Origin of the sequence: Vibrio sp. RM-41-2B (assembly GCF_024744415.1) — a bacterium.
Classification (GTDB): domain Bacteria; phylum Pseudomonadota; class Gammaproteobacteria; order Enterobacterales; family Vibrionaceae; genus Vibrio; species Vibrio diabolicus.
On the sequence record NZ_JAMQWD010000056.1, the window covers coordinates 1 to 115,343 of the forward strand.

Here is a 115,343-nt window from a genome sequence, read left to right on the forward strand (position 1 = left end):
TTTCTTGTGTTTTTCCTTTAAACATAAGAACAACTTGGAAGCTAGGTTGGGAAACTAACATTCAAGTATAAAACATCCTGGAGGGGTTCCCGAGTGGCCAAAGGGAGCAGACTGTAAATCTGCCGGCACTGCCTTCGATGGTTCGAATCCGTCCCCCTCCACCATATTGAAAAAGCCAGCTCATTGAGCTGGCTTTTTTCGTTTCAGACTCTTGATAAAGTAACAAGCCCTTCCTTATTTAACCCAACTTCTTCGCTATTCTCCCTCTGTTTGGATCCTACTTTAACAACTGGGCCGAAGCGAATCTCCGATGGACAAAGTTCGGATCTGGTCGTTGTAATACAAACAATGAACTAGCACTTTGTCCTTGTTTTATCGCAATGACCATAATGTGAATGCTAAAAACATTCAGTAAAACACTTGAGGACGGGCTAGCAAAAAAGATATTCGGCAGAGTTAAGCGCGAGCCATGATGAAGGCTCCACCTGGAAGGTTTTATAAAAATATCTTTCGTAGATACAAACGACAGATACAAAAAATCCCGCAGGGGGTGCGGGATTTTTATTAGTGACTAAATTGGTTTAAAGGTGACTAGCCTTGAATACCAACAATTAACCATGGTGCATTAGGCACAGTCAGGTCACGCTCTAGGTGCCAGATATCTTCGATTTCTTCTTCAACACCTTCTACTGTGTCACGGTAACGACCGCTAAACTGTAGGCTAAGCTGTGCTTTATTTGCATCGTAATCGGCACGGACGATCTCTGCATCAACGTACATTACATCAGTATGCTGCTCACCGTCGAGCTTCGCGCGCTCTGCTTTCAGATCTTCAAACAAGCTTGGAGAAACATATTCTTCAATGGTTTCCAGTTGATTGTGATTCCACGCACCTTGCAGGATTCGGTAGTGTTCACGAGAGCCGTTAATAAACGCTGCTTGGTCAAAGCCTGGTGGGTAGTTATGTGGTACGTCCGTTTGAGCGCCGAAACCACCAAAGCCACCATTATTTGTGTTTGGCTGTTGCTCAAAGTTTTGCATGTTTGGTTGCTCAAACTTAGATGCGTTACCACCAAATGCAGGTTGCTGACGATGCTGGTTCATACTGCCCTGCTTCGCACCTAGCATACCGCGCATTAATTTAAAGATGACAAAGGCAATCAAACCAATAATTAGGATATCCATAAATTGGATACCTTCAAAAGCACCGCCAAAGAATGCAGCAAGTAGACCACCAGCAAGAAGTCCGCCTAGCAGACCACCCATTAAGCCTTTTTTACTTGAAGACTTCGCCGTCTGATCTTTGCCGACCGTATTGGTGTTTTGTTGCTGTTGTTTTGGTGCTGGCGCTGTTTTGTAGCTCTTACCGAAAGACTTACTGCCACCAAACTTCTTCGCTTCCGCGATAGGCGTTACAGCAACGGTAAACATCAACAGAGCAACAATAGAAAATAAACGTTTCATCGTTATCCTTAAAGTTAGCTATCTAAGATTGTGCTCTATCAGACGAAACAACGATTGTTTCAAACAGTAGCACGCCAAAGATGATTGTTACGTCATCATACTCTGTATGCCTGTTGATGAAAACAGCTTACAGAAGCTGACATGTATCAGAATATTGCCAAAGATACAGACTGCTCTCGGTTAACTTCGAGATACTTGGTTCGTTTAGAAATGCTTGGAATGAACTCGCTACTACTCGGGGATGTTTTACTTGAATTAGAATCAGTGACACAGCTCAGAATCCTGCACCTTGACGTCACTTGAGTATATTGCCTTGTTGACGGTTAATAGGTAGCTGACTATCATATTGAACGATGTTCAATAAAGCAGTTTGAGAGTATGGCGCGCAGAAACGATCACACCAGAGAAGAGTTAGTGAATTTGACTTTAACAACAGTCAAAAACTTTTTAGATGAGAATTCTTACCACGAACTCAGTCTTCGTAAAATCGCTAACATGATTGGTTACGTGCCAAGCACATTAGTCAACATTTTTGGCAACTATAACCTGTTACTTTTACACGTAGTCGCGCAAACTTTAGACGAACTCTCCCAAGAAGCACTGAAGGCGACCAATAGCAGTAAAGACTCTCATCAAGCTCTATTTGAACTGGCTTATTGCTACCACGATTTCGCTCAAAAGCACCCTTACCGTTGGCAGTTAGTGTTCGAGCACAACATGAATGGTGCAGAGCTTCCAGAATGGCATGCCAAACGTATCGACGGGATGACAGGAATGCTGGAGTCACTATTGGCTCAAATCGCACCACATCGTACCGAGTCCGAAGTGATTCAAGCGAGTCGAGTGCTTTGGTCTGGCGTACACGGTATTACTTTACTCAGTGTTGATGATAAATTTTTCTCTAGTGAACCAATTGATGGTAAAGAATTAATCAGTAACCTGCTTTCTAACTACATCACAAACTGGTAACAAAGGATTATCCATGTCGTCCGACAGACAGCCGTCCTTACTTACGCAAAGAAAGTTCCTACCCTATTTCATTACTCAGTTTTTTGGCGCTTTCAACGACAATATTTTTAAAAACGTTTTGCTGCTGTTTGTCGCCTTCGCGGGATCCAGCGCACTACCTATTTCGAGCAACTTGTTCATCAATTTAGCGGCTGGCTTGTTCATTCTACCGTTCTTTCTATTCTCCGCTTCAGCTGGCGTATTAGCCGATAAATATGAAAAATCATGGTTTATTCGCAAGGTAAAGCTGTTTGAAATCGCCATCATGCTTTTGGGCGCCATTGGTTTTATAACCGAAAGTTATGGTGTGCTTTTGCTGCTACTGTTCTTAATGGGCACACAGTCAGCATTCTTTGGACCGGTTAAATATGCCCTTTTGCCCCAAAAATTAAACGCAAAAGAGTTAGTGCCAGGCAACGCCCTTGTTGAAGCTGGTACCTTTATCGCCATCCTTATTGGTACCCTAGGTGCTGGAATTATCGCCTCAGCAGACAACGCAAAATACCTTGCCGCATTTTGTGTCGTACTCTTTGCATTATTGGGATATTTGTCGAGCCGCTCAATACCCTTTGCAGCCGCCAGCGCACCTAATCTTTCTTTTCGTTGGCAACCGTACAAACAAACTAAACACACGCTATCCATCGCAAAATCAGATCGTGTTGTTTTTCAATGTATTATGGCGATAAGCTGGTTTTGGTTTTTAGGCGCCGCCTATCTAACCCAGTTCCCGAATTTCACCAAGATTTACTTAAATGGCACCGAGAGTGCGGTGTCTTTCTTGCTAGCTCTGTTTTCCATTGGTATCGCGCTGGGGTCGCTACTTTGCAATTGGATCTCAAATCATCGTATCGAAGTCGGTATTGTGCCTATTGGCGCACTTGGCATTACGGTATTTGGGTACTTGATGGCAACCTCCATTCCAAGTGACCTACCTATCTTCCATAACTTTGTAGACTTCTTTAGATATGAGCCTTTTTGGCCATTATTTTTCTATCTATTGATGATTGGCGCCTCTGGCGGGCTGTTTATCGTACCGCTTTACGCATTAATGCAACATAGAGCAAAGGAAACCGAGCGCGCACAAGTCATCGCAGGGCTCAACATCTTTAACTCTCTGTTTATGGTCGGCAGTGCTGTCTTAGGTATTGTGTGCCTGAGTGTCATCAAGATGACAATTCCTCAGCTGTTTGCATTGTTAGCCATTTTGAATTTCTTGGTCGCCGCTTACATTTTTTTGCAAATACCGATATTCGTTGTCCGTTTTGTGGTTTGGATGCTAACTCACACTATTTATCGAGTGAAACATAAAAACCTACATAACTTGCCAGAACAAGGCGGTGCGTTGATCGTATGTAATCACGTGAGCTATATGGACGCCTTGCTACTTAGCGCAGTATGCCCAAGGTTGATTCGTTTTGTGATGGAGGAAGATTACGCCAACCTACCTCCACTAAGACGCTTTTTACGCAGAACTGGGGTAATTCCGATTTCAGCGAGTAACAGAAACTCCATCAGGCGTGCATTTAATGATGTAGAAACCGCATTAAGCGAAGGACATATCGTCTGTATTTTCCCAGAGGGGAAATTAACCTCAGACGGTGAAATGAATGAATTCATGCGTGGCATTGATATTATTCTGCGTCGCAGCCCAGTACCTGTCATACCCGTGGCACTCAAAGGCTTATGGGGAAGCTATTTCAGCCGCGCGAAAGGCCGCGCATGTTGTGGCTTACCGACTCGATTTTGGTCAAAGCTAGAAATTGAGGCCGGACAGCCGGTTCCACCAAATGAAGCAACGGCAAAAACGATGTTCGATAGAGTGCATCAACTTAGAGGCGACTGGCGATAAAAATACATTTGAACACATGTTTAGAATAACTGAACATGTGTTCAAATCATTAAGACAAACTGACCACACTCAGTGCGATATACTCTCGCTTTCATTCACAACAGCGAATAAAAACCTTGAATAGAAACTACCTCTTGTTTGGATTGGCGTTACTCTTTTGCTTAACCCCTTTTGTCTCCTCTCCTATTGCCCTAGTTATTGGTTTTCTACTCGCAAGTTTTGGTTTTGTGCCTTCAGAACTGCCCATTGCTTCTTTTACTAAAAAGCTGCTGTCCTACTCGATTATTGGTTTAGGCTTTGGCATCAACTTTGAGCAAGCACTCTCTGTCACGTCGGATGGTATCGGTCTGATTATCGCCACGATTGCGGGCACACTGATCATAGGCACTATCATTGCCAGAATAATTAAGTTGGAGCGAGTAACCGCATACTTAATCTCGTCAGGTACAGCAATTTGTGGTGGTAGTGCAATTGCCGCTGTAGCACCAGCGATTAAAGCAAAAGACGAACAGATTGGATTAGCACTGGCAACGGTATTTGTCCTAAACTCCATCGCACTATTCGTGTTTCCTGTGGTTGGGCATGCTTTAGGGCTAGATCAACACACATTTGGTACATGGGCCGCGATTGCTATTCATGACACTTCTTCTGTTGTTGGGGCTGCCTCAGCCTACGGTGAAGAAGCGCTAACTACAGCAACAACGTTAAAACTCGCACGAGCTTTGTGGATCATCCCTGTCGCACTGATCAGTGCCGTAATCTTTTCGAGAGACCAGAAAGAGAATGGAACGAAAAAGTTAGTTATTCCTTATTTCATTTTTTGGTACTGCGCAGCCATCGCGTTTAGCGACTTCTTCCCTCAATTTGAAATGGTCTATCACGGTATTTTCGTTGGAGCGAAACAAGCTTTGGTGGTGTGCCTGTTCCTGATTGGTTGCAGCATTTCAATTTCGAAGCTGAGGTCTGCTGGAGCTAAGCCACTGTTGTTTGGTGTAACTCTGTGGGTGTTGATTTCAACCACTTCTCTAAGTTGGTTATTGTTTAGATATTAGTGGTCTTCTCATCGTGTTGAGATGACGACGGCTCAAGTTTGCTGTTTTTGTATGTAACAACCAATGCGATAGCGATCAAAAAGGCCGTCAGCTCTGCAAGAGAGCGGGCGAGCCCTTCACTGCTTATTGCAATACCAATTTGTAGTGCTACCGCCGTAATTAATACTAGCTTTACCATCCTGAACCTTATGCCTTTTCTCTCTTCGAAGAAGCATAATTATAATTCAGAGTTATAAGGATACGAAATTCCCTTTCTGACTAATACATAGCAAAATTGACTAATGCTGAATTGATGGTAATAGCCACTCCTTCACTGCCTTCCGAGAAACTTTGATCCCACTTTCTAGTAGCACTTGTGGCATTAAATGGTATTCCACTGGCCATTTAAACTTCTCTAATTTGGATTGCAAATGCAGGTCATATTCCGCTTTGCTGCGCAAATCATTGGTCTGAATCACAGCAACAGGGCGATGACCAAATTCCGCATCTTCGACTGGAACCACTATGCTCTGCACCACACCATCAATTTGGTTCAACGCTGCCTCAATCTCTTCACAATGAATATTCTCACCACCAGAGGTAAATTGATTGTCGGCACGGCCGATGATCTTTAACTCGTCACCTTGCCACTCACCAAGGTCCTTGCTGTCAAACCAGCCTTTCTCATCCAGAAACGGAGTAACATGACCTTGATGAAAATACCCTGCCGCTAATGTTTTACCACCGACAAAAATGCGTTGGTCAACCAACTTTATCTTACGGTGATTCAATACATGTCCAGCATTACTGGTACTGTCAATTCTCTTTGCGGTAACGGTAGAGGCTGCTTCCGTCATCCCATAACCTAACCACGCCTCAATCCCTCGTCCTGTTGCTCGCAACGCCAACTCGTGAGCAACGTGGCTGCCGCCCAATAGCACATGCGTCAATGACAAGTGAGCATCATCATCCAATAGCCGTTTGAGCTGCGTTGCAACCAAAGATGCGTGTGACACGCCCTGAATATCTTCGACAAGTTTTCCTGTACCGATTTTCAATGTCGCTCCGACATATAGCCAACGATATACAATCGCCAATCCAGAGACGTGATAAAGCGGAAGCGACAATAGCCAAGAATCTTGCTGAGTGAAAATGAACTCTTGCAACAAGCCTTCTGCGGATGCAAGGTGTTGTCGATGTGTATGAACCACAGCTTTAGGCTCCCCTGTCGAGCCAGAGGTAAATACCACTGAAGCGAGCCTGTCATGGTGATAGGCATCTTCAATCACCGCATCACGCTCTTGTTGTGAAACTAAGGGCGGTGAAAGCAATGTTGCCTTGAGTTTTTGTATATCATGTCCAGAAAAGGTCGAAGCGCACTCCTGAGCAAACCAGATAAACCGAGTTTGTTCAGGTTTATAAAGGGTCGCAAGTTTACTCTGTAGCGTATCGAGTGGTTGTACCATGGTCAGCGCGGCAAGTGCGCCTAACTGCTTGGAAGCAAGATAAAACAGCAGAGTTTCGACTTGGTTTTTACCTACCAAAGTCAGCACATCTCCCCGCGTTACGCCCAAGTCATTCAAATAGTGAGCGTATTGGTCAATACGTACTGAGAGTTGTTGCCAGTTTAATGTTTCTGTTGGTGTCTTGAGTGCAATAGAAAAAGGGCTCGTTTGAGCCCAATATTTCCACGGTGCCTTCGTAACATTGTCTATGCAGAATGCCACACAATCTCCTGATCTTTCAGAGGAAGAACGGGAAGTTCACACTTAGGCCAGCCTTGCTCTAACTGAGCTTTGAATAGGCCAATCGTATCCAAACCTGGAACTTCATCAGGCAGCTGCCATTGGGCAAAGCGCGCTAATTGCGTTAAACCGAGACTGGATTCAATGCTCGAGCTAATAACCGCTTTCATCCCCAGTGACTTCGCCTTCTCTATCAGTGTAATACAAAAATCCACCGAACCAATGAGTGTGGGCTTGATGATGATCGTTTTCACACCAGTTAGATCTTCAAGACGGAAATCCTCTCGACGAACCGCATCTTGCAACGTTTCATCCCAAGCAATCGCAATACCAGTATTGATAGCAAAAGAGAGACTATCGCCAGGAGAGCGGCACGGCTCTTCCAAAAAGGTAATGCGCTGACGCAGAGACGGAGTAATGTATTTAGCAAACTGCTGCGCTTTTTCTGGTGTCCAAGCGCGGTTTGCATCAAGTCGAAGCGTTAATTGAGGGATAGATTCAAGGAAAAGGTTCACAAGCATGCCATCCCGAATTGGCTCATAAAGCCCGACTTTTACTTTCGCGACTTTCTCGCCTTCCATTTCGTTCAGCTTTGGAATGAGCTCGTCTGGGTCACCAGTACACAGCGGCGCTGTTTGATACTTACCTTGTTGGGGCAGGCCACCAGCTAACTCTAACTGTGCCATCGATAAACCAAACGCGACCGATGGATACATGTTGGCGTAATCCACATCCAATCCTGCTACCCAACGCTCCGCTTGTTCTTGTAGCTGAATACCAGCATCTTCGGTGCTCTCTAAACTAAAACCAGGAAGAGGAGCGACTTCTCCAAGCCCTATTTGGTCACCTTCAGAAAGCGCAACAACATAACCAACACGTTCAGTTAGCTTATTGTCTCGCAGGATGACACCACTATCCATGGGCAAGCTATAACGATAAATTTTCGCTTCACGCATAATTCGAGTCCTATGTAATGCCGTATATTTGAGCGTTCTGGCGAGCAATCCCACCAGCCTCCCTGAGGGCGAGGTGCTCAGGAAAAATGGAACAGAGGAGCTAAAACACTCCTCTTTTTATACGGATTATGGGTTACGAGGGAATTTGTCGAAGTCTGGGCGACGTTTCTCGTTGAATGCGTTACGACCTTCTTGTCCTTCATCGGTCATGTAGAACATCATCGTTGCGTTACCCGCAAGCTCTTGAAGACCTGCTTGACCATCACAGTCCGCATTCAATGCAGCTTTCAGGCAGCGTAGCGCCATTGGACTATGCTGAAGAACTTCACGACACCAACGAACAGTTTCTTTCTCTAGCTCTTCTAGCGGCACAACCGTGTTGACCAAGCCCATGTCTAACGCTTCTTGCGCGTTATAGAAACGACATAGGAACCAGATTTCGCGTGCTTTCTTCTGGCCTACGATACGAGCCATGTAAGACGCGCCCCAACCACCATCAAATGAACCCACTTTAGGGCCCGTTTGACCAAACTGCGCGTTGTCCGCTGCAATTGTTAGGTCACACATCATGTGCAGTACATGACCGCCGCCAACAGCCCAGCCGGCAACTGATGCGATCACAGGTTTTGGACAAGTTCGAATATCGCGTTGGAAGTCCAATACGTTTAGGTGGTGTGTACCTTGCTCGTCTTTATAGCCGCCGTAGTCGCCACGGATCTTCTGGTCGCCGCCAGAACAGAATGCGTCTTCACCTAGACCTGTCAGAATGATCACGCCAACACCAGAGTCGTAACGCGCATCTGCTAACGCATCAATCATCTCTTTTACTGTTTGAGGGCGGAATGCATTACGCACTTGTGGGCGTGCAATGGTAATTTTCGCGATACCATCTTCAGATTTATGGTAGTGAATATCCTCGTATTTCTCGCCGCAATCTTTCCATTGAACCGGAGCGTAAAGTTCTTCTTCAGAAATGCCTACTGTTTTAGCCATGGTGATTCCCATTGTTCTCGTTACTCTCACCAAAGTGAGATTGAATTATTTGCTTAATATGCATCGCAAATTGTTGGGGCTGCTCTTGATGAACGTTATGTCCTGCGCCTTCAACTTGTCGATACGCCAACCCGCTACGTTGTGCCAGTTGGCTAAATTTTTGGTCTTTCGCACCACACAAGTAATACATCGGTATATTCTGCTTTTTCAGTGTGGGCAACAAATACGCCTGCTTGGCTAACGATGTTGCCATCAGCATGCTCGAGACCGCCGAGCCAAGATTATCACTTCGCTTCGCAATTAATGTTTGTCTTTGCTCATGGTTTAGTGAAGAAAACACCGCTTGCTGATACCAATCGTTCAAAACACGTTCAAGTGGTTCAGTTTTGAAACGCTTTGCCCAGCGAACATCATTCTCCAATCTCACCTGTTTCTCTGACTCAGTTTGAAGCCCGAAGTTTCCCCCTTCAACAATTGCGCCCACAATATTGAGATCTGAGAAGCATTGATTGGCAATACCATGCATCGCAATACGGCCGCCCATCGAGTAACCAATCAAAATAAGTGGTTGTTGTGAGGGAAATAATAAAGATAGTGTGGAATTAAGAAGTTTGCAGCAATCATCGAAATCGTTGCACTTTGTAAACTGACTGCGACCATGACCAGGAAGGTCTATAACGACTCGTTCAAACTGAGTCAGCTCATCCAAACAAGCTTGCCAATCAGCACCACTTCCTAAAAAGCCATGCAAAAACACCAGAGTGGGAAGGTCGCCACTTTGGTGTTTTTCAGTTGAAGAGAGACGCTCAGAGTGAAGCATGCAGGCTCTTATTAAATGCCTTTATCAACTCTGCGGCTTGGCTTGGTGAGGTTTGAACTTCCACCAGCAGTGTGCCTTGGCCGCTCGACAGGTGCTCGGCAACCATTGCTTGATACATTTCTAACGTAGTTGGCTTCTCATACTTTAAACCAAACTGTTTGGCTGCATGTTCAAACCGATAACCGTGGGGCATTTGGTAGTACGCAGTGCGATGCTCCTGAGGCACCGGTAACATATCGAAAATTGCGCCACCATCATTGTTTGTGACCACAAGCACCGTCGGCAGTTTATTGTGAGAAAACAGAGCTAGTGAATTGAGATCATACAGTGCTGATGTGTCACCAATATACATCAGTAACGGATTACCTCTTGCTCGCTGCACACCTGATGCGGTAGCAAACAAACCGTCAATTCCTGACGCGCCTCGGTTAGTGAACACTTCTACATCATCAAGTTTGCCGTACATATCGACAAGTCGAACAAACAAACTGTTACCCAAAAAGACATCAGCGTTTTTAGTGCGCTCGTTGATGTCTGCTGCCAACGCAATTTCGTCAATGGCAGAAGCTGAATCAGATAGGAAAGCTTCTTCGATACGTTGATGAACTCGCTTAACTCCATTCGCTAACCTATCAGCCCACCCAGCAAATATTGGCTTCTCAAAGCTAATGCGAGAAACCCAAGTTTGAGGAAGTTCAACCCAGTGCATTTGCGCCAGATGATTTTGGTTATTACGGTCCATACGCGGTGAGATATACCAGTATTGAACGTCTTTACTTTGTTGATTTTGCGAAACTTGTTTATCAATCCACTGGTTCAAACGTTTGGAGATGATTCGGCTACCAAATTGGATAATAAGTTCACAAGATTCAAGCTCGTTTGCGAACTCGGGAAGTTGAAGCCATACATCGTAATGCGCCCAATCCGAACTGAGACCACTTTGCTGGTCTGCAAATACTGGCCATCCCATCTTTTGTGCAAATGCCTGCGCCGACTTCGCTTGTTCAAGCGGTAAGCTGCCAATCACAACCAAGCCTTTTTTATCCGCACAAGACGGGATTTTCGCCTGTGACAAGTGGCTAAAACGCTGGGTATAACTACCACTTCCTTTTCGCCATCCGGCTACCGAGTCTAAGTAGGTTTGATAATCCGCTTTTGCACCGTTGGAATACAAAGGTTCTGGAAATGCACAGTTAATATGAACAGCACTGCCTTGCAGCTGCTGAGTAAACATCACTTCGTCAACAGAGGTCAGCAACCAATTAAGCGATGTTGTTAAAGTTGGGCTTGGTAAATTCAAGCTGGCCGAGACATGATGTGAAAAAATACCCAACTGGTTAATCGCTTGGTTTGCGCCACAGCCAACGAGCTCCATCGGACGATCCGCAGTGAGCAGCACCAGCTTTTCACCAGTAAGCCTAGCCTCCGCAACGGCTGGTAATAAGTTCGCCACTGCCGTACCAGAGGTAACGATGATTGCCACTGGCTCTTGAGTAGCTTTCGCTAAACCAAGAGCCATAAAGCCGAGACCACGCTCATCAAAGTGAGTATGAATAAAAAAATTGGACTGTTCTGCCGCCTCTAAAGTTAAAGGAGTAGAACGAGAGCCAGGAGCGATACAAACATGCTTAACGCCAAATCGCTGAAGCTCAATCAATATGGTTTCTGACCAAATTCGATTGAGCACCGCTTGGTCATGATTCATGATGCGACTCCCAACGGGGGGTGATCAGAAATCAGCGTAAGTAACGTCGACATTTTCTTATCAAGTTCCGCCCACTCATGCTCTGCTACAGAGCCTGGCACAATACCTGCGCCCGCAAACAGTTGTACTTGGTCACCGAGCACAAGCGCACTTCTGATCGCGACACAAAACTCTGCTCGTTCATGGCTTATGTACCCCATTGACCCCGCGTACCAGCCGCGTGCAAAGGGCTCATTATCAAGAATAAACTGCATGGATTCTTGTCGAGGTAAGCCAGCAACCGCCGCCGTTGGCTGAAGCGCCGATAACAACTGAACACCGTTTATTCCCGTCTTTAGGCTCGCGTGAATATTTCGCTTGAGGTGTTGCACTTTTCGTAGCCTAACCAAACTTGCCTCGGCCTCCACTTCAACCGCTTCGGAATGTGGTGATAGGCGATCAATAATATCATCAACTACATATTGGTTTTCGTTGAGGTTCTTTTGGTCTTGGGATAACCAATTCGCCAACTCCATATCGTGAGTGGCATTGTCCCCTCGACCAATCGTGCCTGCTAACGCTTCGGTATGAAGTTCGTGCCCTACGCGAGAATACAAACGTTCTGGCGTAGAACCCATAAAGCTGTGTTTGCTGTCTAAGCTCAGCATGAAATGGAAACTATGATGGTTATTTAAGTAACTCGCTTTCAGCAACTGTGCAGCACTTAATGTGTTATCAAGCTGCACGGTAGAGCGACGCGCCAATACCACTTTCTTAAAATCATCATTCTTTATACCAGTCAGAACTTTATGAACTAACTCATTCCATTGAGGCTGACTTGGCGTATGAACAATAGAGCGGATGTGAGAAGAAATCGGAGCTAAGGTCGCGACCTCACAAACCAGTTTATTCAGTCCTGCTAGGGTTCGTGCTTTGTCTTCTGAAATATTAACTGCGAGAGACCATTGTTGGTCAAAACGAATTAACTCAATTTGAGGCAAAAAGAAGAAAGAAGGCATACAGCGACGATTCTTCTCATGCTGGCCGTCAAAAGAGCGTCCGCCCCAGACTCGTTGCCCTTCACCTAGAATGGTATAAGCAGGGCCTGGCTCAACAAAAGCGTGTAATTGCCCTAGTGCAACGACCTCTTCACGAGTATCGCGGGACTGCCAGTAAAATTTAGGGAAAAGTGGTTGTGCATCAAGCCAATCAATAAATGAGAAATTAGGTTTCTCGCTCAGGGGCTCGACCAGACGTGTTTGATTGCCTTCCGCTTGCTGAACTCGCTCGATAATTCTCTTTACGGCTTGATGGAACTGTGACAAATCAACCTCGTAGTATGTGAGGATAAATGGTAACTGACGGCTACTCTAAGTTTAGACCCAAAGCAAATCAAGGTCGTATGCGATCTTTTGCAAAATCCTGTGATAGCAAACGAGCAAAACTTAACCAGCAAACAGATAATTTACAGATATATATTCTAATAAAAAACAAATTATTGTATTTTAATAAAGAAATTAACGAATTTTTAGGAATTATACAATGCAAAATATCGGGATGTCGTCAAAACTCGATAATGTCTGCTACGACATTAGGGGTCCTGTACTCAAACATGCTAAGCGCATGGAGGAAGAAGGGCATAAAATCCTAAAGCTAAACATTGGTAACCCTGCCCCATTTGGTTTTGACGCCCCTGATGAGATTTTAGTCGACGTGATTCGTAATCTGCCGACTTCTCAAGGCTATTGTGATTCCAAAGGCATTTACTCTGCTCGTAAAGCCGTGGTTCAACACTATCAACGTAAAGGTATCCGCTCTCTAGATGTCGAAGATGTGTATGTGGGTAACGGCGTGTCTGAGCTGATCGTGATGGCCATGCAAGCGCTGTTAAATAATGGCGACGAAATGCTAATCCCAGCACCTGATTATCCGTTGTGGACAGCTTCAGTTGCACTATCAGGCGGTAAGCCGGTTCATTACCTATGTGATGAAGGTGCAGACTGGTACCCAGATCTTGAAGACATCAAAAAGAAAATCACACCAAAGACACGTGGCATTGTTCTGATCAACCCGAACAATCCGACAGGTGCGATATATAGCCGTGATTTCCTACTTGAAGTGATTGAAATCGCGCGCCAGTACAAACTGATCATTTTCGCAGATGAGATCTACGACAAAGTGTTGTACGACGGTGCAACACATACCTCAGTCGCAACACTCACTGAAGACGTGCTCGTCATGACATTCAATGGCCTTTCAAAAGCCTACCGCGTTTGCGGTTTCCGTGGTGGCTGGATGTTCCTAACGGGGCCTAAACATCTAGCTCAAGGGTACGTGAATGGCTTGGAGCTGCTTTCATCGATGCGTTTATGTGCAAACGTACCAATGCAACATGCAATTCAAACTGCGCTAGGTGGATACCAGAGTATCAATGAACTGATTTTACCTGGCGGACGCTTATTAGAGCAGCGCAATAGAGCGTATGAACTGATCAATCAGATTCCTGGTGTTTCTTGTGTCAAACCTAAGGGTGCTATGTACCTCTTCCCGAAAATCGACACAAAAATGTACAACATCAAGAACGATCAGCAGATGGTTTTAGATTTCTTAAAACAAGAGAAGGTCTTACTGGTGCAAGGTTCCGGTTTCAACTGGCCAAAACCAGACCATTTCCGCATAGTTACACTGCCACACGTTGAAGATCTAGAAATCGCCATTGGACGTTTTGAAAGATTCCTATCAACCTACAGCCAGTAATGAATCACTGGTAGTAATTAGTGCTGATCTCTCATATGCTTAGAGGAACTCCTAGTGAGTTCCTTTTTTACACCAGAAACGGAGAAAGCCATGAAAGAAAGCCATTTTTTCGCTCACCTGGCTCGAATGAAGCTGATCCAACGCTGGCCTTTAATGCGGTCCGTCTCACCAGAAAACGTTTCAGAGCATAGCTTACAAGTTGCTTTTGTCGCTCATGCCCTTGCCCTAATTAAAAACAAAAAGTTCGGCGGCAACCTTAATCCAGAACGCATCGCGATTCTTGCTATGTACCATGACTCCAGCGAAGTATTAACGGGTGACCTTCCAACCCCAGTGAAGTATTACAATCCTGAAATTGCCAAAGAATATAAGAAGATAGAATCGGCAGCGGAACAAAAATTACTCTCAATGTTACCGGAAGAGTTCCAAGATGATTTTGCCCCCTACCTTCTTTCCCACTCTGCACACGAAGAGGACGCAAAAATCGTCAAGCAAGCCGACTCCATCTGTGCCTATTTAAAATGTCTCGAAGAACTAAGCGCAGGCAATCATGAGTTCGCTCTGGCAAAAAAACGCTTAGACATCACTTTGCAAGAACGTAGAACGCCTGAAATGGATTACTTCCTCAATACCTTTGCCCCAAGTTTCGAATTATCGTTAGATGAAATCAGTTAGCTTACGGAGATAATCGTGTCGTTTGAATTACACCCGCAATGGCAAGAGCGCCATGATGATGAGCATAAAATACGTCGTGACGACCATCGAAGTCCGTACCAAAGAGACCGAGCGCGCATTCTTCACTCGGCTGCATTTCGACGCTTACAAGCAAAAACCCAAGTACACGGCAATAGCTTGGAAGACTTTCACCGCAGTCGGTTAACACACTCCTTAGAAGCGTCGCAACTCGGGACCGGTATCGTCGCCCAGTTAAAGAAAAAACAACCAGAGTTCCGTGATCTATTACCATCAGACAGCTTAATTGATTCATTATGTTTGGCGCACGACATCGGGCATCCTCCATACGGTCATGGGGGAGAAGTCGCTCTAAACTACGTAATGCGCGAACATGGCGGCTTCGAGGGGAACGCCCAAACCTTTCGTATCGTCACTAAGTTAGAGCCTTATACCGAGCATTTCGGAATGAATTTATCACGCCGCACACTGCTTGGTTTGATTAAGTACCCTGCCCTCATTAGTCAAACACGCTCCGTCAAGTTACCTCAACCAGCCGAGCACCAACGTAAACTAAAAGCAAAAGATTGGAGCCCAGCTAAAGGCATTTATGATTGTGATAAAGACTTATTTGATTGGGTAATTGCACCGCTTTCTGACAACGACAAGGCATTGCTTAGCTTAATGCGCTCAAAACCAGAATCGGAGTTTGAGCACAGTAAAACGCGTTTTAAATCACTCGATTGCTCAATCATGGAGCTAGCGGACGATATCGCCTACGGCGTTCATGATTTAGAAGATGCAATCGTGCTTGGTATGGTGACACGTCAGCAATGGCAAGAAGGCGCAGCAAGTCAATTAGCGGACTGTGGCGACCCGTGGTTTGAAGCACATATCGATTCCATCGGACAGATGCTATTTAGTGGTAAGCATCATGAGCGGAAAGATGCCATCGGTGGTATGGTTAACGCCCTGCTGACCAGCATTTCAATTAAGGCGGTGGATGAGCCTTTCAATAATCCATTACTGTCTTGGAATGCGTGTTTAGAGCCACAAATGGCACGAGCACTTGACGTACTCAAACACTTTGTCAGTACTTTTGTTATCCAAGTCCCGCAGGTCCAGATCGTTGAATATAAAGGTCAGCAAATTATTATGGACATTTTTGAAGCGTTAACAGCGGACCCAGAGCGCTTGCTGCCTGTTCATACAAAAGAACTGTGGTGCCAAGCGAAAAGCGAGAGCAATAAGATGAGGGTCATCGCCGATTACATTTCTGCTATGACCGATGGTCACGCGCAAAAGCTGCACCGTCAGCTATTCTCTTCCATCGTTCTTTAGTAACACTCAACCTTTCAAGTAATTCTTTTCAAATACGCCCGGCGGCATCTGGGCGATTTGGAATTCGATCATCTTTTCAAAGGCATGCATAAGCGGTGTAAAGTCTCTCTCGGGTTCAAGCAAGCGAAGCGAATGATAACCTGCCTCGACTGTCGATAAGCTATTCTCAGAGGGCGCTTTACGAATAGTGTAATGCCCTTGTAATTGCTTCGGTAATTGCACGGTTGGGAGTGGATGTAAATTGCTAGAAAGCCGCCACATTTTGTACGCTTTTTTCCACGTCCCATCGAGCAAAATCAAACGTATTTTCTTAGATACACTACGGCTCGCTTGATTAATTTCAGAGATGCATCGTGACTGTTCCGATGGGTAAAGAACAAAATGTTGATATGATTCATCCGCCAACAAGTGATTTAAGACATCATCACCAGAAAAGTCCTCTCCTATCAGACAAATACAGTTATCTAAACTCAAATTGAGAATCCGTGCCGTACCAAGCGGACGATGTTCTTCACTCGTGTGCTGAAGAATGATAAGTTCTACCTCGCTTGCCAACGGTACAATCCATTGGCAAATACACGCTTTTTGCGATTTTCCACAACGAGAACAATAACGAGACATAGAGTGAACCTTTATACCTTGCTGAGTATTATCAGCGTGATCTGTTTGATACTTCAATTCGAACCAATGGCAAGCCTAACCGAGTGGCACAGCTACAATATACGCCATGGCGAATGGTGGCGAATCGTAACAGGAAATCTCACACATACCAACTTTGCGCACTTAGGGATGAACCTGGCAGGATTGTGGATCATTACTTTTATTTTTCGTCCAAGCACTCGCAACTTCCTTATCGTTTTCTCACTCTTGTGCGCATTTGTTGGCGCAATGAATTTGTTTACCAACATGTCGGTGTACGTGGGATTATCTGGCGTACTACACGGACTATTTGGATTCTGGGCACTCAGAGAAGTCTTTGAAAGCAGAAGAAGCAGCTTGTTGTTGGTCGGCGGGCTTATTGCCAAAGTAGCATGGGAGCAGATCTATGGTCCATCAAGCAGCACTGCTGCGCTTATCGGCGCAAACGTTGCTATTGATGCTCATTTATTTGGCGCACTCGGTGGGTTAACAATGGCTCTAATGGAAAAAGGCTTTCGCCGTCGTTTATTCGGTTAAAAAATCCCGAACCACGAAAGAGGGGTTGGTTCGGGAAAGCAGTAATAGGGAAACAGATATTGTTCTGAATTCAGACTCAATATCTGAAATACATCAAGCTACAGTAAAATGCGGTCTTCGTTTTTCTTAACTGTCGCTTCACCAATGCCTTTTACGCTCTTCAAATCTGCTGCCGTTTTAAAAGGGCCATGCTCCTCGCGGTAGTCCACGATACTCTGCGCTTTCTTCTCACCAATACCTTTCAACATGGTCGCTATTTCTTCAGCAGAGGCCGTGTTGATATTTACGGTAATTTCAATTCCTTCATATTTGTCAGTGGCTGAATCCGCAGCCATGCTAAAAGGCGCAAAAACAAATAAGCACAATGTCAAAATCCATTTCATATTGAACATACAATCTCCAAAATAGTAGGCTAAAACTAGTCATCGGGAGCAAGTCACTATCAGTTAACAAACCTAGATGACCCGATATTCGCAATGACTGGTATCACTTAAACGCGCACTAATTTAAGTAATGCTTATTGATGATTGAAGTTAATAAAGACAAAAATAAAACGGACCGCTTATGCGGTCCGTTTTAGTTAACATGCAAATTACACTAATTGTGCTTAGTTGCTCACAATAAAGTACTCAATGTCAGTGTTTGCGCGCAGTACTGCTAGCACAGATGATAGGCCTTGCTGAGAAGATGCACGCTGCATTTGCATCGCAACTTGCTCTTCTAAATCACTATCTAGCTCAGCATTTACAGCATCAAGCTCGATGATAACAATGTTACCTTCAAGATCTTTAGACTGACCATATACTGGCTTACCATCGACTGGTTTTGCCATCGCGAATACCGTTGTTGCCAACGGAGAACGGCGATCTACTGTCTCTTGTTCACCAAATTCAAGGTTGTTTTCAGCAAGCACATCTGTCTTACCTTCTTTCAATGCAGCAACAACCTGTGTACCAAGTTCCATCGCATCTTGCTCACCCTTAACGCGAGAAAGCTCTGCAATAACCTGATCTTTCACTTCTTCTAGTGGAAGAACCGTCTCATCACGTGCATCTTCAACACGAACCACAATAATATGTTCAGGTGCAACTTCGATAGCTTCAGAGTTTAAGCCATCTTCTTTTACTTCAGGGCTAAGGATAGCTTGCATTACCGCAGGGTTACGAAGCACTTCAGGTGCGTCAACTTGAGAAATAAAGTCCGTTGTCTTCACTTCTTGGTTAACGGCTTGAGAAGCGTCATACAATGAATCTGGGTATTCAAACGCTACGCGTTCAAGCTCACTTTGTAGCTCGTAGAATTGATCAACCGCTTGTTGGTCAACCATTTCTTGTTTGATTTCAGCGGCTACTTCTTCAAATGGCTTCGCCACAGAGTCTTTTAGCTCTTTAAGCTTGATAATATGGTAACCAAAGTCCGACTTTACTAGACCTGACGTATCGCCTGGATTCTTCAACGCGAATGCCGCTTCTTCAAAAGCAGGGTCCATCACATCACGCTCAATCCAACCTAAGTCACCGCCGTTTTCAGCACTGCCAAAATCGTCAGATCTCTCTTGAGCAAGCGTCGCAAAATCTGCTCCCGCATTTAGCTCATCTAAGATAGCCTGCGCTTTTGCTTCATCGTCCCCTTCTACAAGAATGTGAGCGACACGGCGCTGCTCTTCTGAAGAATATTTGTTTAAGTGCTCATCGTAGTACTTTTTCACCTCAGCGTCAGAAACATTAACTTGTTCCTTTAGCGCTTCAGCAGACAGTTCGATATAAGCGACTTTAACCTGCTCTGGGCGAGTAAAGTTGTCAGGGTTTGCTTTGTAGTACTGTTGAATTTCTTCGTCAGTCAATTCAATGTTTTTCGCAAACTCTGCTAAGTCGATTTTAATCGTGCGAATATCACGAGTTTGAGTGAACAGCTTACCTTCTGCCTGTACTTCACCTGGCAGAATAAATTCACTGTTTTGTAGTGCATTCAGCAGTTGTTCACGAACCAATTCACGACGCATGTACTCAGCAAAAGAGTCTGGCGAAAAGCCTGCACGACGCAGAGAAGCTTGATAGATCTCTTGATCGAACTGACCATTAGATTGGAATTGAGGCATGTCTAGAATCATGCTGCGAACTTGAGTGTCGCTGATTCGCAGACCTAAAGCTTCTGCTTGTTGGTCAAGCAACACGTCATTGATCATTCGATCTAAAACGGATTTGCGGAAAGATTCAACATATGCAGGGTCAGCCAGCATTTGAGAGAAGTAGTCACCCAACTGAGCTTGCATACGGTTACGCTCATTTTGGTATGCCATCTCGAACTCACCACGAGGAATCTCAGTGTTACCGACTTTCGCTGCAGAGTTGTTGTTACCACTAACGATGTAGCTACCCACACCTGCAAATACGAAAGACAGGATGATAAGCCCAAGGATAATTTTGACCGCGATGCTATTCACGCCTTCGCGTAGTCGATCCATCATAATTTAACTGCTCTCCACAATTGAAGCCTACTGCTTCTATCTAATAGAAATAATGGCGCAATAATATCAGAAAAAGAAATGCGCATCAGTATGATGCGCATAATTTAAGAAAGTTCGGCTCGAAGTTTGTAAATTTTTGTTCGAAACTTATTGTTTGAGCAAAAGTTAAGCAAATGGCCGGTTACAGAATTAACGCTGTGATTAGTTACAAGCGTCTTTCAGTGCTTTACCAGCTTTAAAAGCTGGTACTTTTGCTTCTGCGATTTGGATTTCTTCACCAGTTTTTGGGTTACGACCAGTACGTGCAGCACGAGTACGAACGCTGAATGTACCAAAGCCAACTAGAGCAACTTGATCACCAGACTGAAGAGTACCGCTTACTGCTTCGATGAATGCATCTAGAGCACGACCCGCTGACGCTTTAGAAATGTCTGCATTTTCTGCGATTTGTTCTACTAACTGAGTTTTATTCACTGTAATTTCCCCTTTGTGTCATCTGTGATTATTTTTGTGATGACTTTCGTTCCATTGTTAAGAAAATATGCTCCATCCCTTATTCGTCAAGGGCTGGCAGCTATCGAAACTAACTTAGCGCCCAAAAAAAACGCTGACAAGCCTTTTTAGACTTATCAGCGTAAACTTTTACTTATTTTTGCTGCACATCACTATTTTTGAGACTCAAACTCAACGCCCGTCGGGTCTCGCTCTAGTGCGACTTTCAGTACTTCATCAATCCATTGTACAGGGATGACTTCCAGATCAGCGATAACATTATCAGGAATCTCTTCCAAATCACGCTCGTTGTCTTTTGGAATTAGCACAGTCTTAATGCCGCCACGGTGTGCCGCAAGTAACTTCTCTTTTAGGCCACCGATAGGTAGGACTTCACCACGCAGTGTGATTTCACCCGTCATCGCTACCTCTGCTTTCACAGGATTACCTGTCAAAGCAGAAACCAAGGCAGTACACATTGCAGTACCCGCACTTGGGCCATCTTTTGGCGTCGCGCCTTCAGGTACGTGCACGTGAATATCTTTCTTCTCGTAGAAGTCAGTATTGATACCCAGTTTTTCTGCACGAGAGCGAACTACTGTCATTGCGGCTTGGATAGACTCTTGCATCACGTCACCAAGAGAGCCCGTTTGCGTCAGCTTACCTTTACCTGGCATGGATTGAGTTTCAATCGTTAGCAGGTCGCCACCCACTTCTGTCCAAGCAAGACCTGTCACTTGACCAATTCGGTTACTTTCATCCGCTTTACCGTAATCGAAACGTTGAACACCCAAGTACTCTTTTAGGTTGTCCATCGTTACCGTGACTGACTTGATGTCTTTATCCAGCAAGATGTTCTTCACGGCTTTACGGCAGATCTTAGAGATCTCACGTTCTAAGTTACGGACACCCGCTTCACGAGTGTAATAACGGATGATGCCAATAATCGCAGAGTCTTCAATGATGATCTCATCCGGTTTTAGACCATTGCGCTTCACCTGCTTATCAACAAGGTGACGTTTTGCAATGTTCAGCTTCTCGTCTTCGGTGTAACCAGATAAACGAATAACTTCCATACGATCTAACAATGGACCTGGAATGTTCATCGAGTTCGAGGTTGCAACGAACATAACGTCAGAAAGGTCGTAATCCACTTCTAAGTAGTGATCGTTGAACGAGTTATTCTGTTCAGGATCAAGTACTTCTAGTAGCGCTGATGCCGGATCGCCGCGCATATCTGAAGACATTTTGTCGATTTCGTCCAATAAGAACAATGGGTTCTTCACGCCAACTTTCGACATCTTCTGGATTAATTTACCTGGCAATGAGCCAATGTAAGTACGGCGGTGACCGCGAATTTCTGCTTCATCACGTACACCACCCAGCGCCATACGAACGTACTTACGACCTGTAGCAGAAGCAATTGAACGACCAAGAGACGTTTTACCCACACCTGGAGGACCAACAAGACAAAGGATTGGACCTTTTAACTTATTGATTCGGTTTTGAACCGCCAAGTATTCAAGAATACGCTCTTTTACGCGCTCTAGACCGTAGTGGTCTTCATTAAGAATCTCTTCTGCTTTCGCTAAATTTTTCTTAACTTTTGAGCGTTTAGCCCAAGGCACGCTGACCATCCAATCGATGTAGCTACGAACCACTGTTGCTTCGGCAGACATTGGAGACATCATCTTAAGCTTTTGCAGCTCTTGCTCAGTCTTTTCACGTGCCTCTTGAGGCATTTTTGATTCGTCAATCTTCTTCTGCAGCGTTTCGAACTCGTCTGGTGCGTCTTCCATCTCACCAAGTTCTTTCTGAATCGCTTTCATTTGCTCATTCAGATAGTACTCACGCTGAGATTTTTCCATTTGCTTTTTAACGCGACCACGAATGCGTTTTTCAACTTGCAGCAAATCGATCTCTGATTCCATCTGGCCCATTAGGAATTCCAGACGCTCAGTGACATCAACAATTTCAAGTACTTGCTGCTTATCCACCAGCTTCAACGGCATATGAGCTGCAATAGTATCCGCTAAGCGAGCCGCTTCGTCGATACCGTTGAGTGAGGTGAGAACTTCTGGTGGAATCTTCTTGTTTAGCTTAATAAAGCCTTCAAACTGATTGATCGCACTGCGAACAATCACTTCTTGCTCACGCTCATCCAATTCTGGCGTAACCACAAATTCCGCTTCCGCTAGGAAGAAGTCACTCTCTTTAAAGTGATTGATTTTCGCACGTTGCTGGCCTTCAACCAGTACTTTTACTGTGCCATCCGGAAGCTTCAGTAGCTGGAGAATGGTGGCTACCGTACCTACTTCAAATAGGTCGTCAACCGTAGGCTCATCAGTATCAGCTTGCTTTTGTGCCACAAGAAGAACTTGTTTGTTGGTTTCCATCGCCGTTTCTAAACAGCTAATCGATTTCTCACGACCAACAAACAATGGAATAACCATGTGCGGGTAGACCACTACGTCACGTAGAGGTAGTACCGGGATCTCGATACGCTCGGAACGTTCCAAGTTCATATAATTCTCTCTTCCGCTTTCACGTTTACGTATTACTTATCGATTTATATGGGGGCTAATTGTTTGGATTCAATAAGAGAAATAAAAAAAGGAGGTAATTACTTACCTCCTTTTTCATTACGGCTGAATTTATTCTGCTCCAGCGGCCTGATTGTCTGAGTTGCTATAAATAAGCAATGGCTCTGACTCACCATTGATGACGGACTCATCAATCACGACCTTACTTACGTCTGTCGCAGATGGCAGTTCGTACATGGTTTCCAGTAATACGCCTTCAAGGATCGAGCGTAAACCACGAGCACCTGTTTTACGCTCCATTGCTTTCTTAGCGATAGCGCGCAGCGCATCTTCTCGGAACTCAAGTTCGGCGTTTTCAAGCTCAAACAATGCTGCGTATTGCTTGGTTAATGCGTTCTTCGGTTCACATAGGATCTGAATCAACGCTTCTTCATCAAGCTCAGTCAGTGTTGTTGTCACAGGAAGACGACCAATGAATTCTGGAATGAGTCCGTACTTCACTAGATCCTCAGGCTCAACCTGAGTAAATAGCTCACCCACGGTCTTCGATTCGTTTTTAGAACGAACTTCAGCACCGAAGCCAATACCTGTACCTGTTGCAACACGCTGCTCAATCACCTTATCTAGGCCAGCAAATGCACCACCACAGATGAACAGGATCTTCGACGTGTCCACTTGTAGGAATTCTTGCTGAGGGTGCTTACGACCACCTTGAGGTGGAACCGATGCAACCGTACCTTCGATAAGTTTTAGTAGCGCCTGCTGAACACCTTCACCAGATACGTCACGCGTAATAGATGGGTTTTCAGCTTTGCGTGAAATTTTATCAATTTCATCAATGTAAACGATGCCGCGTTCAGCTTTAGCTACATCGTAATCACATTTTTGCAGAAGCTTTTGGATGATGTTTTCAACGTCTTCACCCACATAACCAGCCTCGGTTAGTGTGGTTGCGTCTGCCATTGTAAACGGCACATCCAAGAATCGAGCTAATGTCTCAGCAAGTAGTGTTTTACCGCTACCTGTTGGGCCAATTAGAAGGATGTTACTTTTACCAAGCTCTACACCTTCACTCGTTGTATCACCATTGCGTAAACGCTTGTAGTGGTTATATACCGCAACTGCGAGCACTTTTTTCGCGTAATCTTGCCCGATCACATAGTCATCAAGGTGTTCACGGATCTGTTTTGGCGTTGGTAACGCTTCAGATTCTTTCTTAGGGAGAACATCCTTGATTTCTTCGCGAATAATATCGTTACATAAGTCGACACACTCGTCGCAAATGTACACTGACGGACCTGCGATTAGCTTGCGAACTTCGTGCTGACTTTTGCCGCAGAAAGAACAGTACAGCAATTTACCGCTGCCACTTTCTTTGCTTTTATCTGTCATTCGCTAACCTCTTAGCCTTTACTCTTCATGAATGAGTGTATATCAATTTTTGCCAAAATGCGCTGGCTAATTACTCGCCGCGGTGGCTTAACACTGCATCCACGATACCGTATTCCACAGCCTGCTCTGATGACATGAAGTTATCACGATCAGTATCGCGCTCAATGACTTCAAGAGGTTGGCCAGTATGTTCTGCTAACAACTTGTTTAGCTTCTGCTTAATGGTCAGGATTTCCTGAGCATGGATTTGGATATCAGAAGCTTGACCCTGGAAACCACCCAATGGTTGGTGGATCATTACACGAGAGTTAGGCAGTACGTAACGCTTACCTGGCGCACCACCTGCAAGCAGGAAGGCACCCATTGAACATGCTTGACCCATACATACAGTGCTCACATTTGGCTTAATAAACTGCATGGTATCGTAGATAGACATACCAGCTGTTACGCTGCCGCCTGGCGAGTTGATGTATAGGAAAATATCTTTATCTGGATTTTCAGATTCTAGGAAAAGTAGCTGAGCCACGACAAGGTTTGCCATGTGGTCTTCCACTTGACCCGTTAAAAAAATCACGCGCTCTTTCAGCAGACGTGAGTATATGTCGTAAGAGCGTTCGCCTCGGGAAGTTTGTTCAACCACCATTGGTACTAGCGCGTCCATAATTGGCGACATTGCATTTTTTTCTTGGTAGCTCATATTCTTATGTCCCTAAAATAAATGGCCCGGATGATGACTATCATACGGACCATTGTTAGCAGAATAGTTAACGTTAAGTCAACCTTCTACGCAAGATATTGCTTATTAAGCAGCAGGTTGTTGTTGGTTAAGTAGCTCGTTGAAGCCTACTTCTTTCTCAGAAACCTGTGCTTTAGCGATGATCGCGTCGATTGCTTGCTCTTCTAGAGCTACATTGCGCATGTTGTTCATCATTTCTTCGTTTTGCTCGTAGTAAGCAATAACTTCTGATGGATCTTCGTATGCAGTAGCCATTTCTTCAATTAGAGCTTTAACTTTCTCGTCGTCCGCTTTTAGCTCTTCAGACTTGATTACTTCACCTAGTAGAAGACCAACTACTACGCGACGTTTAGCTTGTTCTTCGAACAGTTCACGTGGAAGCTGTGCAGCAGCTTCTGGGTTACCACCGAAGCGTTGTGCAGCTTGTTGACGTAGAACTTGAATTTCTTGCTCGATAAGCGCTGATGGTACGTTGATGTCGTTTTGCTCAACTAGACCGTCAATCGCTTGCTCTTTGATGCGGTTCTTAACAGCTTGCTTAAGCTCGCGTTCCATGTTTTTACGAACTTCAGCTTTAAGTGCTTCAACACCGCCTTCAACAACACCGAACTTAGCAACGAACTCGTCGTTTAGTTCTGGTAGTTCACGAGCTTCAACTTTGTTCACTTTGATTGCGAACTTAGCTGCTTTACCTTTTAGGCTTTCAGCGTGGTAATCTTCTGGGAAAGTCACGTCGATGTCGAATTCCATACCAGCAGTTTTACCTGCGATACCGTCTTCGAAACCAGGAATCATGCGACCAGCGCCCATTTCTAGTGGGAAGTTCTCAGCTTTACCGCCTTCGAATTCTTCACCGTCGATAGAACCAACGAAGTCAATGCTTACGCGTTTGCCATCTTCTGCTGCTTCTTCAACTTCAACCCAAGTAGCTTGTTGCTTACGTAGAGTATCGATCATCTCTTCTACGTCTGCGTCTTTAACTTCAGTTAGCGGTTTTTCAACAGTGATGTTTTCTAGGCCTTTAAGCTCAACTTCTGGGTAAACTTCAAAAGTTGCAGTGAAAACTAGGTCTGAACCTTCTTTGTTTTCTACAGGAGCGAAAGTTGGAGCGCCAGCTGGGTTGATTTTCTCTTTAACGATAGCTTCGATGAAGTGGCGTTGCATAACTTCACCAAGAACGTCTTGACGTACTGCTTTGCCGTACATCTTAGCAACCATTTTTAGAGGCACTTTACCCTTACGGAAACCATCGAAACGACGGTTTTTAGCGATGTTGCGTAGTTCAGCTGTTACAGCGTCTTCGATGTTTGCAGCTGGAACAGTAATGTTTAGACGGCGCTCTAGGCCCTCTAGCGTTTCAACAGTAACTTGCATTATATATAAACCTCTAAAGTGGCTCGGTTTTCCGAGCGTATGAGCGAAACTCAGCGGAGCTTACGCTTCATCCTTGTGTAGTGTTCTGTCCGAACACCTAATTTAAATCGAGTATCGATACTGTTTGTCAGTACCGGACTAATCAGTGATATCTTCGATAAAATTACCAAAGGTATCTCCTATTAGCCTCAGGACAGAATTTTTAGACGCGACATTCTAGCGATCTGTCGCAACCCTGTCGAGCCAATAGCCACTATGTGGACATTGTCTGCGCTAAATTCTCGAATGCTGACCCATTTTTTCTTCAAAAATGCGATTCAAACACCGTCTAAGTATCGTCAGCATATCTAGAATGGGGACAATAGCGACTTTTTCAAGAGAATCGACCGGTTTTTTTATCGAAAAGCCTAAAAAGAGATCTTGCTCTTGTTTTACTCCACAGAGTTGAAAACTAAATCCCTAATCCTCCCTACAAACTATTAACATTTTCTTACGTGACCAAAGGAAAGGTTTAAGGAGTGTAAGGATGTCGCAAAAAAACCGGATTCTGCTGACTTTTTTTGCCTTCTATTTCCTTTGCGCAATCATAGGTGGTCATTGGGTTTGGCAGACTAGTTATCAATCATTGCTTGATAAACACCAGTCCCAACTTGAGCAATTTTCTAGTCATATTAAAAACAAACTCGATAAATACGCCCATATCCCTAATCTTCTGGCTAAAGATGACCCTCTCCATCAAGCGTTACTGCATCCAAATAACAGTGCCCAACTGGAACTCACCAATCGGTATTTAGAATCCGTTAATGACGTGATTGAAGCGGCAGATACCTATTTAATCGATCAATGGGGTACGACGGTCGCGGCCAGCAACTGGCGTAAAGAGCGATCTTTTATTGGACGAAATTTTGCGTTCCGCCCTTATTTCAAACAAGCAATCGTTGGGGAACGAAGCCAATACTACGCGCTGGGTTCGACTTCGGGTAAGCGTGGCTACTACTATTCTTATCCGATCATATACGCGGGTGGCGTCCTTGGTGTGGTCGTGGTTAAGATGGACTTGAGTAAGATAGAAGACAACTGGCAGCAGCCAAATAGTGTGTTCGTCGCGAGCGATCCGCACGGGATTGTTTTCATGAGCAGCCGAAGTGATTGGCTACTCAAAAGCTTACAACCACTGACTGAGAATGAAAGAAAACAAGTTTGGGCAAGCCGACAATACCTTGATGAGCCAATTGAAACTCTAGGATTGGTGGGCAATGTGGAGGAAACGCACTCTGAGCTTAAACAAGGTTACCCATATAACAAAGGGACCTTGGTGGTCTCTTCGTTGCCCCTACCAGAGCTCAAGCTGACCATCCGTGTACTATCTCCCAAGCAGTCTATCGTCTGGCTCACTATGGGTTACATTTTTGTACTTACTCTTGCATTCACAGTGTTGTTTTTAATTGGCCAGCTCATCTATCACCGTCAACAACGCCACTTACAACTTGAGAGAATTCAACAAGAGGCCAATCAAAAACTTGAATATCAAGTCATGGCTCGCACCGCAGAATTGCAAGCAGAAATCGCCCAGAGAATTGAAACCGAACAAACACTTCGCCTAACGCAAGACGAACTCGTTCAAGCTGCGAAACTAGCAGTATTGGGGCAAATGTCAGCCAGTATCAGTCATGAACTGAATAATCCACTTGCGGCCATTCGCAGCTTTGCTGAAAACGGCAAGCTGTTCCTCCAAAAAGAAAAATATGAGCGAGTGGAAGATAATCTAACTCGCATCTCAGCCCTCACTGATCGTATGGCAAACATCAGTCAGCAGCTTCGTTCTTTCGCTAAAAAAACCAGTGGAAACGAGCTGGCTCAATCTCGTTTGTTTCCAGTAATTGCCTCAGTCAAAGAGCTGATGAAACCGGCACTTAAATCTGCACGTGTCACGCTAGAAACGCAGGTACCAGAGCACGATGTTGAAGTTCAGATCAATATCATTCAACTTGAACAAGTGTTGGTTAATTTACTGACCAATGCGATAGAGGCTCTCAAAGAGAAACAAGACAAACAAGTACAGTTATCCATAGAGCAAGACGAACATGCCGGTTTGGTTTGGATTCATGTAGATGACAATGGTGCAGGACTTGGAGATTTCTCACTTTCGGACTTATGTGAGCCTTTCCTAACTACCAAACAAAATGGCTTAGGTTTAGGACTCTCTATCTCGCAACAAATCTTAGCCAGTATGAACGGAAGATTATGTGCCCAAAATCGAGAGCAAGGCGGAGCTCGATTTTCATTGTGTTTACCTATCACTCCTAACAACACAGAACAATCAAAAGGATGAGATCATGTGTCAGGTGTTTTTTATTGATGATGAAGCCGATCTTAGACTGGCAATAGAACAAACGTTTGAATTGGCAGATATCGATGCCACATTCTTTCCAGACGCTGAATCTGCCTTACTCGCCATTAAGCAGGGAGCCGAGCCAGGTGTGGTGATTACCGATATTTGCTTACCCGGTATTTCAGGGATGGATTTACTGAATACCCTTGTACGAAAAGACACCCATCTTCCCGTGATTATGATTACTGGTCATGGAGATATCTCAATGGCGGTGAATGCGTTACACCAAGGAGCGTATGATTTTATCGAAAAGCCATTCCCACCTGAGCACCTAGTTGAAACCGTCAAGCGCGCCATTGAGAAGCGCCAATTAACGGTTGAAAACGAGAAGTTACGCTTGTCTCTCAAGGCAAGTAAAACGCTCGGACCTCGTGTTATCGGAGAAACGTCTAGCATTCAAATGTTACGCGAAACCATTGCTCACATCGCCGATACTGATGCAGATATCTTATTGTTTGGCGAGACTGGTACAGGTAAAGAGTTAATCGCCCGCTCTTTGCATGAGCAAAGCTCTCGACGGAACCAAAACTTTGTCGCAGTAAATTGTGGTGCAGTACCAGAGAATTTGATTGAGAGCGAACTTTACGGGCATGAAAAAGGCGCATTTACTGGCGCAGAAAGCCGCCGTATCGGTAAGTTTGAATTTGCTCAAGGCGGTACACTTTTCTTGGATGAAATCGAGTCAATGCCAATCCAAGCCCAAATCCGCTTACTGAGAGTACTGCAAGAGCGTGTGATTGAGCGTGTCGGCTCGAATGAACTCTTGCCCTTAGATATTCGAGTAATTGCCGCAACCAAAGTCGATTTGAAACGCGCTGCTGAAGAGGGAACCTTTCGCCAAGATCTTTACTATCGACTGAATGTGGTTACCTTAGACCTCCCGCCACTGCGTGAACGGAAAGAAGACATCCCTGCCCTCTTCCATCATTTCCTATTGGTAGCGGCTTCACGTTACGGTAAAAGCTCTCCTAGCTTGTCATCCCACGACCTCGCCCAACTGATGAACCATGACTGGCCAGGCAATGTTCGCGAGCTAAGAAATGCAGCAGAGCGTTTCGTGCTATTGGGTAAATTAATTCAGTTAGGAGAATCGACTCCGGTTGCCAAGCCTTCTTCAAGTCTTGCAGAACAAGTAGCAGAGTTCGAGAGAGCAGCCATTGAAGGCGCATTACTGGAAAATAACGGCAGCATTAAACAGACAATGGCACAATTGAATGTGCCTCGAAAAACTCTGTATGACAAAATGCAACGCTATCAAATAGATAAAGAGCTCTATAAATAAAACGATTCTCAAGGATTGGTATTATATCCAACTTGAATCATAATTTTTAATAATTGATTCATCATGGTTGTTACGGATATGAACGAGAAAGTGAGAATACCGATCATTACAGATACCGTGATGGTAGACGGGCAATATCAAGAAGAGAGACGTTCAGGCGAGGAGCGGCGCAAGAATAAAAAGAAGTGGCGAAGCTACGAGCGGCGAGTCCACCCAGACCCTCGTAGGCCTAGCTACAAACCCATAGACGAAGAAGTGTGAATCATCACACCTCTTTTGTTTTTCTTCAAATATCTGGTGCCATTATTTAGTGATGATTTCTGGCCCCATCAAGGTCGTTGGTAACCAAGTCGACACCCATGGCACGTACGTTACAATAATGAGGAATAGGAACATCACCGCCACCCATGGCAGTGCGGCTTTTACGACATTCATCATCGACATTTTGGCGACACCTGCAGTAACAAACAAGTTAAGCCCAACAGGTGGTGTTATCATACCTATCTCCATATTCACCACCATCATAATACCTAAGTGAATTGGGTCGATCCCCAGTGCTATCGCAATCGGGAACACCAGTGGTGCAACAATGATCAATAAGCCTGATGGCTCCATAAACTGACCACCAATCAACAGCAATACGTTCACCACAATCAAGAAGGTGATTGGTCCTAGACCAGCTGACATCATCGACTCTGTGATCATTTGCGGGATGCGTTCTTCCGTGAGAACGTGCTTCAAAATTAACGCATTGGCAATAATGAAAAGCAGCATGATGGTGAGTTTACCCGCTTCATACAGCGTGTGTTTGGTGTCTTTATGAACGAAGGTTTGGAAGATTTTAACGAGCGCAGGTTTAGTGTTTTTCTTGTCTGCAAATGGCCCCATGTCCTGGTATACAAAGTTGGCAATAAAGAACGAGTACACAGCAGCAACTGCAGCGGCTTCTGTTGGGGTGAAAATACCGCCATAAATACCACCGAGAATGATCACCACCAGCAACAAGCCCCAGCTTGCATCCTTAGCTGCATCAAACGTCTCTTTCCAACCGACAAATGGTTGTTTTGGCAGGTTCTTAATACGGGCAGCAATATAGATCGCTATCATCAACATGACACCCGCTAGCAAACCGGGAATCACACCACCGAGAAACATGCGTCCAACTGACACATCGGTCGCGGCAGCGTAAACCACCATAACGATAGATGGCGGAATCAAAATCCCTAGCGTACCTGCGTTACAAATTACGCCGGCCGCAAACTCTTTTGAGTAACCGTTTTTGATCATACCTGCGATAACGATACTACCTATGGCAACAACCGTTGCTGGAGATGAACCTGACAGCGCGGCAAACATCATACACGCGACAACCGAAGCCATCGCTAAACCACCACGGAACCAGCCTACAATCGCAATCGCGAAACGAATGATCCGTTTCGCTACACCACCTGTCGACATAAAGCTTGAAGCTAAAATGAAGAATGGAATTGCTAATAGAGTGTAGTGTCCAGCAAATGCATTAAACAACGTTTGAGCAACAGACGCCAAAGACGCATCCGAATGAATCAAAAGGAAAAGAATACTGGAAAGACCCAGAGAAACTGCGATTGGCACGCCGACAAGCATGAAACCAATCACCATCAAAAATAGAAATAAGATATCCATGGCTTATTGCTCCTTGCTCTTAGAATTGTCTGAGGCCTTTGGAGCCATAAGATCACCGGCATCACTCATCTCTTCTTGAAGCGCCTCTAGCTCTTCTTCCGCTTCATGCCCTGCAATCAGTCGGTCGAGCTTTCCGGTAGCAATTTGCCATGTTGCCTGAGCAAATCTCAGCGTTAGCAACGCCATACCAAGCGGTAAAGCGAAATAAGGAATAAAACGTGGCAGCTTTTCGTAACGCTCTCCCTCGTTTAACCAATCCGCCATAAACTGAAGCATTTCCGGCATTGGAATATCATCCGTTTCATACCACGCTCGGTCTGTGGCGAACGGATACCAGTAGTTCCAAGAGCCAATTAAAAGCAAAATAGAGAAGGCTAAACAGCATATTGCAGCGAATAACGCCAAGGCTTTTCGTTTGCCCTCTGGCACTATGTTGATAATCACATCAACACCAATATGAAAGTGTTTTTTCACACCGTAAGAAGCGCCGACCAACACCATCCATGCGAACATAAAGACGGTGAGCTCAAGCGCCCAAAGAATATTGTCGTTAAAGACATAACGAAAGATGACATTGGCAAAGGTTAACAAGGTCATGGCACCTAAGAAGAAAGCAATCAAAGTCTCTTCAATGGCATCGGTGATTCGTCCAGCCTTGGCAAAAAAAGTCTGTTCCATAATTACATCACGTCGTCTGTAGGGGAAAAGAGCCCCCTCTAATCGAGAGGGCTAAGCGTGCTAGGCGTTATTATTTTTGGTTAGAAGCCAAAGCGGCTTCAATTAGGTCAGAACCAATGTCTTTTTCAAACTTCTTCCATACTGGCTGAAGTGCAGTGACCCATTCTTGGCGCTGTTCTGGCGTTAACGTGCGAACCACACCACCAGCTTCGATGATGTTGTTTTTGTTCGCAAGGTTCACTTTGGTCGACTCAGCATTACGCTGCGCTGTCACCTCTTGGATGATTGTGTTTAGCTGCTCGCGCTGATCGTCTGGTAAGTTTTTCCAGAAGTCGTTTGACGTCACCACTAGGTAATCCAGAATCCCGTGGTTCGTTTCCGTAATGCCATCTTGAACTTCGAAGAACTTTTTGCCGTAGATGTTTGACCAAGTATTTTCTTGACCATCAATAACCTTAGTTTGCAGGCCACCGTACACTTCTTTGAATGACATTTTTTGCGGGTTTGCGCCTAGCTGTTCAAACTGAGCAACGAGAACGTCAGAAGCTTGAACACGGAACTTAAGCCCTTCAGCATCGGCTGGAGAAATGAGCGGCTTGTTGGCTGACATTTGCTTCATGCCATTATGCCAAAACGCAATACCTTGTAGACCTCGTCGTTTCATTGAGTTTTTCAGCTTTTCACCGGCTTCAGAGTTTTGGAAGCGGTCAACAGCGTCGACATCGTCGAATAAGAAAGGCAGATCGAAAAGGCGGTACTTTTTGGTGAATTTCTCAAACTTAGAAAGAGAAGGTGCAGCGAGTTGAACATCACCATTTAGTAGTGCTTCCAACACCTTATCATCATCGTAAAGCGTTGAGTTCGGAAACACCTGCATACAGACTTTACCGTTCATCTCTTCGTTAACGCGTTTTTCAAGTAACGAAGCCGCAATACCTTTTGGGTGTTTGTCCGCGTTCGTTACATGGCTGAACTTGATGACCGTTTCACCTGGGTCACAATTCGCGGCAGCGTTAAAGCTCGTTACAGCAAGCGCAGAGACAGATAGTAGAGTTAGAGGCTTAAACATTATTATTCTCCTTGTTGAATCACATCCCATCCCGTCCATGAATAACTAGGTATTAGGCGATGGGTACGGATGTTCAACAAAGAGCAATTAATGGACCATGTTAAAATTCATATGCATTTCAATAAATTAACAAAGCCCATTAACATGAACACAGAGTATAACGAGTGAATTCCACCCAAGAAAAAGATTCAAATGGGTGGGAAATGACCCATTTATGAAGAACAGCTTATCTCCATTTTCTTCCCCCATTCTGGTGGCAATTTCGCGTAATCATCAAACTCGGGTTGCTCATCAAATGGGCGCTTTAACAGTTCGGCCAATCGGTGTAATTCGCTAAAGTCCCCTTCTTCCGCTTTATCAATCGCCAACTGAGCCAAGTAGTTACGCAAGATGTATTTGGGATTGGCTTGACGCATCTGTTCGCAACGCTGTTCGGCTGAAATCAGCTCCCCTAGTTCATCAACCTCTAGCTCACATCGAGCTAAGTACAGATCAAGCCAAGCTCGCGCAGCTTCTCGGTCTAGAAACAAGTCGATTACGGCTTGAGAAGAATCAGTATCAAGATTTGAAAGCGTTCTAAAGAAGCGAGTGTAATCCGTTTTATTTTGGTGAAGGAGCTCAAACATTGCTTCAAATAAACGTCCATCTTCCGCGATCTGGGTTTTTAAACCCAACTTCTCACGCATTAGGCGGCTGAACTGCTGACTCAACCGGACTTCAAATTGGCTCAACGACGCTTCTAAATCTTCTCGCTCAACGAGTGGCGATAGCGCATGCGCGAGCGCTGAGAGGTTCCAAAGCGCAATTCTTGGCTGTTGGTCAAATGCATAACGGCCTTGGTAGTCGGAATGATTACAAATATATCCCGGCTCATAATCATCAAGAAAACCAAACGGGCCGTAATCAAACGTTTGACCAAGGATCGACATGTTGTCGGTGTTCATTACCCCATGAGCAAACCCATACGCTTGCCAATAAGCAATCATGTCCGCTGTTTTCTGAACAATTTCACCAAACATTGCAGCGTATGGCTTCTCTGCCGACGCACAATCAGCAAAGTGCCACTCGATCACTTTGTCCGCCAGCAACTTCTGCTCTGCCAATTGATTGGTATAGAAAAAATGCTCGAAATGGCCAAAACGCACGTGGGTCTCCGCCATACGAATCAACATTGCGCCGAATTCTGTTTTCTCGCGATAAACCGGCGTGTCACTGACCATCATGCCAAGAGCACGAGTCGTCGGGATCCCAAGCCCTGCCATGGCTTCACTACATAGATACTCACGAATGGTTGAGCGCAACACCGCCCTGCCGTCCCCCATTCGCGAGTAGGGGGTTAGCCCCGCGCCTTTAAGGTGAATATCAAACCAAGTGCCATCTTGATGCTCAATTTCCGCCAACAGCAATCCACGTCCATCGCCCAAGTCTGGGTTGTAAACGCCAAACTGATGTCCTGCGTATTTCATCGCCAGAGGGCGAAACGGTTCGAATTCGCTTTGCCCAGAAAAAACCGCCAATAGCTCATCGCTTTGCTCTGCTGGTAAACCAAACTGCTGCGCAAACTCACCATTCCAAGCTACCCAACGAGTGTTATCCAAGGGTTGCGGCTCGACCAAAGTATAGAAAGCTGACGGTAATTGACTAAAGCGATGGGTGAAACTGACCCGTTGCCAAATGGACATGTGGGGTTCCTTAATAAAAAGAAGTACTGCTGTCAGTATACGTGTGAACGTCACTGTCATTCAGCCATGAAATGGGCATGGGTATTTTGCGTGAATAACGCGAAGGCGGTAGGAAGGTATTAACCCGCTGCATACCACCTCACAAACGGAAGTGGCATGTAAAAGCGATCAAATGATTAAGCGGAAAACTCTTCACCCGTTTTTGGTGGCTCTGATGGTGTATCAAAACGAGCGCGTTCAATGTCCACGACCGTTTTATAGCTCAACGATAACAAAGCCAACTGGTACGCACCGAAAATACCATAAGCAACACCCACAAGACTCAGCATGAAGAGGTTAGTAAAGTGACTAAAGATAAGCTGACTGAGCAATCCCGCGCCCAATGGAATTAAGCCCATCAAAATGAATACTTGTTTGTTGTATGGTCTGCTTTGGTTCCACGAACGACGCAAGCTGCGCGGCTGATGATCCATTGCGGTCGCTGGCAACACGAACGACCAGCGCGCCATCACCCAATAGCCCGGAATGCTTGCAACCGTTGTGATAAACGCCATGGCGACAAAATCAGGTTCACCACTTTCTGCAATATAGAGAAACGACAACACAAAGATTGGGATACCAATGACGAGCATCATCATCAACCCAAATAATATCCACCAGCCAATGAAACGGAATTCTCTGGCTGACAAGCGAAATACATCCAACGCTGAGTGCATGTAATCGCCAACCAAATAAATTCGGTGTACACGCACAGCCGCCATCGCGGCAACAAGTGGGTATAAAATGATTGTGACGAAATAAAATCCCGCGATGTTTCCTTCTTGAGCGTTCGCTTGATCTTGCCCCGTCATTTCAGGATACATAAACACAAAAATTGAGTGCACGATGATCAATGGAATACAAGCAATGACAATTGCGAGTAGGTTCCTTCTGACCATCACTGCTGCTTCTCGGCATATTGCCGAAACAGAAAAGTCCTCGGTTGACATACAACATCCTTAATTTATAAAAATCTGCCCATAGGGTAACCGCTGAATAGAAAAATCGCTTTAAAAATAATGAGAAACACATCTCATAAGATAATGAGAGACACTAGGAAGTAAAACAGGCACAAAAAATAAGCCACTCAATGTGAGTGGCTTATACCGTAATTCGATATCGTTTTAGACGCGGCGTCGCCAGCCCAATGCAACAAGTAACATCAGAGCCCAATAAGAAACACTGCCACTACCTTCAGAGTTCTTGAATGTCGTTGTTTTCAAAGAAGCGACAACCGTCACGGTCACTTCACCTATTGCGGTAGCACCGTTGCCATCTGAAACCGTATATTGCAGCTTGATGTTATCAACCGCACTATCCGGAGCTTGAAAACGAATTTTGCCATTTTCTACACTCGCACTTCCCACGCCCGTTAGGTTCTGTACGCTTTCTACAACCAGTTTATCGCCATTCACATCCGAATCATTGCCAGCAGCATCAATCACAATGCTTTCACCAACGGCAACGGTCGCCGTATCTGCTAGCGTGACTGGCGCTGCGTTTTGCATGGTTAAATTGACGGTAGCACTGGAGGTTTCATTACTTGGATCAGTAACGGTTAGATGGAATGTCAGAACCTCACCCGCTTTTATACCTTGAGGCACTGTAAAGCTTGCCGTAGCACTGGTCGAATTTCCGATAGAAACTGAAGTACCAGCCAATTGCTCCCATCGGTAGTTCAACACATCGCCATCCGCATCTGTGCTGTTTGCCGCCGACAATGTTACTTTCTGCCCAGCAGTAATCTTTTGGCTATCCACATCGATGAGCGCTTTTGGTGCTTCATTACTACCAAGTACTTCGACCTGCACGCTCACAACCGAAGACGAATACACGCCGTCCGTAGACAGCAAACGATATTGGAAGCTGTCCAAACCAACGAAGTTAGCTTCAGGTTGGTATTGGTTGCCAGAAATGGTGCCGTGCTCAGGCTTCTGCACAATGTCCACATTGAACTGATATCCTAAGGCCATGAAATCATTGTCCATCAAGTTCAGATCGATTGGCGTATTCTTATCGGTTTGCAGTGAGTCAGCTTTCGCTTCAACAATGTTGTTCGCCTCCACATTCAAGAGTGCTGCAAACGGAACATAAGAGAACCCGGCTTGCTCTAAACCAAACGTACCTATCTCATTGTAATTACCAGTCCACATTACAGGCAGGGATGATTTTTCAGTTTTTAGTAAGCGGCCAAAGTCAAAGTTCGATTCAAATTCACCGCCTTCTAATTCCACTACTAACAGGTGCTGACCCGCACTTAATTGGCTCGGTTGAGGGAATAAAATTCGGGATGGCTTTTGGAAGCTACCTTGCTGTAAAAGTTCAGCATTGTTCTGATCCAATATTAATCGGTAGCCCACGTTACCTGAGAATGGGAATCGCCATACTCGATAAGTCATGTCACTTTGAACGCTATTGCTTTGCGCGTAAAGTTGAAGACCATCAAGCTTTGTCTCAGCATTCAAATCCAATGATACCGCCAGGGTGTTACTGCCACTTGCGTACACATAACCTTGGTGAAGAGAGTTCAACCATGCCGATTTATTTGGCTCGTTTATATGCTCAAGAGAAAAACTGCCGCCGTTGGTATTGCTGGCAATGTTGGAAATACGAACCCCAGTATCAAACCCGGCGATCGCTCTCAGACCCGGGGTCGATGTATCTGAAATGACATTGCCACCATTAGGATACAAATCGCTGGCATCACTGCTTCCATCATGTTCTAACTCATTCAGACCGTCGGCCTGCATGATTTGAACCTGCATCGCGCCAACATCGTTAAAGCGATTTTGGACATTAACCGACGTCGCTAGTATGCCTTCTGCCGCCAATGCTCGGTCGTAACCGCTAAAGGTACGGTTTTCCAAATAAACGCGTGGGCCAAACTCTTTCAAGTACGGGTCGAGATACACCAGTTTGACATCGTCGTTATTCACGGAAATAGGCATCGGGCTTTCATGAGTGATCGTTGGTACAACGAAACCAGCGGCGTGTTTACTCCAGGCGCTCATGTTCACTGGCGTGTCTCCTGCGTATGAGTCTCCCGGTTTCTGTGCCCATGAACCACCACCCATCACGCCCCAAGAACCGATCGAAGCATCACTGTTCCTTGCGTACAAATCCGGCAAGCCAAGCATTAAGTGGCCAAGCTCATGTACGATCACGCCTAACGTCGCTTGATGATCAACTTGGTAGTCAGCAAACACACAATAATCGGCAATTTTTTTGCCATCTAGGGCCACATCATCGTGAGAGAATTTATGCGGCCAAATAGAAGGACGATCAAGGAATCCAGTTGAACGGTCGCCACCAGCAAAAATAAACATCACTGACAACTCTGACGGTTCTACGGTACCATTTTGATTGCTGTCGTAAGCCGAAAGATTAAAGTACGGATCCAGTTTTTGATACGCTTCGGTGAAGACCGCATTCAACTTGGCAGTGCAAGTCTTGTCAGTTGAGCTAGAGTGGCAATTTGGGTGGCTTTGCGCCACGGTCACATTGATCACACCATCATTCGCGGCACCATAACTCTCAATCGCAGGGACAACTTTGAATTTCCCTTGAGAGTTTTTATCAAAATAATCGACAACGCTTTGGCCATCGGTATTAAACACACGTTGTTCGAAGTCATGCACCATCGCTTGATCATCAAAGGAGACTTGCACAACCAACAGTGGTTGCTGCTTCACCGATGAGCTACTCATCGCCTGATAACCTTGCGCCGAACGCAATAGATTTTGGCGCGCCATCGGTTCAATGGTTTTTAGAGAAGATAACTGCGGCTTAACTTGTAGATCCGGGCGAAACTTCGCCAATTCAGGCGCATCACTCGATTGAGTTTTAGCAACACCCGTCGAGCGTAACGTTGGGATGTCTGACTCGCGCTGAATCTGTGCAAAAAACCAAATGCCATCTTCATGAACCAAGGCATTACCTTGTTTATCTTCAAACCAGTGGAAATCGGCAGTGCCGCGTAAAATTGCCTCACTAGAGGTACCATCGCTCAACGCAATAGTATGCCAAACTGGTGATGGCGGAGTAGTTGCCATGCTCTTACCTGCAAGAAGCGCAGTTAGCATAGTCAAGGCGAGTGTGTTGAATTTCAAAGTACGGCTCCATCTTTTCGATTCGTTTAATACCAAGCACAGCCAGTACACAATAGCCCATAAACATAGAATGAAGTTGAGTGGCTAACGACTAAGGCTGGTATCAATTCGCTCAGATAACACAATATTATTTAGCATCACGTTACAAAAGCGTCGGATGCCCAAATACTTTTGTAAGTGTGGCTTCCGAGGGTATAAATTGAGTGAATGAATAGTATCGAAACAAAAGGAAGAAGAAATAAACTTCTGCGACTTTGTAGATAAAATTGGGCAACGTCCCACATATTTTATAAATGTACGAGCACTGCTATTAATCAGTGCTCGTTATGGTCGGTGGGGTGCAGATAAACGCTACTTTAACCTGTAAGAACGGCGTCTTCTGGGTATTTGATTAAGGTAGGCTCAGGGCGGGCCAACATGTAGGCAAGCGTGAGTGGCCCGATACGACCAATGATCATTACCACGATCATAATGTACTTGCCAGGTTCAGAAAGCTCTGCCGTCAAACCAGCGGTAAGTCCTACCGTCGCAAATGCGGAAATGGTTTCAAACATGACCTTATCAAAGCTTGCCTTCTCTGTGAGCATCAATAAAAACATCGCGCTTGTCAGAATGGCGCCGCTCACAACGATAATGGCGAGTGACTTAGTCACGGTTTGCCAGTTTACGGTTCGTTTAAACATAACCACATGTTTCTTTTGGCGCAAAAAGGTCCACGTAGCCATGAACGCAACGGCAAATGTGGAAACCTTAATGCCACCCCCCGTTGAGGTGGACCCAGCACCAATCAACATCAGAACAATCATGATCAATAAAGCTGGCTGGGTAAACTGCGCCAAGTCGACACTGTTGAACCCGGCCGTCCGAGCACTAGCGGATTGGAAGAATGCCGCCAACCATTGACCAGCCAAAGGTAACGATTCCATTGTATTTGGATTACTCCGCTCGAGTAACCAAAACATCACCGTCCCAACAAAGAGCAATATCGGTGTCGCGATAAGCATGATTTTGGTATGAAGATGCAAAAAGTGGAAACCTTTACGCCAGTTCAGCCAGATGTCTCCGACAACAGTAAAACCAAGCCCACCAAAAATGAATAACCCGGCCAGGGTAAAGATAACCAGCGGGTCATTCACAAAGCTCATCATACTGTCTGAAAACAGAGCAAACCCTGCGTTGTTAAACGCAGAAATCGCATGAAATAACGCGTAAAACATGCCAGTTTGCCAGCCCATTTCAGGAACCCAACGAACGGAAAGGAAAATAAACCCAATAGATTCCGCGACAAGCGCAAAAATCACAATCCGCTTCACCAGTCGGTTTAAATTGACCTGTCGATCTTGCCCTAGCGCTTCTTTCGCTAACGCCTGCTGGCGTAAGCTTAAACGCACACCAAACATATAGAGTAAAACCGCCGACAACGTCATCTGTCCCAACCCACCGATTTGCATTAAAAACATCAGCAAGATTTTTCCGGCTAACGTAAAGTGTTGCCCGGTATCGACAACACCAAGCCCTGTCACACTGATGGCGGATGTTGCGGTAAACAAAGCGTCCGTTATCGAAAGTCCCGTAACAGAAAAAACCGGCAAGGTTAACAGCACGGCAGAAGGCAGCAACACACCGAGAAAACTCAGCAATATAATCCGCGGCTCGTTACCCTTACCTTTTTCTCGTTTACCATCTGGCGCGTAAAAAACGCCTTTTTGATGAAACTGCGTCATAGTGATTTTAATTTATTTGCCAGCGCATCTTGCGGGCCAACCACAATAATGAGATCGCCAATTTCCAGCTTGGTATTAAGGTCTGGCGCCTTGGTTATTTCTGGGCCCCGTTTAAACCCGAGTACTTGCACACCGTCGACTTTGCACAGTGCGAGGTCACTTAATGTCTTACCCATCCAACGAGATCCAATCACAAACTCCGTCATGGCCAAGCCACTACCTAAAGGGTGGAACTCAAGGACCCGTTTATCGAGCATTTTACGCGCGACACGTATCCCCATGTCACGTTCAGGCATGATAATGTGGTCCGCACCAATCTTTTGCAGGACACGCGCTTGAAATCGATCGTTGGCTTTAACCCATACTGACTTCACTCCCGCTTCTTTGGCGATCAGTGTGGCGAGAATACTAGCGTTAACGTCCGCTCCGATAGCAATCATCACCATGTCGTAATCATCAAGCTTAAGCTCAGCAACCGTCTCTTCGTGAGTACAATTAGCCACAATTGCCTGACTAACAAAACTGGCAGCTTCTTTAACTCTGTCTTCGTTGATATCAACCGCTAAAACTTGAGCTCCTGAATCTTGTAGCTCTTTACACACTGCCAAACCAAATCGGCCAAGACCAATAACGGCGAATTGCTTATCACCTGTTTTCATTTATGCCTCATCTTATGCATTCACTAGCAAGCAAAAAAGTCTGCGCCCATTCCTAACCTTGTGCAAACCTGAGGACAGAGAATTGACAAAAGCTTTACGAAAGCTGACTCACTTTGAGTGTTAAGCGTATGACATAAATTAACTTTTTTCCTCATTACGGCATAAAAGCCAACACTGTCAACCCATGAGTGAATCTCCCTAAAACGCAAAAAGCCGCAACAATGCGGCTTTTGGATCGTAGAGATAAAACAGGCTATTTTGATTCGCGCTTATCGTGCGGTTTACGCTTGTTCTTAGGTACGTAATTTAAAATAGAAATCGGCACTGGCTTTCTTGGTGCAAAGCCGTCAATTTCCACTCGCTCTAGCAAGTGCCCTAAACGGCTCTCGATCATACAAAGGTTTTTAAAGTCATCTTTTGAGACTAATGAGATCGCTTCACCTTGTGCGCCAGCACGACCAGTACGACCAATACGGTGTACATATTCATCTGCTGGATACGGTAAGTCGTAGTTAATAACAACGGGCAAGTTATCGATATCAATACCGCGCGCTGCAACACCAGTTGCGACTAGGTACTGGATTTCACCGGCTTTGAACTTTTCTATTAATTCTTGGCGAACACGCTGATTACGGCCACTGTGAAACGCTTCAGCCACAATGCCGCGCTTTTCAAGTTGGCTAACAAGCTTGGCAGCACCGTGTTTGGTTTCAATAAATACCAGTACTTGTGACCAGTCGTTTTCTTTGAGCATGTGACTTAACAGCGACGACTTCATGTCCTTATCGACGGTGGTGATCCACTGCTTGATGTTCGACTTAGATGCACTGTGTTTTGCAATCGTGATCTCTTCAGGATCAATAATCGCGTTTTTCGCCAAATCACGAACAGGGTTAGATAGCGTCGCCGAGAACAGCAGACTTTGAACATGTTCTGGCATGCAATCAACGATCTTATCGATCGCATCGATGAATCCCATGTCCAACATTTTGTCCGCTTCATCAAGCACTAGTATTTCCACTTCATCAAAGTGAATAGCGCGTTGACCGTACAGGTCAATCAAACGTCCCGGCGTACTTACCACAATATCGACACCCTCGATCAAGGCTTGTTTTTGTGGCGCATAATCCACACCACCAAACATCGCCATTGAGCGCAGCGGTAAGTTTTTACCATAAGCTTCAATGCTTTGATGAACCTGAAGCGCAAGTTCGCGTGTGGGCGTAAGAATAATAGCGCGAGCGCGTTTTTTACGTTGCGTTTCGCCTTGACTAAGCTTTTCTAAGATTGGTAGAACAAAACTGGCCGTTTTACCTGTCCCCGTTTGTGCTGCAGCAATTAAGTTGCTACCACGCAGTACGATTGGAATGGCTTTTTGTTGGATAGAGGTCGGTTTTTCATAACCTAGCGCTTTTACTGCATCAGTAATCGATGCGCTTAAACCAAGCTTAGAAAATGGCATAGAAACGTCTCAACAGAGGAAATGGGCGCGTAGTGTATCAGAATCCCAGTGAAGTAACAGAAGGATTCATGCGCGTAGAGCCCGATAATAGAGCGCTGCATGATTTACTCGCAACATCACATTTCTTGCGCGTGAATCTAGTTATGCTGCTAACGTGTACATTACTGGGAAACGTTATGGACGTATTACTGCTGGTTGGATTAATCGCACTCAATGGCGCGTTTGCGATGTCAGAGATCGCTCTAGTCGCAGCCAAAAGCGGAAGGCTAAAATTAATTGCAGAACACAACGCCTCTGCCGCTTTAGCGCTCGAACTTAAAAACAATCCGACTCAGTTTCTTTCCACGATCCAAATAGGCATTACAGTCATCGGGCTATTAAGTGGTATTTTTGGTGAAGCAACGCTTTCAGTACCATTCGAAAATTGGTTAGTAACCCAAGGGCTAGAAAGAGAGATAGCCACGGTACTTTCAACGATGAGCGTCGTGCTCATGATCACCTACTTCGCGATTGTGGTGGGAGAACTCGTTCCCAAGCGCTTTGCACAAAACAACGCAGAAACCATCGCTATTATCGTAGCTTATCCGATCCACTGGCTCGCCAAGCTCACCACTCCTTTTGTCTTCTTATTGACGTTTTCAACCGATACTTTTCTCCGATTATTGCGCCAAAACGACAGCAACGGTGAGATTGTTACCGAGGAGGATATTTTTGCTATTGTTAGCGAAGGCTCTGAGTCCGGTGCGATTGAGCCACAAGAGCAATTGATGATTCGCAACTTACTCCACCTTAACGATCGTTTAGCATTATCGTTAATGACACCACGGTGCGATATCCATTACCTGGATGCCAACCAACCTATTGATGTCATCCTTACTGACCTTCGCCAAACCCAACACTCCGTATGGCCAGTCTGTAAGGGTAGTTTGGACAATATTATTGGCACCATTTCATCCAAAGTCCTGCTCGATGAATATGACGAATTGTCTATCAGTAAACTGGCTAAACAGCTCAAGCGCCCACGTTTTGTACCCGAGTCCATGAAAGGGTTACCTCTCCTTAACTACATGCAACAAACCAGTGCGGAAATGGTCTTTATTGTCGATGAGTATGGTGATGTACAAGGCCTAGTAACCCTTTACGACTTGTTAAAGTCAATTGCTGGAGAACTGGGCATGGCACCACAGCAAGTGTGGGCCAAGCAACAAAAAGATGGCAGTTGGTTGATGGACGCGTTGATCCCGCTCAATGAGCTCAAGAATAAACTCGAACTGAGCAGCATAGAAGGCGAAGAGCGAGAAGGCTTTCAAACATTAAATGGGCTTTTGACATGGCTTTATGGTCGAGTCCCAAATGTTGGGGAGCACATTCACTACCAAGGTTGGCGATTTGACATACTCCTCGTTAAAAAACATCGCATTATGCAAGTCAGAGTCACCAAAGACACCGATACACCAACCAACAATAGCGAAGTGGAATAAAGCACGGCCCTATCCCATCAAATTGGGCTGTAAACCTTTCTCTAGTTTTTTCCGTACTTTATAGGAAACATCATTAAGCGTGATTTTTCCTGTATTGTGACGATCGATACCCGCATTTTGTCGGTATGCAATCGAGCCTTGCTTGAACAAAACGAAAGAAGACGGTTTGCCAATCGCAGCAGGATAGAGAATTGCCATATACGCATCTTCCAGACTATTGATTTTATGGCGATATGGCCAGTAATAGGCTTTTACATAGTCAAGTTGCTCGACCGCGCTCATCCTCGCAAGAGTTTTCGTACTCACTCCTAATGACTCAGCGGTAGAGGGCATAAATTGAATTAACCCTGTCGCCCCACTTCCTGAACCATTTTTGATGCTTGGACTGAAGGTTTCAGCGGTTTCAAATGCCATGCAGGCCATCAGATGATTAGGGTTGATCTCCAGCTCTTCACTAATACGAATGACTTTGCATTTGAACTCTGGAGAAACTTTGCCTCCCCACGCCACCGCGTTCTCGGGATCAACAACCGAAGAGACTGTTGACGCGTCGTGTTCTTTGACAATTCGAGAAAGTAAAGGAAGTGTTTGGCGCAGTCGATGGTTCGAACTCACCAAGCGAATTGATTTGGCAAGAAACTTATCTTTTTTTTGGTGCAGTTTTTGGAACTTTACTAATTTATACAGTTGCTTATAAACCGTTTTCACAACGAAGCCGGATTTAGGGAACACTCCCAAAATGTAATCCATTTCCTACACGTTTAATATAAATATCAGCAACAATGAGTATGTATGTGATCATAATCACTATAAATTTTCTCAAATTCGATACACCTCGAAACAAGTGGTCAAGATGTCTCCAGTAAGCTCGAAGTACAAATAAAAAGGTATTGTCGAGAATAAAAAAGGTCTTACCAATTTCTCGGTAAGACCTAGGTTTACGCATCCTCAGCTAAGAGAATTTATACTCTTACAGTTCCGCTTCTCGAACCAGCTCAGCGAGCGTCGACAAACGTTGTTCGCTTTGTTTTACGTAAGGGTTGTTTGTATCCCAAGCGTACCCAGCCAAAATCGCGCTAATCATCTGCTTAATACGTGGATTCGGGTTTTGGTAGAAAATCACATCTTGCAATGTGCCGTTGTACCACCCCTCCACATAAGTACGGAATGTGTTCACCCCCACCATCAAGCGTTCCGAATACTCTTCTTGCCAGTCAACCACTTCACCATTTAATTGACGAACCACGCAATCGGCCGCAAATTCCGCCGACTTCATGGCAATGGTGACACCAGATGAAAACACAGGATCAAGAAACTCGCCGGCATTACCAAGCAGTGCGTAGTTTTCAGTCGCTAAGCGTTTGACGTTCGCTGAATAGCCACCCAACTCGCCTGCTGGATTTGGGTAATTCGCATTTCGCAACAAAGAAGCCAACCCCGGCTCTTCATTCGCCAACTGCTGCAAAGCTGCAAGCTTATCCTCTGGGTATCGCTCAAAAAACTCAGGCTCACCCACCACACCAAACGAACATGTACCATTCGAGAATGGAATTAGCCAGTACCACACATCGTGATTTTCAGGATGCACGGAAATCAGAATTTTATTACGATCGTACTCTGGCTCTTGTGGAGAGATACGATCTTCAATGTGAGTAAATATCGCTTTTCTTGGAGGAAGACAAGAAGGCTCTTCAAGATCCAACAAGCGTGGCAAAACACGGCCAAAACCACTCGCATCCAAAACAAAATCAGCTTCGATTTGATAGGTCTGTTTATTCGGCCCAACAACTTCTAAGCGCGATTTTTTGCCTTCAAACGCCAAGCTAACTAGCTCATGTTGATAACGAATATCGACGCCCTGCTCTGCGGCACTGTCGGCGAGCACTTTATCAAAACTGGCACGTTGCACCTGAAACGTCGTACCCGGCCCTGGGGTATATTTGTCCGTAAAATCGAACTGGGTGTAAACACCATTGCGACGAAATGCAGCGCCATCTTTATATTGGAAGCCAAACTGCTTTACCGCATTGGTCATTCCGGCTTGCTCGACAACTTCCATACATGCAGGAAGCAGGCTTTCTCCGATAGAGAAACGTGGAAAGGTGGCTTTTTCTATGACAACGACATCTATGCCACGCGATTTTAATAACGCAGAAACGGTGGAGCCAGATGGGCCCGCTCCTACGACGACAACTTGCTTGAGCTCTGTTTTCATTCTGAATTTAGTTTGCTTGTAGTTTTAATAAGGTGTGACCAAGGCCAATGTTGTCGGTTCTTTCGACGACAGATAAACCTGCCGCTTCGACAATTTCTAAGAAATCATCACTGCGATAAAAACGACTATTGCCGTTGGCTAAACAGGTAAAGTAGAGAGAGGTTGCATTAAGACTATAGGAAGCACCCGCGTATTTTTGGGCATCCCAAAATAGCTCCAATACGTAAATAGTATCTCCCTTCGTTAACTGGGCTTTGACTTTTTTAAGGATATTTAGGATCTCAATTGGGGAAAAGCAATCCAAGAACTGGCTCATCCACCATACGTCAGCATGCTCAGGCAATGTTTGTGCTTTATCAAGCATGTTAGCAGGGTATGAACGTACACGCTCGGCGAACTGGTTTTCTGAGACATTTGACATCGCCACTTCTAGTTGCTGCGGCAAATCGACAATAGTAACTTCAACATCTGGATCATGCTTACAACACTGAATAGCCCATTTCCCGGTATTTCCGCCAATATCCACGAGGTGCTTTGGCTTGCTTGCAAACACTTCTTTGAGCAGTAATGGAAACGAGCGATCCGAATAGAAGTGATCGAACTTAAACCAACTCTGTTTGGCTTGGTCTGGCAGCGTCGACAGACCTTGATAAATCGTCTCCCAATTGCCCAACTCTTTCAAACCTGAAGGCTTACCTTCTTGAATCGCTTCCGTCAGATGCATCATCGCGGCGTAACAGACATCAGCCGTAAAATCCATGTTTGCGTTCGTCATACCATCGTGAAGAAGGTAAAAACCAAGGTTCGCAAGCGAATAGTTAGGTCTTTCCCATAAAACAATATGTGCGCTAATCGCCATATCCAACAATACTTTGACACCATATTCTGACACGCCCGTTTTCTCGGCAATGTCCGTGGCACTCATGCCTTGTGAACCGGCGCTGTCTAGCGCGGCTAAAATACCTAAATCTCGGAGCGTTCTGGCGGTCTGGAACACGATTGGTGCAAAAGATAACTTCTGAGCTTCTGTTTTTGCTTCAAAAGCATTAAAAGGGTCATTATTTTGATTTAACACGGAAAAACCTAACTGCAATTAATATTTTTATTGTTTAGACTGAGAGCCTAACAATGCAATAGCTCGTTGAATATCAACATTCAAGTTGTTTATCCAACGATTGTAATTGCGATGGATTTTGCCATCACTGGCTTTTAGATTTACTGAGTTGAGATAAATAATTGAGTAATATTTGTTGTTATATGGAATTTTTACTTCTGCAAAGTGTTTACGAACGTGAATTTTTGCAATAAGAACGCCTGGGCTTACTTCTTCAATCGTCCAACCTCGGTTGGTTGCCGATTGCACAATGGCCATTTTTACTTGTTTATTTTGAAGATCATAAGCAACTGGAGTATCCTCCACATTCATTACAGGTTGTACTCGTCCACAACCGACAAGAAGCAAAGTTAATAATAACGAGACATAAAGCTTAAAACGCGACATGATAATTTCCTTTTTTATTATGACTTTGGGTAAAACCCAATTTGTATCGAGCTGTAAAATAAACAATTTAACCCAATATGCCAAACTCGAAGATCAACATTTCGTTCAATATTGATGCGTGGACTGCGAATTCATTCGGTTTATCCGAATCCAATGAATGGAAACAATGGGCAACAGAGATAACATGGCCAGAAGATGGCAAAATCAATGTTGCGGATATTCCTGCGATGATGCGCAGAAGAATGAGTCCACTTAGCAAACTGGCAGTGCAAACGGCAATCGAATTACTTAATCAAGATCAGGTTGATTACCTCGTATTTTCGAGTCGTCATGGCGAATTGCATCGCAGTGTTGCGTTAGTTAAAGATATTATTAACGGTGAAGAAGCGTCTCCGATGGCTTTTTCTCAGTCAGTGCACAATACCGCCGCAGGGCTTGCCACTATCGCAACTAAACAACCCATTCCCCTAACTTCTATCGCTGCGGCAGAAAACACATTCCAAAGCGCAATATTAGAAGCATGGCTGTTTTTGTCCGACAATCCTGACAAAAAAGTACTGCTTGTTGATTTTGATGAGCCTATGCCTGACTCTTATTTAGAATATGAAAACCAACAATACCAAGGGTTTGGACTTGGCTTAATACTTTCTCATGGAGACAATTTCGCGATACAAAGCTCCATAAACGCAGAATGTTCCGGTCATCCTCTTCCTCAAGGTTTAGTATTTTTGCAACAATACTTGTTAGATAAAAGCCAGTGGACTATTTTCGCTCCGCATCAAGCTTGGGAATGGCACAAAAAATGATTCGCTTAAATCAGTATTGGCGTGTGCTAGCAACAGGCTTTTGTTTTTCAGTATTTGGGTTAGGTGGTTTAGTACTGAGCTTCATTGTTATTCCGACCATTCGTATTTTTGTTTCAGACCAAACGGAACGCGAATATAAAGTTCAAGGTGCGATTCGATATTCATTCAACACATTTTGTAAATTGATGAAGTTGAGTGGCGCAATCGATTATCAAATTATTGGCGCCGATATTCTTCAACAAGATCGTAATTGTTTAATTGTTGCCAACCACCCTAGTTTAATCGATTACGTTCTCATTGCTTCACAATTAAATCGCTGCGACTGTTTAGTAAAATCGGCAATATGGTCGAATCCTTTTATGAAGCACATCGTAAAAGCAGCCGGATATATTCCCAATGAAGCACCGGATGATTTATTAGCACTTTGTGATGAACGATTTAACAAAGGCAACGTGTTGCTTATATTTCCTGAAGGAACAAGAACAACACCAGGTGTAGAGCCGAAATTACAACGCGGTGCAGCACAAATTGCGGTAAGAACAGAACGAGATTTAAGAGTTGTCCATATTACGGTAACGCCAAGTTTCCTCACAAAAGAGAAAAAATGGTATCAAGTACCGGCAACAAAGCCCTTTTTCAGGGTTGAAGTTAAGGATAAAGTTGAGATTACCCCCTTTATAAAGCAAACTACGTCGCCGACAATAGCGGCGCGACGCTTACAACAGCACCTAGCTGAAAACATTTTTCCAGAAAACTTTTATTAATAAGCAGGTCCCAGTGGAACAGTTACACAACGACATTAAGCAACTTATTATTGATGCTTTAAACCTTGAAGATTTAACCGTAGATGATATTGAAACGGATGCACCACTTTTTGGTGATGGACTTGGCTTAGATTCTATCGACGCGCTTGAGCTTGGACTCGCAATAAAAAAACAATACAACATCGTTATTGATGCCGACGACTCAAATACGCGCGAACACTTTGCGTCTGTAGCAAATCTAGCGAAATACGTTTCTTCTCAAACTAATGAATAAGTTGTAGGTATATTCATGACTGATGTAAATAAAGATCAAGTATTTGAACAAGTTAAAGATGCGCTTGTTGAGCTGTTCGAAATTGACGCAGCCGACATTCAATCAGATGCGCACTTATACCAAGATCTCGATCTTGATAGCATTGACGCCGTTGATTTGGTCGTACACCTACAGAATGTCACTGGCAAAAAAATCAAGCCAGCAGAGTTTAGTGCAGTAAGAACCGTTGACGATGTGGTTAACGCTGTTACTGAGTTATTGAAGGAAAGTTAATGCGCCAATTGCTGACTGGTCTGTCTGCAATTGTACTGTTTGCCTACCCCTTCGCCGTCTATTTCGGTATAGATAAATTTGGCTTGAACTTAGTTGGGGGCTTGTTAATTGCTGCGTTACTTTTGCGTATTTTCGTCGCAAATAAGACCCCACTAAAAGAGTTTAAGTTCTTGGCGCTCGTTACGGGCGCTGTTGGCATTGTCCTAATTACGCTTGGCATGGTGTTTAAACAACATGGGTGGCTCCAGTTTTACCCTGTCGTTGTCAATGTATGTATGCTGTGTGTATTTGGACTGAGCTTAAAACAGCCGCAATCGATCATAGAGAGGCTTGCTCGCTTGCAAGAACCCGACCTTCCGGCTAGTGGCGTGGCTTACACTCGCAAAGTGACGATGGTTTGGTGCGCCTTTTTTACGCTCAACGCTGCCGTTGCACTCTATACCTGTTTCCTACCAGTAAAAATATGGACGCTTTATAACGGCCTCATCAGCTACTTACTTGCTGGTGGCTTGTTCGCTGGAGAATGGATCGTGCGTCAATTTGTTCGAAAGGAACACTAATCGTATGAATACAACGTATTCGAGCTTTACCTCCCTAGCGACCTTGTTCATCGCAGAGAGGTCTGAGCAATCCCCAGTCTCTTACGATCGCGACACGGTTATCACGTGGGGTGATTTCCAGCAGCACGTCGCAACACTTGCTCAGCAGTTAGAAACCCAACCAACGCAAAACATTGCGTTGTGTTTTGGCAACAGCTACCTGTTTGCCGTTGGCTTTTTTGCTTGTTGTTATGCAGGAAAATCCATTGTATTACCTGGTAATTACCAACCAGAAGCACTCAAAGAGCTCAGTGAGCACTACGATTTGTTGCTGCATGATGCCGATGTCTCGGCTCCAGAACTCGTGAGCTCGCTTTTGATCGAAGCTCAATCATTGCTAGAAACCACCGTGATTAGCGAGCCAGAGGCCAAACAACCTTATTTTTGGCGTGAATTAAACCTGGCGGAAATACCAGTAACGCTATTTACTTCGGGTTCAAGCGGCACACCAAAAGCCATTGCAAAAACGCTGAAACAGCTCGATATCGAAGTTGCTATTCTAGATAACCTGTGGGGCGACACGGTTGCCAGCACACGCGTTGAAAGCACCGTTTCTCATCAACACATTTATGGCTTGCTGTTCCGCGTATTGTGGCCTTTGTGCTCTGCACGTCCATTTTCAGCACACAACCTTGAGTTCCCAGAGCAAATTGTCCATCACGCTGATGCTGACACCACGCTAGTAAGCAGCCCTGCGTTACTAAAACGACTCAGTGAAGAGCATAATCCGGTTGCAATTCGGTGCGTATTCTCTTCTGGAGGCCCCTTGCCAAACCAAGCCGCGCAACACAGCCAGCTGTTGTTTGGGTCACTTCCTATTGAAGTTTTTGGCAGCACAGAAACCGGCGGCATCGCTTACCGTCAGCAGCATGTAGCCAGCACTCCTTGGACGTTATTCCCAGGTGTTGAAGCCGAGCTTAACCATGAAAATTGTTTAAAGCTCCGCTCGCCACACATTGATGAAAACACTTGGTACCAAACTGCGGATGAATGCTATTTCCATGATAGTATTTCTTTTGAATTGCGTGGACGCACTGACCGAATCGTCAAAGTCGAAGAAAAGCGTATTTCCCTTGTCGAAGTGGAAAAACGTTTAGAGCAATTGCCGTGGGTTCAAGAAAGCGTGGTGATCCCAATGGAAGAATCTGGTCGCCTCACGTTAGTCTCGATCATCGTACTTAACGATAAAGGCAGCGATGTGCTTAATGAACTTGGTAAAGGCAAGTTTTGGCTTGAGCTTCGCAAGGCACTGCGCAATTGGCTAGAGCCGATCGCTATCCCGAGAAAATTCCGAGTGGTCGACGAAATTCCATTGAACAGCCAAGGCAAACGCCAAGTTGCTGAAATTGAAAAATTATTCCAATAAAGCTAGTAACATGGAAAAAAGAAAACCAACTATTCAGAATATTGATGTGAGTGACCACACCGCGGAGCTGTCGCTGCGTGTGGATGCTGACATCTTAGATTTCCAAGGTCATTTCAGTCACTTCCCTCTTTTACCCGGCGTCACTCAAATTGACTGGGCGTTGTTCTACGCCGTTCAATATTTGAATACTCCCAAGGTATTTAAAGGAATGGAAGTCATCAAATTTCAAGAGCCGATTCTGCCAAACACCGACGTTTGTCTCTCACTCTCTTGGGACAATGAGCGTGAGAAATTGACCTTTAAGTATACATCGAAAAGCGGTGAAACCTTGGTGACTCACTCGTCAGGAAAAATGAAACTGGGTGAGTCACGTGAGTGATTACCGTCCCTGTTTTTTAATTCCTTGCTACAACCACGGCAGCACAATTGCAGACGTGGTTGCGTCGTTATCCTCTTTTGCTTTGCCAGTGCTGGTCGTGGACGACGGCAGCAATGAAGACACCAAACAAGCGCTTTCAGCGTTGAGTGAGCAAGGGCTGATAAAACTGATTAGTTTGAGTGAAAACCAAGGCAAAGGTGGCGCGGTGATGGCTGGCCTACATCAAGCTCACCAACTTGGTTTTACGCACACCATTCAAATCGACGCAGACGGTCAACACGACCTAGAAGCATTGCCGAAGTTGCTCAGCGCCAGCAAAACAAAACCAGATAACCTGATTTCGGGCCAACCGATATACGACGAGAGCGTACCTAAATCCCGTTTGTATGGTCGCTACGCTACGCACGTTTGGGTGTGGATAGAAACCTTGTCACTGTCTATCAAAGACAGCATGTGCGGCTTCCGCGCCTACCCAGTGGCGAAAACGGTCGCCGTGTTGAACAAGGACAACATCGGCAAACGCATGGATTTTGATATCGAAATTCTGGTGCGAATGTACTGGGAAGGCGTCGATATTGATTTTGTTCCAACGCGCGTGATCTACCCTGAAGGTGGCATTTCCCACTTCGACGCATTGTGGGATAACGTCAAGATAACCTGGATGCACACTCGCCTATTTTTTGGCATGTTGCCGCGCATTCCTTCGCTACTCGCCAGAAAGCGCCGTCACACAGACGACAGTAATGCCCACTGGTCGAAACGAAAAGAACAAGGCACGATTTTAGGCATCAAAACCTTACTCGCGGTATACCGCTTGTTCGGCAGAAAAGCGTTCGACCTGATTTTGAAGTTAGTCATGCGCTACTACCACTTCACGGGTAAATCTGCCCGTGAAGCGTCTGAGATTTACCTGAACAACTTACAGCACTACGCAACGCAGCAGAACATCCCACTGCCAAAACAGTTGGACAGCTATCATCATCTGCTTTCTTTTGGGCGTACCATGCTCGACAAACTGGCAGCATGGCAAGGTGACTTTAATGTCGACAGCCTAACCATTCACGGCCAACATCATTTCGAAGAGATGGCGCAGAAAAAACAAGGCGTGCTCATTTTAGGCTCGCACCTTGGCAATATCGAACTCTGCCGCGCGCTTGGTCGTCGACACTCTCATGTCAAAATCAATGCCTTGGTATTTACCCAACACGCTGAACAATTTAATGCGGTAATGAAGGCGGTAAACCCAAATTCGGAACTGAATATGATTCAAGTCAGCTCAATGGGACCAGACACCGCGATTCTGCTTCAACAAAAAATCGAGCAAGGCGAATGGGTAGTGATCGTTGGCGATCGCACTTCCACCAGCAAAGAAAATCGTGTCGTTTGGGCAGATTTTCTTGGTAAACCTGCACCATTCCCGCAAGGCCCATTCATGCTGGCCTCGGTATTAAAAGCGCCGGTTTACCTACTCTTCGGCCTACGCGACGACGAAGCAAACACTCCGCATTTTAATGTGTACTTTGAACACTTTAGTGACCAAATCACGCTACCGCGCAAGGAGCGTCAGCAGGCACTAGAACACGTTGTTCAACAGTACGCACAAAGATTAGAACACCACACACTGCAAGCGCCGTTACAGTGGTACAACTTTTTTAACTTCTGGACTTTAAGTAATCAGCCACATGACAAACAACAATAATCACAACATCACTTTTGGTGCCCAATCTTTAACCATCGAAGATGTCGTTGCCATTGCTCACGGTGCAAAGGCAAACATGAACACCTCGCCAGAATTTACCGCGAAAATTGATCGTGGCGTGGCGTTTCTGGAACGATTACTGAAAGAAGAAGGCGTTATTTACGGCGTGACTACGGGTTACGGCGATTCATGTACTGTGGCGATTCCACCCGCTCTTGTGGATGAACTTCCGTTGCACCTTACGCGCTTCCATGGCTGTGGCTTAGGTCAAATCCTTTCTCATGAGCAAGCTCGCGCGGTGCTGGCAACCCGTTTATGTTCATTGTCGCAAGGCGTATCTGGCGTGTCTCACGATCTGTTGAACCAAATCGTTACGCTTATCAATCACGATATTGCGCCGCGTATTCCACAAGAAGGCTCGGTGGGCGCAAGCGGCGATTTAACGCCTCTGTCTTACCTAGCGGCGACCTTAATTGGCGAGCGTGAAGTGCTTTACAAAGGCGATGTGCGACCAACACAAGAAGTATTTGCAGAGCTGGACATTGAGCCAATTCGCCTAAAACCAAAAGAAGGTTTGGCGTTAATGAACGGTACATCCGTGATGACTGCCCTCGCCTGTCTTGCCTACAAACGCGCAGAATACCTAGCTCAGCTATGCACCAAGATTACTGCGATGGTCTCTGTGGGTATGCAAGGTAATGACTTCCACTTTGATGAAGCGTTGTTTGCGGTAAAACCTCACCCTGGTCAACAGCAAGTTGCGGCTTGGCTGCGTGATGATCTCAATGCTGAGCGTCCGCCACGCAATAGCGACCGACTGCAAGATCGCTACTCGCTGCGTTGTGCGCCACACGTAATTGGCATGGTGCAAGACTCACTGCCTTGGCTACGTCAGTTGATTGAGAATGAACTAAATAGTGCCAACGACAATCCAATCATCGATGGCGACAACGAGCGCGTTCTGCACGGCGGTCACTTCTACGGTGGTCATATCGCAATGGCGATGGATACGTTGAAAGCGAACATTGCCAACTTAGCTGATTTGCTGGACCGTCAGATGGCGCAACTGATGGATTACAAGTTCAATAACGGCCTACCGTTTAACTTAACTGGTGCAGAAGGCGAGCGAAAACCGATCAACCACGGCTTTAAAGCGGTTCAGATTGGTATCTCAGCTTGGACGGCAGAAGCGTTGAAAAACACCATGCCAGCGAGCGTTTTTTCTCGCTCAACCGAATGTCACAACCAAGACAAAGTGAGCATGGGTACCATCGCGGCTCGTGATTGCTTACGCGTACTTGAGTTAACAGAGCAAGTTGCTGCGGCTTCTCTCCTAGCAAGCGTTCAAGCGGTTGAGATTCGTCGCCGTCATAACGAATTGGACGAACACCACATGAGTCAGAGTTTGCGAGTAATTCGTGACGCCGTACTGAGCGAGTTTGAATTTGTGATTGAAGATCGCCCATTGGAACAAGATTTGCGTCATTTCATTGAACGCATTCAGCAACGTCATTGGCCACTCTACGCGGAGGTATAATGCAAGAGCAGGTTCTCTACCCGTTAGAAGTAGAGGTGACAATGGTCACCTCATTCCAAGATGCTGACCCGATGGGCGTGATTTATCACGGCAACTTCTTTCGATATTTTGAAGAAGCACGTCGTGTGCTGATGGAGAAGCTCCAATACAACTATCGCGATATGCAAGACTCTGGGTACATGTGGCCGATCATCGACACGCGCGTTAAATACGTGAAGGCGATTCCGTTTAATCACACCATTCGCATTACCGCGCAACTCACTGAGTGGGAAAACCGCTTACGTGTGGATTACGTGATTTACGACGCCGAAACGAATCAACGTATGTGCAAAGCGTATACAACGCAAGTCGCCGTATCCATTGAAAAGCAAGAGATGTGCTTTGTTTCTCCAGCTGTTTTTTTAGATAAAGTAGAGCAATGGCACAACCATGGGAGCCTGAACTAATGCAAAAGTGGTTACTCTCTTTTTTGCTGATATTTTCTGTTCCAGCACTGGCCACACCGACTGCAAACGTAACGGATTTGGCATCGCTTCAGCAGCAGTTGTCTCAGCATGAAATCGTACGCGGAGATTTTACGCAGCAGCGTCATCTGGAAATGTTCAGTCAACCTCTAACCTCTAAAGGTCAGTTCACACTGAGCAAAACACATGGCTTGTTGTGGCAACAAACAGAACCTTTCGCAGTCAATTTGGTATTGACGGAAAACAAACTTCGTCAGACTTTTGCCGACCAAGCACCGAAAACGATCTCTGCACAAGAAAACCCAATGGCGTTCTACTTTAGCCATGTGTTTTTATCCGTGTTCCACGGGGATACTTCTGCACTGCAAGAACAATTCACACTCGATTTTTCAGTTGAGAACAATCAGTGGCAGCTCATTTTAGAGCCAAAACAGTCGCCATTAAATGCGGTGTTTAAAGCCATCACCCTTTCAGGTAAAACGCACATTGATCGCCTAACCCTACAAGAGTTGCGTGGCGATAAAACCGAAATCACGTTTACGAACCAGACCTCTCTACCTCAGGAACTCACGGATGCCGAAGTCGCTCAATTCCGTTTCTAAACTCAGTCTCGGCACTCACACCTTTGCTCTGGTTTGGCTCAATCTCGTTGTTTTAGCGGGCGCGTTGCTACTCAAACAATGGGTTTGGAGTGCAGAGTCTCCGATTGAGACCAACATTTTAAAACTGCTGCCTAAGAACCAACAAAACCCGGTGGCTGAGCAAGCCTTTGAGTCGGTCTCGGCAAGTATGAGCGACAAAGTCATTTTCGTGATCACAGCGCCGGACAAAAATGCCCTTTTTGCAGCGGCCGCTGAATTTGATAAGGGGTTACGACAAAGTAATCATTTTCGCGATGTGGTGGGAAAAATCTCACCTCAAGAGCAGCAAGCTTGGGCAAGTTACTACTTTAAGCACCGTTTCCAATTGCTGACGCCTGAGCAACGAGAGCGTTTAAGCAAAAATCCAGAACAGCAAGTGCAGCATGTGATTCAGTCTCTGTACAACCCGTTTTCTGGAGTGACTGGGCAAGAGTTACAAAATGATCCTTTCTTGCTATTTCGTGATTATTTAAGCCAAGTTACCCAGCAATCGTCCTCTTTCCGATTGGATAATGGCTATCTATCCGTCGAAAAAGACGGTGCTCAATACTTGCTTATTACTGCTGAGCTTAAAGACTCGCCTTATAGCCTAACTGGGCAGCTTGCCGTCCCTGACATTCAAGCGCTAGAACAAAGCGTCGTGCAGAAATATGGCGCTGAAGTGGCACATACTGGCGTTCTATTTTACGCCGACTTTGGTACGCAAAGCGCCAAATCGGAGATCAGTACCATCGGTGTGTTCTCTCTGCTCGGTATCATTGCATTATTCGTGTTGGTCTTTCGTAGTGTGATGCCACTGTCTCTGGCACTGCTTTCCATCACCATTGGTTTGCTCGTTGCGTTGTCCGTTACGACGTGGATTTTTGGAAAAGTCCATCTGTTCAGCTTAGTGTTTGGCGCAAGTTTAATCGGCGTGTCTATCGACTACGCATTCCACTACCTAACCGAACGTCTTGCGGCGGGAAATGAATGGGATAGCGAACAAGGGTTAAAGCATATTTTCATAGCTATCACACTTGGCTTAATCACCAGTTTGATCGGCTATTTGGGCATGTTAGTTGCGCCGTTTCCTGGTTTGCAGCAGCTTGCGCTGTTTTCATCCATTGGTCTGATTGCCGCTTACATCACCGTGGTGGCTTGGTATCCGATACTGGCTCGTAACCCATCGCGATCCATTTCGACATTACCGGGACAATCACTGTTGGCGAAATGGTTAACGCTTTGGAATCAACCTCGAATTAAAGTCGGATTGCCGATGTTATGTGTGGTTGCGAGTGGCTTTTTCTTGCTGCAATTGAACTACGATGACGACATTCGTCTGCTGCAAACGATGCCGAACGATCTCAAGCAGCAAGAAACCTTGATTACGACGCTCAGTGGCATGCAATCTTCGCAGCAAATGTTGGTCGTTACCGCCGACGATGACGAAAACCTAATGAAAAAGCTGGAGTCTTTGACGCCAACATTAGAAGCGTGGAAAGCGGACAGCACCATCGAAAGCTACCAGAGTCTGAGTCGCTACTTGAGCTCGGTGGAGCGTCAGCAACAAGACTATCAATTGATTCGCGATCTTTACGCGACACAATCCAGCCCACTAGCTTCCGGACTGAGCTTAAGTAAAAAGCCTAAAATGGACGCCGACTTTATCCTTGTCACGGTTGATCAGTACTTGCAAAACCCAGTATCAGCGCCTGTGCGTTTTCTCCATTTGCGTAAGATCAAAGGAAAATCTGCAACGGTAGTGGTGTTAAACCAATTGCAAGACTCCGCCGTTGTTAAGGCATTTGCCAAATCGCAGTCTGATGTTGTTTACCTAAACAAAGCAGAAGAAATTTCCGCCCTATTTGGTGAATACCGAATCAAAATCATGGAGCTGTTGGCAGCCGCCAGTACTGTGATCTTTCTGGTGTTAATCAAGCGGTACGGTCTGCAACACAGTTGGCGAGTTTTACTGCCATCATTGATTGCTTGCGCCTGCGGTCTGGCAACGGCTGTCGCGATGGGAACAACATTAAACCTGTTCAACTTGCTTGGCTTGGTGCTCATTCTTGGTATAGGGATCGATTACACTCTGTTCTTTGCCGAGAAAGCCCGCAGTGTGAGCACACTATTGGCGATCACCCTTTCGGCAATCACCACAGTGTTGTCATTTGGGTTGCTGTCACTCAGCCAAACTCACGCAATTCACAGTTTCGGCATTACGGTGTTAAGTGGTATTTTTGTCGCTTGGCTGCTCTCTCCGATTGCAATTAAAACAGAGGAAACGACGTCATGATTTTCAATCACGCCTTTCGCTGCGCGACGTTATTCGCACTGAGCCTGTTTTTAAGTGCATGCAGCTTGGTCCCTCACCAATCGACGCCTCAGGTCGACATTGACGAGCACACCCAAGTTAGCTTACCCACTCCCGCAAGCTTGGGCTACCAGTTGTCTGCCAGTCAGTTGATTACGGCTTCTTGGGCAATAGATGGTAAAACCACATCTGAGCAACTTCCGGTACAACTGCAAGTAACCAACAACGAAGTGGTGCTAGCAGGCTTCTCATCCTGGGGGACAAGAGTACTGTCATTGTCTTACGATGGAGAACAAATCCAAACCGAAGTACTCAACGGTTTACAAGGTTCGCTACCGCAGCCAGAACAGGTATTATTTAACCTGATGATCACGCTCTGGCCGAGTTCCGCTTGGGAAGGATCGTTAAATGAGGTAAGGTGGCGAATTATTGATAAAAATAATTCTCGCGCCATCTTTGATAGCGACGGTGAAAAGATCATTGAGATTCAATACAGCTCTTCGAACAAGTTAGAGGGTGAGATTGATTTTCATCACCTCAAACATCAGTTTTCAATTTCTATTCAAACACTGCAACATCAGATTAATTAAGAACAATTTAGAATAACAATATGCCTATTCGCTCTTCTCAACCTTTGTATATTCAGGCCTGTGGCTTTCACTCTGCCATGGGACAAGATGACGCCATCATCCACCAGTGTTTATCAGGAGCGAAACCATCCAACATGGTGGTTGACCAAGATATTTTAAATTCAGGCCGCCAAACAGTAATCGGTCGAATTGCACAGACGTTACCGCAATTACCGACCGCACTCAGCCAGTTTGATACGAGAAACAACCGCCTCGCACTTTCGGCTTTGCAGCAAATCGAAAGCGACGTGCGTGAAGCCATTGCTAAATATGGTCGTGACCGTATCGCAGTCGTGATCGGCACCAGCACGTCTGGCATTTCAGATGGCGAAATCGCATTTGGCGAAAAGCTGGCAAATGGTGAGTTTCCTGCCGACTACCATTACACCAAACAAGAACTTGGCAACTGCAGCGATTTTATTGCCGCCTACTTTGATTTGAGCGGCCCACATTACTCAGTTTCCACCGCTTGCTCTTCTAGTGGTCGCGTCTTTTTAACCGCGCAACGCCTGATTCGCTCTGGCATTGTTGATGCGGTCATTGTGGGTGGTGTGGATACCATTTGTCGCCTCACACTAAACGGCTTTAACGGTTTAGAAGCCCTATCCGATACCCTTTGTAAGCCGTTTGACCAACATCGCAACGGCATCAATATCGGCGAAGCCGCAGCATTAATGTTGCTAAGCAAAACACCTGCGCCCGTTGCTCTTCTCGGAGCTGGCGACAGCTCAGACGCACACCATATTTCCGCACCACATCCAGAAGGGTTAGGCGCAGAAGAAGCGATGAAAAAAGCGTTGGCCAATGCAAGACTTACAGCGCAAGACATTGGTTACATCAACGCGCATGGCACAGCAACGCCGTTAAACGATGCGATGGAAAGCAAAGCCATTCATCGCTGCTTTGGTGACTCCGTTCCCGTAAGCTCGACAAAGCCACTTACCGGACACACATTAGGCGCAGCAAGTGCAACAGAAGCAGCGATCGCTTGGCATATTCTCAAGTACAACCTTGATTTGCCAATACAACACTGCGAAACCAAAGCAGACGATATCCATATATCGTTAGTTGAGACGCCAACCAAACTGGATAACAAAGCGATTCTCAGCAACTCTTTTGCTTTTGGTGGCAACAATATTAGTCTTATTTTTGGTTACGCTCATGACTAAACTTCCTCCCATCGAACAACTTTTGCCACACGACAAACCAATGATCTTGGTCGATCGTGCTTTGGATGTTCAACAAGATACGATTCACTGCCAGGTTGATATCGCAGAACACAACCCGTTCTTCGACTTGGCCTCTCAAACTGTGCCAGCTTACGTTGGCATTGAGTTTATGGCGCAATCTGTCGCGGCGTGGTCTGGTTACCACGCATTAATGAAAGAACAAGCGCCACCGATTGGCTTTTTGCTTGGTAGCCGTCGATACACGTCTGAATGCGATACGTTTTCTCGCGGACAGGTGCTCGATGTGTATGCTGAAAAAGTCATGGAAGATAACGGTATGGCGGTTTTTTCAGCCCGTATTGAGCTACAAGGAACTGTTGTAGCGACTTGCCAATTGAACGTTTACGTTCCATCAGAAGAAAAATTACAAGAAATGAAAATCAGGAGTCAACAATGACCCGACAAGTCCTCGTTACAGGTGCCAGCAAAGGCATCGGTAAAGCCATTGCCGTTCAATTAGCCAAAGATGATTTCCAAGTCATTGTCCATTACATGGGCGATCAACAAGGCGCGCAAGACACCCTAGACACCATCGAACAGCATGGTGGTAGCGGTCGTCTTATCCAATTCGACATCAGTGACCGTGCAGATTGTCGTGAGAAGCTAGAAGCCGATATCGCCGAACACGGCGCTTACTATGGCGTCGTGAACAACGCAGGCATCACAAAAGATACCGCTTTCCCTGCGATGACCGAAGAAGAATGGGATGGTGTGATTCATACCAACCTAGATAGCTTCTACAACGTTCTTCACCCTTGTGTTATGCCAATGGTGCAAAAGCGTAAAGGTGGTCGAATTGTTACCCTTGCATCAGTATCTGGCCTGATGGGTAACCGCGGTCAAACTAACTACAGCGCAGCGAAAGCGGGTGTAATTGGTGCAACAAAATCACTCGCACTTGAACTGGCAAAACGCAAAATCACCGTCAACTGCGTTGCTCCAGGGCTTATCGACACAGGCATGGTAGACGAACACGTAAAAGAACACGCGATGCCGCAAATTCCTTTGCGCCGCATGGGAGAGCCACAAGAAGTTGCTGGTTTAGTCAGTTACCTTATGTCTGACATCGCAGGCTATGTAACTCGCCAAGTCATTTCGGTAAACGGAGGCCTAGTATGAGCCGTCGAGTTGTTGTAACCGGAATGTCGGGTGTGACTGCGTTTGGTAACGATTGGCAATCTGTCGAGCCAAAACTGCGTGACTGCCAGAACGCGACGCAATACATGCCTTCTTACGAACAGTATGATGGTTTGAACACCAAGCTCGCGGCACCAATTTTAGATTTTGATCTGCCAAAGCACTACAAGCGCAAGCAAGTACGCGGCATGGGCCGTGTTTCCAAATTAGCGACCGTCGCAACAGAAAACGCACTGAGCCAAGCAGGTTTGATTGGTAACGGCGTACTCACCAATGGTCAAACGGGTATCGCATACGGCTCATCAACAGGCAGTACTGACGCAATCGGCGCATTTGGTGTCATGCTGAATGAAAAAACCACTAAAGCGATCACCGCAACGACTTACGTGCAGATGATGCCACATACCACGGCGGTGAACGTTGGTCTATTTTTCGGTTTGAAAGGCCGAGTGATCCCAACCAGCAGTGCATGTACCTCTGGCAGCCAAGCAATCGGCTATGCCTACGAAGCGATCAAACACGGCTACCAAACGGTAATGGTTGCTGGTGGCGCTGAAGAATTGTGCCCAACGGAATCCGCTGTCTTCGATACCCTTTTTGCTACCAGTCTGAAGAATGAAGGCCCGAAAAGCACACCAAGACCTTATGACTCCGATCGCGATGGTTTGGTGATTGGTGAAGGTGCGGGAACGCTGGTTCTGGAAGAGTACGAACACGCCGTCGCTCGTGGCGCGAAAATCTATGCAGAAATCATCGGTTTTGCCAGCAACTGTGATGCCGCACACGTCACTCAACCACAGATGGAAACCATGCAAATCTGTATGGAAATGGCTTTGCAAAACGCGGGCATTCCTGCTGAGAAGATCGACTATGTATCTGCTCACGGCACTGCCACCGACCGCGGTGATATTGCAGAAAGCAACGCAACAGCGAATGCTCTGGGCAAAGTGCCAATCAGTTCACTCAAGAGCTACTTTGGCCACACACTAGGCGCGTGTGGCGCAATTGAAGCGTGGCTAGGTTTAGAAATGATGCACACAGGCTGGTTCAACCCAACGCTCAACCTAAAAAACCTCGACGAGCAATGTGGTGATTTAGACTACATCGCCGGACAAGGCCGAGAGCTGGACGTGAAATATTTGATGAGTAACAACTTCGCCTTTGGCGGCATCAACACCTCCATCATCTTTAAAAAGATGTAATGCCCTTAATAAATGCAAAAGCGCTGGTTAACCAGCGCTTTTTTGTTAGTTGAAGGCAACTGAACGGTGCTTGCAACGATAGATATCAGCAGAAACAGATGTTGGAGTTTGTCCTTCAGACTCAATAATATTAGTCACATGATATCGATTACCACCCGCCATGTAGACTTGGTTAGACAACTCATCAAAAAGAGAGCCTTTCTGGCTTTCTGATACAACTTTGTTTCCAATCACTTTGCACTCATTGTTTTCGACTTCTGCAAACGAGATGGGTTGAACTTCATTTGCACCAGGTAGTAATTTAACTTTCTCAGCTTCTAAACTGATTTTGGCAACCTGGCAGTCATAAAGCTCCGCAACAACACTAGATGGGCGTCCACGGCTAGTATCTAGAACAGTTGCGATATGGTACCGGTTTCCACCAGATGCGTAAGTTTGATTCTTAAGTATACGATCTACATTGTTTGGATGAACATCCTCGATCGTGTAAGAGTCAACCATTCTGCAATTAAGGTTTTTAATTGCAATATCAGTAATTGGGGTAATATTTATAGCTTGGGGTAAAACACGAACTTTGCGTGTGACACACCCACTTAAAAGAGTAACAATCAATGCAGTAAAAATTATTTTTTTCATGAGTTTAAGCATCAAAATAAAGCTCATGTAACAGAGCTAAGTTAATACATTTGAGACAAGATCGACAAAGCCCCGACAACTCAAAGAGTTATCGGGGCTTTTAAATAAATGGCACGCCCTATTGGATTCGAACCAATGACCACATCCTTAGAAGGGACGTGCTCTATCCAGCTGAGCTAAGGGCGCGCTACAGGGACAGGATTATACGAGTTCAAACGGGTAAATCAACGGGTTTTCATAACATTCTGATCTGAATGCCTAAAAAAAGTCCATCAAAACGCTTAATGTTCAAAAACACCACAAAGCAAACGTTTGCGTATGGATGTTAATAAGAAATTCTGCGACAATGCGCCGCAGATAATTTGCCTTCTTAATTTATAAGGAAAGTCATGACTGCTCAAAATATAGACGGAACTCTCATTTCCCAAACTGTTCGATCCGAAGTGGCAGCACGTGTTAAAGCTCGTGTTGAAGCTGGGCTACGTGCTCCTGGTTTAGCAGTGGTTCTAGTTGGTGAAGATCCTGCTTCTCAGGTTTATGTCGGTAGCAAACGCCGCGCATGTGAAGAAGTTGGGTTTGTTTCTAAGTCTTTTGACCTTCCTGCGTCTAGCTCAGAAGAAGAGTTACTAGCGCTGATTGATGAATTAAACAACGATGATGAAATTGACGGCATTCTAGTGCAATTACCCCTTCCTGCGGGCATCGACACAACACATGTTTTAGAGCGCATTCACCCAGAGAAAGACGTGGATGGCTTCCACCCTTACAACGTTGGTCGTCTTGCACAACGTATTCCAAAGCTTCGCTCTTGCACGCCAAAGGGCATCATTACCCTACTAGACCGTTACAACATAGAGCTTCGTGGCAAACATGCTGTTGTGGTTGGTGCATCAAACATTGTTGGTCGTCCTATGACACTTGAGCTGCTGCTTGCGGGCTGTACAACGACAACATGTCACCGTTTTACCAAAGACCTAGAGAGTCATGTGCATCAAGCTGACGTTGTCGTAGTTGCGGTTGGTAAGCCAAACTTCATCCCTGGAGAGTGGATTAAGAAAGGTGCAGTGGTTATCGATGTCGGCATTAACCGTCTTGATTCAGGCAAGCTAGTTGGCGACGTGGAATACGATAAAGCACGTGAAAGTGCGAGCTTTATTACTCCTGTCCCTGGTGGTGTTGGCCCAATGACCGTCGCAAGCTTGATTGAGAACACGATGCTCGCTTGCGAGCAGTTCCACACAGACAAATAACGTAAACTTCAGATACGAAAAAGGCTCCGCAAGGAGCCTTTTTGCTAATTTTAGATATCTATTTCAATTACAGGCTTAAAATCACGCCCGCAATCGAAGCGCTCATTAAGTTCGCCATGACACCAGCGATAATCGCACGGAAACCATGTTTAGAAACAAATGCACGCTTTTCTGGTACCAATGAGCCCAACCCACCAATCAGCATCGCCATGCTTGAGATGTTTGCAAAGCCACACAAAGCAAACGTCACGATTGCTTGTGAGTGTTCACTAAGTTGAGATTTCACTTCTGCAAGCTGGATGAAAGCGACGAACTCATTCACCACAATCTTATTACCAATCAGCGAGCCTGCTGTGGTTGCTTCTTGCCATGGTACACCTAATAACCAAGCGACTGGCGCAAACACAAAACCTAGGATGAGCTCAAAACTTAATGGTGTCCCAATAAGATCACCTATCCAGCCTAGCATGCCGTTTAACATTGCAATGACACTGATGAACGCCAATAGCGTACCACCTACCGATACAGCAATGCGTACACCCGCCATGGCACCATCGGCTAATGCTTCTACTACGTTGGTTGCACGTGGAATTTCAACTTGGCTAATGTCGATATCTGCTGCTTTATCCGTATCTTCTGGCATTAAAATTTTTGCCATCAGCAAGCCCGCAGGTGCCGACATAAATGCAGCAGCGATCAGGTAGTTAAGGTCAACGCCCAGTGACGCGTAACCGACCAACGTTCCACCAGCAACAGAAGCCAAACCACCTGTCATCACCGCAAAGAACTGCGAGTCAGTCATGTGTTTTAGGTAAGGCTTCACCATCAAAGGCGCTTCAATGGTGCCAACAAAGATATTCGCCGTAGCAGACAAAGACTCCGCACGACCGATACCCAGCAGCTTTTGAATACCGCCACCGATAAAGTTGATGATTCTTGGCATTACGCCAATGTGATAAAGACCTGAGATAAGGGAGGAAAAGAAAACGATGATACCCAGAACATTGATCGCAAAGGTGAAGCCCCCTGTCGCCAAATTACCGAATAAAAACGCAATGCCCTCTTGACCATAGTTGATCAAATTCGACACTACGCTGCTCACTGAATTCAGCGCATCTCGTCCTGCTGGTACATATAAAACCAACAACGCAAACAGTACCTGCAAAGCAAACGCAAACGACACTGTTCTCAGCTCTATATTTTTTCTATTTGTAGAAAGTAGCCATGCTACGAATAGTATGGCTACGATACCAATAATTGAGTTCATAAAATGAATCCGACAGAAGGGGGATATGGAAGGCACCGGATTGTATAGTGGACTCAAAATGCTGCAAGTTGAGGATGTTAACAGTGTGAAAAGTTTAAGCGCCCAATAATTAACCTTAATTATAAGGCATTGAATTATATAAATATAAACGTTTGCTTATTTTTATTATTTCTATATGGAAAAGATGTTTCTGGTTCAGGAAAAATTTTTGTGAAGTGAATCACCTTATGTGCCGTTCAATAACGTTATTGATCCTGTTACTTAGGAATAGAGATGTAAGATGCTAGACGTTGATCCCAATGACACGGGTTACCGATCTTCTGTTTGATGAAGTTAATCACTGCGGATATTTTTTTGGGCATATGTTGGCGGCTTGGATACACCGCATAAAACGGCATCGACTGGCTTGCTTTCCAGTCCGGTAACAATTGTATTAACTTACCCGTCCTAAATTCATCACCCAGTAAGTAAGTGGCAAGGTAGGCAATGCCCCAACCTGCAATAGCGGCATCCCGAACGGCTTCAGCCAGATCCACTGAATAGTTGCCCGAAACTTTTACGTTCAACTCCTGCTGATCTTTAGTAAATGCCCACCCCGTATAGTCACGCTCCCAGCTTCTGTATATAAGACAGTTATGAGAAGACAAATCATCCGGCTCTGTTGGCGTATCATGTTTCAATAAGTAATCTGGTGATGCCGCTACAACAAACTGGCAATCCGTCAAACGCTGCGCAATGTAGCCTTCAGGCAAATGCTCGTTGTTAGTCACCCATAAATCGAGTCCTTCGGCTAACATATCGACTTTATAGTCAAACAAATGCACCTCCACTTGAAGTTGAGGATACAGTTCGCGCAACTCTTGAATTGCAGGGATAATGTGCAAGGTACCGAATGATTGCGACAAACCAAGACGCACTAAGCCTGCCACTTCATCCCGCTGGGTTTCCATCTCTAATGTAGCACTGCTCACCGCTTGTACTACTTGCTCACAGTGATGAAAAAAGGTTTTTCCTGCCTCAGTCGGCGTAAAGCTTCGCGTAGTGCGTTGAACAAGCTTGATACCAAGAGACGCTTCTAGCTGGCTCAACTGCTTACTCACATGAGACACCGACACGCCTAAGCTCTTTGCAGCAGCCGTGAAACTTTTATGTTTAAGAAGAGCGGAGAAGATCACCATTTGTGCAGCACGTTCAGATAACACGCTTTACCTCGATTTGATTATAGGAAAAACAAAGGACTCCGAAGAGCCCTCATATTGAATACTGGATGCCAAGTGATTATTTGATAACAGCTCAGTATTTAATTCGGTCAGCCAAGTGACTCACGGCGAGTGCGAAGTAGTAAGAGCGGTTCCACTTCATCAGTACGTTGTAGTTATTGTAAACCAGATACGTACGACCATTTTCGTCGTCCGGCATGATCAACCATGCTTTGATGTCTTCATCCAGTTTTGGCAACGGACTACCGTCGTATTTTGTGATGCCAAGTTTGCTCCACTCCTGAAGGTATTTACCTTTTTCAGCTGTGCGCCCTTCTAAGCTGCGATCAATGCCTTTAGGAACTTTCACTTGGCGACCCCAAGTGTATTTGTCATCCCAGCCGGACTTGCTCAAATAGTTAGCGGTTGATGCAAATACGTCGGCTTCAGATTGCCAAATGTCTTTTTTACCATCCCCGTTGCCGTCAGCGGCAAAACGTAGGAAAGAGCTTGGCATAAATTGACACTGTCCCATCGCACCAGCCCAAGAACCTTTAAAATTATCTAGCTCGATATGGCCTTGATCGAGGATCTGCAATGCCGACATGGTCTCTTTACGGAAAAACTCTTCACGACGACCTTCAAATGCCATTGTCGACAACGCGTCAATCACTTTGAAGTTACCCGTAAATTTACCAAAGTTACTTTCTACACCCCACAGCGCCACGATAAAGCGAGGCTGCACACCGTACTCATCGCCTATACGCTTTAGCTCGGTGTAATGCTCTTTATAGAGTTGTCTTGCTTGCTTCACCTTCCATTCAGGCACCGCGCGAGGAATGTATTCATCCAACGTCAGTTTCTTCTCTGGCTGGTTTCGGTCCGCTTTTACTGCTCGAGGCTTGTACTCAACATTCGCAAAAGCAGCACTAATGACCTGCTCTGAGATACCTTTATCACGCGCTTCAGCACGCAGCTTATTCAAGTATTCATCGAAACCCTCGCTACTTGCAAAAGCCGAGGTACACACACCAACGCTAAGCATGGTAGCCAGTATTTTTTTCATATTGCCCTCCTTGAGCAAGGCAGAAATCCCAGATGAAAAACGATGACGTTATTCGCCTTTCTGCTGGGCTTTTTGTTCTTTGTACTTTTCTAGTAGGTTCTCCGGCGGAGGCGGAACCTGCAAAAAGAAGCCATCATTTTGCAATGAAGCCTTCACTTTTTCGATATCAACTTGTGCCAATTTACGGCCATCAAGTTTAATCGTCATAACAGCGATAGGCTTACCGAACATCTGCATTAAGGTGTCAGGAACCTGTGAAAAATCATCCTTTTTCGGAATATAGAGATAAGTACCTTCTTTTTTCGAGCTTTTATAAATAGAACAAAGCATGACACGCCTTTTATGCTGATTTAGCCGCGTTGAGTGCGGATTAGGTTGAAAACGTCAAATTCTCGCAAACTTAATAGCAAATTTGAGATTAATTCACCTATTTGCCCACGAGAGAACTTGCTGCGTCAAAGGATGAAATATAACATGACAGACCTAGTTTAAGGCAACGCTCTTTCAATAAAGGCAAGAAGTCCACGATGACCCATTCACCAGACCTTAAAGGTAGCAGTTTTACATTGTCAGTTTTACACCTTTCTGACAATGAGATCGCAAAGACTGTCGAATTTTTGCAAGAAAAAGTTTCTCAAGCACCTTCTTTTTTTGCATCCGCGCCTTTGGTAATCAATATAGCAAAAGTACAAGGCGACATTGATTTCCCTAAGCTTAAACAAGGCATCTCAGATGCTGGTTTTATTCCGGTCGGTGTAACGGGCTGTAAAGACAAGCGTGTACAAAATCTTGCTTCCGAAGCTGGCTTCGCCATTATGTCGGCAAGCAAATCACCAAGCCAGGCGCCAGCCAAAATGGCACCAACGAAAGTAGTTCGCACGCCTGTTCGATCAGGACAACAGATCTACGCGAAAGATGGTGATTTGGTGGTGTTAGCGCACGTAAGTGCTGGTGCTGAAGTCATCGCTGACGGCTCTATTCATATCCATGGCACACTTCGAGGCCGTGCGATTGCAGGCGCAAGTGGTCAGCAGGAAGCGCGTATTATTTGCCACGATTTACAAGCAGAACTGGTATCCATTGCGGGAGACTACTGGTTAAGCGATCAAATTGAAAGCGAGTACTGGCAAAAGAAAGTAATGATCAGTAAAGCCGATGAATCATTACATTTAGAAGTTCTCGCGATTTAATCTAAAAAGGAAAAAAAATGGCACGCATTATTGTAGTAACGTCTGGTAAAGGTGGCGTTGGTAAAACCACTTCAAGCGCAGCCATCGCCTCTGGTCTAGCTCTGAAGGGAAAAAAGACCGCGGTGATCGATTTTGATATCGGTTTGCGTAACCTCGACCTAATCATGGGCTGTGAGCGCCGTGTCGTGTATGACTTTGTAAACGTCATTAACGGCGAAGCGACATTAAACCAAGCGCTGATCAAAGATAAGCGCACGGACAACCTATTCATTCTTCCTGCTTCTCAAACTCGTGATAAAGACGCACTGACAAAAGATGGTGTTCAGCGCGTATTCGGCGAACTTGATGAAATGGGCTTTGATTTCATTATTTGTGATTCACCAGCAGGTATCGAGCAAGGCGCATTAATGGCCTTGTACTACGCCGATGAAGCCATTGTCACAACGAATCCAGAAGTCTCTTCTGTGCGTGACTCTGACCGCATTCTCGGTATTTTAGATTCTAAGTCCCTGCGTGCAGAACAAGGGCTAGAGCCAGTAAAACAGCACCTGCTACTGACTCGCTACAACCCATCTCGCGTCACTCAAGGCGAAATGCTAAGCGTTGAAGACGTAGAGGAGATCTTGCATATTCCACTATTGGGCGTGATTCCAGAAAGCCAAGCCGTACTTAACGCGTCAAACAAAGGTGTTCCAGTCACTTTTGACGATAACACCGATGCGGGTATGGCTTATTCTGACACCGTTGATCGCTTATTAGGCAATCAGGTTGAATTTCGTTTCCTTACTGAGGAGAAGAAAGGACTCTTTAAACGACTCTTTGGAGGCTAGACATGTCATTATTAGAATTTTTCCGTCCACAGAAGAAAACTTCTGCGAATCTAGCTAAAGAGCGTTTGCAAATCATTGTCGCAGAGCGCCGCAGCCAAAATGATCCTGCGCCGTCTTACTTGCCTCAATTAAAAGAAGACATCTTGAAGGTGATCAGCAAGTACGTGGCAATTGATCCAAATATGGTTGACTTAACATTTGAGCACAAAGACGACGATATCTCAGTTCTTGAGCTGAATGTGAAGCTACCAGACGAAGAAAAGTAATCAGTTTCTCTCGCAAGACGAATGCTCTAATTAGAACGAAAAAGGTTGGCATCGAGGCCAACCTTTTTCATCTTTCATTACTTTAATGCTTTGTTCATCTTGTCGCCGAGTAAATCCAAACGCCACCCTTGCATCAAATCAGGCAATACTTCTGGGTCACGATCTTTTTTCCAAACCCAACTGATCAACTGATTGATCTGCTTTTTAGAGGCAAGGAACTCCGTGGCTAAACCTGACTTCTGCGAAGCCGATTTCACCAAGTCTTTCATATTTTTGAAGACCTGCTTGTAACCCGGATAGTCCATTAAACGCTCAATTTTCGCAGGATACTCTTCAGAAGGTGTTTGCTTCGCTTGTTTAACAATCGCGGCAATCTTCGCGCCATGGCGGTTAATCGCTCGGATATCAATATCTTCTGCTTCCATCTTCTTAAAGTTCGTTAAACCAAGACGAGCGACCGTTAATAGATCACCTTCTTTGAAGATAAAGTTCAGCGCTAAATCTCGTTTGATTGCTTCACGATAACGCCACGTCGCCAATGGCTTTAAAATCGCCAGCTCAGAAGGTTTTAATTGCCAAGCGCCCTTAATATCAAGGTAGGCATTCTCTTCATTGGTTACGCGAATACGTTTCGAAACGAGTAAATCACTTTCTTGCTGTACAGCTTCCCACCAACCTGCTTGCGTCACCTTATCGAACAGCTTTTCGTATAACGGTAACAAGTAATGAACATCTGCGGCAGCATAATCTAATTGCTTTTGTGTCAGTGGACGAGCCATCCAGTCGGTACGTGATTCACTTTTGTCGAGCTCTACGCCTAAATATTCTTCCACCAGCGATGCGAAGCCTGTCGATAGGCCGTGACCGAGAAAAGCGGCCATCAGCTGCGTATCCACCATAGGGAATGGTGTACAACCAAAAGCGTTTTGGAAAACTTCTAAATCTTCACCACATGCGTGCAGCACTTTTAGCACAGAAGTATCTTTTAATAGCGCTACAAACGGCGTCATATCCGTTAATTCAGTCGGATCAATCAGCGAGAGGCGATTACCATCGAAAAGCTGAATCAGACCTAACTGCGGGTAGAAAGTGCGAATACGAACGAATTCGGTATCCAGCATCACTACGTCTGCCTCTCGGGCATGAGTGCAAACCTCTTCTAGGTCTTTGTTTTTAGTAATAATTTGATAGTTCACATACTTCTCGCTATAAAAAATGCCAGCAAAACGCTGGCATTCTATCATTTTTTAAATCTTTCGACTCGACGAAATCGGCTTATGCGCTTTTCTTCGCAAGTTCAGCGTCGTTCTCTTCACGCAGAACACGACGCAAGATCTTACCGACATTGGTTTTAGGGAGGTCTTCACGGAACTCAACCAACTTCGGCACTTTGTAGCCAGTTAAGTGCTGACGACAATGCGTAATCACTTCATCTTTGGTCAAGCTCGGGTCGCGTTTCACGACATAGATCTTCACTAATTCACCAGAGACTTCGTGCGGTTGACCAATAGCGGCCACTTCAAGGACTTTGCCGTGTAGCGCTACAACGTCTTCGATTTCGTTCGGGTAAACATTAAAGCCTGATACTAAAATCATGTCTTTCTTACGGTCAACGATGTGCAGGAAGCCTTCATCATCGAACTTAACAATGTCGCCCGTTGATAGCCAACCGTCTTCGTTGATCGTATCTTTCGTTGCTTCAGGTCGTTGCCAGTAGCCTTGCATAACCTGAGGACCACGAACTTGAAGTTCACCAGTTTCAGTATTCGCAAGAGCGTTGCCTTCTTCGTCCACAATGCGAACTTCCGTTGATGGCACCGGCAGACCAATCGATCCATTGTATTCAACAAGGTCATGCGGGTATGCCGCAACCAATGGAGAACACTCGGTTAGGCCGTAACCTTCTAGTAGGTAACACCCCGTGGTCTTTTGCCATCTTTCTGCTACTGAGCGCTGCACTGCCATGCCGCCGCCAACAGCTAAACGTAGGTTACTGAAATCCAACTCGTGGAAGTCTTCGTTGTTGATCAAAGCATTAAATAAGGTGTTCACGCCCGTAATCGCAGTAAACGGATGCTTTTGTAGCTCTTTTACGAATCCTGGAATATCTCGAGGATTGGTAATAAGTAGGTTACGGCCACCCATTTCGACAAACAGTAAACAGTTTACGGTAAGAGCAAATACGTGATACAGCGGTAGCGCTGTCACGACCAATTCACGGCCAGGAGATAAAACCGGCCCGTACGCGCCTTTCGCCTGTAAAACGTTCGCAATCATATTACGGTGAGTCAGAATCGCACCTTTCGCGACGCCTGTCGTACCGCCCGTGTATTGCAGGAATGCGATGTCATCCCCAGACATAAACGGTTTAACGTATTGTAGACGACGACCTTTACGTAGAGCCTGACGCATTGAGATTGCACCAGGTAAATCGTACTTAGGCACCATGCCCTTAACGTACTTCACGACAAAATCGACAATCGTACCTTTCGCTCGTGGCAGCATTTGACCAAGGCTGGTTAACACCACGTGTTTAACTGGTGTTTTATCGACGATTTGTTCTAGCGTGTTCGCAAAGTTAGATACAATCACAATCGTCGTCGCACCTGAGTCATTCAATTGGTGTTCAAGTTCACGAGGAGTGTAAAGTGGGTTAACGTTTACGGCGATACAACCTGCACGCAAAATACCAAACAACGCCACTGGGTATTGCAGTAGGTTTGGCATCATCAGAGCAACACGGTCACCCTTTTGCAGTTTTAACTCGTTTTGCAGATACGCTGCGAATGCGCGACTACGCTCTTCCAATTTACGGAAGGTCATAACCGAGCCCATGTTCATGAATGCTGGTTGGTCTGCATATTTTTGTACAGACTGCTCAAACATTTCTACCAAAGACTCATATTGCTCTGGATTAATGGTTTCAGGTACGTCACTTGGATAACGTGAAAGCCATGGTTTATCCACGATGTTACTCCTCGTTTATAACTGGCTAAAAAATAGCGTCCTTTTTATTTTGAAAGCTATTACAGCACAGCGAACGTGCTTGAGCACGCAACTCTCAAACACTTGTTTAAATTTTGTTAACTACACCAAGAATTCGCGTTGCGACCTCGAGTATTTGCTCTAAATGACAGTGATGACCACCCTTGACAGAAACCACTTGCGGCGGGTTCTCTCCCCAATCAGCTTGGTTAGATGGTAAATTCTGAAATCCTTGATCGCCTAATACGATCAAATGAGGACAACGTATTTGGCTGGTAATCGAGTTAGCATGCGCTTGCGCCATTCGGTAAAGCGACGCACATTTTAACTTGGTATCATGCCGCCAATACCATTTACCTCCTCGCTGCTCTGTTCCGCGCTCGACTATCGGCAGAAGCTGCTCAGCGGTTAATTGGTTGGCTTGCATGCGTAATTTTAACGCCAGATCGAAGGAGGTAATGCTTCGCTCTGGCTTGTTTTGCTGTCTTATTCGACTTAAAACGCCATCGCGAAGACGAGGCAAACTGTTAGTAGGATCTTCAGTAAGAGGTCCTGCTCCCTCTATTTGCACAAGAGCTTCGACCTGCTCTGGAAACGCAGCACTATAGCAACTTGCGATTAAAGCACCAAGTGAATGCCCTACTAATATCAGTCTGTTTGGTGATAATTCGTCCAACAGCTGATATAAATCGGCAATATAGTCGTGAAAGGGATAATAATTATCGTGAGATTTATGACTCGATAAACCGTGACCAAAATGGTCGATAGCAAGGAGGTGTAAGTGAGGATTAAGTTGATTCAACTGCTCCATGAGCGCTTTAAAGCTACCTGCATTATCTAACCATCCATGAAGAAAAACGACTGACAAGTCAGCCGTTTTCTCGTTCCCTATCTCAAGGGCTGCCATTTTGCCGGCAGGAAGCTCGAATTGACGCTCATGCATCGCAGATTATTTGACCTGTTTTATCACTTTACCGTCTTGTGGGAAATCATTACGCCACATGCGGCAGTTAATCGAGTAACATGGGTAAAAGTAGGTTGGCGAATCATACATGCGTACACGTTCTTCAATTTTCCACAAACGGTAGCCTTGCCCCTTAATGATCGGGAATACGTATTCGTGCTCACCAATCTTTCCTTCTTCTTCTCCGGCGCCTGTACCTACAACCGTCAACAAGCGACCTTCACTAAAGGCAACAGGCTCTAAATAACCATCAAAATAGGTGACAAAACGTCCCGTAGGCTCTTCATCAATATCAGGTTTACCAGACTTACTGATTGGAAGATTTACAATCTCTAGACGCGTTTTATCTTTAAAGTTATCCACTTTAGCGATGATTCCACCAAGGCGAACATCTTCACTCACTTGCCCCTGAGACTCAGCAAAAGCTTTATAGTCTGTAACGACCAATTCTGTGCTTGCATTTAGCTCCTCTGGCAACGAGCTACACGCAGACAAACCAACCGTAGCAAATAATGCGAGAAAAAACCGTCCAAAAACCTTCATAAACCACCTTTCATATTAGTAATCCCTGTTTGGGGGAAAGTACTCACACGTAAATATCGACACCAAGTAACTGAGCCAGTTCCTCTTTTTTAGCTCGATTCATGACATCCATGTACTGCTCCATCGCTTTACATGCACTCCCTTCGGGAAGGTCATATTGCACTTGAGCTCGGTGAATTTGGGACTCATCCACGTGTTTTATGGAGTGCGCCACAGCGTTAGCAACCTTTGAAGGCTGACCTACAGGCTGCTTTGTTTGTGATTTATCTACCTGCTTCTTTTTGCTGACTTTATTAGTGCGATTTGCACCGGGAATCAAAGAAGGAGGCAAGCCATTAATCGACGCCATAGCACTCCATAAAAATACAGGGCAAACGCCCTGCTTTTTGTCAGGTTAATGAAAAACGGACTATTCGCGACCAGGAAGTTTTTTCCATGTCACATTATCGCGTAGATAAACTGGGCTAGAATCTTCTACCGGCACAGTATTACCCTTTTTAAATTCTTGTTCAGCAAGAATCACGATGTCTTGTGAATCAGGGTACAGAACCTCACCATGCGTCAAGTTAAACGGTAAATCTGCTAACGCTTCTTGGTAGGCATCCCAACCCGTGCCTGCTGTCGTCCACGTTTTGTCGTCTGCTTGTTCTTCTTCAGTTAGACGTGCTGGTGGAATAACACACTCTTCATCAATACCAACCCATTCACCATTGTCTTGACGAGAATAGCGCGCCCAATAAACTTCACTCATACGTGCATCAATGGCAACAGCGACATTGGTCACACCGTGTAAACGATGGCTACCTTGAGCCATCGCAGCCAGCGTTGAAACGCCGATCATAGGTAAGTCAGCACCGAACGCCAAACCTTGTGCGATACCAATACCGATACGAACGCCAGTAAAGCTACCTGGACCACGTCCAAACGCTAACGCATCTAGCTCTTGTAGAGTCAGGCCAGCTTCTTTTAGTACTTCATCAACCATTGGCAGTACTTTTTTGGTGTGATCGCGTGGTGCAACCGCGCTACGTGAAATCACTTGATCATTAGCCAACAACGCAACTGAACAGTTTTCAGTCGCTGTATCGATAGCAAGAATTTTTGCGCTCATTTAACTCTCTACAACTCTCATTTATTGGGTTATGCCTCAGCACTTGCGTCTGTGACAGATTGTTCTGTTTTCAGGAATGCTTTGATTCCATCTAAGTCTCGCGTTCTTGGGATAGGTGGTAGGCTTCCGAGGAAAATACCACCGTAGTCTCGCGTGACAAGGCGATTATCACAAATGATCAACGCACCGTGATCCTTCTGATCTCGAATTAATCGCCCTACTCCCTGCTTTAACGTAATCACTGCATCCGGGATTTGTACTTCAGCAAATGGTTCACCGCCACGTAATCGACAATCCTCGATACGGGCTTTGAGTAACGGATCGTCAGGGGCGGTAAACGGTAATTTGTCGATAATAACACAGCTCAGCGCATCACCTCTAACATCAATCCCTTCCCAGAAAGCGCCTGTCGCCACGAGTAAAGCGTTACCCAGTTCCATAAACTCCGCCAAGGTTTTCTGCTTACTCATCTCCCCTTGCATTAACACAGGCAGCTCAAGTACTTCTCGGAACTTCTCACCGAGCTCACGCATCATGCTGTGCGAGGTACATAAAAAGAAGCAGCGACCATCATTTTCTTCAATCACCGGAGCAAGCATTCGGACTAACTTATCCGCTAAGCCGTTACTGTTTGGCTCTGGCAGATACCTTGGCACACAAAGGCGCGCTTGTTTTTGATAATCAAAGGGGGACGGCAGAGAAAATTGCTTTGTAGGCTTGAGGCCAAGGCGCTCAGTAAAGTGCTTGAAGTCGCCCGATACGGCTAGAGTTGCTGACGTGAAAATCCACGCGCCTTGTTTAATCTCTATTTGCTCATGGAACTTGTCCGCGACAGAAAGAGGCGTAATGTGCAGAGCGAAATGACGAGGCGAGGTATCATACCAGTATGAGTAACCAGTAATATCGACATCACATACCCGGTCGATGCGGCCTTTGATCAAATTGGCTCGTTCAAAGGCGGTATCCAGTAATTGACTGCGCCCTAAGGCTATTTTGAGAACATCAATCGCCAATTCGAGGCTATCAGTTAAGCGCAATAATTCTCGCTTAATAGAGCCTGATTGCAACGCCTCACGCCAGTTGCCACGAAAGCCTGGCTCACCCAGTACAATCCGCATGTCCATTGCGCTTTGCATGAGTTTGTCGCCCACTTTTTGCAATTGACGCATATCTTTGGCTTCGGTGCGGTAGGCTATTTCAATATCTTTGGCAAGATCGTGAATTTGGCGACTTGATACTGACTGGCCGAAATATTCGCTCGCAATATCTGGCAACTGATGAGCTTCATCAAAAATAAACACATCGGCTTCTGGGATCAGTTCGCCAAATCCTGTTTCTTTGATCGCTAAGTCAGCAAGAAATAAGTGATGGTTCACCACAACAATGTCGGAATCCATGGCTCGCTTACGCGCTTTCAATACAAAGCAATCGGTGTAGCTCGGACACTCTTTACCTAAACAGTTATCATTGGTTGAAGTGATGGTCGGAATGATCATGCTGTCTTCAGGTAGATCATCACAATCACCAAGGTCACCTGTTTTGGTTTCTGATGACCAAGCACGCACTTTAACCAATTGAGTTAATAGCGTCGGGTCAGATTCATTAGTATGGCTTTCGACCATTTGGCGGCTCAAGCGATCCAAACACAGATAGTTAGAACGCCCTTTTAATAATGCAACTTGGCCATAAAAACCAAGCGCATTGACCATAAGTGGTAAGTCACGATGGTACAACTGCTCTTGCAAGTTTTTCGAACCTGTACTGATGATCACTTTTTTACCACTCAACAGCGCAGGGACTAGGTATGCGAAGGTCTTACCAGTTCCGGTTCCTGCCTCCACCACTAACTGGGTTTGATCTTTGATCGCACTACTGACGGCTTCCGCCATATCGATTTGTGGCTGACGAGCTTGAAAGCCCGGAATGGCCTTACCTAATGCGCCATCAGAGGAAAAAGTTTTTGCGATCATGCTTGGTATTGAGTTTGAAAAATTATCGAGAGTATATCAGAGGAATAGGAGTGACATCAGCCCACAATCTGACCAGCTTGCGGCGACACACGGATATTTTGTTGAAACCAACGTAAGAATAGATTATTTATGGTGAAACATGGCAGTACAGTTACACCCGCCTGGGAATAATAACAAATTCGTACGCTAAAATATTAATGCATGGAAGTACCTGATTTATGGAAAAGAAAACACTGTTGACCCACTGTTCTGACGCCCCGGGTCTCATCTCGAAAATCACTAACATCTGTTACAAGCACCAACTCAACATCGTTCACAATAACGAATTTGTTGATAATACCAGTGGCCACTTTTTCATGAGGACGGAGCTTGAGGGATACTTCAACGATCAAACGTTTCTTGCCGATTTGGACCAAGCACTCCCGCAAGGTGCTAAGCGTAAATTGGTTGGCTCTCGCCGTAAGCGCATCGTCATTCTCGTCACAAAAGAAGCGCATTGTTTAGGCGATATTCTGATGAAAACCTACGACGGAAGCCTAGATGTTGAGATCGCCGCTGTGGTAGGGAATTACGACAAACTGCAAACTCTCACTGAACGCTTCGACATTCCTTACCACCACGTGACCCATGAAAACCTTAGCCGTGAAGAACACGAGCAGAAGATGCTAGAAGTGATCGATCAATACGATGCTGACTTTTTGGTGTTAGCTAAATACATGCGCGTATTGACGCCGACGTTTGTTGAGAAATACCACCACAAAATCATTAATATTCATCACAGCTTCTTACCTGCTTTTATTGGCGCTAAGCCATATCAACAAGCTTACGATCGCGGTGTGAAAATCATCGGTGCAACGGCACACTTCGTGACTAATGATTTAGATGAAGGGCCGATCATCAAGCAAGACGTCATTCCTGTCGACCATACATTCAATGCCCAAGATATGGCGCAAGCAGGACGCGATGTAGAGAAGAACGTATTGAGTAAGGCTTTGAATAAAGTGATCAATGACCACGTTTTTGTTTATGGAAATAAAACAGTGATCCTGTAATCCCTCCGCACTAGTTACAACGAGAATGATTCCGTTTATCATTTGGTCCCCTTATAATAAACCACGTTAATATTACGGAATTAAAATGAAAAAAACGTTAGTGGCTTTTCTGATTGGGCTGACTTTGCCTGCAACCACAATCGCAGATACTCTTAAGCCTGTTCAGAATGATGTATCCACTCGCATTATTGGCGGCGAGCCAGCTAATACTTCCGACTGGAAGTTTATTGCTTCACTGGTCCGTAAAGGACAGCCAACATCTATTGGTCACTTCTGCGGCGGTAGTTTCCTTGGTGGAAAATACGTATTAACTGCTGCGCACTGTGTGGAAGGTCTTAATGCGGACGATATTGATATCGCTCTTGGTCTTTATGATCAAAACAACGAGTCTCACGCGCAGCGCATCGCGGTTAACAATATCTATTCACATAATGAATATAACAGCAATACAACGAACAATGACATCGCTCTTATCGAATTAGAACGCAATGTCGATAGCGCGACTATCGATCTGGCAACGCCAGAACTTTTAGATAGCGTACGTGTGGGAGACAAGTTGCACGTAGCTGGATGGGGAAATACGTCCACGACAGACCGAGTATACCCAACCGTTTTACAACAAGTTGATTTGGAATACGTAGATCGAGCTACCTGCCAAAACCTACCAGGAAACTACTCTAATGTATCAGATGACGGCATTTGCGCCGGATACTATTGGGGAGGTAAAGATAGCTGCCAAGGAGATAGCGGCGGTCCGCTCATCGTTGACGATAACGGCATCAACAAATTATTAGGGGTGGTCAGTTGGGGTGATGGATGTGCTCAACCAAATGCTTATGGTGTTTACGCAAACGTCGCTCATTTTCAGCACAACGGCTGGATAGATAGTCATCGTAATACTATCAGCTACACTCAGTATCGAGATCTTCATTTCGTTGAGCGAAAAGCGCAGCAAGAGACCTTTACTATTCGTAATGACGAGGTGAATACGCCAATTAACATCACGGGCGTTACCCTAACAAGCGGAATCAGCCTCGCCAAAAATACCTGTACTGCGACACTGGCACCATCTCAGAGCTGTCAAATTACGGTAGGCTACTACCCAAGCTACTCGCACTCAGTTGAAACGATTGAAGTCTCTACTGATCATCCGAAACTATCTAAACTTTCGACTACCTTAATATATAGTGGTATTGATAAAGCAAGCAGCTCATTGAGCAGTGCCGTTACGCTAGCTGGCGCAAACGTGTACACCAATGAACACGCTTGGACCGCTGAAAATGGTGAACTTCAATCAGCAGACATGGGAACGTCTGCTGGCGCATCCATCTTGCATTTAACCGATCTTCCAAAAGGCAAACTATCAATGGACTTTAAAGTCTTGTCAGATGGTTTCGATGTTTTTGTCGTTTACGTCAATGGCCCAGAGTATGACTACACTCGCCAGCTTCTTGAGTACAATGAACTTTCTATCGATCTTTACCGGAAGTCAAACACGGTTACTTTTGCTTATCTGAAAAACTACGAGTTTAGCGGTGGTTACAACGCGCAAGCGTATATTCGCAATATCAAGATGTCAGTTAGTTCAGATAACACTAGCGAGAGCAGCGTAACAAAAACATCGAGTTCAGGCGGCAGCTTCTCGATTAGCCTATTGATGTTGCTAGCTGCAGGTCCTTTCCTGCGTCGCAAAAAAGGATAACAAGATGCAATATATACTCAAAACAATGCTGCTTGGTTTGAGCTCAATCAGCTTAGTCGCTTGCTCGGCAAATACAGAAATGCAGCAAGGTCAAGAGTCTGAACACCAAGCAATCATGGTAGAAGCGTACCAAGCTAGCGATAGTCAAATTTCATTTATCGCCGAGTCTAATGGCTGCAGTAAGAACGATGACTTTAGCTTAAAAATAGAGCAAAACTCTTCAACGGAAGCCCTACTCACAATCGTCAGGAACAAAGTGGATCATTGTAAACGAATGCCGTTTCCAAAGACTTTCACACTAACTCTAGATGAAGAGTTGAAAGGCAAAAAACTTTCCATTACCAACCCAAAAAGCAAGTCACTGGCTAAATAGTGATTCGCTTACGAAAGGGAGCCTCGGCTCCCTTTTTGCCTCTCGCAACTCAGCAATTTTCACTCTAGCGTTTTACGCCTGCTCAGACTCCACAATACGCTTAAGTGAATGCGGGTGCAGCTTGATACAAATGCCTTGGTACTTAAACGCCACGGTTGGGTTGTTCAAGCGTTCGCCTTCCCCTTTCGGGCTCGACAATTTGCTCTTTACACCCAGCTCTTTTAACTCATCAAAACGCGCGCCAAACGCTGGGTAAGTGTGTTTCAAATCAGCAAGAAACTCATCTGCGGTTTCGGCATGAGACGGAATCACAAACTCCACATGTTCCCAGCTTTCATTTGGGTAGATTTTGCCTTCCGCAGGGTATGGCAGCTCTAGACACTCAATCTTCCAGCCACGGCTTTCCAACGCTTTGTCGAATTCGATAACGATGATTGGGCGACCGTTTATTTTCGCTTGTGAAATCACCTTACCGTATTGATTCCATGCTTCATGCGCGGCTTTCGCTGTTTCAGTATCATTAATACGCAGCGCAATATGGTCAGCTTGAGCAAAGCTCAGATCCAGTTTTAACAGGGTTGCAAGCTCTTCAATCTTCGCCATAAATGCGTCCAGATCTTGGATCATCAATTCAGGCGTTAGGCGCTTTTCAACTAGTTGAGTCGTCATTGTGGGTCTCTTATGGGGCGATTTATCTCATTACTTTGAGTGCAATAGTAAACGCAAACTAAGCCACATTTCCATTCAATCGAAAAAGTAAAAATTTCGCCTATTCATCTCTGTATGAAAAGCAATAAAGTTGTTATGATTAGCCCCATTTTTGTGAACTCTAACAGAGCTCGGCGTACATATTGCCGAGTTCTTTGTCCTTGAATTGAAGGAAACGCGTGTGAATATCCAAGCACTTATTAATGACAAAGTATCTCAGGCTCTAGAAGCCGCTGGCGCACCTGCAGGCAGTCCTGCAGCCGTTCGCCAATCAGCAAAGCCACAATTTGGTGATTACCAAGCAAACGGCGTAATGGGCGTTGCTAAAAAACTGGGTACTAACCCACGAGAATTTGCACAGAAAGTACTGGATGTTCTAGACCTAGATGGTATTGCGAGCAAAACAGAAATCGCTGGCCCTGGTTTCATCAACATTTTCCTAAGCGAAGAGTTCCTTGCGAAACAAGCCGACGCGGCGCTAGCAGACGAACGTCTTGGCGTGGCTAAAGAAGAAGCACAAACCATCGTCGCTGATTACTCTGCACCAAACGTAGCAAAAGAAATGCACGTAGGTCACCTACGTTCAACCATCATCGGTGATGCGGTAGTACGTACGCTTGAGTTCTTAGGTCACAAAGTGATCCGCGCGAACCACATCGGCGACTGGGGTACTCAGTTCGGAATGCTTATCGCAAACCTTGAGCGTGTACAACAAGAGTCTGGCGAAGTTTCTATGGAACTTGCGGACCTTGAAGGCTTCTACCGTGAGTCTAAAAAGCTGTACGATGAAGATGAAGAGTTCGCAGTAAAGGCGCGAAACTACGTGGTAAAACTGCAAAGCGGTGACGAGTACTGTGCAGAAATGTGGAAAAAACTCGTTGATGTAACCATGATCCAAAACCAGCGCAACTACGACCGTCTAAACGTGTCACTGACTCGTGACGACGTAATGGGCGAAAGCATGTACAACGACATGCTTCCTAAGATCGTTGCGGACCTAAAAGAACAAGGTCTTGCCGTTGAAGATGATGGCGCGCAAGTTGTATTCCTAGATGAATACAAGAACAAAGATGGCGAACCAATGGGCGTTATCGTTCAAAAACGCGATGGTGGTTTCCTATACACAACAACAGATATCGCATGTGCAAAATATCGTTATGAAGAGCTAAGCGCAGACCGTGTGCTTTACTTCATCGACTCACGTCAACACCAGCACCTAATGCAAGCTTGGACGATTGTTCGTAAAGCGGGCTACGTGCCTGAGTCTGTATCTCTTGAGCACCACGCGTTCGGCATGATGCTGGGTAAAGACGGAAAGCCATTCAAGACTCGTGCGGGTGGTACCGTTCGTTTGGCAGATCTTCTGGATGAAGCAGAAGTTCGCGCAGCACAGCTGATCGAATCTAAAAACCCTGAACTAGATGCAGAAGAAAAAGAGAAGATCTCTAAAACAGTTGCAATGGCAGCGGTTAAATACTCTGACTTATCTAAACACCGTACGACTGACTACGTGTTCGATTGGGACAACATGTTAGCGTTTGAAGGTAACACAGCACCATACATGCAATATGCATACACTCGCGTAGCTTCAATTTTCGCTAAAGCTGGTGTTGCTATGGATGCTCTCCAAGGTGACATCAAAATCACTGATGAGAAAGAGAAAGCACTTATTGCTAAACTTATGCAGTTCGAAGAAGCGGTGCAATCTGTTGCTCGCGAAGGCCAACCACACATCATGTGTAGCTACCTATTCGAACTAGCAGGTCAGTTCTCTAGCTTCTACGAAGCGTGCCCTATCCTAGTTGCTGAAGACGAAGCAGTGAAACAAAGCCGTCTGAAACTAGCTGCGCTAACAGCGAAGACCATCAAGCAAGGTCTGTCTCTACTGGGTATCGATACTCTAGAGCGTATGTAATCCGCTTTTACGTAGTTAGCTTAAGTAGCACAAGCTAAATGATGACAAAGGTTGACGTGAAAGCGCCAACCTTTTGTTTTATCTGTCGTATACTAATTCAAACTAAAAATTAATCGGACAGCAATAATGAGTTTTGAACTTCATCCTCAATTGGCAAAAGACACTTCGGTGATTGGTCACTTCCCACTTTGCGTCGCGCTTCTTCATAAAGATAATGCTGTGCCATGGGTTATCTTGGTGCCTAAACGCGAAAATTTGAAAGAGCTACACCACTTGCCAATGCAAGAGCAACAACAGTTTTTGCTCGAATCTCAAGCGGTAAGCCAAGCACTCGAAGCGACATTCCGCCCAGACAAGTTAAACCTTGGCGCCCTAGGTAACATGGTGCCACAGCTGCACATTCACCATATTGCGCGCTTTAAAGACGATATGGCATGGCCAGGACCAGTTTGGGGGAATACAAAAGGAGAGTTTCGTACTGACGAAGAACAAGAAGAGATTCTTAACCGAATTCGTAATGTGTTGTCGTTAAGCTCTATCTTCCGTAAAGCGTAACCGTTATATAACTTTTAATTCAGGTAGAAAGTAAAAAGCCGCATCATTGCTGATGCGGCTTTGTTGTTTGTGCGCGATGGTTCATTGCTCCTACTACATGGTTACGGTAAGTGACAAACCATCGTGCTTTGTGACTGCATAGCGTATTCGCGTTATATGATGAGCTTTATTTGTATCTACCAAGCGAGAAATGCGACCTTTGTTAATCCATACACTTAACATGGCGTCTGCACCGTCTTCACTCATTCCGAACTGTTTTGCTAGCTCAGATTGGGAAACCGTTCCTTTTTCGGCAATATATTGATAAAGCTCTTTTAAAATCATACGACTTGCGCCTCAAACTCGCCTTGATGTTTCTTGCCTACACGCTTGAAAACGCGGTACGTGCCAAAGAAAATCGCAATAATTGCAGCAATCCAAACGCCGCTGGTGATAGGGCTATCAGCGAAATGCATAAGCTGATGATAGAAAGTCGCACTCAAGTACGCGAGCCCCATTGTCCATACCGCTATGAAGCGCGCAAAGTTATTGCCGAATTCTCGAACATAGGCACCCATCGCAGCCACACAAGGAGTGTAAAGTAAGATAAAAATTAGGTACGCAAAAGCAGCATGACCAGAAACAAATTTCTCTTTTATGTTACCAAAGATCGATTCATCGATTTCTTGCTCCTCTGCGACTGCATGAGAATCCGCTAAATCACCGACGTCAATCCCCAGCGGATCAGAATAACTCAGCCCTGCTAGGTTTTCAGGAATGCTCATCACCGCTTCTTCTAGGCTACCCATAAGATCAAATTCTGCATCCTCTCCATCGGTTGGCGTAGTATATAAGCTGTTCAATGTGCCCACGACTGCCTCTTTCGCGAAGATACCAGTAATAATACCAACCGTTGCTGGCCAGTTATCCTCTTGAATACCAATTGGTGCAAACACTGGCGTCACAACCTGAGCGGCTTTTGATAGAACCGATTTATCACTGTCTTCATTACCGAATGTACCGTCAGTTCCTAGCGAGTTGAGGAAGCTCAAGATAGCAACAACCACTACGATGGTTTTACCTGCACCCAATACAAAACGCTTAAGTTTTTGCCAAGTTTTGATCACGACGTTCTGCAACGTTGGAAGCTCATAGTCAGGCATTTCCATCACCAAGCTATCACTGCTGCCAGGATACAGCGTGTGCTTGAGGAACAAACCGGTAAACACCGCGGCGACAATACCAAGTAGGTAAAGTGCAAACACAATGTTTTGACCAGAGCCTGGGAAGAAAGCGGCAGCAAATAAAGCGTACACAGGTAAGCGAGCACCACATGACATAAACGGTGCCATCGACGCAGCCAACTTGCGCTCACGCTCTTGGTCTAGCGTGCGCGTTGCCATGATCGACGGAACGTTACAGCCAAAACCAAGAACCAAAGGGACAAACGCTTTACCCGGCAAGCCGATTTTCTGCATCACTTTATCAAGCACAAACGCAGCACGTGCCATGTAACCCGAGCTCTCAAGCACAGCAAGGAATAAGTACAAACACGCTATGACCGGGATAAAGGTCGCAACTGTTTGAATACCGCCGCCTAAACCATCAGCAATCACCGTAACTAGCCATACGGGGAGGTGACCATCTAATAAGTGGTGTCCACCATCAACCAGCAATGCGCCTACACCAATGTCAAAAAAGTCGATAAATGCACTACCGATGTTAATCGAGAACATAAACATCAAGTACATAACAACAAAGAAGAATGGGATCCCAATCCACTTGTTCAAAATAAACTGGTCGAGTTTTTCAGTCACACTACGGCTTAATTTGCCTTCGCTTCGGCGAACTTTTTTACACTGTTCATGCAGGTATGTGTACTTGGTATCCGCGACATGCAAATCGATATCCAAGTCTAAAGTCGCAGTGACTTCCAATACTTTGCTTCTATCAATATCGGAAAGGCTATTGAGAACCATCGTGTCTTTTTCAAGCGCACGAATCGCTAATGCACGATGGGCGACGGTTTGATCGTTAAAAAGTGTGGAAACAGTTTGAATCGCCGACTCCATCTTTTCACCGTAATGCAAAGATAGCTCTTTAAGCGCAATCCCTTGAACGATGGACTTATGAAGTTTTTCTTTAAACTCTGCAACTTGAGTTTTATTGGTTGCAGATAAACTTACTACAGGACAACCTAATGTTTTCTCAAGCTCTGAAACGTTAATCATTTGACGTTCACGTTTTAGTGCATCCATTTTGTTGAGAACAACAATCATAGGACGGCCAAGTTCGCGAAGTTGCAACGTCATATATAAGCTGCGCTCTAAACTCGTGGCATCAACCACGTTGATAATGAGATCAGCAGGATGAGTTAGAACCGCACGCGATGCAATGGATTCGTCAATACTATTGCTATCATTCCCACTGTCTAACGAGTAAATACCAGGAAGGTCAGTGAGCAAAAACTCGTCACCCGCATGTTTGAATTGTCCCGTTTTCTTTTCAACGGTGACGCCTGCCCAGTTACCAACTTGCTGTTTTGCGCCAGTCAAACCATTAAATAGCGTCGTTTTACCACTATTAGGATTACCTACGGTAAGCACTTGATATTGCATTACACTCGCTCCACTTCAATTTTCTGAGCAATGGTTTCTCGCAATGCGACAGACACACCACGGACTTCGACTTGTAAAGGATCGCCCATTGGAGCACGTCGAATCACTTTGACTTCTGTATTGGGAAGCAGCCCCATTACCATGAGTTTCTTTCTGATATCTGATGAAAGACCATCTAACAACCGAATCGTCACCGTATCGCCAGGATTAATCTCTGATAACTTCATAGTGGCCCTTAAAAGTATTGCTAATGAGAAATATTATTATTTAATGAGTTTAGGCTGCCAATATTACTCTTCTATAACCCTTCAATCCTTGTGTGAAATCAAAGATTTCATAAATGTTTTCATGCTTTCAAACGTCAACTCCGTAAATTTCCTCTCGTTATTTACGTCAAAATTAACAATTAAAAATCACGATCAATGAAATAAAAATGTCACAAATAAAGGACAAAAATAAAAATTCAATACAAAACAACAATTTAATAGGAAGTTAAAACTTTGTCGCTTTTCTCATATCAACATGGCGTTATTTTTATAAGAAAAATAAGTAACCTCTCGTATAGTTACTCCATCGAGAGGGCAACCTCTCAAATGAATTCCAGAGGTGGCATGGCAACATGTCACTCCGGCAGCAAGCGAAGGTGTCATTGACACCCGTGGTATAGTCCCCCCGGCTATACCACGATATTTTTTTCATCTCTCTCTAAACTCTTTATCTTATCCACCTTTTCAGCACAGTTCTGTTTTCACGAATTTCGCATTCCCCCACGACTCAAATGAACCAACGCACTCTAGATACAAAAATACAACCATTCATCTATTTGTCGCCGTAGGTAAATCCGTCCTCTTAAGCCATGTATGGTTATAGCTAAGAACAGCGCTACTAACAGATAGAGCGTGACCGTGCTTACGTATTGAGAATGGATTTATAGGCTAGATATGATGAAGAAGCAATGAGAATCACTGCATTGGTAGCTCTAGAATAGTAGAGCACTATAAGCAACTCCCCAGTCTTTTGAATATTCACTAGGGAGTGTGTAATGAGGGTTTTTTAGTTGGTTTCTTGGCTTTCTTGAGTCAAAGCAAACTTGGAAGGAGGCAAACCAAAATGCAATTTAAACTTTTGGCTAAAGTAAGAAGGATCATTAAAGCCGCAGTTAAACGCTACTTCGCTGATTTTCTCGCCCGCTAATAACTGCTCACACGCCGTTTCTAAACGAACTTCGGTTACATAATCTTTTAACGTTCTTGACGAGGCTGATTTAAAGCGCCTCTGTAAAGAGCGTTCTGACATGAACAGCATTTTAGCCGCTAAAGCAGTACCAAACTCAGGGTCATGGTAATGCTCAGCCACCAGCTGATAGACTTTTTGCAACCATTCTTTCTCTGGGGTCACTTTATCTTCGACGATAGGTTCAGACTCAAATTCTTGCAGAGATTCATCCACATAACTCATCTCCTTCGCCGTTGGCCATGTAATTTCGATTTTATTTTGAGCGTCGGAAGTAAATACCGCCAAGTATCCTCCACTCGTTGTCACTAACTGGGCAAGATGATCAATACTCAATTCAGAGTGGTTCATATTAGATGGACGCCCAGTCGTCACTTTATTAGGCAGTTGCGTCCCATAATCAAGAAAACTCAATGAAACAATATCATTGCCCTCTTCTAGCATGATTCTCACCGTTTGGCCTCGGAAAGAACGCTTGATGATATTGGCAAAAATGCTGTTGAAGATAACATCAAGGTTAAAGCTTTCCAGAGCAATTCGACTTATTTTTCTCTCATCTTCAAGCTCCACCATAATCCCAGCCTTCGCAAAATCATCTTGCCATACATCAACAACCGATTGAGTTATCTGACTCAAATTGTAATTGTGACTGCCGCCGCTAGCTTCACCAGGAACACTTTTTAACTCATTTAATTGCCATGTCGTTTTCGCCAGATGATCTTCCGTAGCTGCATCCAAAGGTATGGGTAATTTTGCCGCTATAAAATCGACACTGGACTTAATAGATTGCGCCACGTGATCAACCAGCAGGTTTCTGACTTGAATCTGTTTACGTAGCTGTTGGTTACTCGTCAACAACACTCGGCTTTGATGCCTCAACTGGTTAGTTTTGAGTGTCACTTGCGCAGCTAAATCACGGTTAGCCTGTACAACATAGCGAGAACGCCAGTACATAAGTAGTGCAACCATGGCAATACTCACTACCACAAAACCTAAAATTGCGAGTTGCGATAAATACCAAGGATCAAGCACAATAAAATACGACTCGAGCCCAACCAATCCAGCAGCGACTTGAGACTCATTACTTACCTGCAGATGGTATTCACCGGAATTGAGATGCTCTAGAGTCAGTTGGCCTCCCTCTAGCGCTTGCCAAGGATCATCGCTATTCAATCGATAATACAAATTTTGGCTGTCTGGTTTTGGCATCACGCCAAATAAGAAACTTAGAGAAGATCCATACGGTAATTTTATTCCATTCAAATCGGCGCTACCAACTTGTAGAACCTCGTTTTCAAGCACAACTTGGCTCACGATAAACTTCGACTCTGGAGGGTTGGACACAAGCAGCTTGGATGCTTCAGCTTTTACCAACCCGTATTTCGACCCTAAGACGAGCTCTCGCTCACCACCTTCTTTTTGCTGTATAACACTGCAAATTCCTGGTAGAAACTCGTTGTTCATTAAGCCAGACGCCGATGAATAATGTTTCACTAATTCACCCGAAAGGTGGTAATAGCTTAATCCGACAGAAGAGGCTAACCACACACCTTGCCTGTCTCTGATCAAGCAAGCAGGTCGCGCGTTGGGCACACTCATTTCAACAACATGTTTCTCGTCACTTCCTTTAATCGTTTTAAAAACGCCGTAAGATGACGCAAACCACTGACTGCCATCAACCGCCGTGACCATGTCTAATGATTCGCCAAATTTTTCGGAGTAGCGGATGAACTGGATGTTTTCATTGCTGTATTGATAAACCCCATGATCGGTCCCTATCAATAGAGAATCTTCAGTGTCGTATAAACGCGTAACCTTAGCTGGTAAGTACTGACTTACTAGCCACTCACTTCCAAAGTTTCTTACGCTTTGCTTGGTTATATCAACATTGTAAAGATGGTATCCACTTGATACCCAGAGACGATCATTACCATCTACAGTCACGTGCTCCACTGCGTGTCCAGCCATAACCTGTAAATAAGGAAATGTCACTTTGTTAAGACCATTCAACTCGAATATTTCGAGCCCTTTAGAGGTCGCAAGCCAAAGCATCCCACCTTGAAATGCAAATTCATTGATCTGCGAATCAAGCTCCAAGACTTTGATATTGCCACTCTCACCTGTCCGATAAAGCTTTCGGTCATCCGCGAACCAAAGCGCATCATCAGGTCCTGTGGCGGTTTGCCGAATTCGCCCTGATAAGGTTTGCGAGTCATAACTACTGAAGGTTACTCGTTCAAACTTTTTACTAAACAAGGAGTAATAACGAATGCCTTGGTTAGTCGCGATCCACATCCCTCCCATGTTGTCACTCAGTAGCGAATAGATCTTTGTATTATCCAGCTCCAGTTCAAGAAAGCTTGCAGGCTCGACTTCTGTCACTTCGCCTGACAAGAATGAGTATAAATACAGACCATGCTCAGTCCCCACCCAGTACTCTTGATTTGTCTCAGCGAAAGTCAATACATGAGAACCGCCAATCTTAATCACCTCTTTATCAGGTTGATAAATATTGAAAATTAATGCCCCACGCAACGTTCCTACCAGAATTTCTCTGCGCGTGTGTGAGTAGTAGATCTTTTCAATGTAGTTCTGACCTGAAGCGACTACATGGTCAAACTTATCTCCTTCTGAAAGATAAAAGCCAGAAGTTGTAGCAAGTGCCCACTTCTCTTCGAGCAGAACCGCATCGTTAATATAAACATAGCTATTGTTGCTATGTTGATAGAGCTGCAACAACGAAAAGGACTTTAACTCGCTAGTATCGATGTTGTAAGTATAGAAATGTGCGCCATCACTAACCCAAATATAATCTTCAGAAGAACCGATTTTTCTTATTTGCGACCCGGGGTTTAAGCTAAAGACTAAACGTCTTTCTTGATTTGGATAAGTTTGATACACCTCATTCTCAACAAAGGTCCAGAACGAGCCTTCATAATAAGCCAGTTGCTTGGCAGACGTTTGTAAAAAACTGCCTGATTTAGGTAGGATATTTTGGCCATCATAAAACAACACCCGCCCATGCACGTCGTGAATCCACAAGCCCCCTTGCTCACCCAAGAACAATTTTTTAGCCGCAATAAAAGTACCCTTAACCTGAGTCGGCAAAGGGTAAAAGATGGCATTCGCATTATGAAGAGCAAATGCTTGGAAAGATAGGAAAAAGCCCAACAAGACAAGGGCTAATTGGCGTAGCAAGACGAAAACCTTTTATATCAATTTGTGCTCGGCGCTCACCGTCCATATCTTCTACAGCATGGACTTATACGGTTATTTTGAGCTGCTAATTATTGATAATGATATCTCAATTACTGTTTGAGAAAAGGCTCGCCTTGCCAAAGGTTGTAATTCTTACTACTGGATCACGTTAAAAGGACTATTCCTACACAACAACACTACTTAATCCGTCTTTTGGCTCAAGCACTGCTCAAAATTATTCGCCATATTGTTGAGAAAAGTAAAGTAACTGCCCGGTTTTGCTTCAATTGTGCTCCCTAATGGGTCAAGTTCACCTTTGGCAACTTTGCTACCTCGCATCACGCTCTGAACGACAGCTGAAGTAAACTGAGGTTCAGAAAACACGCAGGCTACATCTCCTGAACTTAACTTTTGACGAATTTGGATTAAGGTTTTTGCCCCCGGCTTACGATCCGGGCTCACGGTGAAGTGCCCCATTTGATTTAACTCATAACGCTCTTCGAAATAACCATAAGCATCGTGAAACACAAAGTAACCTTTGTCTTTCACTGGCGATAATTTCTTCTTGATCTCTAGGTCCGTCTGGCTGAGCTCAGTTTCAAATTTTTTAAGGTTTTCTTGGTACTGTGCTGCATTTTCCGGATCAAGTGATCCCAGTTGATTCACGACAGCCTTGGCAACTTGTTGTGCTTGACTTACACCTAACCAAAAGTGCGGATCATGTGAACCATGATCGTGGCCATCATGGTCATGGTTATGGTTATGCTCACTATCAAACTCACGCAAATCTAGATCTGGAATTTGACTAATAGTCAGCGTATTCGATCTGTCTGACACGACTTTTTCCAGAAACGGTTCTAGATCATGTCCGTACCAAATAACTAAATCAGCAGAAGCGATTTTCTTAACATCCGATGGGCGTAAAGCGTAATCATGGGGCGAAGTATTAGACTGCAGTAATACATCTGGCGAAGTCACCCCTTGAGTAAGCTCTGTCACTAATAACTGAATAGGTTTGATACTCGTTAGTACCGTTACTGCGTGTGCTGGCAACGTTAGCATCGCTGACGCAGCAAGAATTAATGCTCTTTTCATAGTTTTACTTGGGATATGGTGTAGAAAGTGTGATAATGTTACATTATAACATTATTGATTTGCAAATGAGTTTCATTCATGTCTTCCTTAGTCCATCTTGAGCACTTATGCGTCGAGTTCGATGGCCGCAGAGTTCTCGATAACATTAGTATGGAATTACAAAAGGGCAAAATAACAACCCTAATTGGTCCCAATGGAGCGGGAAAATCAACGTTAGTCAAAGTCATTTTAGGCCTTCAAAAACCGACTAGCGGCAAATTAAACCGACAAAGAAAACTAAAAATTGGTTATGTTCCTCAAAAATTGAAACTCAATGACTCTCTTCCATTGAATGTCACCCGTTTTCTAAATTTAGCAGGAAAATACAGTAAACAAGAATGTATTGATGCATTAAGGCTTGTTGGCGCTGAGCATTTAATTAGTAGTAACATGCATCGCTTGTCAGGTGGTGAAAACCAACGCGTATTACTTGCGCGTGCTTTGCTTCAACGCCCAGAGCTGTTAGTGCTAGATGAACCTGCGCAGGGTGTGGATATTCAAGGTCAAATCGATCTCTACGATCTAATTGAAAGCATTCGTCACCGATTCGATTGCGGTGTATTTATGGTGTCACACGACTTACATTTAGTAATGGCCAAAACAGATGATGTCATTTGTCTGCATCACCATGTTTGCTGCTCTGGTTCACCTGCCACGATTACTCAGCACCCTTCTTACATCGCGCTATTTGGCAATGCAGCGAGAGAATCGCTCGCGTTTTATCATCACGACCACGAGCATCATCATCACGATTTATCCGGAACGCCAGTAACTGGCGATGCGACATCATGCTCCAACCATAAACACGGACATCACCATCATGATTGAGTTTCTTCTACCTTCTATTCTTGCTGGTATTGGCATCGCGATCATTGCAGGTCCTCTTGGGTCATTTGTCGTTTGGCGCAAAATGGCTTACTTCGGTGATACCCTGGCACATGCTTCATTGATGGGTTTGGCATTAGGCTTTCTGCTCAATGTGAACCTTTATCTTGCACTACTCGTTTGCTGTTTAGCACTCGCTGTATTGCTCGTGACATTGCAGAAACAACAACTGGTCGCAACCGATACGCTTCTGGGTATACTCGCCCATAGCGCGTTATCTGTTGGTCTAGTTTCTGTTAGTTTCTTGGATAATGTCCGTGTAGATCTGATGAGTTACTTGTTCGGTGACTTACTCGCAGTATCTCCGCAAGATCTGATGTTCATTTACGCAGGTGTCGCTGCTGTTAGTGTGTGTCTTTACGTTTTTTGGCGACCTTTATTGTCGAGCACAGTTAGTGAAGAGCTTGCTGCCGTCGAGGGCGTCAATACAGACTTGGTTAGATTGGTGTTAATGCTTATGGTAGGTGTTGTGATTGCCGTAGGAATGAAGTTTGTTGGGGCACTTATCATGACTTCTTTGCTGATCATCCCAGCAGCAACAGCACGTAAGGTCTCTTCATCACCAGAGCAAATGGCACTGTTCGCATCTATTATTGGCTCTGTGGCAGTACTAATGGGGCTTAGCCTATCATGGCACTTCGATACGCCGGCTGGCCCATCAGTAGTAATCAGCGCAACATCTCTGTTTATGCTTAGCCAATTTATTCGCCAAAAATCGTAAAAAGTACCTTGATACAAAAAAGCCTAGCAATTATTGCTAGGCTTTTTTAGCTTTAAGCTTCGAGTTGGAAATTACCAGCCCGTTACTTCACGTAGACCTTGGCCGATCTCTGCTAGAGATTTCACAGTCTTAACGCCCGCCGCTTCTAGTGCTGCAAATTTGTCTTCAGCAGTACCTTTACCGCCAGAGATAATCGCACCAGCGTGGCCCATACGTTTACCAGGAGGAGCAGTTACACCAGCAATGTAGGAAACCACTGGCTTCGTTACGTTTTCTTTAATGTATGCTGCTGCTTCTTCTTCTGCAGTACCACCGATTTCACCGATCATAACAATCGCTTCTGTTTCAGGGTCCTCTTGGAACAGTTTTAGAATATCAATGAAGTTTGAACCTGGGATTGGGTCACCACCAATACCAACACAAGTAGACTGGCCGAAACCTTCGTCTGTTGTTTGCTTAACTGCTTCGTAAGTTAGAGTACCGCTGCGAGATACGATACCTACTTTACCTTTCTTGTGGATGTGACCAGGCATGATACCGATCTTACACTCGTCAGGAGTGATAACACCCGGACAGTTAGGACCGATCATACGAACGCCAGTTTCTTCTAGCTTCACTTTCACGTCGATCATATCTGTTGTAGGGATGCCTTCCGTGATTGTTACGATTAGCTCGATGCCCGCATCAATCGCTTCTAGAATTGCATCTTTACAGAAAGGTGCTGGAACGTAGATAACTGTCGCTGTTGCACCAGTTGCTTCCACTGCTTCACGAACGGTGTTGAATACAGGTAGGCCTAGGTGAGTTTGGCCACCTTTACCTGGAGACACACCACCAACCATTTGCGTACCGTATGCGATAGCTTGCTCTGAGTGGAAAGTACCTTGACCACCAGTGAAACCCTGACAGATTACTTTAGTGTCTTTGTTAATTAATACAGACATTATTTAGCCTCCGCAGCAGCAACAACTTTCTGAGCAGCATCCGTTAGCGACTCAGCAGCAATGATATCAACATCAGAATTAGCAAGAACTTCGCGACCTAGGTCAGCGTTAGTACCTTCTAGACGAACAACAACAGGTACGCTTACACCTACTTCTTTAACCGCACCGATAATACCTTCTGCGATCATGTCACAACGTACGATACCACCGAAGATGTTAACAAGTACCGCTTTCACGTTGTCATCTGATAGGATGATCTTGAATGCTTCAGCAACACGCTCTTTCGTCGCGCCGCCACCTACATCTAAGAAGTTAGCTGGCTTGCCGCCGTGTAGGTTTACGATATCCATCGTACCCATTGCTAGGCCAGCACCGTTAACCATACAGCCAACGTTACCATCTAGTGCTACGTAGTTCAGTTCCCACTGAGCTGCGTGCGCTTCACGCTCATCTTCTTGTGAAGGATCGTGCATTTCACGAAGCTTAGGCTGACGGTACAGTGCGTTTGAGTCGATGTTGATCTTACCGTCAAGACATAGCAGGTTGCCTTCACCAGTAATCACAAGTGGGTTGATCTCTAGCAGAGCAAGGTCGTACTGAGAGAACATAGTGCCAAGACCCATAAAGATCTTAACGAATTGTTTGATTTGGTCACCTTCAAGACCAAGTTTGAACGCAAGCTCGCGACCTTGGTAAGCTTGTGGGCCTACTAGTGGATCGATTGCTGCTTTGTGGATAAGCTCCGGCGTTTCTTCCGCAACTTTTTCGATTTCCACACCACCTTCTGTTGAAGCCATGAAAACGATCTTACGGCTTGCACGGTCAACAACCGCACCTAGGTATAATTCGTTTGCAATGTTTGAAGCTTCTTCAACAAGGATTTTTGTAACTGGCTGACCATTAGCGTCAGTTTGGTAAGTCACTAGGTTTTTACCTAACCACTTTTGTGCAAACTCTTTAACGCCTTCTTTTGTATCGTGCAGCTCTACACCGCCCGCTTTACCACGGCCACCAGCGTGAACCTGACATTTAACTACTTTCTTTTCTGTACTGATACGGCCTGCAGCTTCAAAAGCTTCTTGTGGTGTATCACACGCGTAGCCTTCTGGCACAGGCAAACCGAATTCTGCAAACAGCTGTTTGGCTTGGTATTCATGCAAATTCATTTCGATATTCCGTTTGTTTTTCCCTTAAGGGATTTATTATTTCCATAACGCTGCAGTCTTGGCTGCTTGTACGTCTGTAGGGTCTTCTCAAATCAATCCCTCATCACGAGTACTCATGGAGTGGGATTCAAATGAAGGCCAGACGTTGAGCTAGTCTAGCCATTGAAATTTTTAACGTCTAGCTACCTACGATAACTAGACGTTTTAGCGATATTAAACGTCTAATAGGAGACGTGCTGGATCTTCTAGCAACTCTTTGATCGTCACTAGGAAGCCAACAGACTCGCGACCATCAATTAGGCGGTGATCGTAAGACAGCGCTAGGTACATCATCGGCAAGATTTCAACTTTGCCATCCACTGCCATCGGACGCTCTTGGATCTTATGCATACCAAGAATCGCTGATTGAGGTGGGTTGATGATTGGTGTAGACATTAGTGAACCGAACACACCACCGTTTGTGATAGTGAAGTTACCGCCCATTAGCTCGTCTACCGTTAGCTTGCCATCACGACCTTTGATAGCCAGTTCTTTGATGCCTTTTTCAACATCAGCGAAACCAAGCTTGTCACAGTCTTTTAGGACAGGTGTAACTAGACCACGTGGCGTTGATACCGCCATGCTAATGTCGAAGTAGTTGTGGTAAACAATGTCATCGCCATCAATCGAAGCATTTACTTCTGGGTAACGCTTAAGCGCTTCTGTTACTGCTTTTACGTAGAAAGACATGAAGCCCAAACGAATACCGTGACGCTCTTCGAACTGATCTTTGTACTGCTTACGAAGGTCCATGATTGGTTTCATGTTCACTTCGTTAAACGTCGTTAGCATTGCCGTGTTGTTCTTCGCCTCTAGCAGACGGTTAGCGACTGTCTTACGCAGGCGAGTCATTGGAACACGTTTTTGGCTACGAGCCGCTGCCGGCACGTCAACCACTGCTGGTGCTTCTTCTTTTGGCGCAGCTTTAGCGTTCGCAAGATGCGCTTCAATATCTTCGCGCGTAATACGACCACCAACGCCAGTGCCTTTCACTTGGCTTGCTTCTAAGCCATGCTCAGCCAATAAACGACGTACGGCTGGGCTTAGTGCATCATTGCTTTCTTCGCTAAGCGCAGCTTTATGACGTTTATCAGGAGATGCTTCCGTACCTTCTGTTTTGTCTGCGGTAGGCTCACCTGCAACTGCACCTGGCTTCAATTTAGCAATGATTTGTTTAGAAAGTACTGTCGCACCTTCTTCTTCAACGATAGCTTCCAAAACGCCTGCTTCCGGAGCTGGCACTTCTAGCACGACTTTGTCTGTCTCGATGTCAACCAAAACCTCGTCACGCTCTACTGCGTCGCCTGGTTGTTTGTGCCATGTCGCTACGGTTGCATCAGCAACTGATTCAGGTAAATCTGGAACCAGAATTTCAATTGTCATATCTGTTTCTTCCTTTAACTTCTAGTTCTTAATTCGAAGTTTTTGAGTTCACGTTCAGAGCGTCTTCAACCAACGCTTTTTGTTGTTTCAAGTGCACCGACATGTAGCCAACTGCTGGCGAAGCAGAAGCTGGGCGACCTGCGTATTTAAGATCTGCACCTGCAGGAATAGCGGCACGGAAGTTGTGTTGGCTACAGTACCAAGCACCTTGGTTCTGAGGCTCTTCCTGACACCACACGAAGTCTTCAACGTTAGTGTATTGAGCAATCGCTGCTTGTACTTCTTCCATCGGGAATGGATAAAGCTGCTCGATACGCACGATAGCGACATCGTCTTGCTCGTTGTTACGGCGCTGCTCCAGTAGGTCAAAATAAACCTTACCTGAACAGAACACGACGCGTTTTACTTTGCTTGGGTCTAAATCATCTACTTCTGGAATTGCAGATTGGAATGCACCGTCCGCTAAGTCTTCAATTGTCGAAGTACATAGAGGATGGCGCAGCAAAGATTTTGGCGACATAACAATCAGAGGTCGACGCATTGGGCGTACAACTTGACGACGAATCATGTGGTATACCTGAGCCGGTGTTGAAGGAACTACAACCTGCATATTTTGCTCAGCACACAACTGAAGGTAACGCTCTAGACGTGCAGAGGAGTGCTCAGGGCCTTGACCTTCGTAACCGTGAGGTAGAAGCATTGTGAGACCACACAAGCGTGCCCATTTCTGCTCACCTGACGAAATGAATTGGTCAATCACAACCTGCGCGCCGTTGGCAAAGTCACCAAACTGCGCTTCCCAGATAGTCAAACCACCTGGCTCTGCTGTTGCGTAACCGTATTCAAATGCCAATACCGCTTCTTCTGACAGTACTGAGTCAAACACTTGGAATGGACCCTGATTGTCATGAATATTCGCTAATGGAATGTACGTACTTGCATCTGTTTGGTTATGAAGAACCGAGTGACGGTGGAAGAAAGTACCACGACCCGAATCCTGACCAGAAAGGCGAATACGCTTGCCATCATCAACTAATGTTGCATACGCCAATGTTTCGGCCATACCCCAGTCGATTGCTTTTTCACCGGTCATCATTGCTAGGCGATCGTTGTAAAGCTTATTAACACGGCTTTGCAGTTTATGGCTTTCTGGATACTGACAAAGACGATTACCCAACTCGATAAGACGCGTCTTGTCATATTTTGAATCCCACTCCATATCCCATTCATGCCCTAAGTAAGGGGACCAGTCTACAGAGTGCAACGCCATTGGACGCCATTCTTTAACCACCACTTCACCGCGGTCTAATGCGTCGCGGTACTCATTGACTAACTGAGTCGCTGTCTCGATATCTGATTCGTTTTTATCGATCAGAATATCCGCATACAATTTGCGTGGTGTAGGGTGTTTTTTGATTTTTTGGTACATCAAAGGCTGAGTCGCGTTTGGCTCATCGGCCTCGTTGTGACCGTGGCGACGGTAACACACCAAATCAATCACGACATCGCGCTTGAACTCGTTGCGGTAATCCAAAGCAATACGAGTAACAAAAGCAACCGCTTCTGGGTCATCGGCATTCACGTGGAAAATTGGCGCCTGAACCATCTTCGCGATATCTGTACAGTACATCGTTGAACGCGTGTCACGAGGGTTAGACGTCGTAAAGCCAACTTGGTTGTTAATAACGATACGCACCGTACCACCGACTTGGAAACCACGAGCCAGTGACATGTTGAACGTTTCGGCAACCACACCCTGACCAGCGATTGCAGAGTCACCGTGGATAGTGATAGGAAGCACTTTGCTACCTTGATTATCACCCAAGCGATCTTGACGTGCTCGCACCGATCCCATGACTACTGGGTTGACGATTTCTAGATGCGATGGGTTAAATGCAAGAGCTAAGTGAACATCACCACCTGGGGTAGCAAAGTCGGCAGAGAAGCCTTGGTGATATTTCACATCACCCGTACCCCAAGTTTCGTCGTGTTTACCGGCAAACTCATCGAACAGATCTTGAGGCTTCTTACCAAGCACGTTCACCAGCATGTTCAAACGACCACGGTGAGCCATACCGATAACCACTTCACGCATCCCACTTGTTCCCGCGTGACGGATCAACTCTTTCGTCATCGGAATCAGTGCGTCACCACCTTCTAGAGAGAAACGTTTTGCACCTGGGAATTTCGCCCCGAGGTAACGCTCCAAACCTTCAGCGGCTGTTAGCTCTTCTAGGAATGTGCGCTTCTCATCTTTGTTGAATGATGGCTGGCCTACGACAGACTCAAGACGTTGTTGGATCCAACGTTTTTGCTCTGTGTCAGTCATGTGCATGTATTCAGCACCGATGGAACCGCAGTAAGTTTTGTTGAGGGCTTCATAGATGTCTTTCAACTTCATGGTTTCTTGCCCAACAGCAAAAGAACCTACGTTGAAAGTTTCTTCGAAGTCATCTTCGGTAAGATTATGAAAAGCAGGGTCTAACTCCGCCACGGTTGGGCGTTGCCATAGACCTAATGGGTCTAATTCTGCAGCTTCATGTCCGCGGAAACGGTATGCGTTGATTAGCTGTAGAACTTTTACTTGTTTTGCATCGACATCTGGGTCACTAACTTGGACATTGTAATGCTTTGTTTCTCTAGCGAGTCGACGGAAGTAGTCACGGACACGTGAATGTGGTTGTTCTGCCACTTCTTCTGACGGCTTAGGTAAGCCTTCAAAAACACGTTTCCACTCCTCACTTACCAGATCGGGATCACTTAGATACAGTTCGTAGAGGTCCTCTACATACGTTGCATTGGCGCCAGCCAAGTGTGAAGACTCGAGCCATGCCTTCATCACGCCGTTGTGCATATTTTCCCTTAACCAGTAGTTTTCACGTTTGCTTCGGTCTTTGCCGAGCTATAAGAGCCGACCAGAACTAGTCGGCAATTTTTGTATTCTTTACTCGAAATATTCTTGAAGCAGTGAAGCGGTCATATCGGGTGATCCGCAACACTGCGACATTCCTAAGAGCGAGTAAATTAAACCGAGCGATTAACCAGCATCGACTTAATATGGCCGATGGCTTTTGTCGGATTTAATCCCTTAGGACAAACACTTACACAATTCATGATGCCATGGCAACGAAAAACGCTAAATGCATCATCAAGATCAGACAAACGTTCATCTGTTGCCGTATCACGGCTATCAATTAGCCAGCGGTACGCCGCAAGAAGACCTGCTGGACCGATGAATTTGTCAGGGTTCCACCAGAATGATGGGCAAGACGTTGTACAACATGCACACATGATACATTCATACAATCCATCTAAATGCGCACGATCATCAGGCGATTGTAGGTTCTCGCGTGATGGTGGTAATGCACCATCATCAATCAAGAATGGTTTAACTTTCGCATAGTTATCATAGAACTGCGTCATGTCAACGATAAGATCGCGCACGACAGGTAACCCTGGCAGTGGACGAATAACTATCTTATCGCCTTGTAGAGCAGATAACGGTGTGATACACGCTAGACCATTTTTACCATTCATGTTCAAACCATCAGAACCACATACCCCTTCACGGCATGAGCGACGGAACGCGATGCTTGGATCTTGCTCTTTTAGCAGAATCAATGCATCAAGCACCATCATGTCTGAGCCTTCGTCTACCTCAAGGGTATACTCTTTCATGTAAGGCTTGGTATCCACATCCGGATTGTAACGGTATAAAGAGAAGTTCAATTTCATAGTCGTATCCTCCCTTTAGTATGTACGTACTTTCGGCGGGAAAGCTTCACGATGAGTTGGCGTCATGTTCACATCACGCTTAGTCATCGCTTCTGTTTCCGGGTTGTAGATAGAGTGGCATAGCCAGTTCTCATCATCACGCTCAGGGAAATCGAAACGAGCATGTGCGCCACGGCTTTCAGTACGGTAGTTCGCCGCTACGGCTGTAGAGAATGCTGTTTCCATCAGGTTATCAAGTTCTAAACACTCGATACGCTGCGTGTTGAACTCTGAAGACTTGTCCGCTAGATGCGCATCTTTCAAACGTTCGCGAATTACTTTTAACTCTTCTAGACCCGTTGCCATTGCATCGCCTTCACGGAATACCGAGAAGCTGTTTTGCATGCATGCTTGTAGGTCTTTACGAATCTGAACTGGATCTTCACCACCAGTGCTGTTTTCCCAACGCATAGTACGCGCTAGAGACGCTTCAATATCAGATTCAGTTGCAGGACGAGCTTCCGCCTGCGCTGCGAGCGTTTCGCCAAGGTGCAAGCCAGTCGCGCGACCAAATACGACTAAGTCTAGTAATGAATTACCGCCTAGACGGTTTGCTCCGTGTACTGATACAGAAGCAATCTCACCACATGCATATAGACCTTGTACTTCCATCTCGCTGCCGTCAGCCTTTTGCTTGATTGCTTGGCCAGACACTTGAGTCGGTACACCACCCATCATGTAGTGACAGGTTGGAATTACTGGAATTGGCTCTTTCACTGGATCAACGTGCGCGAAAGTACGAGACAGCTCACAGATACCAGGCAGACGTGACTCAAGCACTTCTTTACCAAGGTGATCCAACTTCAGCTTAATGTGTGGACCCCAAGGACCATCACAACCACGGCCTTCACGAATTTCGATCATCATTGAACGTGCAACTACGTCACGACCTGCAAGGTCTTTCGCGTTAGGAGCATAGCGCTCCATGAAGCGTTCGCCATCTTTATTTAGAAGGTAACCACCTTCACCACGACAACCTTCTGTTACAAGAACACCTGCACCAGCGATACCCGTTGGGTGGAACTGCCACATTTCCATGTCTTGCATAGGTACACCCGCACGCAATGCCATACCTACACCGTCACCAGTGTTGATGTGTGCGTTAGTGGTCGACGCGTAAATACGACCTGCACCACCTGTTGCTAGAATCGTTGCTTTTGATTTGAAGTAACAGATTTCGCCTGTTTCCATACAAATCGCAGTACAGCCCATTACGGCGCCGTCTTGGTTTTTCACCAAGTCTAGTGCATACCATTCCGAGAAAATGGTGGTTTTGTGTTTCACATTTTGTTGGTAAAGCGTATGCAGAAGCGCGTGACCTGTACGGTCCGCAGCAGCTGCTGTACGTGCAGCTTGCTCACCACCAAATTCTTTTGACTGACCACCGAATGGACGTTGGTAGATAGTACCGTTATCAAAACGAGAGAATGGAAGACCCATTTTTTCTAGTTCGATAACGGACTCAGGGCCATTTTTACACATGTATTCAATCGCGTTCTGGTCACCGATGTAATCGGAACCTTTAACGGTATCGTACATGTGCCATTGCCAATCGTCTTTGTGCGAGTTACCCAGAGCAACGGTAATACCGCCCTGTGCAGACACAGTATGAGAACGTGTTGGAAATACTTTTGACAACAAAGCACATGATAGGCCTTGTTCTGAAATTTGTAGTGCAGCGCGCATACCTGCACCACCCGCGCCGATTACTACGGCGTCAAACTCACGAACTGGAATAGACACTTACGCACCCCACAGAATAAATAGACCAGAGAAGACATAGCCGAATAGCACGGCAATAACACCAAGTTGCAGTGCGCCACGCAGTTTCGCGCACTTAATGTAATCCGTTAATACCTGCCACAAACCGACCCATGCGTGGATCAGGATCGAAACAAGTGCCAACATGGTGAATACTTTAGTGAAGGTACCACCAAAGAATTGGGTCCAAGATGCGTAAGAGATATCTGAAAATGCACAGAAGCTAATCAGATAAATCGTGTATAGCGTCATAATGATTGCAGTTGCACGAATCAGTAGGAAATCGTGTACACCATTACGACCAAATGAAGATACGTGTTTTACCATACCAAGATCCCCGCCAATAATGATAATACTGCTGTTGCACCAAACGCGACTTTAGCGCTCATCGTGCCAGAATCTAGCTCTTCAAAGTGACCTAGATCCATCAACAAGTGACGGATACCACCTGCAATGTGGTAGGCAAGTGCAGTAAGAATTCCCCACAGGATGAATTTTACGAAGAAGCTATCGACGATGTCAGCGGCTTCCATAAAACCCATTGGGGATGACAGAGAAATGGACAGTAACCACAGTAGTATACCCACCGCAACAAACGTAATTACCCCAGACACACGGTGTAGGATGGATGCGATTGCTGTGATAGGAAAGTGGATGGTCTGTAAATCTAAATTAACAGGTCTTGACTTTCTTTCTTTCACGGGCTTGCTCACTCAGCTCCATTGAGCATTTATTGTTATAACCAATTTCAGCTTCCAAACGTACAAAAGTTAACATCTATTTAACAAAATATCGCGAGTAACCACCCAGATAATTGTAAACAACTTGTTAACAATCGGAGTCCAGCAACAAACCTCACTCTTTGTTTCTAGCCCCGAATTTATAAGGATTTAACTAAAATTTTCTTAGCCAATATACGGCGAGCAACATTCTAATACAATTGGTGTAACAAATTATGCTACATAGAACAGATTTTTAACGATTTTCATGAGAAAAATCATAACAAGTGCACACAAAGATGGAGAAAAATTGACTTTAAGCTTTAACAACAGTACAAAAATGGCACATAAACATCCTGGACGGATTAAATAATAAACAAAGGAGATTGTTATGGCGGATAAGAAAGCGACCCTTCATGTTGAAGGTCAAGCGCCAATCGAACTGCCAATTATGGACGGTACGCTAGGTACACCTGTAATTGACGTTCGTAAGCTGGGAGCCAATGGTTACTTTACTTTTGACCCAGGTTTTCTTGCCACTGCATCTTGTGAATCATCAATCACGTACATCGATGGCGGCAAAGGTATTCTTTTGCACCGCGGTTTCCCGATTGATCAATTAGCCAATAACGCAGATTACTTAGAAGTATGTTACATCCTTCTTTATGGTGAAGCCCCTACCCGAGAACAATACGAGCAATTCAAGACGACCGTAACGCGACATACTATGGTCCACGAGCAAATCGCAAGCTTTTTCCATGGCTTCCGACGTGATGCTCACCCAATGGCAGTAATGTGTGGTGTAGTCGGTGCACTTGCAGCCTTCTACCACGACTCTCTTGACATCAACAACGACGAGCACCGTGAGATCGCGGCGTACCGTCTGCTATCGAAGATGCCGACACTGGCTGCAATGTGTTACAAATACTCTATCGGTCAGCCATTTATCTACCCACGCAACGATTTGAGCTACGCAGAAAACTTCCTACACATGATGTTCGCAAACCCTTGCGAAGAGTATGAAGTAAATCCTGTCGTTGCGCGTGCGATGGATAAAATCTTCACGCTACACGCGGATCACGAACAGAATGCGTCGACGTCAACTGTACGTCTAGCTGGCTCTTCTGGTGCTAACCCATTTGCATGTATTGCCGCTGGTATTGCATCACTTTGGGGACCTGCTCACGGTGGTGCAAACGAAGCGTGCTTGAGAATGCTAGAAGAGATTGGCAGCGTCGATAACATCCCTGAGTATGTAGACCGCGCGAAAGACAAAGATGACCCATTCCGCTTAATGGGCTTTGGTCACCGCGTTTATAAAAACTACGATCCACGTGCGACAGTAATGCGCGAAACGTGTCATGAAGTTCTCAAAGAGCTAAACATTCAAGACCCTCTACTAGATGTAGCAATGGAACTTGAGCGCATTGCGCTTTCTGATGAGTACTTCGTTTCTAAAAAGCTGTACCCGAACGTAGACTTCTACTCAGGTATCATTCTTAAAGCGATTGGTATTCCAGTTTCTATGTTTACGGTTATCTTCGCGATTTCTCGTACCATCGGCTGGATTGCTCACTGGAACGAAATGCACAGCGATCCACTGAACCGCATCGGTCGTCCTCGTCAGCTATACACTGGTGAGACACAGCGTGAGTTTTCTCCACTTCACGAACGTGAATGATCTTTTTAGTTAGAAGATAAACAAAAGGGTTGAGATTTTGTCTCAACCCTTTTTTCTTTTCAGCATCTCACGTTATGAATAGCGAACACTAAACCGGATTATCAATATCGATAAACTCGACATGTAGGCCGTATTCATCCGCTAGCCATTTTCCTAAAGCCTGAACACCATAACGCTCAGTAGCATGATGACCTGCAGCAAAGTAATGAATGTCCATTTCACGAGCGGTATAAGTGGTACGCTCTGAAATTTCTCCAGAGATAAATGCATCCAGCCCGTGTTGTACAGCAAGTTCAATAAAATCCTGCCCTCCACCAGTGCACCAACCGACCGTCTCAATCATCTTATCGGTATTCTCTGGCGCAATATGCAGTGGTTCTCTATCAAGAACTTGATTGACCTTGCTCGCAAACTCAGCACCAGACATCGGTTTTTTCAAGCGTCCAAACATGGCTACTGATTGAGGATGTCCTTCAAGCCCACCTTCTACTTCTATTTCAAGTAAGCGAGCTAATTCGGCGTTGTTGCCTAGCTCTGGGTGAATATCCAGAGGAAGGTGATAACCATATAAGTTGATATCGTTTTTGATCAGACTACGAATTCGTTTACCTTTCATACCACGAATTGGCTCAGGTTCACCTTTCCAAAAATAACCGTGATGAACGAGTAATGCGTCTGCATTAAGCTCAATCGCTTTATCGATTAAGGCTTGGGAGGCAGTTACGCCAGTGATAATACGCTTTACGGCTGGCGTCCCTTCTACCTGTAACCCGTTTGGTGCGTAATCTTTAATTAACTGCGGTGACAGTTTGTCATTAAGAATCTGTTCTAGCTTTAAGTTATTCATTATTACTTCCAATTTCTAGCGCATGTAAACCTAAATAACCTCTCGATGAAATCAGACCGAGAGTGTGCAACCTAGTTGATACAACAACGTTTTGACATCTGGCACCTTGATATCATTTAGGTATTTAAAGTGTATCTCGAACCCTAATATCGATGCTAGCCACCCTACCCTCAAAAGCAAATTTAGTTACAATAACAAAGCTTGTCGCCTCACCATACATATAGGGATACGGATGAACCAACTGCAACGCTTTTACCAATGGATCGCCACTTCACCTCCTCTTTTCAAGTTACGCCCTCCGTTTACAACCTTAGAGGATCTTTCGGTAACGCCTTTAAATAACGCTGAGCAATACAATGGTAATCCAAGATTGGGCTTTTTATATCAGCACTTATGCACTGCAGTTCTCTCTAGTTCAGAACGATATCAGGTTATCGCGGAAGAGGTTCAGTTAAACGACATCGAAGGTAAGACCATTGGTGCTATCGATTTGGTGTTGCGGAATACAGAATCAAATCAAATAGAACACTGGGAAGTAGCGATTAAATTTTATCTTCTTTATAACGGCGTTTGGTATGGTCCGAATGCTCACGACCAGCTGCATACAAAACTGAATAGAATGCTTACTCATCAGTTGAAAATGAGCGATCGCCCGGAATTTCAAAAAATAATTCCGTTAAACGACGCCCCACAAGAGCATCTATTGATGCAAGGACGACTCTATATTAATCCGTTTACTCCAGAGCCAACTCCTAGCGAGTGCTTGGGTTATGAATTAAATCCAAGTCAGATTAGTGGTTACTGGTGCTACCAGAGCCAATGGGATTTAATCGGTAAGCCACTTTATCATTTACACAAACCATGCTGGGCGATTGGTACGGACGATTTCTCTCAACCCATTGAAAAGCCTTCAGACCGATTTGTACATGCACAAACGGAGGACGGTCAATTCTGGTTTGTGGTACCGGATTCCTGGCCCGGAAACGACTCAGTTCAGGAATCTTAAAACGCAAAAGGGTTGATGCTTGCACATCAACCCTTTGTTTTCTAAATCGACTATTGGATGGTTTACAGGCCGGCAGCTGCAAACACTTGATTAACGATCTCTTGTGCTTCTGCTTCGATTTGTTTTAGGTGCTCTTCACCTTTGAAGCTTTCACAGTAAATCTTGTAGATGTCCTCTGTGCCTGATGGACGAGCAGCAAACCAGCCGTTTGCCGTCGTTACTTTTAGACCACCGATTGCAGCACCATTACCAGGCGCATGCGTGAGACGAGCCGTAATTGGATCACCCGCTAGTGTTTCAGCCTCGACCATTTCTGGTGACAACTTCTTCAGTACGTCTTTTTGAGGGCCATTCGCTACAGCTTGAATACGGTTGTATTTCGACTCACCGTGTTTCGCCGCTAGCTCTTCATAGTAGTCTTGTGGGTTCTTACCCGTTACCGCAGTGATCTCTGCCGCTAGAAGACATAACAAGATGCCGTCTTTGTCTGTTGACCAAGGCGTACCATCTTTACGAAGAAAAGATGCCCCGGCACTTTCTTCGCCACCGAAGCCGAATTTACCAGTGTACAGACCATCAACAAACCATTTAAAGCCTACTGGTACTTCACATAGCTCACGACCTAGATCCGCAACAACACGGTCAATCAGTGCACTTGATACTAGTGTTTTACCAACAGCTACATCTTTACCCCATGCGTCACGATGGCGGTATAGGTAGTCGATACAAACGGCTAAGAAGTGATTCGGGTTCATCAAACCTTTTGGCGTAACGATACCGTGACGGTCGTAGTCAGGATCGTTACCAAATGCTAGATCGTACTCATCTTTCAATGCCAATAGACCCGCCATTGCGTAAGGAGAAGAACAGTCCATACGTACAACGCCGTCTTTATCGAGAGACATGAATTGGAAAGAAGGATCGATCGATTCACTTACTAGCGTTAGGTCTAGGTTGTATGCCTGACCAATTTGACGCCAGTAATCGATGCCGCTGCCACCCAATGGATCTACACCAATCTTCAGATTTGCTTTTTGGATTGCTTCCATATCGATAACGTTCACCAGATCATCGATATAGGGTTTAACCAAGTCCATCTCCACAAACAGATCCGATGCTTTTGCTTCTGCTAGTGGTAAGCGTTTAACACCTTGTAAACCTTCGGCAATCAGTGCGTTCGCACGATCTTCGATAGCTTGAGTCAACTCAGCTTCTGCTGGACCACCGTGAGTCGGATTGTATTTGATACCGCCGTCTTGTGGTGGGTTATGAGATGGTGTAATCACAATACCGTCTGCTTTTTCATCGTGCTTGATGTTGTAAGTCAGAATTGCGTGCGAGATACCTGGTGTTGGCGTGTAGCCGTTATCCTGCTGTACGATGACTTTTACGCCATTCGCAATCAAAACTTCAATCACGCTAGAAAATGCAGGTTCAGACAAAGCATGCGTGTCTTTACCGACAAACAAAGGACCTGTGGTCCCTTGCTGGGCACGAACTTCTGCAACCGCTTGAGCAATAGCCAAAATGTGGTTTTCGTTAAATGTATGCTTATCAGCGGTACCACGGTGACCTGATGTGCCGAATTGAACCTTGTGATCGGGGTTCTTAGCATCAGGTTGAAGCAAGAAGTAATTGGCAACAAGTGCCGGAATATTATGAAGATCTTCCTGCTGCGCTTTTTGCCCAGCACGAGGGTGCATAGCCATGTTTGACATCCTTTCTTTAAATACAAATAAAATTAAAAAAGCCTCATAATATCCGCTAACTGCGACACATTATGAGGCTTCTATCAGGTTTCTTAGATTGAACCTGTTACTTTTTCTATTAAGTCAGGTTGGTACCCCATGTGTGTCATCACTTGTTCAACCATCTGTCTTTTACGACTGGTATTGTTGTTCGTGATAACCCAAAACGGTGTGCCAGGAATGGCTTTTGGCTTGGTCGTGTTGCCATTTGCCAACAAGGTTTCTTCATTATCTGCAAAGTACACGCGTTTGCGTCCCTTTACATTCGTAGCCTGCGCGAAACCTTCTGGATTTAATTTATGTAAGGTCGATAGTACTAACATAAAGCGATCAATCGCTTTTTTTAGACCGGCAAACTCATCAGAAATAAGCAGCGAACGCATTTCTTTCACTACATCAACAGATTCCGTTTTACCCGCATCTTTACTTACTACAATCCCTTGTGGCTTCTCTACTACAGGCGCGGCTTCAGCTTCCTGCAACTGACCATCAAGGTTTAAAAGGCGTCGCAAAATATCCGAGGCGCTTTCACCGATATGCTTAGTTTGGCTAGCAATGTAACGGTATAGATCCTCATCAACCTCAATTGTTTTCATTCGCTTTTCACATTCTCAATGTTTAAACTCTGGGGGATTATAACGAGATCCTCTCGGATACTCCACGTTAAACCCATCACGAATAAGATAAAATGTCAGCATTACTCAACTATAAGCAGGAAGGCCAAGGCCAAACAGTTGTTTTGATTCACGGATTGTTTGGTAGTTTAAGTAATCTGGGTCTACTAGCCCGCGATCTTATTAAAGATCACACGGTGATCAGTATTGATCTGAGAAATCACGGCCTCTCTTTTCACTCAAACATTCATAATTACGCCGACATGGCAAAAGATGTGGCACAACTCCTACAACACTTAAATGTTGATCCATCTATTATTATTGGCCATTCAATGGGTGGAAAGGTCGCGATGACACTGGTGGACATTGCTCCAGAGCTCGTCAAACAGTTGGTTGTACTCGACATGGCACCTGTCGCCTACACAGCAAACCGTCACGATAATGTGTTTAACGGTTTACACGCCGTAATTAACGAAAAGCCAGCAAGCCGTCAACAAGCGATGGATATCCTAGCTCAACATGTTGAGATCGACGGTGTAAGACAATTTCTCTCTAAGTCACTATACAAAAATGGCGATAAAATGGACTGGCGGTTTAACGTATCGAGCCTTTTTGAGAATTACGCACAAATTATCGGCTGGCAGGAAATTGCCCCAACAGACATACCCACTCTGTTTGTTAAAGGTGGTGATTCCGATTACTTAATGCCAGAGCACCAACCTGCGGTGCAAAAACAGTTCAAACAAGCAAAAGCACATATTATCGCTAATACTGGCCACTGGCTGCACGCCGAAAAACCGGCCGAAGTAATGAGAGTCATTCGGAAATACATTTCGAGTTAACAAATTCGAAAAGCAACAATAGATTATTGAAATAACCCTTCTTGTAGTGCATTAACTTTACCGTTTAACAGTGGTATAGTGCGCCCAAGATTTTTCGGCATGAAGGGCTAAAATGCTTTACGACTATATGGATATGCTCGAGTCTATTGGGCTCGATCTTCTTTTTGCTGCTATCTTCTTTTTCATCGGGATGGCGATAAAAGATGTGCTAAAGCAAGGCAATGTACCTGTTTTTGGTCGTCGTATTGTATGGTTAGTCCTTTTCCTAGGCTGTGCTGGCTTTATTGCAAAAGGTGTAATTCAGCTAACTTGGGAAGGCTCTGGGTTAGGTTAAACCCTTAGTACCATCGCCAATAACAAACAATGTAAAGGTATAGACTCTATGGCAAGTGTAGGTATCTTCTTCGGTAGCGACACAGGTAATACTGAAGCCGTTGCAAAGATGATTCAAAAGCAACTAGGTAAGCATCTAGTTCACGTTCAAGACATCGCGAAAAGCAGCAAAGAAGACATTGATAACTTCGATCTTCTTCTTCTAGGTATCCCAACTTGGTACTACGGTGAAGCACAATGTGATTGGGATGATTTCTTCCCTGAACTTGAGCAAATCGACTTCTCTACTAAGCTAGTGGCTATCTTTGGCTGTGGCGACCAAGAGGACTACGCAGAGTACTTCTGTGACGCGATGGGCACAGTACGTGATATCGTTGAGTCTAAAGGTGGCACAATTCTTGGCCATACTTCAACAGAAGGCTACGAATTTGAAGCGTCTAAAGCACTTGTTGAAGGTGACGACAGCCAATTCGTAGGTCTATGTATCGATGAAGACCGTCAACCGGAACTGACTGACGAACGTGTTGAGAACTGGGTTAAACAGATTTACGAAGAAATGTGTTTAGCTGAGCTTGAAGGCTAAATAAATCGAATTATACAAAGACCTCCGATTGGAGGTCTTTTTGTATATTTTCACAAAGCATCGGTGAGCACTTCCTCTTCGCGATACTGAGGTTTCTTTCTTACATAAAGCTTGCGTTGAACCTCTGAAACCACATTCCCCTGCTTATCTTTTACATGGGTAATAAATTCAGGAAAACACTTTTCTCCATTCCGTGTCATTTGATAAATGTTTTCTAGCATCCCTTCAGTAACTTCGAATTCTGCATATAAATCACTTTGCCCTGGCTTAATAAAGTTAATACTCGCCTCTTTATCCCACACGTAATACTCCTCGCGTAGAATCCCCATCAGCATCAACGAGTAAATGGGATCAGTTAAAGAGAAAATACTGCCACCATACTGAGTACGATTGGCGTTTTTATTCCACCAGCGAAGCTTCAAACGCACCTTCACGGTACGAAAGTCTTCAGAAATATGTAAGATTTTAATACCAGCGCCCCAAAAAGGTGGCCAAATATTGAGTGCGAATTTTACAATTCCTGGTTTGTATATCTTCGCAAGTCGCTTATTCATCGCAGTCCGTGCCCTCTCCAAGCTCAATGTTACATAATTGTAACTGGTCAGATCTGTAATATAATCGACCTGTTTCTAATTTACAAAAAGATTCTATTAACCCTTTGAAGTTCGTGGTTTAATGTTCTGAGCGCTTATCCTATAATGGTAGGAAGATTGAATTCTGTTAAATCGCTGCAGATGATCCAACGGGAAAGTATATGTCAGATAATAATCAGGCGCTGAAGGATGCGGGTTTAAAAGTAACCCTTCCAAGGCTAAAAATTCTAGAAGTACTTCAGCAGCCAGACTGCCAGCACATCAGTGCTGAAGATTTGTACAAAAAGTTGATTGATCTAGGTGAAGAGATTGGCCTAGCAACTGTTTACCGAGTTCTAAACCAATTCGATGATGCTGGTATTGTAACTCGTCACCACTTTGAAGGTGGTAAGTCAGTCTTCGAATTATCGACTCAACATCACCACGACCATCTAGTGTGCCTAGACTGTGGTGAGGTAATTGAATTTTCTGACGATCTTATTGAAGAACGTCAAAAAGAGATTGCAGCTAAGTACAATGTCACGCTAACAAACCACAGCTTATACTTGTACGGCAAGTGCAGTGATGGTGGTTGTAAAGACAATCCAGATGCACACAAACCAAAAAAATAACGGTTTGTTGATTTAAAATAAACGTCAGCTCATGCTGGCGTTTTTTGTTTCTGAGGGCGATATCTTTCAATAGCTGAATTGCCGTACCAGCTTTTGTAAAGCGTCGATTAGACTTACCAATTCAAACCTTAATAAACATCATTGTTTTGCTTCCAAACCGAACATTTATCAAACGTCCCTCGTTCTTAAGCAACTCCCTACACTACCTATAACCGCCGCATTACGATAATGAGAATAAAAAAATGCCAGCATTTGCTGGCATTTTTATCGGTTTTTGCATTAATCGAGATTATTGGTTCTCAATTTTTGCCCAAGTATCACGTAGACCAACCGTACGGTTGAATACTAGTTTATCTGCTGAAGAATCTTTCGAGTCTGCGCAGAAGTAACCCATACGCTCAAACTGGTAGCCTTTTTCTGCTTCTGCTGACGCTAAGCTAGGCTCTACAAAACCATTGATCACAACTAATGATTCAGGGTTGATTGTAGAAGCAAAGTCTTCTGCTGCACCCGGGTTTGGAACCGTAAATAGACGATCGTACAGACGGATTTCCGCTGGTAATGCTTTATCAGCTGATACCCAATGAATCACACCTTTTACTTTACGGCCATCAGTCGGGTTCTTACCTAGTGTGTCTGCATCGTAAGAACAGAAGATAGTCGTGATGTTGCCTTCGGCATCTTTTTCAACGCGCTCTGCTTTGATCACGTAAGCACCACGTAAGCGAACTTCTTTACCTAGCACTAAACGCTTGTACTTTTTGTTCGCCTCTTCACGGAAGTCTTCACGCTCAATCCACAACTCACGAGTGAATGGTACTTCACGCACACCCATCTCTGGTTTGTTTGGGTGATTAGCAACCGTCAAGTTTTCTACTGCACCTTCTTCAAAGTTTTCGATAACAACTTTAACAGGATCCAGCACAGCCATTGCACGCGGAGCGTTCTCGTTTAGGTCATCACGAATACAAGATTCTAATGAGCTAAACTCGATCATATTTTCTTGCTTCGTTACACCAATACGCTTACAGAATTCACGGATAGATGCTGGCGTGAAGCCACGACGACGCAGACCAGAGACTGTTGGCATACGTGGGTCATCCCAACCGTTAACCAGTTTTTCAGTGACGAGTTGATTAAGCTTACGCTTAGACATCACTGTGTACTCAAGGTTTAAGCGACTGAACTCGTATTGATGCGGACGGCTTTCGATCGTGATGTTGTCCAAAACCCAGTCGTACAGACGACGGTTATCCATAAACTCAAGCGTACAGATAGAGTGTGTAATGCCTTCTAATGCATCAGAGATACAGTGCGTGAAGTCGTACATTGGGTAAATGCACCACTTATCACCAGTTTGGTGGTGCGTAGCAAAACGCACACGGTATAAAACTGGATCGCGCATAACCATGAATGAAGAACCCATGTCAATCTTGGCACGAAGACACGCTTTACCTTCTTCAAATTCACCAGCGCGCATTTTTTCAAATAACGCTAAGTTCTCTTCAACAGAACGGTCACGGTATGGGCTTGGTTTACCTGGCGCCTTTAGCGTGCCACGGTATTCACGAATCTGCTCTGGACTTAGCTCATCTACAT

The 115,343-nt window shown here is 45.1% G+C and carries 105 protein-coding genes, 2 tRNA genes and 1 pseudogene (1 of these 108 running past the window's edge); 46 read left to right on the forward strand and 62 right to left on the reverse strand.

Going from position 1 to position 115,343, the window contains the following annotated elements:
• Positions 1-79 precede the first annotated feature (79 nt).
• Positions 80-164, forward strand: a tRNA-Tyr gene (locus NB463_RS22920).
• A gap of 427 nt (positions 165-591) precedes the next feature.
• On the opposite strand, the gene NB463_RS22925 is transcribed toward NB463_RS22920, so the two are convergent.
• Positions 592-1,464 (reverse strand): Tim44 domain-containing protein, encoded by an 873-nt coding sequence (locus tag NB463_RS22925; protein WP_046874203.1) that lies wholly within the window; start codon positions 1,462-1,464, stop codon positions 592-594.
• Positions 1,465-1,842: 378 nt separating this feature from the next.
• Here NB463_RS22925 and NB463_RS22930 point away from each other — a divergent pair, with 378 nt between their 5' ends.
• The 3 genes from NB463_RS22930 to NB463_RS22940 all read left to right on the forward strand — a co-directional run bounded on the left by NB463_RS22930 (position 1,843) and on the right by NB463_RS22940 (position 5,373).
• The gene (locus NB463_RS22930; protein ID WP_258431600.1) at positions 1,843-2,433 is read left to right on the forward strand and encodes a TetR/AcrR family transcriptional regulator; all 591 of its coding nucleotides are present in this window, start codon (positions 1,843-1,845) and stop codon (positions 2,431-2,433) included.
• Positions 2,434-2,446: 13 nt separating this feature from the next.
• On the forward strand, positions 2,447-4,321 hold the full coding sequence (locus NB463_RS22935) for an MFS transporter (protein ID WP_046874204.1): 1,875 nt from the start codon (positions 2,447-2,449) through the stop codon (positions 4,319-4,321).
• A 116-nt stretch (positions 4,322-4,437) separates the two neighbouring features.
• On the forward strand, positions 4,438-5,373 hold the full coding sequence (locus NB463_RS22940) for a YeiH family protein (RefSeq protein ID WP_104974325.1): 936 nt from the start codon (positions 4,438-4,440) through the stop codon (positions 5,371-5,373).
• Here the strand turns inward: NB463_RS22940 and NB463_RS22945 are convergent.
• From NB463_RS22945 to NB463_RS22975, 7 genes are all read right to left on the reverse strand, one after another.
• Entirely contained in the window at positions 5,363-5,551 is a 189-nt protein-coding gene (locus NB463_RS22945) for a hypothetical protein (protein ID WP_012842016.1), read from the reverse strand. The genes NB463_RS22940 and NB463_RS22945 overlap by 11 nt on opposite strands.
• A gap of 100 nt (positions 5,552-5,651) precedes the next feature.
• Entirely contained in the window at positions 5,652-7,079 is a 1,428-nt protein-coding gene (menE, locus tag NB463_RS22950; protein WP_258431602.1) for an o-succinylbenzoate--CoA ligase, read from the reverse strand.
• Positions 7,064-8,053, reverse strand: coding sequence for an o-succinylbenzoate synthase (gene menC, locus NB463_RS22955; RefSeq protein ID WP_005390552.1), 990 nt, complete (start codon positions 8,051-8,053; stop codon positions 7,064-7,066). The genes menE and menC overlap by 16 nt, the downstream gene beginning before the upstream one ends.
• A 126-nt stretch (positions 8,054-8,179) precedes the next feature.
• Entirely contained in the window at positions 8,180-9,046 is an 867-nt protein-coding gene (gene menB / locus NB463_RS22960) for a 1,4-dihydroxy-2-naphthoyl-CoA synthase (protein ID WP_139059564.1), read from the reverse strand.
• Entirely contained in the window at positions 9,039-9,866 is an 828-nt protein-coding gene (gene menH / locus NB463_RS22965; protein WP_258431604.1) for a 2-succinyl-6-hydroxy-2,4-cyclohexadiene-1-carboxylate synthase, read from the reverse strand. The genes menB and menH overlap by 8 nt, the downstream gene beginning before the upstream one ends.
• Complete coding sequence (gene menD / locus NB463_RS22970) at positions 9,853-11,571, reverse strand: 2-succinyl-5-enolpyruvyl-6-hydroxy-3-cyclohexene-1-carboxylic-acid synthase (RefSeq protein ID WP_258431605.1); 1,719 nt, start codon at positions 11,569-11,571, stop codon at positions 9,853-9,855. The genes menH and menD overlap by 14 nt, the downstream gene beginning before the upstream one ends.
• Positions 11,568-12,875: an isochorismate synthase gene (locus NB463_RS22975; RefSeq protein WP_258431606.1), complete on the reverse strand. Its 1,308-nt coding sequence runs from the start codon at positions 12,873-12,875 to the stop codon at positions 11,568-11,570. Before NB463_RS22975 ends, menD begins: the two co-directional genes overlap by 4 nt.
• A gap of 217 nt (positions 12,876-13,092) precedes the next feature.
• Between NB463_RS22975 and NB463_RS22980 the strand changes: the two genes are divergently transcribed.
• The 3 genes from NB463_RS22980 (at position 13,093) to NB463_RS22990 (ending at position 16,320) form a co-directional block, all read left to right on the forward strand.
• Positions 13,093-14,307 carry a pyridoxal phosphate-dependent aminotransferase gene (locus NB463_RS22980; RefSeq protein WP_258431607.1) on the forward strand — a complete coding sequence of 405 codons (1,215 nt, stop codon included), beginning with the start codon at positions 13,093-13,095 and terminating at the stop codon, positions 14,305-14,307.
• Between the two features lie 90 nt (positions 14,308-14,397).
• Positions 14,398-14,982 (forward strand): 5'-deoxynucleotidase, encoded by a 585-nt coding sequence (gene yfbR, locus NB463_RS22985; protein ID WP_047009477.1) that lies wholly within the window; start codon positions 14,398-14,400, stop codon positions 14,980-14,982.
• Between the two features lie 15 nt (positions 14,983-14,997).
• Positions 14,998-16,320 carry an anti-phage deoxyguanosine triphosphatase gene (locus NB463_RS22990; protein ID WP_005390538.1) on the forward strand — a complete coding sequence of 441 codons (1,323 nt, stop codon included), beginning with the start codon at positions 14,998-15,000 and terminating at the stop codon, positions 16,318-16,320.
• 6 nt (positions 16,321-16,326) lie between these two features.
• On the opposite strand, the gene NB463_RS22995 is transcribed toward NB463_RS22990, so the two are convergent.
• On the reverse strand, positions 16,327-16,941 hold the full coding sequence (locus NB463_RS22995; RefSeq protein WP_257082821.1) for a tRNA-uridine aminocarboxypropyltransferase: 615 nt from the start codon (positions 16,939-16,941) through the stop codon (positions 16,327-16,329).
• 3 nt (positions 16,942-16,944) lie between these two features.
• Between NB463_RS22995 and rrtA the strand changes: the two genes are divergently transcribed.
• Positions 16,945-17,496 (forward strand): rhombosortase, encoded by a 552-nt coding sequence (gene rrtA, locus NB463_RS23000; RefSeq protein ID WP_005390532.1) that lies wholly within the window; start codon positions 16,945-16,947, stop codon positions 17,494-17,496.
• 98 nt (positions 17,497-17,594) lie between these two features.
• Here the strand turns inward: rrtA and NB463_RS23005 are convergent, their stop codons facing one another.
• The 8 genes and pseudogenes from NB463_RS23005 to NB463_RS23040 all read right to left on the reverse strand — a co-directional run bounded on the left by NB463_RS23005 (position 17,595) and on the right by NB463_RS23040 (position 26,986).
• Positions 17,595-17,879 (reverse strand): ComEA family DNA-binding protein, encoded by a 285-nt coding sequence (locus NB463_RS23005; protein ID WP_031780151.1) that lies wholly within the window; start codon positions 17,877-17,879, stop codon positions 17,595-17,597.
• Between the two features lie 224 nt (positions 17,880-18,103).
• Positions 18,104-19,963 (reverse strand): peptidylprolyl isomerase, encoded by a 1,860-nt coding sequence (ppiD, locus tag NB463_RS23010; protein ID WP_258431608.1) that lies wholly within the window; start codon positions 19,961-19,963, stop codon positions 18,104-18,106.
• A gap of 201 nt (positions 19,964-20,164) precedes the next feature.
• Positions 20,165-20,437: an HU family DNA-binding protein gene (locus NB463_RS23015; protein ID WP_005382341.1), complete on the reverse strand. Its 273-nt coding sequence runs from the start codon at positions 20,435-20,437 to the stop codon at positions 20,165-20,167.
• Positions 20,438-20,628: 191 nt separating this feature from the next.
• Positions 20,629-22,980, reverse strand: a complete 2,352-nt coding sequence (gene lon / locus NB463_RS23020; RefSeq protein WP_005390529.1) for an endopeptidase La — start codon at positions 22,978-22,980, stop codon at positions 20,629-20,631.
• A 129-nt stretch (positions 22,981-23,109) separates the two neighbouring features.
• Positions 23,110-24,390: an ATP-dependent protease ATP-binding subunit ClpX gene (clpX, locus tag NB463_RS23025; RefSeq protein ID WP_005390528.1), complete on the reverse strand. Its 1,281-nt coding sequence runs from the start codon at positions 24,388-24,390 to the stop codon at positions 23,110-23,112.
• Positions 24,391-24,460: 70 nt separating this feature from the next.
• A complete protein-coding gene (gene clpP / locus NB463_RS23030) occupies positions 24,461-25,087 on the reverse strand; it encodes an ATP-dependent Clp endopeptidase proteolytic subunit ClpP (RefSeq protein ID WP_005382347.1) in 627 nt (208 codons plus the stop codon).
• Between the two features lie 105 nt (positions 25,088-25,192).
• Entirely contained in the window at positions 25,193-26,500 is a 1,308-nt protein-coding gene (tig, locus tag NB463_RS23035) for a trigger factor (protein ID WP_258431611.1), read from the reverse strand.
• 273 nt (positions 26,501-26,773) lie between these two features.
• Positions 26,774-26,986 (reverse strand): annotated as a pseudogene (locus NB463_RS23040) (hypothetical protein).
• A gap of 40 nt (positions 26,987-27,026) precedes the next feature.
• Here NB463_RS23040 and NB463_RS23045 point away from each other — a divergent pair.
• The 3 genes from NB463_RS23045 (at position 27,027) to NB463_RS23055 (ending at position 30,435) form a co-directional block, all read left to right on the forward strand.
• The gene (locus NB463_RS23045; RefSeq protein WP_258431612.1) at positions 27,027-28,832 is read left to right on the forward strand and encodes a sensor histidine kinase; all 1,806 of its coding nucleotides are present in this window, start codon (positions 27,027-27,029) and stop codon (positions 28,830-28,832) included.
• Between the two features lie 4 nt (positions 28,833-28,836).
• Entirely contained in the window at positions 28,837-30,174 is a 1,338-nt protein-coding gene (locus NB463_RS23050; protein WP_005390512.1) for a sigma-54-dependent transcriptional regulator, read from the forward strand.
• A gap of 78 nt (positions 30,175-30,252) precedes the next feature.
• A complete protein-coding gene (locus tag NB463_RS23055) occupies positions 30,253-30,435 on the forward strand; it encodes a hypothetical protein (RefSeq protein WP_041853050.1) in 183 nt (60 codons plus the stop codon).
• Positions 30,436-30,477: 42 nt separating this feature from the next.
• Here NB463_RS23055 and NB463_RS23060 read toward each other — a convergent pair whose 3' ends face one another.
• From NB463_RS23060 to NB463_RS23100, 9 genes are all read right to left on the reverse strand, one after another.
• Complete coding sequence (locus tag NB463_RS23060) at positions 30,478-31,839, reverse strand: TRAP transporter large permease (protein WP_258431613.1); 1,362 nt, start codon at positions 31,837-31,839, stop codon at positions 30,478-30,480.
• Positions 31,840-31,842: 3 nt separating this feature from the next.
• On the reverse strand, positions 31,843-32,517 hold the full coding sequence (locus tag NB463_RS23065; protein WP_005390505.1) for a TRAP transporter small permease: 675 nt from the start codon (positions 32,515-32,517) through the stop codon (positions 31,843-31,845).
• Positions 32,518-32,587: 70 nt separating this feature from the next.
• Positions 32,588-33,586, reverse strand: coding sequence for a TRAP transporter substrate-binding protein (locus tag NB463_RS23070; protein WP_005390503.1), 999 nt, complete (start codon positions 33,584-33,586; stop codon positions 32,588-32,590).
• 212 nt (positions 33,587-33,798) lie between these two features.
• Positions 33,799-35,268, reverse strand: a complete 1,470-nt coding sequence (locus tag NB463_RS23075; RefSeq protein ID WP_256955862.1) for a protein adenylyltransferase SelO — start codon at positions 35,266-35,268, stop codon at positions 33,799-33,801.
• A 176-nt stretch (positions 35,269-35,444) separates the two neighbouring features.
• A complete protein-coding gene (locus NB463_RS23080; RefSeq protein ID WP_005390499.1) occupies positions 35,445-36,257 on the reverse strand; it encodes a hypothetical protein in 813 nt (270 codons plus the stop codon).
• 174 nt (positions 36,258-36,431) lie between these two features.
• Positions 36,432-39,416 (reverse strand): M6 family metalloprotease domain-containing protein, encoded by a 2,985-nt coding sequence (locus tag NB463_RS23085; RefSeq protein ID WP_258431614.1) that lies wholly within the window; start codon positions 39,414-39,416, stop codon positions 36,432-36,434.
• A gap of 356 nt (positions 39,417-39,772) precedes the next feature.
• On the reverse strand, positions 39,773-41,140 hold the full coding sequence (locus tag NB463_RS23090; protein ID WP_258431616.1) for a TrkH family potassium uptake protein: 1,368 nt from the start codon (positions 41,138-41,140) through the stop codon (positions 39,773-39,775).
• Positions 41,137-41,799, reverse strand: a complete 663-nt coding sequence (locus NB463_RS23095; protein WP_006742864.1) for a potassium channel family protein — start codon at positions 41,797-41,799, stop codon at positions 41,137-41,139. The genes NB463_RS23090 and NB463_RS23095 overlap by 4 nt, the downstream gene beginning before the upstream one ends.
• A gap of 253 nt (positions 41,800-42,052) precedes the next feature.
• Positions 42,053-43,261, reverse strand: coding sequence for a DEAD/DEAH box helicase (locus tag NB463_RS23100; RefSeq protein WP_258431617.1), 1,209 nt, complete (start codon positions 43,259-43,261; stop codon positions 42,053-42,055).
• Between the two features lie 143 nt (positions 43,262-43,404).
• On the opposite strand from NB463_RS23100, the gene NB463_RS23105 reads away from it, so the two are divergent.
• Positions 43,405-44,742, forward strand: a complete 1,338-nt coding sequence (locus NB463_RS23105; RefSeq protein ID WP_081442555.1) for a hemolysin family protein — start codon at positions 43,405-43,407, stop codon at positions 44,740-44,742.
• A 9-nt stretch (positions 44,743-44,751) separates the two neighbouring features.
• Here NB463_RS23105 and NB463_RS23110 read toward each other — a convergent pair whose 3' ends face one another.
• The 4 genes from NB463_RS23110 to NB463_RS23125 form a co-directional block, all read right to left on the reverse strand.
• On the reverse strand, positions 44,752-45,492 hold the full coding sequence (locus NB463_RS23110; RefSeq protein WP_079855598.1) for a transglycosylase SLT domain-containing protein: 741 nt from the start codon (positions 45,490-45,492) through the stop codon (positions 44,752-44,754).
• A 220-nt stretch (positions 45,493-45,712) separates the two neighbouring features.
• Complete coding sequence (locus NB463_RS23115; protein WP_145532328.1) at positions 45,713-46,957, reverse strand: NAD(P)/FAD-dependent oxidoreductase; 1,245 nt, start codon at positions 46,955-46,957, stop codon at positions 45,713-45,715.
• 7 nt (positions 46,958-46,964) lie between these two features.
• Positions 46,965-48,032 carry a methyltransferase gene (locus NB463_RS23120; protein WP_053807120.1) on the reverse strand — a complete coding sequence of 356 codons (1,068 nt, stop codon included), beginning with the start codon at positions 48,030-48,032 and terminating at the stop codon, positions 46,965-46,967.
• Positions 48,033-48,059: 27 nt separating this feature from the next.
• Positions 48,060-48,458, reverse strand: coding sequence for a hypothetical protein (locus tag NB463_RS23125; protein WP_005390458.1), 399 nt, complete (start codon positions 48,456-48,458; stop codon positions 48,060-48,062).
• 77 nt (positions 48,459-48,535) lie between these two features.
• On the opposite strand from NB463_RS23125, the gene NB463_RS23130 reads away from it, so the two are divergent.
• Genes NB463_RS23130 through NB463_RS23210 form a run of 17 tightly spaced genes read left to right on the forward strand, consistent with a single transcriptional unit; the run spans position 48,536 to position 63,750 of the window.
• A complete protein-coding gene (locus NB463_RS23130; protein ID WP_258431619.1) occupies positions 48,536-49,264 on the forward strand; it encodes a beta-ketoacyl synthase chain length factor in 729 nt (242 codons plus the stop codon).
• Positions 49,261-50,028 carry a lysophospholipid acyltransferase family protein gene (locus NB463_RS23135; RefSeq protein ID WP_053307503.1) on the forward strand — a complete coding sequence of 256 codons (768 nt, stop codon included), beginning with the start codon at positions 49,261-49,263 and terminating at the stop codon, positions 50,026-50,028. Before NB463_RS23130 ends, NB463_RS23135 begins: the two co-directional genes overlap by 4 nt.
• Before the next feature lie 13 nt (positions 50,029-50,041).
• Complete coding sequence (locus tag NB463_RS23140; protein WP_005382278.1) at positions 50,042-50,302, forward strand: phosphopantetheine-binding protein; 261 nt, start codon at positions 50,042-50,044, stop codon at positions 50,300-50,302.
• A gap of 15 nt (positions 50,303-50,317) precedes the next feature.
• A complete protein-coding gene (locus NB463_RS23145) occupies positions 50,318-50,575 on the forward strand; it encodes an acyl carrier protein (RefSeq protein WP_005382279.1) in 258 nt (85 codons plus the stop codon).
• A complete protein-coding gene (locus NB463_RS23150; RefSeq protein ID WP_258431620.1) occupies positions 50,575-51,135 on the forward strand; it encodes a hypothetical protein in 561 nt (186 codons plus the stop codon). The genes NB463_RS23145 and NB463_RS23150 overlap by 1 nt, the downstream gene beginning before the upstream one ends.
• A gap of 4 nt (positions 51,136-51,139) precedes the next feature.
• On the forward strand, positions 51,140-52,540 hold the full coding sequence (locus NB463_RS23155; RefSeq protein ID WP_258431622.1) for an AMP-binding protein: 1,401 nt from the start codon (positions 51,140-51,142) through the stop codon (positions 52,538-52,540).
• Positions 52,541-52,550: 10 nt separating this feature from the next.
• Entirely contained in the window at positions 52,551-52,919 is a 369-nt protein-coding gene (locus NB463_RS23160) for an ApeI family dehydratase (protein ID WP_258431626.1), read from the forward strand.
• Positions 52,912-54,618 carry a glycosyltransferase family 2 protein gene (locus NB463_RS23165; RefSeq protein WP_258431627.1) on the forward strand — a complete coding sequence of 569 codons (1,707 nt, stop codon included), beginning with the start codon at positions 52,912-52,914 and terminating at the stop codon, positions 54,616-54,618. The genes NB463_RS23160 and NB463_RS23165 overlap by 8 nt, the downstream gene beginning before the upstream one ends.
• Positions 54,602-56,155 (forward strand): HAL/PAL/TAL family ammonia-lyase, encoded by a 1,554-nt coding sequence (locus NB463_RS23170; protein ID WP_258431628.1) that lies wholly within the window; start codon positions 54,602-54,604, stop codon positions 56,153-56,155. Before NB463_RS23165 ends, NB463_RS23170 begins: the two co-directional genes overlap by 17 nt.
• Entirely contained in the window at positions 56,155-56,601 is a 447-nt protein-coding gene (locus NB463_RS23175; RefSeq protein WP_258431629.1) for an acyl-CoA thioesterase, read from the forward strand. Before NB463_RS23170 ends, NB463_RS23175 begins: the two co-directional genes overlap by 1 nt.
• Positions 56,601-57,221, forward strand: coding sequence for a LolA family protein (locus NB463_RS23180; RefSeq protein ID WP_104969186.1), 621 nt, complete (start codon positions 56,601-56,603; stop codon positions 57,219-57,221). The genes NB463_RS23175 and NB463_RS23180 overlap by 1 nt, the downstream gene beginning before the upstream one ends.
• The gene (locus NB463_RS23185) at positions 57,193-59,535 is read left to right on the forward strand and encodes an MMPL family transporter (protein ID WP_258431630.1); all 2,343 of its coding nucleotides are present in this window, start codon (positions 57,193-57,195) and stop codon (positions 59,533-59,535) included. Before NB463_RS23180 ends, NB463_RS23185 begins: the two co-directional genes overlap by 29 nt.
• Positions 59,532-60,143, forward strand: coding sequence for a DUF3261 domain-containing protein (locus NB463_RS23190; protein WP_047724393.1), 612 nt, complete (start codon positions 59,532-59,534; stop codon positions 60,141-60,143). The genes NB463_RS23185 and NB463_RS23190 overlap by 4 nt, the downstream gene beginning before the upstream one ends.
• Before the next feature lie 20 nt (positions 60,144-60,163).
• Complete coding sequence (locus NB463_RS23195) at positions 60,164-61,351, forward strand: beta-ketoacyl-[acyl-carrier-protein] synthase family protein (RefSeq protein ID WP_256899341.1); 1,188 nt, start codon at positions 60,164-60,166, stop codon at positions 61,349-61,351.
• Entirely contained in the window at positions 61,344-61,808 is a 465-nt protein-coding gene (locus NB463_RS23200) for a hotdog family protein (protein WP_005396020.1), read from the forward strand. The genes NB463_RS23195 and NB463_RS23200 overlap by 8 nt, the downstream gene beginning before the upstream one ends.
• Positions 61,805-62,530, forward strand: coding sequence for a 3-oxoacyl-ACP reductase FabG (fabG, locus tag NB463_RS23205; protein ID WP_258431631.1), 726 nt, complete (start codon positions 61,805-61,807; stop codon positions 62,528-62,530). The genes NB463_RS23200 and fabG overlap by 4 nt, the downstream gene beginning before the upstream one ends.
• The gene (locus tag NB463_RS23210; protein WP_258431632.1) at positions 62,527-63,750 is read left to right on the forward strand and encodes a beta-ketoacyl-ACP synthase; all 1,224 of its coding nucleotides are present in this window, start codon (positions 62,527-62,529) and stop codon (positions 63,748-63,750) included. Before fabG ends, NB463_RS23210 begins: the two co-directional genes overlap by 4 nt.
• A gap of 45 nt (positions 63,751-63,795) precedes the next feature.
• Here the strand turns inward: NB463_RS23210 and NB463_RS23215 are convergent, their stop codons facing one another.
• Both NB463_RS23215 and NB463_RS23220 read right to left on the reverse strand, forming a co-directional pair.
• Positions 63,796-64,386: a membrane lipoprotein lipid attachment site-containing protein gene (locus tag NB463_RS23215; RefSeq protein ID WP_048626525.1), complete on the reverse strand. Its 591-nt coding sequence runs from the start codon at positions 64,384-64,386 to the stop codon at positions 63,796-63,798.
• Between the two features lie 109 nt (positions 64,387-64,495).
• Positions 64,496-64,572: transfer RNA gene (locus tag NB463_RS23220), tRNA-Arg, on the reverse strand.
• A 203-nt stretch (positions 64,573-64,775) separates the two neighbouring features.
• On the opposite strand from NB463_RS23220, the gene folD reads away from it, so the two are divergent.
• Positions 64,776-65,636, forward strand: a complete 861-nt coding sequence (gene folD / locus NB463_RS23225) for a bifunctional methylenetetrahydrofolate dehydrogenase/methenyltetrahydrofolate cyclohydrolase FolD (RefSeq protein ID WP_258431634.1) — start codon at positions 64,776-64,778, stop codon at positions 65,634-65,636.
• Between the two features lie 67 nt (positions 65,637-65,703).
• Here the strand turns inward: folD and NB463_RS23230 are convergent, their stop codons facing one another.
• The 4 genes from NB463_RS23230 to NB463_RS23245 all read right to left on the reverse strand — a co-directional run bounded on the left by NB463_RS23230 (position 65,704) and on the right by NB463_RS23245 (position 69,498).
• The gene (locus NB463_RS23230) at positions 65,704-66,903 is read right to left on the reverse strand and encodes a NupC/NupG family nucleoside CNT transporter (protein ID WP_258431635.1); all 1,200 of its coding nucleotides are present in this window, start codon (positions 66,901-66,903) and stop codon (positions 65,704-65,706) included.
• Between the two features lie 257 nt (positions 66,904-67,160).
• Positions 67,161-68,105 carry a LysR family transcriptional regulator gene (locus tag NB463_RS23235; RefSeq protein ID WP_124008631.1) on the reverse strand — a complete coding sequence of 315 codons (945 nt, stop codon included), beginning with the start codon at positions 68,103-68,105 and terminating at the stop codon, positions 67,161-67,163.
• Between the two features lie 91 nt (positions 68,106-68,196).
• Positions 68,197-69,168, reverse strand: coding sequence for a lytic murein transglycosylase (locus NB463_RS23240; protein ID WP_048626139.1), 972 nt, complete (start codon positions 69,166-69,168; stop codon positions 68,197-68,199).
• Between the two features lie 48 nt (positions 69,169-69,216).
• Positions 69,217-69,498: a YcgL domain-containing protein gene (locus NB463_RS23245; RefSeq protein WP_005382303.1), complete on the reverse strand. Its 282-nt coding sequence runs from the start codon at positions 69,496-69,498 to the stop codon at positions 69,217-69,219.
• A gap of 197 nt (positions 69,499-69,695) precedes the next feature.
• Between NB463_RS23245 and minC the strand changes: the two genes are divergently transcribed.
• From minC to minE, 3 genes are read left to right on the forward strand one after another with little or no spacing between them, the layout of a single operon-like run.
• A complete protein-coding gene (gene minC / locus NB463_RS23250; protein ID WP_005382304.1) occupies positions 69,696-70,358 on the forward strand; it encodes a septum site-determining protein MinC in 663 nt (220 codons plus the stop codon).
• 17 nt (positions 70,359-70,375) lie between these two features.
• Positions 70,376-71,188, forward strand: a complete 813-nt coding sequence (minD, locus tag NB463_RS23255; protein ID WP_005388331.1) for a septum site-determining protein MinD — start codon at positions 70,376-70,378, stop codon at positions 71,186-71,188.
• Between the two features lie 2 nt (positions 71,189-71,190).
• Positions 71,191-71,454 carry a cell division topological specificity factor MinE gene (gene minE / locus NB463_RS23260; RefSeq protein WP_005388332.1) on the forward strand — a complete coding sequence of 88 codons (264 nt, stop codon included), beginning with the start codon at positions 71,191-71,193 and terminating at the stop codon, positions 71,452-71,454.
• Between the two features lie 77 nt (positions 71,455-71,531).
• Here minE and rnd read toward each other — a convergent pair whose 3' ends face one another.
• From rnd to NB463_RS23295, 7 genes are all read right to left on the reverse strand, one after another.
• Positions 71,532-72,650, reverse strand: coding sequence for a ribonuclease D (gene rnd, locus NB463_RS23265; RefSeq protein ID WP_031777213.1), 1,119 nt, complete (start codon positions 72,648-72,650; stop codon positions 71,532-71,534).
• A 79-nt stretch (positions 72,651-72,729) separates the two neighbouring features.
• On the reverse strand, positions 72,730-74,421 hold the full coding sequence (gene fadD, locus NB463_RS23270; RefSeq protein ID WP_005396044.1) for a long-chain-fatty-acid--CoA ligase FadD: 1,692 nt from the start codon (positions 74,419-74,421) through the stop codon (positions 72,730-72,732).
• Positions 74,422-74,527: 106 nt separating this feature from the next.
• Positions 74,528-75,382: an alpha/beta fold hydrolase gene (locus NB463_RS23275; protein ID WP_258431636.1), complete on the reverse strand. Its 855-nt coding sequence runs from the start codon at positions 75,380-75,382 to the stop codon at positions 74,528-74,530.
• Between the two features lie 6 nt (positions 75,383-75,388).
• Positions 75,389-75,946 carry a Slp family lipoprotein gene (locus NB463_RS23280; protein ID WP_145532347.1) on the reverse strand — a complete coding sequence of 186 codons (558 nt, stop codon included), beginning with the start codon at positions 75,944-75,946 and terminating at the stop codon, positions 75,389-75,391.
• Between the two features lie 43 nt (positions 75,947-75,989).
• The gene (locus NB463_RS23285) at positions 75,990-76,295 is read right to left on the reverse strand and encodes a chromosome partitioning protein ParA (RefSeq protein WP_258431637.1); all 306 of its coding nucleotides are present in this window, start codon (positions 76,293-76,295) and stop codon (positions 75,990-75,992) included.
• A gap of 60 nt (positions 76,296-76,355) precedes the next feature.
• Entirely contained in the window at positions 76,356-77,057 is a 702-nt protein-coding gene (gene tsaB / locus NB463_RS23290; protein WP_258431638.1) for a tRNA (adenosine(37)-N6)-threonylcarbamoyltransferase complex dimerization subunit type 1 TsaB, read from the reverse strand.
• A 29-nt stretch (positions 77,058-77,086) separates the two neighbouring features.
• Positions 77,087-79,027, reverse strand: a complete 1,941-nt coding sequence (locus NB463_RS23295; protein ID WP_145532349.1) for an ATP-dependent DNA helicase — start codon at positions 79,025-79,027, stop codon at positions 77,087-77,089.
• Between the two features lie 218 nt (positions 79,028-79,245).
• Here NB463_RS23295 and purU point away from each other — a divergent pair, with 218 nt between their 5' ends.
• The 3 genes from purU (at position 79,246) to NB463_RS23310 (ending at position 82,154) form a co-directional block, all read left to right on the forward strand.
• Positions 79,246-80,079 carry a formyltetrahydrofolate deformylase gene (gene purU / locus NB463_RS23300; RefSeq protein WP_005382206.1) on the forward strand — a complete coding sequence of 278 codons (834 nt, stop codon included), beginning with the start codon at positions 79,246-79,248 and terminating at the stop codon, positions 80,077-80,079.
• Between the two features lie 85 nt (positions 80,080-80,164).
• A complete protein-coding gene (locus NB463_RS23305) occupies positions 80,165-81,781 on the forward strand; it encodes a trypsin-like serine protease (RefSeq protein ID WP_258431639.1) in 1,617 nt (538 codons plus the stop codon).
• Between the two features lie 4 nt (positions 81,782-81,785).
• A complete protein-coding gene (locus tag NB463_RS23310) occupies positions 81,786-82,154 on the forward strand; it encodes a hypothetical protein (protein WP_258431640.1) in 369 nt (122 codons plus the stop codon).
• 72 nt (positions 82,155-82,226) lie between these two features.
• Here the strand turns inward: NB463_RS23310 and NB463_RS23315 are convergent, their stop codons facing one another.
• Positions 82,227-82,823: a VOC family protein gene (locus NB463_RS23315; protein ID WP_012842043.1), complete on the reverse strand. Its 597-nt coding sequence runs from the start codon at positions 82,821-82,823 to the stop codon at positions 82,227-82,229.
• 220 nt (positions 82,824-83,043) lie between these two features.
• Here NB463_RS23315 and argS point away from each other — a divergent pair, with 220 nt between their 5' ends.
• The gene (argS, locus tag NB463_RS23320) at positions 83,044-84,777 is read left to right on the forward strand and encodes an arginine--tRNA ligase (protein WP_012842044.1); all 1,734 of its coding nucleotides are present in this window, start codon (positions 83,044-83,046) and stop codon (positions 84,775-84,777) included.
• A gap of 126 nt (positions 84,778-84,903) precedes the next feature.
• On the forward strand, positions 84,904-85,332 hold the full coding sequence (locus NB463_RS23325; RefSeq protein WP_012842045.1) for an HIT family protein: 429 nt from the start codon (positions 84,904-84,906) through the stop codon (positions 85,330-85,332).
• 93 nt (positions 85,333-85,425) lie between these two features.
• On the opposite strand, the gene NB463_RS23330 is transcribed toward NB463_RS23325, so the two are convergent.
• The 5 genes from NB463_RS23330 to znuA form a co-directional block, all read right to left on the reverse strand.
• Entirely contained in the window at positions 85,426-85,656 is a 231-nt protein-coding gene (locus tag NB463_RS23330; RefSeq protein WP_005396058.1) for a FeoC-like transcriptional regulator, read from the reverse strand.
• Complete coding sequence (feoB, locus tag NB463_RS23335; RefSeq protein WP_046874245.1) at positions 85,653-87,929, reverse strand: Fe(2+) transporter permease subunit FeoB; 2,277 nt, start codon at positions 87,927-87,929, stop codon at positions 85,653-85,655. The genes NB463_RS23330 and feoB overlap by 4 nt, the downstream gene beginning before the upstream one ends.
• A complete protein-coding gene (locus tag NB463_RS23340) occupies positions 87,929-88,156 on the reverse strand; it encodes a FeoA family protein (RefSeq protein ID WP_005382190.1) in 228 nt (75 codons plus the stop codon). The genes feoB and NB463_RS23340 overlap by 1 nt, the downstream gene beginning before the upstream one ends.
• 826 nt (positions 88,157-88,982) lie before the next feature.
• Positions 88,983-92,360, reverse strand: coding sequence for an AraC family transcriptional regulator (locus tag NB463_RS23345; protein WP_258430285.1), 3,378 nt, complete (start codon positions 92,358-92,360; stop codon positions 88,983-88,985).
• Positions 92,361-92,561: 201 nt separating this feature from the next.
• Positions 92,562-93,455 (reverse strand): zinc ABC transporter substrate-binding protein ZnuA, encoded by an 894-nt coding sequence (gene znuA, locus NB463_RS23350; protein WP_258430286.1) that lies wholly within the window; start codon positions 93,453-93,455, stop codon positions 92,562-92,564.
• Between the two features lie 78 nt (positions 93,456-93,533).
• Here znuA and znuC point away from each other — a divergent pair, with 78 nt between their 5' ends.
• Positions 93,534-94,322, forward strand: a complete 789-nt coding sequence (gene znuC / locus NB463_RS23355) for a zinc ABC transporter ATP-binding protein ZnuC (protein ID WP_006742704.1) — start codon at positions 93,534-93,536, stop codon at positions 94,320-94,322.
• Positions 94,315-95,100 (forward strand): zinc ABC transporter permease subunit ZnuB, encoded by a 786-nt coding sequence (gene znuB, locus NB463_RS23360; protein WP_046874250.1) that lies wholly within the window; start codon positions 94,315-94,317, stop codon positions 95,098-95,100. Before znuC ends, znuB begins: the two co-directional genes overlap by 8 nt.
• A 71-nt stretch (positions 95,101-95,171) precedes the next feature.
• Here znuB and sucD read toward each other — a convergent pair whose 3' ends face one another.
• The 8 genes from sucD to sdhC form a co-directional block, all read right to left on the reverse strand.
• Positions 95,172-96,044 carry a succinate--CoA ligase subunit alpha gene (gene sucD / locus NB463_RS23365; RefSeq protein WP_005382181.1) on the reverse strand — a complete coding sequence of 291 codons (873 nt, stop codon included), beginning with the start codon at positions 96,042-96,044 and terminating at the stop codon, positions 95,172-95,174.
• Positions 96,044-97,210 (reverse strand): ADP-forming succinate--CoA ligase subunit beta, encoded by a 1,167-nt coding sequence (gene sucC, locus NB463_RS23370; protein ID WP_046874251.1) that lies wholly within the window; start codon positions 97,208-97,210, stop codon positions 96,044-96,046. Before sucC ends, sucD begins: the two co-directional genes overlap by 1 nt.
• 213 nt (positions 97,211-97,423) lie before the next feature.
• Positions 97,424-98,632, reverse strand: a complete 1,209-nt coding sequence (gene odhB, locus NB463_RS23375) for a 2-oxoglutarate dehydrogenase complex dihydrolipoyllysine-residue succinyltransferase (protein WP_005393012.1) — start codon at positions 98,630-98,632, stop codon at positions 97,424-97,426.
• Positions 98,633-98,660: 28 nt separating this feature from the next.
• Positions 98,661-101,486 (reverse strand): 2-oxoglutarate dehydrogenase E1 component, encoded by a 2,826-nt coding sequence (gene sucA / locus NB463_RS23380; RefSeq protein ID WP_258430296.1) that lies wholly within the window; start codon positions 101,484-101,486, stop codon positions 98,661-98,663.
• A 170-nt stretch (positions 101,487-101,656) separates the two neighbouring features.
• Positions 101,657-102,367: a succinate dehydrogenase iron-sulfur subunit gene (locus tag NB463_RS23385; protein ID WP_005382174.1), complete on the reverse strand. Its 711-nt coding sequence runs from the start codon at positions 102,365-102,367 to the stop codon at positions 101,657-101,659.
• 15 nt (positions 102,368-102,382) lie between these two features.
• Positions 102,383-104,149 carry a succinate dehydrogenase flavoprotein subunit gene (sdhA, locus tag NB463_RS23390; RefSeq protein ID WP_005393016.1) on the reverse strand — a complete coding sequence of 589 codons (1,767 nt, stop codon included), beginning with the start codon at positions 104,147-104,149 and terminating at the stop codon, positions 102,383-102,385.
• On the reverse strand, positions 104,150-104,494 hold the full coding sequence (sdhD, locus tag NB463_RS23395) for a succinate dehydrogenase, hydrophobic membrane anchor protein (protein ID WP_005382169.1): 345 nt from the start codon (positions 104,492-104,494) through the stop codon (positions 104,150-104,152).
• Positions 104,488-104,880, reverse strand: a complete 393-nt coding sequence (gene sdhC / locus NB463_RS23400) for a succinate dehydrogenase cytochrome b556 subunit (protein ID WP_017634811.1) — start codon at positions 104,878-104,880, stop codon at positions 104,488-104,490. The genes sdhD and sdhC overlap by 7 nt, the downstream gene beginning before the upstream one ends.
• A 397-nt stretch (positions 104,881-105,277) precedes the next feature.
• Between sdhC and NB463_RS23405 the strand changes: the two genes are divergently transcribed.
• On the forward strand, positions 105,278-106,567 hold the full coding sequence (locus tag NB463_RS23405) for a citrate synthase (protein ID WP_005382163.1): 1,290 nt from the start codon (positions 105,278-105,280) through the stop codon (positions 106,565-106,567).
• Positions 106,568-106,655: 88 nt separating this feature from the next.
• Here NB463_RS23405 and NB463_RS23410 read toward each other — a convergent pair whose 3' ends face one another.
• Positions 106,656-107,414, reverse strand: coding sequence for a Nif3-like dinuclear metal center hexameric protein (locus NB463_RS23410; RefSeq protein ID WP_258430307.1), 759 nt, complete (start codon positions 107,412-107,414; stop codon positions 106,656-106,658).
• 232 nt (positions 107,415-107,646) lie between these two features.
• Here NB463_RS23410 and NB463_RS23415 point away from each other — a divergent pair, with 232 nt between their 5' ends.
• Positions 107,647-108,420 (forward strand): DUF1853 family protein, encoded by a 774-nt coding sequence (locus tag NB463_RS23415; RefSeq protein WP_256954481.1) that lies wholly within the window; start codon positions 107,647-107,649, stop codon positions 108,418-108,420.
• Positions 108,421-108,482: 62 nt separating this feature from the next.
• Here the strand turns inward: NB463_RS23415 and pgm are convergent, their stop codons facing one another.
• Together pgm and seqA are read right to left on the reverse strand one after the other, a co-directional pair.
• A complete protein-coding gene (pgm, locus tag NB463_RS23420) occupies positions 108,483-110,129 on the reverse strand; it encodes a phosphoglucomutase (alpha-D-glucose-1,6-bisphosphate-dependent) (RefSeq protein ID WP_258430309.1) in 1,647 nt (548 codons plus the stop codon).
• 92 nt (positions 110,130-110,221) lie between these two features.
• A complete protein-coding gene (gene seqA / locus NB463_RS23425; RefSeq protein WP_005393026.1) occupies positions 110,222-110,764 on the reverse strand; it encodes a replication initiation negative regulator SeqA in 543 nt (180 codons plus the stop codon).
• Between the two features lie 92 nt (positions 110,765-110,856).
• Here seqA and NB463_RS23430 point away from each other — a divergent pair, with 92 nt between their 5' ends.
• The 3 genes from NB463_RS23430 to fldA all read left to right on the forward strand — a co-directional run bounded on the left by NB463_RS23430 (position 110,857) and on the right by fldA (position 112,540).
• Positions 110,857-111,624 carry an alpha/beta fold hydrolase gene (locus tag NB463_RS23430; RefSeq protein ID WP_109168620.1) on the forward strand — a complete coding sequence of 256 codons (768 nt, stop codon included), beginning with the start codon at positions 110,857-110,859 and terminating at the stop codon, positions 111,622-111,624.
• Positions 111,625-111,736: 112 nt separating this feature from the next.
• Positions 111,737-111,958, forward strand: a complete 222-nt coding sequence (locus NB463_RS23435) for a DUF2788 domain-containing protein (RefSeq protein ID WP_005393038.1) — start codon at positions 111,737-111,739, stop codon at positions 111,956-111,958.
• Between the two features lie 48 nt (positions 111,959-112,006).
• Positions 112,007-112,540 carry a flavodoxin FldA gene (gene fldA / locus NB463_RS23440; protein ID WP_005393040.1) on the forward strand — a complete coding sequence of 178 codons (534 nt, stop codon included), beginning with the start codon at positions 112,007-112,009 and terminating at the stop codon, positions 112,538-112,540.
• Positions 112,541-112,590: 50 nt separating this feature from the next.
• On the opposite strand, the gene NB463_RS23445 is transcribed toward fldA, so the two are convergent.
• Positions 112,591-113,094: a DUF4442 domain-containing protein gene (locus NB463_RS23445; protein WP_047009532.1), complete on the reverse strand. Its 504-nt coding sequence runs from the start codon at positions 113,092-113,094 to the stop codon at positions 112,591-112,593.
• 200 nt (positions 113,095-113,294) lie between these two features.
• On the opposite strand from NB463_RS23445, the gene fcrX reads away from it, so the two are divergent.
• Positions 113,295-113,744, forward strand: a complete 450-nt coding sequence (gene fcrX / locus NB463_RS23450; protein ID WP_005382141.1) for a ferric iron uptake transcriptional regulator FcrX — start codon at positions 113,295-113,297, stop codon at positions 113,742-113,744.
• Positions 113,745-114,033: 289 nt separating this feature from the next.
• Here fcrX and glnS read toward each other — a convergent pair whose 3' ends face one another.
• On the reverse strand, positions 114,034-115,343 hold the 3' portion of the coding sequence (gene glnS / locus NB463_RS23455; protein WP_258430310.1) for a glutamine--tRNA ligase. 361 nt of this gene lie beyond the right edge of the window; 1,310 of the gene's 1,671 nt are visible here — the last part of the coding sequence; its start codon lies off the right edge, out of view; it ends in the stop codon at positions 114,034-114,036.

Coding starts and splice junctions, on each gene's coding strand:
- NB463_RS23295 (WP_145532349.1), bottom strand. CDS start 79,027: ATGATCGCAAAAACTTTTTCCTCTGATGGCGCATTAGGTAAGGCCATT.
- NB463_RS23005 (WP_031780151.1), bottom strand. CDS start 17,879: ATGAAATGGATTTTGACATTGTGCTTATTTGTTTTTGCGCCTTTTAGC.
- NB463_RS23195 (WP_256899341.1), top strand. CDS start 60,164: ATGCCTATTCGCTCTTCTCAACCTTTGTATATTCAGGCCTGTGGCTTT.
- NB463_RS23190 (WP_047724393.1), top strand. CDS start 59,532: ATGATTTTCAATCACGCCTTTCGCTGCGCGACGTTATTCGCACTGAGC.
- sdhD (WP_005382169.1), bottom strand. CDS start 104,494: ATGGTAAAACACGTATCTTCATTTGGTCGTAATGGTGTACACGATTTC.
- menB (WP_139059564.1), bottom strand. CDS start 9,046: ATGGCTAAAACAGTAGGCATTTCTGAAGAAGAACTTTACGCTCCGGTT.
- NB463_RS23340 (WP_005382190.1), bottom strand. CDS start 88,156: ATGAAGTTATCAGAGATTAATCCTGGCGATACGGTGACGATTCGGTTG.
- pgm (WP_258430309.1), bottom strand. CDS start 110,129: ATGGCTATGCACCCTCGTGCTGGGCAAAAAGCGCAGCAGGAAGATCTT.
- NB463_RS23275 (WP_258431636.1), bottom strand. CDS start 75,382: ATGCATGAGCGTCAATTCGAGCTTCCTGCCGGCAAAATGGCAGCCCTT.
- NB463_RS23055 (WP_041853050.1), top strand. CDS start 30,253: ATGAACGAGAAAGTGAGAATACCGATCATTACAGATACCGTGATGGTA.
- clpP (WP_005382347.1), bottom strand. CDS start 25,087: ATGAGCTACCAAGAAAAAAATGCAATGTCGCCAATTATGGACGCGCTA.
- NB463_RS23125 (WP_005390458.1), bottom strand. CDS start 48,458: ATGTCGCGTTTTAAGCTTTATGTCTCGTTATTATTAACTTTGCTTCTT.
- NB463_RS23310 (WP_258431640.1), top strand. CDS start 81,786: ATGCAATATATACTCAAAACAATGCTGCTTGGTTTGAGCTCAATCAGC.
- NB463_RS23160 (WP_258431626.1), top strand. CDS start 52,551: ATGGAAAAAAGAAAACCAACTATTCAGAATATTGATGTGAGTGACCAC.
- znuB (WP_046874250.1), top strand. CDS start 94,315: ATGATTGAGTTTCTTCTACCTTCTATTCTTGCTGGTATTGGCATCGCG.
- NB463_RS23325 (WP_012842045.1), top strand. CDS start 84,904: ATGAGTTTTGAACTTCATCCTCAATTGGCAAAAGACACTTCGGTGATT.
- NB463_RS22995 (WP_257082821.1), bottom strand. CDS start 16,941: ATGTCTCGTTATTGTTCTCGTTGTGGAAAATCGCAAAAAGCGTGTATT.
- NB463_RS23135 (WP_053307503.1), top strand. CDS start 49,261: ATGATTCGCTTAAATCAGTATTGGCGTGTGCTAGCAACAGGCTTTTGT.
- NB463_RS23150 (WP_258431620.1), top strand. CDS start 50,575: ATGCGCCAATTGCTGACTGGTCTGTCTGCAATTGTACTGTTTGCCTAC.
- NB463_RS23080 (WP_005390499.1), bottom strand. CDS start 36,257: ATGTCAACCGAGGACTTTTCTGTTTCGGCAATATGCCGAGAAGCAGCA.
- NB463_RS23405 (WP_005382163.1), top strand. CDS start 105,278: ATGGCGGATAAGAAAGCGACCCTTCATGTTGAAGGTCAAGCGCCAATC.
- NB463_RS22930 (WP_258431600.1), top strand. CDS start 1,843: ATGGCGCGCAGAAACGATCACACCAGAGAAGAGTTAGTGAATTTGACT.
- NB463_RS23435 (WP_005393038.1), top strand. CDS start 111,737: ATGCTTTACGACTATATGGATATGCTCGAGTCTATTGGGCTCGATCTT.
- NB463_RS23445 (WP_047009532.1), bottom strand. CDS start 113,094: ATGAATAAGCGACTTGCGAAGATATACAAACCAGGAATTGTAAAATTC.
- NB463_RS23210 (WP_258431632.1), top strand. CDS start 62,527: ATGAGCCGTCGAGTTGTTGTAACCGGAATGTCGGGTGTGACTGCGTTT.
- yfbR (WP_047009477.1), top strand. CDS start 14,398: ATGAAAGAAAGCCATTTTTTCGCTCACCTGGCTCGAATGAAGCTGATC.
- NB463_RS23200 (WP_005396020.1), top strand. CDS start 61,344: ATGACTAAACTTCCTCCCATCGAACAACTTTTGCCACACGACAAACCA.
- znuA (WP_258430286.1), bottom strand. CDS start 93,455: ATGAAAAGAGCATTAATTCTTGCTGCGTCAGCGATGCTAACGTTGCCA.
- feoB (WP_046874245.1), bottom strand. CDS start 87,929: ATGCAATATCAAGTGCTTACCGTAGGTAATCCTAATAGTGGTAAAACG.
- clpX (WP_005390528.1), bottom strand. CDS start 24,390: ATGACAGATAAAAGCAAAGAAAGTGGCAGCGGTAAATTGCTGTACTGT.
- purU (WP_005382206.1), top strand. CDS start 79,246: ATGGAAAAGAAAACACTGTTGACCCACTGTTCTGACGCCCCGGGTCTC.
- NB463_RS23240 (WP_048626139.1), bottom strand. CDS start 69,168: ATGAAAAAAATACTGGCTACCATGCTTAGCGTTGGTGTGTGTACCTCG.
- NB463_RS22925 (WP_046874203.1), bottom strand. CDS start 1,464: ATGAAACGTTTATTTTCTATTGTTGCTCTGTTGATGTTTACCGTTGCT.
- NB463_RS23050 (WP_005390512.1), top strand. CDS start 28,837: ATGTGTCAGGTGTTTTTTATTGATGATGAAGCCGATCTTAGACTGGCA.
- NB463_RS23245 (WP_005382303.1), bottom strand. CDS start 69,498: ATGCTTTGTTCTATTTATAAAAGCTCGAAAAAAGAAGGTACTTATCTC.
- minC (WP_005382304.1), top strand. CDS start 69,696: ATGACCCATTCACCAGACCTTAAAGGTAGCAGTTTTACATTGTCAGTT.
- sucD (WP_005382181.1), bottom strand. CDS start 96,044: ATGTCTGTATTAATTAACAAAGACACTAAAGTAATCTGTCAGGGTTTC.
- NB463_RS23070 (WP_005390503.1), bottom strand. CDS start 33,586: ATGTTTAAGCCTCTAACTCTACTATCTGTCTCTGCGCTTGCTGTAACG.
- NB463_RS23145 (WP_005382279.1), top strand. CDS start 50,318: ATGACTGATGTAAATAAAGATCAAGTATTTGAACAAGTTAAAGATGCG.
- NB463_RS23075 (WP_256955862.1), bottom strand. CDS start 35,268: ATGTCCATTTGGCAACGGGTCAGTTTCACCCATCGCTTTAGTCAATTA.
- NB463_RS23215 (WP_048626525.1), bottom strand. CDS start 64,386: ATGAAAAAAATAATTTTTACTGCATTGATTGTTACTCTTTTAAGTGGG.
- ppiD (WP_258431608.1), bottom strand. CDS start 19,963: ATGATGGATCGACTACGCGAAGGCGTGAATAGCATCGCGGTCAAAATT.
- NB463_RS23105 (WP_081442555.1), top strand. CDS start 43,405: ATGCTGCTAACGTGTACATTACTGGGAAACGTTATGGACGTATTACTG.
- odhB (WP_005393012.1), bottom strand. CDS start 98,632: ATGACAATTGAAATTCTGGTTCCAGATTTACCTGAATCAGTTGCTGAT.
- menH (WP_258431604.1), bottom strand. CDS start 9,866: ATGCTTCACTCTGAGCGTCTCTCTTCAACTGAAAAACACCAAAGTGGC.
- fcrX (WP_005382141.1), top strand. CDS start 113,295: ATGTCAGATAATAATCAGGCGCTGAAGGATGCGGGTTTAAAAGTAACC.
- znuC (WP_006742704.1), top strand. CDS start 93,534: ATGTCTTCCTTAGTCCATCTTGAGCACTTATGCGTCGAGTTCGATGGC.
- NB463_RS23175 (WP_258431629.1), top strand. CDS start 56,155: ATGCAAGAGCAGGTTCTCTACCCGTTAGAAGTAGAGGTGACAATGGTC.
- NB463_RS23100 (WP_258431617.1), bottom strand. CDS start 43,261: ATGCCATTTTCTAAGCTTGGTTTAAGCGCATCGATTACTGATGCAGTA.
- NB463_RS23410 (WP_258430307.1), bottom strand. CDS start 107,414: ATGAATAACTTAAAGCTAGAACAGATTCTTAATGACAAACTGTCACCG.
- folD (WP_258431634.1), top strand. CDS start 64,776: ATGACTGCTCAAAATATAGACGGAACTCTCATTTCCCAAACTGTTCGA.
- fldA (WP_005393040.1), top strand. CDS start 112,007: ATGGCAAGTGTAGGTATCTTCTTCGGTAGCGACACAGGTAATACTGAA.
- lon (WP_005390529.1), bottom strand. CDS start 22,980: ATGAACTTGGAACGTTCCGAGCGTATCGAGATCCCGGTACTACCTCTA.
- NB463_RS23415 (WP_256954481.1), top strand. CDS start 107,647: ATGAACCAACTGCAACGCTTTTACCAATGGATCGCCACTTCACCTCCT.
- fabG (WP_258431631.1), top strand. CDS start 61,805: ATGACCCGACAAGTCCTCGTTACAGGTGCCAGCAAAGGCATCGGTAAA.
- NB463_RS23155 (WP_258431622.1), top strand. CDS start 51,140: ATGAATACAACGTATTCGAGCTTTACCTCCCTAGCGACCTTGTTCATC.
- NB463_RS23230 (WP_258431635.1), bottom strand. CDS start 66,903: ATGAACTCAATTATTGGTATCGTAGCCATACTATTCGTAGCATGGCTA.
- sucA (WP_258430296.1), bottom strand. CDS start 101,486: ATGCACAACGGCGTGATGAAGGCATGGCTCGAGTCTTCACACTTGGCT.
- minD (WP_005388331.1), top strand. CDS start 70,376: ATGGCACGCATTATTGTAGTAACGTCTGGTAAAGGTGGCGTTGGTAAA.
- NB463_RS23130 (WP_258431619.1), top strand. CDS start 48,536: ATGCCAAACTCGAAGATCAACATTTCGTTCAATATTGATGCGTGGACT.
- NB463_RS23110 (WP_079855598.1), bottom strand. CDS start 45,492: ATGGATTACATTTTGGGAGTGTTCCCTAAATCCGGCTTCGTTGTGAAA.
- menC (WP_005390552.1), bottom strand. CDS start 8,053: ATGCGTGAAGCGAAAATTTATCGTTATAGCTTGCCCATGGATAGTGGT.
- sucC (WP_046874251.1), bottom strand. CDS start 97,210: ATGAATTTGCATGAATACCAAGCCAAACAGCTGTTTGCAGAATTCGGT.
- NB463_RS23430 (WP_109168620.1), top strand. CDS start 110,857: ATGTCAGCATTACTCAACTATAAGCAGGAAGGCCAAGGCCAAACAGTT.
- NB463_RS23185 (WP_258431630.1), top strand. CDS start 57,193: ATGCCGAAGTCGCTCAATTCCGTTTCTAAACTCAGTCTCGGCACTCAC.
- NB463_RS23115 (WP_145532328.1), bottom strand. CDS start 46,957: ATGAAAACAGAGCTCAAGCAAGTTGTCGTCGTAGGAGCGGGCCCATCT.
- NB463_RS23285 (WP_258431637.1), bottom strand. CDS start 76,295: ATGGCGTCGATTAATGGCTTGCCTCCTTCTTTGATTCCCGGTGCAAAT.
- NB463_RS23280 (WP_145532347.1), bottom strand. CDS start 75,946: ATGAAGGTTTTTGGACGGTTTTTTCTCGCATTATTTGCTACGGTTGGT.
- NB463_RS22935 (WP_046874204.1), top strand. CDS start 2,447: ATGTCGTCCGACAGACAGCCGTCCTTACTTACGCAAAGAAAGTTCCTA.
- minE (WP_005388332.1), top strand. CDS start 71,191: ATGTCATTATTAGAATTTTTCCGTCCACAGAAGAAAACTTCTGCGAAT.
- NB463_RS23385 (WP_005382174.1), bottom strand. CDS start 102,367: ATGAAATTGAACTTCTCTTTATACCGTTACAATCCGGATGTGGATACC.
- tig (WP_258431611.1), bottom strand. CDS start 26,500: ATGCAAGTTACTGTTGAAACGCTAGAGGGCCTAGAGCGCCGTCTAAAC.
- tsaB (WP_258431638.1), bottom strand. CDS start 77,057: ATGAGCGCAAAAATTCTTGCTATCGATACAGCGACTGAAAACTGTTCA.
- NB463_RS23090 (WP_258431616.1), bottom strand. CDS start 41,140: ATGACGCAGTTTCATCAAAAAGGCGTTTTTTACGCGCCAGATGGTAAA.
- NB463_RS23180 (WP_104969186.1), top strand. CDS start 56,601: ATGCAAAAGTGGTTACTCTCTTTTTTGCTGATATTTTCTGTTCCAGCA.
- menD (WP_258431605.1), bottom strand. CDS start 11,571: ATGAATCATGACCAAGCGGTGCTCAATCGAATTTGGTCAGAAACCATA.
- NB463_RS22945 (WP_012842016.1), bottom strand. CDS start 5,551: ATGGTAAAGCTAGTATTAATTACGGCGGTAGCACTACAAATTGGTATT.
- NB463_RS23060 (WP_258431613.1), bottom strand. CDS start 31,839: ATGGATATCTTATTTCTATTTTTGATGGTGATTGGTTTCATGCTTGTC.
- NB463_RS23045 (WP_258431612.1), top strand. CDS start 27,027: ATGTCGCAAAAAAACCGGATTCTGCTGACTTTTTTTGCCTTCTATTTC.
- NB463_RS22980 (WP_258431607.1), top strand. CDS start 13,093: ATGCAAAATATCGGGATGTCGTCAAAACTCGATAATGTCTGCTACGAC.
- NB463_RS23065 (WP_005390505.1), bottom strand. CDS start 32,517: ATGGAACAGACTTTTTTTGCCAAGGCTGGACGAATCACCGATGCCATT.
- NB463_RS23170 (WP_258431628.1), top strand. CDS start 54,602: ATGACAAACAACAATAATCACAACATCACTTTTGGTGCCCAATCTTTA.
- NB463_RS23305 (WP_258431639.1), top strand. CDS start 80,165: ATGAAAAAAACGTTAGTGGCTTTTCTGATTGGGCTGACTTTGCCTGCA.
- seqA (WP_005393026.1), bottom strand. CDS start 110,764: ATGAAAACAATTGAGGTTGATGAGGATCTATACCGTTACATTGCTAGC.
- NB463_RS23330 (WP_005396058.1), bottom strand. CDS start 85,656: ATGATTTTAAAAGAGCTTTATCAATATATTGCCGAAAAAGGAACGGTT.
- NB463_RS23315 (WP_012842043.1), bottom strand. CDS start 82,823: ATGACGACTCAACTAGTTGAAAAGCGCCTAACGCCTGAATTGATGATC.
- NB463_RS23095 (WP_006742864.1), bottom strand. CDS start 41,799: ATGAAAACAGGTGATAAGCAATTCGCCGTTATTGGTCTTGGCCGATTT.